The sequence below is a fragment of the Thalassospira alkalitolerans genome, from assembly GCF_002115745.1.
Lineage (GTDB): Bacteria > Pseudomonadota > Alphaproteobacteria > Rhodospirillales > Thalassospiraceae > Thalassospira > Thalassospira alkalitolerans.
The window spans coordinates 1-115,343 of the sequence record NZ_JFKB01000012.1 but is presented as its reverse complement, the minus strand read 5'-3'; the positions used below and the strand labels follow the sequence as shown (position 1 = coordinate 115,343).

100 protein-coding genes and 1 tRNA gene (1 of these 101 running past the window's edge) are annotated in these 115,343 nt (G+C 52.6%); 36 read left to right on the top strand and 65 right to left on the bottom strand.

Annotation, left to right across the window (positions count from 1 at the left end; translation table 11 throughout):
- Nucleotides 1–306 carry the start of an aminotransferase gene (locus tag TALK_RS16680; protein WP_085620276.1) on the bottom strand. It extends 864 nt beyond the left edge of the window, so 306 of the gene's 1,170 nt are visible here — the first part of the coding sequence; it begins with the start codon at nt 304–306; the stop codon falls past the left edge of the window.
- A 496-nt stretch (nt 307–802) separates the two neighbouring features.
- Between TALK_RS16680 and TALK_RS16675 the strand changes: the two genes are divergently transcribed.
- The 3 genes from TALK_RS16675 (at nt 803) to TALK_RS16665 (ending at nt 4,600) form a co-directional block, all read left to right on the top strand.
- A complete protein-coding gene (locus TALK_RS16675) occupies nt 803–1,141 on the top strand; it encodes a P-II family nitrogen regulator (protein WP_007091888.1) in 339 nt (112 codons plus the stop codon).
- Nucleotides 1,142–1,205: 64 nt separating this feature from the next.
- Nucleotides 1,206–2,615 (top strand): type I glutamate--ammonia ligase, encoded by a 1,410-nt coding sequence (gene glnA / locus TALK_RS16670; RefSeq protein WP_085620275.1) that lies wholly within the window; start codon nt 1,206–1,208, stop codon nt 2,613–2,615.
- A gap of 143 nt (nt 2,616–2,758) precedes the next feature.
- Nucleotides 2,759–4,600 carry a tetratricopeptide repeat-containing sulfotransferase family protein gene (locus TALK_RS16665; protein ID WP_169715060.1) on the top strand — a complete coding sequence of 614 codons (1,842 nt, stop codon included), beginning with the start codon at nt 2,759–2,761 and terminating at the stop codon, nt 4,598–4,600.
- Here the strand turns inward: TALK_RS16665 and TALK_RS16660 are convergent, their stop codons facing one another.
- On the bottom strand, nt 4,601–6,286 hold the full coding sequence (locus tag TALK_RS16660) for a sensor domain-containing protein (RefSeq protein ID WP_085620312.1): 1,686 nt from the start codon (nt 6,284–6,286) through the stop codon (nt 4,601–4,603).
- Between the two features lie 160 nt (nt 6,287–6,446).
- Complete coding sequence (locus TALK_RS16655) at nt 6,447–6,788, bottom strand: hypothetical protein (protein ID WP_085620273.1); 342 nt, start codon at nt 6,786–6,788, stop codon at nt 6,447–6,449.
- 195 nt (nt 6,789–6,983) lie between these two features.
- On the opposite strand from TALK_RS16655, the gene TALK_RS16650 reads away from it, so the two are divergent.
- The 3 genes from TALK_RS16650 to TALK_RS16640 all read left to right on the top strand — a co-directional run bounded on the left by TALK_RS16650 (nt 6,984) and on the right by TALK_RS16640 (nt 9,889).
- Nucleotides 6,984–7,388 carry an OsmC family protein gene (locus tag TALK_RS16650; RefSeq protein ID WP_085620272.1) on the top strand — a complete coding sequence of 135 codons (405 nt, stop codon included), beginning with the start codon at nt 6,984–6,986 and terminating at the stop codon, nt 7,386–7,388.
- 151 nt (nt 7,389–7,539) lie between these two features.
- The gene (locus TALK_RS16645) at nt 7,540–8,844 is read left to right on the top strand and encodes an alpha/beta hydrolase (protein ID WP_085620271.1); all 1,305 of its coding nucleotides are present in this window, start codon (nt 7,540–7,542) and stop codon (nt 8,842–8,844) included.
- Nucleotides 8,845–8,947: 103 nt separating this feature from the next.
- On the top strand, nt 8,948–9,889 hold the full coding sequence (locus TALK_RS16640) for an alpha/beta fold hydrolase (RefSeq protein ID WP_085620270.1): 942 nt from the start codon (nt 8,948–8,950) through the stop codon (nt 9,887–9,889).
- A 24-nt stretch (nt 9,890–9,913) separates the two neighbouring features.
- On the opposite strand, the gene TALK_RS16635 is transcribed toward TALK_RS16640, so the two are convergent.
- Nucleotides 9,914–10,855: a helix-turn-helix domain-containing protein gene (locus TALK_RS16635; protein ID WP_085620269.1), complete on the bottom strand. Its 942-nt coding sequence runs from the start codon at nt 10,853–10,855 to the stop codon at nt 9,914–9,916.
- A 141-nt stretch (nt 10,856–10,996) separates the two neighbouring features.
- Here TALK_RS16635 and TALK_RS16630 point away from each other — a divergent pair, with 141 nt between their 5' ends.
- The gene (locus tag TALK_RS16630) at nt 10,997–11,980 is read left to right on the top strand and encodes a phytanoyl-CoA dioxygenase family protein (protein WP_085620268.1); all 984 of its coding nucleotides are present in this window, start codon (nt 10,997–10,999) and stop codon (nt 11,978–11,980) included.
- A 44-nt stretch (nt 11,981–12,024) separates the two neighbouring features.
- On the opposite strand, the gene TALK_RS16625 is transcribed toward TALK_RS16630, so the two are convergent.
- From TALK_RS16625 to TALK_RS16590, 8 genes are all read right to left on the bottom strand, one after another.
- Nucleotides 12,025–13,008 (bottom strand): adenosine deaminase, encoded by a 984-nt coding sequence (locus TALK_RS16625; RefSeq protein WP_085620267.1) that lies wholly within the window; start codon nt 13,006–13,008, stop codon nt 12,025–12,027.
- A 66-nt stretch (nt 13,009–13,074) separates the two neighbouring features.
- Entirely contained in the window at nt 13,075–14,862 is a 1,788-nt protein-coding gene (locus TALK_RS16620; protein WP_169715059.1) for a tetratricopeptide repeat-containing sulfotransferase family protein, read from the bottom strand.
- Nucleotides 14,863–15,123: 261 nt separating this feature from the next.
- A complete protein-coding gene (gene yddG / locus TALK_RS16615) occupies nt 15,124–16,020 on the bottom strand; it encodes an aromatic amino acid exporter YddG (RefSeq protein ID WP_085620265.1) in 897 nt (298 codons plus the stop codon).
- Between the two features lie 86 nt (nt 16,021–16,106).
- Nucleotides 16,107–17,006, bottom strand: coding sequence for an AraC family transcriptional regulator (locus TALK_RS16610; RefSeq protein WP_085620264.1), 900 nt, complete (start codon nt 17,004–17,006; stop codon nt 16,107–16,109).
- 244 nt (nt 17,007–17,250) lie between these two features.
- The gene (locus TALK_RS16605; protein ID WP_085620311.1) at nt 17,251–17,967 is read right to left on the bottom strand and encodes a GntR family transcriptional regulator; all 717 of its coding nucleotides are present in this window, start codon (nt 17,965–17,967) and stop codon (nt 17,251–17,253) included.
- Nucleotides 17,968–18,020: 53 nt separating this feature from the next.
- A complete protein-coding gene (locus TALK_RS16600) occupies nt 18,021–19,301 on the bottom strand; it encodes a TRAP transporter large permease (protein WP_085620263.1) in 1,281 nt (426 codons plus the stop codon).
- Nucleotides 19,301–19,753: a TRAP transporter small permease gene (locus TALK_RS16595; protein ID WP_085620262.1), complete on the bottom strand. Its 453-nt coding sequence runs from the start codon at nt 19,751–19,753 to the stop codon at nt 19,301–19,303. The genes TALK_RS16600 and TALK_RS16595 overlap by 1 nt, the downstream gene beginning before the upstream one ends.
- 93 nt (nt 19,754–19,846) lie before the next feature.
- The gene (locus TALK_RS16590; RefSeq protein WP_085620261.1) at nt 19,847–20,827 is read right to left on the bottom strand and encodes a C4-dicarboxylate TRAP transporter substrate-binding protein; all 981 of its coding nucleotides are present in this window, start codon (nt 20,825–20,827) and stop codon (nt 19,847–19,849) included.
- Nucleotides 20,828–21,200: 373 nt separating this feature from the next.
- Here TALK_RS16590 and TALK_RS16585 point away from each other — a divergent pair, with 373 nt between their 5' ends.
- Entirely contained in the window at nt 21,201–21,665 is a 465-nt protein-coding gene (locus TALK_RS16585) for a DUF302 domain-containing protein (protein ID WP_085620260.1), read from the top strand.
- Between the two features lie 17 nt (nt 21,666–21,682).
- Here the strand turns inward: TALK_RS16585 and TALK_RS16580 are convergent, their stop codons facing one another.
- The 9 genes from TALK_RS16580 to TALK_RS16540 form a co-directional block, all read right to left on the bottom strand.
- The gene (locus tag TALK_RS16580) at nt 21,683–22,609 is read right to left on the bottom strand and encodes an AraC family transcriptional regulator (RefSeq protein WP_085620310.1); all 927 of its coding nucleotides are present in this window, start codon (nt 22,607–22,609) and stop codon (nt 21,683–21,685) included.
- 215 nt (nt 22,610–22,824) lie between these two features.
- Nucleotides 22,825–23,625 carry an SDR family NAD(P)-dependent oxidoreductase gene (locus TALK_RS16575; protein WP_085620259.1) on the bottom strand — a complete coding sequence of 267 codons (801 nt, stop codon included), beginning with the start codon at nt 23,623–23,625 and terminating at the stop codon, nt 22,825–22,827.
- Nucleotides 23,626–23,636: 11 nt separating this feature from the next.
- A complete protein-coding gene (locus tag TALK_RS16570) occupies nt 23,637–24,509 on the bottom strand; it encodes an amidohydrolase family protein (RefSeq protein WP_085620258.1) in 873 nt (290 codons plus the stop codon).
- Between the two features lie 51 nt (nt 24,510–24,560).
- A complete protein-coding gene (locus TALK_RS16565; RefSeq protein WP_085620257.1) occupies nt 24,561–25,109 on the bottom strand; it encodes a carboxymuconolactone decarboxylase family protein in 549 nt (182 codons plus the stop codon).
- Nucleotides 25,109–25,795 (bottom strand): glutathione S-transferase family protein, encoded by a 687-nt coding sequence (locus TALK_RS16560; RefSeq protein ID WP_211274838.1) that lies wholly within the window; start codon nt 25,793–25,795, stop codon nt 25,109–25,111. The genes TALK_RS16565 and TALK_RS16560 overlap by 1 nt, the downstream gene beginning before the upstream one ends.
- A gap of 10 nt (nt 25,796–25,805) precedes the next feature.
- A complete protein-coding gene (locus TALK_RS16555) occupies nt 25,806–27,116 on the bottom strand; it encodes a TRAP transporter large permease (protein ID WP_085620256.1) in 1,311 nt (436 codons plus the stop codon).
- Entirely contained in the window at nt 27,113–27,631 is a 519-nt protein-coding gene (locus TALK_RS16550; RefSeq protein WP_085620255.1) for a TRAP transporter small permease subunit, read from the bottom strand. The genes TALK_RS16555 and TALK_RS16550 overlap by 4 nt, the downstream gene beginning before the upstream one ends.
- 99 nt (nt 27,632–27,730) lie before the next feature.
- Nucleotides 27,731–28,768, bottom strand: coding sequence for a TRAP transporter substrate-binding protein DctP (dctP, locus tag TALK_RS16545; RefSeq protein WP_085620254.1), 1,038 nt, complete (start codon nt 28,766–28,768; stop codon nt 27,731–27,733).
- Between the two features lie 157 nt (nt 28,769–28,925).
- Nucleotides 28,926–29,849, bottom strand: a complete 924-nt coding sequence (locus TALK_RS16540; RefSeq protein WP_085620253.1) for a LysR family transcriptional regulator — start codon at nt 29,847–29,849, stop codon at nt 28,926–28,928.
- A gap of 416 nt (nt 29,850–30,265) precedes the next feature.
- Here TALK_RS16540 and TALK_RS16535 point away from each other — a divergent pair, with 416 nt between their 5' ends.
- Nucleotides 30,266–31,177, top strand: coding sequence for a DMT family transporter (locus tag TALK_RS16535; RefSeq protein ID WP_085620252.1), 912 nt, complete (start codon nt 30,266–30,268; stop codon nt 31,175–31,177).
- Nucleotides 31,178–31,320: 143 nt separating this feature from the next.
- Here TALK_RS16535 and TALK_RS16530 read toward each other — a convergent pair whose 3' ends face one another.
- Both TALK_RS16530 and TALK_RS16525 read right to left on the bottom strand, forming a co-directional pair.
- Nucleotides 31,321–32,298 (bottom strand): D-2-hydroxyacid dehydrogenase family protein, encoded by a 978-nt coding sequence (locus TALK_RS16530; RefSeq protein WP_085620251.1) that lies wholly within the window; start codon nt 32,296–32,298, stop codon nt 31,321–31,323.
- 144 nt (nt 32,299–32,442) lie between these two features.
- A complete protein-coding gene (locus TALK_RS16525) occupies nt 32,443–32,727 on the bottom strand; it encodes a hypothetical protein (protein WP_085620250.1) in 285 nt (94 codons plus the stop codon).
- A 127-nt stretch (nt 32,728–32,854) separates the two neighbouring features.
- Here TALK_RS16525 and TALK_RS16520 point away from each other — a divergent pair, with 127 nt between their 5' ends.
- Both TALK_RS16520 and TALK_RS16515 read left to right on the top strand, forming a co-directional pair.
- Nucleotides 32,855–33,754, top strand: coding sequence for a LysR family transcriptional regulator (locus TALK_RS16520; protein ID WP_085620308.1), 900 nt, complete (start codon nt 32,855–32,857; stop codon nt 33,752–33,754).
- A 242-nt stretch (nt 33,755–33,996) separates the two neighbouring features.
- A complete protein-coding gene (locus TALK_RS16515; protein WP_245829983.1) occupies nt 33,997–35,073 on the top strand; it encodes a DMT family transporter in 1,077 nt (358 codons plus the stop codon).
- An 80-nt stretch (nt 35,074–35,153) separates the two neighbouring features.
- Here the strand turns inward: TALK_RS16515 and TALK_RS16510 are convergent, their stop codons facing one another.
- A complete protein-coding gene (locus TALK_RS16510) occupies nt 35,154–37,007 on the bottom strand; it encodes a GSCFA domain-containing protein (RefSeq protein ID WP_139833864.1) in 1,854 nt (617 codons plus the stop codon).
- A gap of 205 nt (nt 37,008–37,212) precedes the next feature.
- The gene (locus TALK_RS16505; protein WP_085620247.1) at nt 37,213–38,109 is read right to left on the bottom strand and encodes an SDR family oxidoreductase; all 897 of its coding nucleotides are present in this window, start codon (nt 38,107–38,109) and stop codon (nt 37,213–37,215) included.
- Nucleotides 38,110–38,221: 112 nt separating this feature from the next.
- On the opposite strand from TALK_RS16505, the gene TALK_RS16500 reads away from it, so the two are divergent.
- From TALK_RS16500 to TALK_RS16490, 3 genes are all read left to right on the top strand, one after another.
- Nucleotides 38,222–39,238, top strand: a complete 1,017-nt coding sequence (locus tag TALK_RS16500) for an AraC family transcriptional regulator (RefSeq protein ID WP_085620246.1) — start codon at nt 38,222–38,224, stop codon at nt 39,236–39,238.
- Nucleotides 39,239–39,669: 431 nt separating this feature from the next.
- Nucleotides 39,670–40,860, top strand: coding sequence for an N-acetyltransferase DgcN family protein (locus tag TALK_RS16495; RefSeq protein WP_085620245.1), 1,191 nt, complete (start codon nt 39,670–39,672; stop codon nt 40,858–40,860).
- Between the two features lie 2 nt (nt 40,861–40,862).
- Nucleotides 40,863–41,978, top strand: coding sequence for an alanine/ornithine racemase family PLP-dependent enzyme (locus TALK_RS16490; protein ID WP_245829991.1), 1,116 nt, complete (start codon nt 40,863–40,865; stop codon nt 41,976–41,978).
- A gap of 75 nt (nt 41,979–42,053) precedes the next feature.
- Here the strand turns inward: TALK_RS16490 and TALK_RS16485 are convergent, their stop codons facing one another.
- From TALK_RS16485 to TALK_RS16475, 3 genes are all read right to left on the bottom strand, one after another.
- Nucleotides 42,054–43,292, bottom strand: a complete 1,239-nt coding sequence (locus tag TALK_RS16485) for an NAD(P)/FAD-dependent oxidoreductase (protein WP_085620243.1) — start codon at nt 43,290–43,292, stop codon at nt 42,054–42,056.
- Between the two features lie 2 nt (nt 43,293–43,294).
- Nucleotides 43,295–45,502, bottom strand: a complete 2,208-nt coding sequence (locus TALK_RS16480; RefSeq protein WP_085620242.1) for a TRAP transporter permease — start codon at nt 45,500–45,502, stop codon at nt 43,295–43,297.
- Between the two features lie 102 nt (nt 45,503–45,604).
- Nucleotides 45,605–46,609 (bottom strand): TAXI family TRAP transporter solute-binding subunit, encoded by a 1,005-nt coding sequence (locus TALK_RS16475; protein WP_085620241.1) that lies wholly within the window; start codon nt 46,607–46,609, stop codon nt 45,605–45,607.
- A gap of 150 nt (nt 46,610–46,759) precedes the next feature.
- On the opposite strand from TALK_RS16475, the gene TALK_RS16470 reads away from it, so the two are divergent.
- Both TALK_RS16470 and TALK_RS16465 read left to right on the top strand, forming a co-directional pair.
- Nucleotides 46,760–47,713, top strand: coding sequence for a LysR family transcriptional regulator (locus TALK_RS16470; protein WP_085620240.1), 954 nt, complete (start codon nt 46,760–46,762; stop codon nt 47,711–47,713).
- A gap of 130 nt (nt 47,714–47,843) precedes the next feature.
- Entirely contained in the window at nt 47,844–48,548 is a 705-nt protein-coding gene (locus tag TALK_RS16465; RefSeq protein WP_085620239.1) for a transposase, read from the top strand.
- Nucleotides 48,549–48,601: 53 nt separating this feature from the next.
- On the opposite strand, the gene TALK_RS16460 is transcribed toward TALK_RS16465, so the two are convergent.
- From TALK_RS16460 to cysE, 15 genes are all read right to left on the bottom strand, one after another.
- The gene (locus tag TALK_RS16460) at nt 48,602–49,309 is read right to left on the bottom strand and encodes an RloB family protein (protein ID WP_085620238.1); all 708 of its coding nucleotides are present in this window, start codon (nt 49,307–49,309) and stop codon (nt 48,602–48,604) included.
- Between the two features lies 1 nt (nt 49,310).
- Entirely contained in the window at nt 49,311–50,588 is a 1,278-nt protein-coding gene (locus tag TALK_RS16455) for an AAA family ATPase (RefSeq protein WP_139833863.1), read from the bottom strand.
- 404 nt (nt 50,589–50,992) lie between these two features.
- Nucleotides 50,993–51,069 (bottom strand) — tRNA-Met (locus TALK_RS16450).
- Between the two features lie 203 nt (nt 51,070–51,272).
- A complete protein-coding gene (gene mnmA / locus TALK_RS16445) occupies nt 51,273–52,421 on the bottom strand; it encodes a tRNA 2-thiouridine(34) synthase MnmA (protein WP_085620236.1) in 1,149 nt (382 codons plus the stop codon).
- Between the two features lie 117 nt (nt 52,422–52,538).
- On the bottom strand, nt 52,539–53,237 hold the full coding sequence (tenA, locus tag TALK_RS16440) for a thiaminase II (RefSeq protein WP_085620235.1): 699 nt from the start codon (nt 53,235–53,237) through the stop codon (nt 52,539–52,541).
- Between the two features lie 169 nt (nt 53,238–53,406).
- Nucleotides 53,407–53,604, bottom strand: a complete 198-nt coding sequence (gene iscX / locus TALK_RS16435; RefSeq protein WP_085620234.1) for a Fe-S cluster assembly protein IscX — start codon at nt 53,602–53,604, stop codon at nt 53,407–53,409.
- Between the two features lie 36 nt (nt 53,605–53,640).
- Nucleotides 53,641–53,976 (bottom strand): ferredoxin family 2Fe-2S iron-sulfur cluster binding protein, encoded by a 336-nt coding sequence (locus TALK_RS16430; protein WP_085620233.1) that lies wholly within the window; start codon nt 53,974–53,976, stop codon nt 53,641–53,643.
- Between the two features lie 144 nt (nt 53,977–54,120).
- Nucleotides 54,121–56,034 (bottom strand): Fe-S protein assembly chaperone HscA, encoded by a 1,914-nt coding sequence (gene hscA, locus TALK_RS16425; protein ID WP_085620232.1) that lies wholly within the window; start codon nt 56,032–56,034, stop codon nt 54,121–54,123.
- Between the two features lie 27 nt (nt 56,035–56,061).
- Nucleotides 56,062–56,706 carry a Fe-S protein assembly co-chaperone HscB gene (gene hscB, locus TALK_RS16420; protein WP_085620231.1) on the bottom strand — a complete coding sequence of 215 codons (645 nt, stop codon included), beginning with the start codon at nt 56,704–56,706 and terminating at the stop codon, nt 56,062–56,064.
- Between the two features lie 165 nt (nt 56,707–56,871).
- The gene (locus tag TALK_RS16415) at nt 56,872–57,213 is read right to left on the bottom strand and encodes a HesB/IscA family protein (protein WP_085620230.1); all 342 of its coding nucleotides are present in this window, start codon (nt 57,211–57,213) and stop codon (nt 56,872–56,874) included.
- 44 nt (nt 57,214–57,257) lie between these two features.
- Complete coding sequence (gene iscU / locus TALK_RS16410; protein ID WP_085620229.1) at nt 57,258–57,662, bottom strand: Fe-S cluster assembly scaffold IscU; 405 nt, start codon at nt 57,660–57,662, stop codon at nt 57,258–57,260.
- Nucleotides 57,663–57,722: 60 nt separating this feature from the next.
- Nucleotides 57,723–58,946, bottom strand: coding sequence for an IscS subfamily cysteine desulfurase (locus TALK_RS16405; protein WP_085620228.1), 1,224 nt, complete (start codon nt 58,944–58,946; stop codon nt 57,723–57,725).
- A gap of 27 nt (nt 58,947–58,973) precedes the next feature.
- Nucleotides 58,974–60,104: a cysteine desulfurase family protein gene (locus TALK_RS16400; protein ID WP_085620227.1), complete on the bottom strand. Its 1,131-nt coding sequence runs from the start codon at nt 60,102–60,104 to the stop codon at nt 58,974–58,976.
- 56 nt (nt 60,105–60,160) lie between these two features.
- Complete coding sequence (locus TALK_RS16395; RefSeq protein ID WP_085620226.1) at nt 60,161–60,643, bottom strand: Rrf2 family transcriptional regulator; 483 nt, start codon at nt 60,641–60,643, stop codon at nt 60,161–60,163.
- 137 nt (nt 60,644–60,780) lie between these two features.
- Nucleotides 60,781–61,509, bottom strand: coding sequence for a serine O-acetyltransferase (gene cysE, locus TALK_RS16390; RefSeq protein WP_085620225.1), 729 nt, complete (start codon nt 61,507–61,509; stop codon nt 60,781–60,783).
- Between the two features lie 244 nt (nt 61,510–61,753).
- Here cysE and TALK_RS16385 point away from each other — a divergent pair, with 244 nt between their 5' ends.
- Nucleotides 61,754–62,392 (top strand): alpha/beta hydrolase, encoded by a 639-nt coding sequence (locus tag TALK_RS16385; RefSeq protein ID WP_085620224.1) that lies wholly within the window; start codon nt 61,754–61,756, stop codon nt 62,390–62,392.
- Nucleotides 62,393–62,431: 39 nt separating this feature from the next.
- On the opposite strand, the gene TALK_RS16380 is transcribed toward TALK_RS16385, so the two are convergent.
- Nucleotides 62,432–63,547 (bottom strand): anhydro-N-acetylmuramic acid kinase, encoded by a 1,116-nt coding sequence (locus TALK_RS16380; protein ID WP_085620223.1) that lies wholly within the window; start codon nt 63,545–63,547, stop codon nt 62,432–62,434.
- 197 nt (nt 63,548–63,744) lie between these two features.
- Between TALK_RS16380 and tyrS the strand changes: the two genes are divergently transcribed.
- A complete protein-coding gene (gene tyrS, locus TALK_RS16375; RefSeq protein ID WP_085620222.1) occupies nt 63,745–64,998 on the top strand; it encodes a tyrosine--tRNA ligase in 1,254 nt (417 codons plus the stop codon).
- 83 nt (nt 64,999–65,081) lie between these two features.
- Here tyrS and TALK_RS16370 read toward each other — a convergent pair whose 3' ends face one another.
- Complete coding sequence (locus tag TALK_RS16370) at nt 65,082–68,693, bottom strand: YhdP family protein (protein WP_085620221.1); 3,612 nt, start codon at nt 68,691–68,693, stop codon at nt 65,082–65,084.
- 184 nt (nt 68,694–68,877) lie between these two features.
- On the opposite strand from TALK_RS16370, the gene TALK_RS16365 reads away from it, so the two are divergent.
- The 5 genes from TALK_RS16365 to adhP all read left to right on the top strand — a co-directional run bounded on the left by TALK_RS16365 (nt 68,878) and on the right by adhP (nt 75,676).
- Entirely contained in the window at nt 68,878–71,940 is a 3,063-nt protein-coding gene (locus TALK_RS16365; protein ID WP_281251306.1) for a bifunctional [glutamine synthetase] adenylyltransferase/[glutamine synthetase]-adenylyl-L-tyrosine phosphorylase, read from the top strand.
- A 121-nt stretch (nt 71,941–72,061) separates the two neighbouring features.
- Nucleotides 72,062–72,526 carry a thioredoxin-dependent thiol peroxidase gene (gene bcp / locus TALK_RS16360; RefSeq protein ID WP_085620306.1) on the top strand — a complete coding sequence of 155 codons (465 nt, stop codon included), beginning with the start codon at nt 72,062–72,064 and terminating at the stop codon, nt 72,524–72,526.
- A 240-nt stretch (nt 72,527–72,766) separates the two neighbouring features.
- Entirely contained in the window at nt 72,767–73,537 is a 771-nt protein-coding gene (locus TALK_RS16355) for a response regulator (protein WP_085620220.1), read from the top strand.
- A gap of 152 nt (nt 73,538–73,689) precedes the next feature.
- Nucleotides 73,690–74,526, top strand: a complete 837-nt coding sequence (locus TALK_RS16350; RefSeq protein WP_085620305.1) for a ferritin-like domain-containing protein — start codon at nt 73,690–73,692, stop codon at nt 74,524–74,526.
- A gap of 127 nt (nt 74,527–74,653) precedes the next feature.
- A complete protein-coding gene (gene adhP / locus TALK_RS16345; RefSeq protein ID WP_085620219.1) occupies nt 74,654–75,676 on the top strand; it encodes an alcohol dehydrogenase AdhP in 1,023 nt (340 codons plus the stop codon).
- Nucleotides 75,677–75,757: 81 nt separating this feature from the next.
- On the opposite strand, the gene TALK_RS16340 is transcribed toward adhP, so the two are convergent.
- The 9 genes from TALK_RS16340 to TALK_RS16300 form a co-directional block, all read right to left on the bottom strand.
- Nucleotides 75,758–76,360, bottom strand: a complete 603-nt coding sequence (locus TALK_RS16340) for a glutathione S-transferase family protein (RefSeq protein ID WP_211274837.1) — start codon at nt 76,358–76,360, stop codon at nt 75,758–75,760.
- A gap of 139 nt (nt 76,361–76,499) precedes the next feature.
- Nucleotides 76,500–77,021 carry a methylated-DNA--[protein]-cysteine S-methyltransferase gene (locus tag TALK_RS16335; RefSeq protein WP_245829979.1) on the bottom strand — a complete coding sequence of 174 codons (522 nt, stop codon included), beginning with the start codon at nt 77,019–77,021 and terminating at the stop codon, nt 76,500–76,502.
- Entirely contained in the window at nt 77,018–78,532 is a 1,515-nt protein-coding gene (locus TALK_RS16330; protein ID WP_085620217.1) for a DNA-3-methyladenine glycosylase 2 family protein, read from the bottom strand. The genes TALK_RS16335 and TALK_RS16330 overlap by 4 nt, the downstream gene beginning before the upstream one ends.
- A 98-nt stretch (nt 78,533–78,630) precedes the next feature.
- Complete coding sequence (locus tag TALK_RS16325) at nt 78,631–79,239, bottom strand: nucleoside deaminase (RefSeq protein ID WP_085620304.1); 609 nt, start codon at nt 79,237–79,239, stop codon at nt 78,631–78,633.
- A 142-nt stretch (nt 79,240–79,381) separates the two neighbouring features.
- Entirely contained in the window at nt 79,382–79,633 is a 252-nt protein-coding gene (locus tag TALK_RS16320; RefSeq protein ID WP_085620216.1) for a hypothetical protein, read from the bottom strand.
- Between the two features lie 299 nt (nt 79,634–79,932).
- A protein-coding gene (gene prfB, locus TALK_RS16315) for a peptide chain release factor 2 (protein WP_139833862.1) occupies nt 79,933–81,061 on the bottom strand; the annotation gives its coding sequence in 2 pieces (ribosomal slippage) (nt 79,933–80,991 and nt 80,993–81,061; 1,128 coding nt in all).
- Nucleotides 81,062–81,249: 188 nt separating this feature from the next.
- Nucleotides 81,250–82,821, bottom strand: a complete 1,572-nt coding sequence (locus tag TALK_RS16310; protein ID WP_085620303.1) for an alkaline phosphatase D family protein — start codon at nt 82,819–82,821, stop codon at nt 81,250–81,252.
- 263 nt (nt 82,822–83,084) lie between these two features.
- Nucleotides 83,085–85,505 (bottom strand): penicillin-binding protein 1A, encoded by a 2,421-nt coding sequence (locus TALK_RS16305; protein WP_085620215.1) that lies wholly within the window; start codon nt 85,503–85,505, stop codon nt 83,085–83,087.
- A 254-nt stretch (nt 85,506–85,759) separates the two neighbouring features.
- Nucleotides 85,760–86,965: an N-acetylmuramoyl-L-alanine amidase gene (locus TALK_RS16300; protein ID WP_245829977.1), complete on the bottom strand. Its 1,206-nt coding sequence runs from the start codon at nt 86,963–86,965 to the stop codon at nt 85,760–85,762.
- Between the two features lie 730 nt (nt 86,966–87,695).
- On the opposite strand from TALK_RS16300, the gene TALK_RS16295 reads away from it, so the two are divergent.
- Nucleotides 87,696–90,824 carry an Rne/Rng family ribonuclease gene (locus TALK_RS16295; RefSeq protein WP_085620213.1) on the top strand — a complete coding sequence of 1,043 codons (3,129 nt, stop codon included), beginning with the start codon at nt 87,696–87,698 and terminating at the stop codon, nt 90,822–90,824.
- Between the two features lie 89 nt (nt 90,825–90,913).
- Here the strand turns inward: TALK_RS16295 and TALK_RS16290 are convergent, their stop codons facing one another.
- Nucleotides 90,914–92,065 (bottom strand): pyridoxal phosphate-dependent aminotransferase, encoded by a 1,152-nt coding sequence (locus TALK_RS16290; protein ID WP_085620212.1) that lies wholly within the window; start codon nt 92,063–92,065, stop codon nt 90,914–90,916.
- A 91-nt stretch (nt 92,066–92,156) separates the two neighbouring features.
- Nucleotides 92,157–93,461: a gamma-glutamyltransferase gene (locus TALK_RS16285; protein ID WP_245829975.1), complete on the bottom strand. Its 1,305-nt coding sequence runs from the start codon at nt 93,459–93,461 to the stop codon at nt 92,157–92,159.
- A gap of 85 nt (nt 93,462–93,546) precedes the next feature.
- On the opposite strand from TALK_RS16285, the gene TALK_RS16280 reads away from it, so the two are divergent.
- The 3 genes from TALK_RS16280 (at nt 93,547) to TALK_RS16270 (ending at nt 96,512) form a co-directional block, all read left to right on the top strand.
- Nucleotides 93,547–94,908, top strand: coding sequence for a M48 family metalloprotease (locus TALK_RS16280; protein WP_085620210.1), 1,362 nt, complete (start codon nt 93,547–93,549; stop codon nt 94,906–94,908).
- Between the two features lie 92 nt (nt 94,909–95,000).
- Nucleotides 95,001–95,651 carry a hypothetical protein gene (locus TALK_RS16275; RefSeq protein WP_245829973.1) on the top strand — a complete coding sequence of 217 codons (651 nt, stop codon included), beginning with the start codon at nt 95,001–95,003 and terminating at the stop codon, nt 95,649–95,651.
- Between the two features lie 99 nt (nt 95,652–95,750).
- Complete coding sequence (locus TALK_RS16270) at nt 95,751–96,512, top strand: DsbA family protein (protein WP_245829971.1); 762 nt, start codon at nt 95,751–95,753, stop codon at nt 96,510–96,512.
- A 120-nt stretch (nt 96,513–96,632) separates the two neighbouring features.
- Here the strand turns inward: TALK_RS16270 and thiS are convergent, their stop codons facing one another.
- On the bottom strand, nt 96,633–97,628 hold the full coding sequence (gene thiS, locus TALK_RS16265; protein ID WP_085620207.1) for a sulfur carrier protein ThiS: 996 nt from the start codon (nt 97,626–97,628) through the stop codon (nt 96,633–96,635).
- Nucleotides 97,629–97,873: 245 nt separating this feature from the next.
- Between thiS and aroQ the strand changes: the two genes are divergently transcribed.
- The 6 genes from aroQ (at nt 97,874) to TALK_RS16235 (ending at nt 102,253) form a co-directional block, all read left to right on the top strand.
- Nucleotides 97,874–98,320 (top strand): type II 3-dehydroquinate dehydratase, encoded by a 447-nt coding sequence (gene aroQ, locus TALK_RS16260; RefSeq protein ID WP_085620302.1) that lies wholly within the window; start codon nt 97,874–97,876, stop codon nt 98,318–98,320.
- Nucleotides 98,321–98,331: 11 nt separating this feature from the next.
- Nucleotides 98,332–98,775, top strand: a complete 444-nt coding sequence (locus tag TALK_RS16255) for an acetyl-CoA carboxylase biotin carboxyl carrier protein (RefSeq protein WP_085620206.1) — start codon at nt 98,332–98,334, stop codon at nt 98,773–98,775.
- A gap of 17 nt (nt 98,776–98,792) precedes the next feature.
- Nucleotides 98,793–100,136 carry an acetyl-CoA carboxylase biotin carboxylase subunit gene (accC, locus tag TALK_RS16250; RefSeq protein ID WP_085620205.1) on the top strand — a complete coding sequence of 448 codons (1,344 nt, stop codon included), beginning with the start codon at nt 98,793–98,795 and terminating at the stop codon, nt 100,134–100,136.
- Between the two features lie 178 nt (nt 100,137–100,314).
- Nucleotides 100,315–100,962 carry a leucyl/phenylalanyl-tRNA--protein transferase gene (gene aat, locus TALK_RS16245; RefSeq protein ID WP_085620204.1) on the top strand — a complete coding sequence of 216 codons (648 nt, stop codon included), beginning with the start codon at nt 100,315–100,317 and terminating at the stop codon, nt 100,960–100,962.
- Between the two features lie 58 nt (nt 100,963–101,020).
- Nucleotides 101,021–101,518 carry a GNAT family N-acetyltransferase gene (locus TALK_RS16240; protein WP_085620301.1) on the top strand — a complete coding sequence of 166 codons (498 nt, stop codon included), beginning with the start codon at nt 101,021–101,023 and terminating at the stop codon, nt 101,516–101,518.
- 99 nt (nt 101,519–101,617) lie between these two features.
- Nucleotides 101,618–102,253, top strand: a complete 636-nt coding sequence (locus tag TALK_RS16235) for a hypothetical protein (protein ID WP_085620203.1) — start codon at nt 101,618–101,620, stop codon at nt 102,251–102,253.
- Nucleotides 102,254–102,314: 61 nt separating this feature from the next.
- Here TALK_RS16235 and serA read toward each other — a convergent pair whose 3' ends face one another.
- Nucleotides 102,315–103,556 (bottom strand): phosphoglycerate dehydrogenase, encoded by a 1,242-nt coding sequence (gene serA / locus TALK_RS16230; protein ID WP_085620202.1) that lies wholly within the window; start codon nt 103,554–103,556, stop codon nt 102,315–102,317.
- 227 nt (nt 103,557–103,783) lie between these two features.
- Here serA and TALK_RS16225 point away from each other — a divergent pair, with 227 nt between their 5' ends.
- Nucleotides 103,784–104,938, top strand: coding sequence for a GNAT family N-acetyltransferase (locus tag TALK_RS16225; protein ID WP_085620201.1), 1,155 nt, complete (start codon nt 103,784–103,786; stop codon nt 104,936–104,938).
- Nucleotides 104,939–105,038: 100 nt separating this feature from the next.
- Here TALK_RS16225 and TALK_RS16220 read toward each other — a convergent pair whose 3' ends face one another.
- From TALK_RS16220 to TALK_RS22145, 6 genes are all read right to left on the bottom strand, one after another.
- Nucleotides 105,039–106,721, bottom strand: a complete 1,683-nt coding sequence (locus tag TALK_RS16220) for a methyl-accepting chemotaxis protein (RefSeq protein ID WP_085620200.1) — start codon at nt 106,719–106,721, stop codon at nt 105,039–105,041.
- A 12-nt stretch (nt 106,722–106,733) separates the two neighbouring features.
- Nucleotides 106,734–107,351 carry a hypothetical protein gene (locus TALK_RS16215; RefSeq protein ID WP_085620199.1) on the bottom strand — a complete coding sequence of 206 codons (618 nt, stop codon included), beginning with the start codon at nt 107,349–107,351 and terminating at the stop codon, nt 106,734–106,736.
- 521 nt (nt 107,352–107,872) lie between these two features.
- Nucleotides 107,873–108,427 carry a hypothetical protein gene (locus TALK_RS16210; protein ID WP_085620198.1) on the bottom strand — a complete coding sequence of 185 codons (555 nt, stop codon included), beginning with the start codon at nt 108,425–108,427 and terminating at the stop codon, nt 107,873–107,875.
- A gap of 103 nt (nt 108,428–108,530) precedes the next feature.
- On the bottom strand, nt 108,531–110,858 hold the full coding sequence (clpA, locus tag TALK_RS16205; protein WP_085620197.1) for an ATP-dependent Clp protease ATP-binding subunit ClpA: 2,328 nt from the start codon (nt 110,856–110,858) through the stop codon (nt 108,531–108,533).
- 3 nt (nt 110,859–110,861) lie between these two features.
- On the bottom strand, nt 110,862–111,188 hold the full coding sequence (clpS, locus tag TALK_RS16200; protein WP_085620300.1) for an ATP-dependent Clp protease adapter ClpS: 327 nt from the start codon (nt 111,186–111,188) through the stop codon (nt 110,862–110,864).
- Between the two features lie 267 nt (nt 111,189–111,455).
- Complete coding sequence (locus TALK_RS22145; protein ID WP_169715058.1) at nt 111,456–112,121, bottom strand: phasin family protein; 666 nt, start codon at nt 112,119–112,121, stop codon at nt 111,456–111,458.
- Between the two features lie 31 nt (nt 112,122–112,152).
- On the opposite strand from TALK_RS22145, the gene TALK_RS22140 reads away from it, so the two are divergent.
- A complete protein-coding gene (locus tag TALK_RS22140) occupies nt 112,153–112,695 on the top strand; it encodes a hypothetical protein (RefSeq protein ID WP_169715057.1) in 543 nt (180 codons plus the stop codon).
- A 286-nt stretch (nt 112,696–112,981) separates the two neighbouring features.
- Here TALK_RS22140 and TALK_RS16190 read toward each other — a convergent pair whose 3' ends face one another.
- The gene (locus TALK_RS16190) at nt 112,982–113,593 is read right to left on the bottom strand and encodes a hypothetical protein (RefSeq protein ID WP_245829969.1); all 612 of its coding nucleotides are present in this window, start codon (nt 113,591–113,593) and stop codon (nt 112,982–112,984) included.
- Nucleotides 113,594–113,905: 312 nt separating this feature from the next.
- On the opposite strand from TALK_RS16190, the gene TALK_RS16185 reads away from it, so the two are divergent.
- Nucleotides 113,906–115,216 carry a D-alanyl-D-alanine carboxypeptidase gene (locus TALK_RS16185; RefSeq protein WP_245829967.1) on the top strand — a complete coding sequence of 437 codons (1,311 nt, stop codon included), beginning with the start codon at nt 113,906–113,908 and terminating at the stop codon, nt 115,214–115,216.
- Nucleotides 115,217–115,343 lie beyond the last annotated feature (127 nt).

Below are 115,343 nucleotides of genomic sequence, written 5' to 3'. Positions count from 1 at the left end.
CAATGCCTCTGTCGCGCCAACCGCGACCAGGACTTCTTTTTTCGGATCAACATCAATGTCGTAAAATCGTTTGTTGTGATCAGCAACCGCCTGCAACAATTCAGGCACCCCGGCCAAAGGCGGGTATTGGTTGGACCGTTCCATCAACGCACGGGCCGCAGCTTCACGGATATCGGCCGGGCCGTCGGTATCGGGTGCTCCCTGCCCCAAATTAATGGCTTTGTGCTTTTGGGCCAGTTCATTCATCACTTCGAAAATCGTGATACCGCCCGAAGCGAAAAGAGGATTGCCGACAAAATCGGTCATGAGGCGTCCTTCCCTGTCTCGTGCCGGTCGGTGGAAACCGGCTTTATATTATGTCTGGTGGCGCAAAGACTGCAACGACCGGGTAACAAGGATACAATCTCGCTTCCCTTGATGCTCTGCCCGTCGCAAATCACATTTCAGGAATTATTCCCGAATAATTCCTGTGACCAGAATGCATTCTTCATCATCCTGCCCTGATATCGTGTATTTTCTGTCGCATGACACATGGTAGTTAGGCAAGCACGGATCACTCGGAACCGGATTGCCACCACCGCGCACAGGGAATTTGCATATTTTTTGATCACACTGCCTAAAAGTCGACCACCGACAGCCAAGAAAATATCAAAAGTTTCATGGGTTTTGCTGGGTTTTCGTGTAGAGACTCCTTAGAATGATCGCGCGGGCCAAAACTGGCACGGCCCGTGCAGTTAACGCGGCAAAAGCAATTGAGCTTTCCGAGTTCTACGCAACTCTCGCAAAAAGCAGAGGGCGCTTAATGAAAAAGATTGAAGCCATCATCAAGCCATTCAAGCTTGACGAGGTCAAAGAGGCCCTTCAAGAGATCGGCCTCAAAGGGATTACCGTTACCGAAGCCAAGGGTTTCGGCCGTCAGAAAGGCCACACAGAGCTGTATCGCGGCGCCGAGTATGTGGTGGACTTCCTGCCGAAGGTAAAGCTTGAGATTGTTGTTGAAGACACGCTTGTCGAGCGTGCGATCGAGGCGATCCAGCAAGCCGCTCACACCGGTCGTATCGGTGACGGTAAAATCTTCGTTTCCTCGCTTGAGGACGCGATCCGTATTCGTACTGGTGAACGGGGCAATGACGCGATCTAATCGGTCACTTGCCTGACATTGAACATCGTACGGTCACTAATTTTGAGTTTTAAAGGGTTGCATCATGTCTGACGCTGCTTCTGTACTTCAGCTTATTAAAGAAAAAGGCATCCAGTTTGTCGATCTGCGCTTTACCGATTCCAAAGGTAAATGGCAGCACACCGCGCAGGATATCTGCACGATCGACGAAGACGTATTTGTTGACGGCATCATGTTCGACGGTTCGTCGATCGCCGGCTGGAAAGAAATCAACGAATCCGACATGATTTTGATGCCGGATACGTCGACCGCTGTTGTTGACCCGTTCACCGCACAGCCGACCCTGATCATCGTTTGCGACGTTATCGAACCGGCCACCGGCCAGGGTTACGAGCGTTGCCCGCGTTCGACTGCGAAACGCGCACTGGCTTACATGAAATCGGCTGGTATCGGTGACACCGCCTATTTCGGCGCCGAGCCGGAATTCTTCATGTTTGACGACGTTCGCTGGACCACTGCTGGCGAAGGCATGGGTTATCAGCTTGACTCCGAAGAAGGTCCGTACAACACCGGCACCGAATTCGAAGGCGGCAACCGCGGCCACCGTCCGGGGCCAAAGGGCGGCTATTTCCCGGTACAGCCGGTTGACTCAGCCAACGACATCCGTGCCGAAATGGTCAACTACATCAACGAAATGGGCGTGCGTTGCGAAAAGCATCACCATGAAGTTGCACCGTCACAGCACGAACTGGGTATCGCTTTTGGCACCCTGATCGAACATGCCGACGCGGTTCAGACCTACAAATATTGCATCCACATGGTTGCACACCAGTACGGCAAAACCGCCACCTTCATGCCGAAACCGGTTTGGGGTGACAATGGTTCGGGCATGCATGTTCACCAGTCAATCTGGAACGAAGGCAAGCCGCTGTTTGCTGGTAATGGCTATGCCGACCTGTCAGACACCGCACTTTACTATATCGGCGGTATCATCAAGCACGCCAAAGCATTGAATGCTTTCACCAACCCGACGACCAACTCCTACAAACGTCTGGTCCCGGGCTTTGAAGCACCGGTTCTGCTGGCATACTCTGCCCGTAACCGTTCTGCATCTTGCCGTATCCCTTACACTGCTTCGCCTAAAGGCAAGCGCGTAGAGATCCGCTTCCCCGATGCCCTTGCCAACCCGTATCTGGCATTCTCTGCCATGCTGATGGCTGGCCTTGACGGCATCGAGAACAAGATCCATCCGGGTGAAGCAATGGACAAGAACCTCTATGATCTTCCGCCGGAAGAACTCAAAGAAGTTCCGACCGTTTGCCGCTCGCTTCATGAAGCACTCGACAGCCTGAGCGCTGACCGTGACTTCCTGAAGAAAGGCGACGTCATGACCGACGACCTGATCGACGCTTACATCGCGCTGAAAATGGAAGAAGTCATTCGCTTCGAACAGTCACCGCACCCGGTCGAATTCGACATGTATTACAGCGGTTAATCCTTTCATTCGAAAGGACTTCATCGAACACGAAACGCCCGGCCATGTGCCGGGCGTTTTTGTTTTGGTTTTTCCCGCCAGTTTTTCCGGTTCAAAACGTGCCTATACAAGGCACATTTACAAACCCCGGAGACAAAAGTCGGATGCCGACCAAGGAAGCACAACACAATACGCTCGGCAAACCTGCCCTGGTGATTCCAGCTCCGCACATGAATGCGGGTGCCGCCGGATCAACCAATCAATCGAACGCTATGAAAATGATCGCCGAAATTCGCGACCAGTGGTCAAATGGTCAGCAACGCAAAGCGCGCAAACTGTGTTCCCGACTTCAAAAACAGTATCCGGACCTACCCGACGCCCTTCATATCCACGCCCTGATGGATCATCAAGACGGGCAATCATCCGATGCCATACATACCCTTGAAAAAGCGTGCAATAGTCCGCAATCACAAAGTATCTATTTCATCGATCTGGCTGCAATTTTAAATGCCTGTGGATATGAATCACAGGCCAAAGCCGTTTTGCAGCAAGGATTGGTCCGCTGGCCACTTGATCCCAAATTATTGCTTCAGATGGGCATTCTGCTGGCACGCGGACATACCGCCCACCAGGCCATACCGGTGCTTAAACGCACCATCGCCTTAACGCCAAACGAATGGCTGGCATGGAACGCGATGGGGGCAGCTTATCTGGCGCAGGATAATATCAACGCAGCCATTTACCATTTCCAGGTCGCCGAAAAGCGCGCCCATGACGCGGGCCATACAGATGGCCTTATTGATACCCGCATCAGTCAGGGCGAATGCCTAAGAGAACTCGGCAACCTTAAGGGCGCGCGCGCAATTTTTGAAGACATTCTGGCCCGCCTGCCTGGCCATATCCGCGCCTGGTATTGTCTGACCCTGATGGGCAAAGTTGCGGCTGACCATCCATCGCGCAAAACCATGATCGATCTGGCCGCATCCAACCGGCTTTCCCTCTTGCCCTCGGGTCAAAAGGAACTGCTGCTGTTCAGTCTTGCCAAGGCCCATATGGATGCCGGTGAAATCGATCCGGCTATGAAAAACCTTGCTGCGGCAAATCACATTAAACGCCAGAGCCTTTCATATTCCCCACAATCAATCGAAACCGTGTTTAACGTAACCCGGGCCGCCTTCCCGGCCAGCCGGTTCAAGGACCTTGAACCACCGCATGACAGCCCCGATCAACCATCCCACATCTTTGTCATCGGCATGCCGAGATCCGGTACGACACTTGTCGAACAAATCCTGTCTTCGCACCCATCTGTGTTTGGCGCCGGCGAACTTGATGTCTTGGGCTATCATCAAGACAACATGGTTGAATTTCATGTCAAACAGGGCCGTTCACGTGATGCGGTACTCAAATTTGATGATGCCATGATCAAATTGCTTGGTGATGTCTATCGCAAGAAAGTGCGCGACCGAATTACAAAAATCAATACATCGGAAACCGACCCCAATGATTTTAGGCGCATCGTTGATAAAATGCCCGGCAACTTTGTCCGCGCTGGTCTGATTGCCCTGATGCATCCCAATTCACGTATTATCCATTGCCGCCGTGATCCGATGGATACGTGCTTTTCCTGCTATAATCGGCGTTTCGGACGTTCGCAAAATTTCAGTTACGACCAACACGAACTGGGCGCCTTCTATAGCACCTATCTGAAATTCATGGACCATTGGCGCAATGTGCTGCCCGCGCATCGCTTTATCGAAGTCAATTACGAGGACATCGTTAATGATCTTGACGGACAATCACGGCGTCTGATCAATTTTTCCGGTTTGCCATGGCATGACGGATGTCTGGAATTTCACAAAACAGAACGGCAAATCCGTACCCATAGTGCCTTACAGGTCCGCCAGCCGATCTATCGCAGCAGCATCGGTGCCTGGCGTCCCTATGCCGCGCACCTTGGCCCCCTTATGGAATCATTGGGGATTACCACGAATGAACAGGCAGGGTAATTACCCTGCCTCGTCGCGATGAAGGTCCGGCTCCATTTCCGGCTGATAAAGACATGATCGTCCCTTGCCTGCAGATTTGGCTTCTTGCATCGCCTTGTCGGCCCGGCGCAATTGTTCGTTCATGTCGCAATAGCCACCGTCAAAAACCGTAAAGCCGATTGACGCACCGATATCGCACTCCTTGCCTTCCCAGACAAAGGGTTTGGAAATTTCTGCGATTAAGTCATCGGCAAGTGCAGCGATTTCTTTTTCCCCGCCCTTGTTGATAAAGAACAGGGTGAATTCGTCGCCGCCCAAACGGGCGGCTTCCTCGGCGCGGCGCCCAATACGTTTAAGACGCTTGGCCGTCTCGACCAGAACCCAGTCCCCTGCCGCATGCCCCAATGTATCGTTCACCGCCTTGAACCCGTCCAGATCAAGCATAAGGATCGATGCCGGCGTTCCTGTCCCGCGCAACACCGTTTCGCACTGGGTAAGCTTCTGCATATAGCGCGCCCGATTGGCAAGCCCGGTCAGCTCGTCATTATTCGCCTTGTTCTGCAATTCACGTTCGGCAAGCTTTTGTCTGGTAATGTCACTTAACCACCAAAGAACGGATTCCTCGCCTTCAAATTTCAGCGGCTCAATTGATGTCTTAAGCCACCGCGCTTCGGACGAATCAGCACGCCTAAATCGCAATTCAACATCCTGCAATTCCCCCAGCATATCCATGTCCTGAAGGCTTTTTTCGCGGTAACGTTTCGACAAAAGAACCGTATCAGTCGGTTTGGCGTCCTCTTCCTTGGCGTCATCAAGCGCCAGAAGGTTCGAAAACATCTTGTTAAAAAACTGGAACTCGCCGCCATTGCGGGTGGAAATACCAACCCCGATTGGGGCCTTTTCCAAAAGTCCAGTCAAACGTTCTTCTGCGGCGGCCACTTCGGCCTGCGCCACCTTAAGCGAGGTCACATCAATCAACGACCCGATTGTTCCGGCAATCGCCCCGCTTGGCCCCTTAAGGCTGGAAGCCGCAAACAATGCCACCTTACCCACGCCATCCATCTCGAATTCAATTTCATGACGGACATAGCCCTCGGTTTTCAAAAGCGACGCCTCGTATTCCGCGACCTTGCTAGCCAACGGCGCAGGGGCAACATCGGCAAGTTTACTGCCGATAACCTTTTTGGGCTTTTGTTCCAGTAATTCCGCAAAGGCATCGTTACAGCGGTTGATCACGCCATCCAAATTTCTCAGATAAACCGGGATCGGCAATACATCGATCAAATGCTGAATAAAAATCTTGTGATCGGCCAATGCCTTGGCAAGCTCTTCGGCCTTTCCGGGTTCACGCAGAATAAGCGCGATCAGACCTTCGGGGCCTTCGGCTTTGCGCCAAATGATCTTTTTGTCATTCATCTGGAAATCGGGCAGATCGGCTTTTTTGGTCTTGCCTGAAACCAAAGAAAGCGTCTCGCGAACGGCACCAACACCATCGCCAGATTCAAATTTGGCATTCTTTGCCAATAATGCCAAAAACTGTTTGATTTCTGTGCCGTCACGCAACGCCGCTTTGGCCGTCCCAAATAACTTGGTGGCCACCGGGTTGGCATGCGCGACCTTAAGGTCGGACGAACCGATAAATATAATGGCATCGCGCGCCAGCGCTGCTGTAGCGACGATGTCTGGAGCAATTGACAATACACGCACCACGCCGCTTTGCGGCGCACTCCCTTTCCCGTGTTTTCAAAAATGCCCCACAACCATCGGATCTAGTTCTTAAATCAGACCTCGCAAAGGGCCCGTTACTAGGCTCTTAACTCATACGTAAGTATATGGCAAGGCTACTATTGCTGTCCAAGATAATCAATCAGGATTTTTTACCCGAGAGGGGCAAATCGATATAACCACGGTCGATGCAATGCTCAAGTTCCCGCGCTACGGCCATCATTTCCTGATAACTTTCACGCAAATGCTTTAGCTTCGCCAGTTCATCGGCTGTCGGATGATTATCCTTGCGATCCGCACTAAGCTCGAAGGCATATTTCAGATAATTAGCGCGAAGTTTGGCAACGTTAATAATCAACGGCAACGCGGCATCAACGCTCATATCCGGGATCGCAGGGCTTATGACCTCGTGGTTCACTTCGCGTAAAACATGTTCCATAGCCATCATAAAACGGCTTTTGCTGCGTCCTGCATCCTGTGTCATGACTTAACCTCCTTGGCTATAACGGTCTGGAATAACGTATATTATCCCCTGTTTAGGTAAAAACTCCTATAACAGTTTTCCACCCATGGCTTATCGTTTTCAACCATTTCACCCAACATGTGATCGTGGCTTGCAGGAACCCGGCAAGCAGGCTAGACGATGAAGCATGGAATTTTCACGATAAGGAAACTGATCATGGAAGCACGCGTAAAGTGGCTTGAAAACCTGACTTTCACCGGCACCAGTGGCAGCGGCCACGGGGTTGTCATGGATGGCAACAAAGATGCCGGATTTGGGCCAAGTCCAATGGAAATGTTGCTTCTGGGGCTGGCAGGCTGTTCGTCGATTGATGTGGTCCACATCCTTCAGAAGGGCCGCGAGAACGTCATTGATGTCGAAGCCGACGTCAAAGCCGAACGTGCAGAAACCGATCCCAAGATTTTCACCAAGATCCATCTGCATTTCAAGGTCAGGGGTGAAAACCTCAACGAAACCAAATTGGCCCGGGCAGTTGAACTTTCAGCCGAAAAATATTGCTCGGCCTCGATCATGCTGTCAAAGGCCGCCGAAATCACCCATAGTTGGGAAATCATGGAATAACGCGCCGCCTTTCGGCCTGTTTCCGTACCGATTTCAAGGCAGTCCGTTTCGGGCTGCCTTTTTTGTTGGTCGCGTCATAATACAGCCTGAGTTAAAGTTTATCGGTTCATCGGTCGGTCCACCGCATAGAAACGATAAGAGGAAGCATTCCATGTCCGCAAACAACCTTGTGCGTTCGACACTTATCGCAATCACCTTTCCGGCGATTTTCGCATTATCAGGATGCTTTTCCGAAGACCAGCAACATTCACCGTCCGGCTTTGCCATCGGCCCGCCCCCTGCGAACGAGCCATTTGACGACTATGTCAGCAAAACCAGCCAACAAATTCGCACCGCGCTAAAGGCAACGCGCTTTGACCGTGAAAAAGCTCCCTTTGGCAAATACACTCTTGATCAGGTTGTCTCCATGCGCGCGCCCTTTGCCATTGGCCCGGACAAAGATGCCTGTGAAATCGTCGGCAATGATCAGGCCCATGGCAAGGACGTTGGCTTTCTACTGGTTCATGGCCTGACTGACAGCCCGTTCCTGATGACCGATATTCGCGACACACTGCAATCCAAATTCCCTTGCGCCACTTTTCATGCTGTGCTGCTTCCGGGGCATGGAACGGTGCCCGGCGATCTTTTAAATGTCCAGTATCAAGAATGGATTGAAACCGTTCGCTATGGCATGGACGGCTTTTCAAGCGACATCGACCATATCATCGCAATCGGTTATTCGACCGGGGCGACATTAATCGGGCGGGAATTTGATTCTCGCCGCCGCGATCATCGCATGACAGCAATGGTTTTACTGTCGCCCGGATTTGCCGCCAAAAGCGAACAGGCATGGCTGAGCCCCTATGTGCGGCATGTGAAATCCTGGGTCGGAAAGGGCGAAAATAGTGACGCCGCCAAATATGATTCCATGGCGATGAATGCCGCAGCCGAATTTCATCTACTGACCGAACCCTATCGCGATGGCACAATGGATGCCTTTGATATCCCCGTATTTATGGCTGTCAGTTCCGATGATCAGACGATCAATCCACTGGTTGCCGCTGATTTCTTCTGCAACAAGGTTAGCGCCAACAACAAACGCCTGATCTGGTATCAAGGCGAAGACCACCTGATCGACGAACATCAGCTGTGTGACAAGGTTGATATCGTTGCATCAGCCGCCCCTGAATGGCGCACACTTAACCATGCTCATACCGCCATTACCATGCGCCCGGACAATCCGCATTACGGTATGGACGGCATCATCCGGCGCTGTGACCATTACGACGAACAAAGCCCTAACAGCAAATGCCAAACCAGCAGCGATGTGGTCTATGGCGAGTTGAACCTGGCCGGTTCCGCATCCCCCGGCAGCTTACGACGTGGGACCTTCAATCCCGATTTTGTCAGCATGCTCGACAAAATGACCCATTTCATCGAAGTATCACTGAATGTGCCGGGAAAAACGGCCGATTAACGATGGCATCAGGATCAGCGCCAACGCCAGATGGAAACCTTGCCCCCTGTTTGACCAGCCTGATGCAGGATACACCAGAATTGAACATGAAGTTTCTGCTGACATGACATTTACCATCGACAGATTCACCGGACAAAGCGGCCTGATGCTGCGCTACGCCCTGCACAGTCCCGAACATGCAACCGGCCATGTCCTGATCCTGCAAGGACGCGGCGAATTCATCGAACGTTATAGCGAAACCGCACACGAATTGGCCGAACGTGGACTTGGCTGCGTGACATTTGATTTTCGGGGTCAGGGCGGCTCTGCACGCGAAGTCCCTGAATCCCAAATGGGCTATATCGGCGATATTGATCATTACATCGAAGACACCACCGACGTCCTTGCCCATGTTGCCAAACATCACAATATCGATTGCAAATTGCTATTGACCCATTCGACCGGTGGATTGGTCGGCATGCATATGCTGCTTGAAAATCCGGCCCGCTTTGACAGTGCGGTCATGATCGCGCCATTTTTCGGGCTTGGCGGACCGGACTGGATTGCCATTGCCGCTCAGTTTCTATCCGCCGGGCTTTGCCGATACGGTTTTGACAAGCAATTCCTGCCCGGTCAAAAACTGCTATCGCCCTTCCAACCTTTTGCCGATGACAACCTGCTGACATCGGATCGCAACCGCTATGAACGCAACGTCACCTGCCTGCAAAATAATCCCGATTTGGTGGTTGGCGGGGTATCGGCCGGGTGGCTTGATGCCTGTTTTCGCGCACAGGCCGAACTGGCCGAACGCGTTACCCCTGATAACAAATTTTCCGGTGCCGCCCTGCCGCCGATAACGATGATCCTTTCCGGCAACGATCAAGTCGTTAGCAACCGGGCCACCCAGGAATTGTTTGGCGATCATCCAAGCGTCGACATGACAGAAATCCCCGAATCCCGCCATGAAATCCTTCAGGAAAGCGACAAATTCCGCACCCTGTTCTGGCAGGCATTCGACCGCCATCTGGCAACCCATCATCCCCAATGGGTCCCAATGCATCCCTGATAACGCAAATTCAGAAAAACGGCATTACCCCGCCGGTTGCAATAGACCGGCATCAAACCGTTCCCGACGAAACCGGCTGGGCGGCATGCCACGATGCCGGGAAAATTGCCGATTGAAATGTGACAGGTTTTGAAACCCGACTTCCTCGGCAACGCGGTAAATCGGCAAATCCGATGATAACAATAACGACACTGCCCGGCCCAGCCGCAACCCCATCAAATAGTCCTGAACACTTGATCCGATATGACGTTTAAAAAAACGCCGCAACGTGCGTTCACTCATCCCGGTCAGGCTGGCGATTTCGGCACTGCCAATTTGCTCGACATAGCGCGAATGCAAAAGATCAAGCACCCGACCAAGGCGGGTTGCCTCGTGATAATCGGGCACCGTTGCATCAAACCGATCCGACGCCAAGGGTGTCAGTTGTGTCGCGTCCAGCAAGGCGCGTAAAACTTCAATCAATAATAAAAGCTGATCCGCCGGATCGCCCTGATCAAACCGCGGCGTAAAACGTGCCACCCGGCGCGCTGTGGCACTATCAAACTTCATCCCGCGTCGCGCACCGGCCAAAACGGGTTTCAGCCGGGCCAGTTCCGGCATGCTTGCACAGACATTATTGATCCAGTCGGCAGTGAACCAAAAAACAAAGGCCTGATGCACCCCATCATCCGCTTGGTTTTGCGGATCAGCATCACAGGCCCCCATATCGATTTTGACGTTTCCCAAAGGGGCCGCATTGGCAGAATGCCACGTATGAGGCAGGTTCGGCCCCAATAACACCAGATCATCATCGCCATATTGCCCGATATGATCGCCAACATAACGCTGCCCCTGGCTTCCCAACGTTAATGTCAGCTCATATTCCGGATGAAAATGCCATTCGAACGGAATAGCGCGCAGGTTCCGGTGCAACCCCCGCCATGATCGATCCGGTGCGATTTTGACATGTTCAAACAGAAGCTTCATGGCGGCCCACGCTTTTGCGGCTACGAATATCCATTAATTTGGCCAAATAGTATCAGACAATGTCCGCCCTGTCAGTGGGCGCATATGTTGCGACACCCTAGAATGCTTCCAACATCATGAACCACGCGGGAGGATATCATCATGAGCATGCTGGCAAACGCAACCATGTCGCCAATGGCACCGACCAACCCGAATGCCAATCGGCCGGGCAATGCATCGGTCAAGGAAGTCACCGGAACGCAGCTTCGCGATCATGAAAAATCGCTACCGCTCCGCGTGCTTTCCGAAGCCGATTTCAAACATTGGCAGACATACGGTTATGTCGTGGTCAAAAACGCTGTACCCCGTAAACAGGTCAAAGCCACCGTCGATTTCCTATGGGAGTTCGAAGAAAAAGACCCCACCGATCCACAAAGCTGGTCCCGCCCGCAAATGCGCGATCATGCCATGACCGAACTTAACAATTCCGGCATGGTCGAGGCCTATCACCATCAATCGATGTGGGATAACCGCCAAACACCACGGGTTTATGATGCCTTTGTCGATATTTGGGATCGCACCGATCTTTGGGTGTCAATCGATCGGGCCAACCTCAACACCCCCAATGTTGGCGCGCGAAGCTTTGACGGCTTCATCCATTGGGATGCCGATACCAGCCAAACCCCGCTGCCGATCAATGTTCAAGGCGTTCTGTCGCTGGTCGATACTAATGACAATATGGGCGGTTTTCAATGCGTGCCGGATTTATTTGCCGATTTTGCCACCTGGCTTGCCACCGCCCCCAAGGATCGCGATCCGTTCCGCCCCGATATCGATAACATGCCGTTTGAGCCCAAACGCATCCCGATGCAGGCTGGCGACCTTTTGATTTTCAATAGCCTGCTGGCGCATGGCATACGCGCCAATCGATCCGATCAAACACGCATCGCGCAATATATTTCGATGGCACCGGCAACGCCTGATGAAGATGATCTTGTCAACTGGCGGGTCAAAAGCTGGTCCGAACGCCTTCCAGCACGCGGCCATGCCTTTCCTGGCGATCCGCGCGATTGGGAAAAGACGCGCTATGAACGGGCAAAACTAACCCCGCTTGGTGAAAAGCTTCTGGGCAAGACGGCCTGGTAAGTCGATGTAAAAACGCCTCGGAAACCTGGGGCGTTTTTTTTGCATCAGCTTGCCTCAAACTTGGCGATCAATTTCGCCTTTGTCTCGGCATCCACAAAGGCAGCTTCAAGGGCTGTACGGGTCACCCCGCGAAGTTCCGCCTCGCTAAAGCCAAACACGTCTTTGGCGCGTTGATATTCCTCGGCCAGTGTCGTGTGGAAAAACGGTGGATCGTCCGATCCCAATGTCACCTTAACCCCAGCGTCATAAAGTTTACGCAAGGGGTGGGATGCGTAATCGGGATACACCGATAGCGAAATATTCGATCCCGGGCAGACTTCCAAAACAATGCCACGCTTCGCCAATGTTTCGACCAGCTTCGGGTCTTCAATCGATCGCACGCCATGTCCAATACGGGTCACCGGTAATTTGTCGATCGCATCCCAAACGCTTTGCGGGCCTTCGACCTCGCCGGCATGGGTGGTGCATCCAAGCCCGGCATCCGCGGCAATTTTATAGGCCGGGTAAAACGCTTCTTGTGAAAACATGCTTTCATTGCCGCCCATCCCGAAACCAACGACATAGGGATGACCACAGGCAACCGTATCGGCCGCTACACCAACCGCCTTTTCCGGGCCAATATGACGCACACAGGTCATGATGATCCGCCCGATGATCCCGGTTTCCTTTTCGGCTCTATCAATGCCTTCGGCAACACCGTTCAAATGATCGTCAAAGGATATCCCGCATTCCAACGCATGGGACGGCGAACAGAAAATCTCGACATAAAGCGCCCCGACCTTGGCTTGCTCGGTCAAATACCAATGTGTCAAATCGGCATAATCGCGGCCGGTGCGGATTGCAGCACTTGCCTTGTCAAAACTTCCCAGAAACTCCGGAAAGTCTGACCAGATATAACGATCCTGATCATCATAGATACCATCGGGCAAGGTGATACCGTTACGCGCGGCAAATTTCCGCACCAATGCTGGCGTCAACGCGCCTTCCATATGCAGATGCAATTCGGCCTTGGGGATATGCTGTGTCATCTTTGGGCGCTCCGGATCTTTTTATTTTCTTTCCGGGTCCAGTTTTAACCCGATCCGGGTCGCGGGTCACGCCGCAACCGTTTTGCCCGATGATTTTTCGTTCCGCGCTTCTTCATCCGTCGATGACGATGTGCGGCTTTTTACCGACCCCAAATCGGCCAGCGGTCCGATATAGGGTGCAAACCGTTGCCATTTACCAATAGAATCCCGATTAATCGGACGCCGGACCTGCATCATACTCGCCGTGCGCGCGGCCTTGCCATCGCGATAGAATTCAAGACATTCAGGGCGCCAATCAAGGCCACAATGGCGCAAATAATCCTGCGCCACCTGTTCCGGGTTGGCCACCAGTTCCTCGTAAGACAGATCAAAAAACATACCGTACTGGTCGGTTTCGAGAAACGCCGACATCAGTTTTTCATAGCCCCGATAATAATCCGCCAGATCACCAAGATCATCGGAAAACCGCATCGGAATGGCAAAGGGTGTGGTGTAAATCGAAAGGCATGTCGCCAACGGATGGCGATGCGTATGCAAAATTGGCGCATCCGGAAAAATCCGGCGGATCAAACCAACACGGGTGAAATTGGCCGGTGTTTTATTGGCAACAAATTTAACATCCGGATCATAGACCCTAAGCGCCGCCAGATAACGTTTACGAATCTCACAAACGGCCTTTTCATCAAGGCGCGCCATCTGTTCGGACACCTTGCCTGCACCAAGAACTTCGGCCACAATCCGGGCAAAATCACCGATTTCACCCGCAGCATAAACATCCGGATGCGCGCCCAAAATACGCTCGCTCAGCGTCGTTCCTGATCGCGCCATACCAACAATGAAAATCGGTTTGGGGCCAGCCTCATCCTGATCGGCAACATCTGTTACCTGACCATCACGCTTTGCCACATCACTGCTGACGTTGCTATTGGTATTGGCATGAACGGACTGTTCTGCACGTGCCAAATCCGCCAGCAATTCGAACTCGCGCAACTCTGCTTGCATATCAATCGGCGATGCCTTGCGGTTTGCATCATGGCCGCGACGATACCAGTCAAACGCGGTTGCCATGTCATTGTCGGTTTCGGCAATCCGGGCCAAGGCAAAACAAGCCAAATACACTTCTTGTGCGGTTGCCTTGGCCGATCCGGCAATCTTTGCCAATACGTCCTTTGCACCTTCCGGCATGGATTGCGGGCGCAGAAAGGCAATAATCAAATAAGGTTGCGCGCCGATATCGGCAAAATCATTAATCAGATTGGTACTGGCCTGAACGGCATTTTCAACCGCACCGGACAGGGCAAATGCCGATGCCTGAAAAGTACGGATACCTTTATCCATTGGCGCACGGGCAACCAATTTTTCCAAAAGGTCGAACGCCTTGTCGGTTTTTTCACAATGCACATAAATGCGCGCCAACAGTGTTTGCGCGCTCAGAAGATGCCCATAATCGCCGGGCAGTCCTTCCAAAAGGGCAACCGCCCGATCAAGATTAGCTGAAATGCTGCGTCCCAGGCTAAGTTTCACTTCCTGACGAAAGATCAGATCAGCGAGAATCTCCCGGTAAACCAGCAATTTCGGGGATGATGAAAGCTTCTTTTCCACAATTTTGATTGATGACTTAAAGTCACCGCTAGCTTGTGTAAATTGCACAAAATTCTGAACAACAGGGCCAAAATACCGATCAGATGGATCAAGACTACGAAACAGGTATCCCAAACGTTGCCCCGCTCGGGCAAAATACAATCCCTGCATTTCCGCAACGGCAGTCATAATATGGATTTCGGTACGTTTTGGATGGGTCCGAAGCAGCTTGGCACCGATCAAAGCAGCTTTGTCAAATTGCCCTGCCGACATGGCCCTTTTCATCTCGGCAGCAATGTCTGTTCGCGCTTGAATCATTCCCGCATTCCCAACCTGCACTGGCGACAATAAATGACCTTAAGTCATTTATATTGCATTGCACAGATATAATTTGGAAACAATACGTTCACAATTGCGAGATTAGATTTTGTGTATTTCATTTAATTACAATTGCTTAGGTAAACACCAACACCGGGAAAATTCAAAACGGCACTCTGAGTAACACCTTCACCCGGTCATTAGGTCAAAGACAACTTAACCCTGCAAAACCGGCTTGCGCCGGAACATTTTGATTGATGCCAACAACGCACCACCGACAATTAAAAGGCATCCTGCAATTACAGCAGGACTGGCATCGGCCTTACCAAAACCAATCAGCAAAATCGTACTTAACAACGGCGCCCCATAAGACGCCACGCCAAGCACCTGGATATCGCCATGCTTGGTGCCATAATCCCAAACAAAGAACGCCGCCCCAACCGGGCCCAGCCCCAATCCAAGGATGGCAAACCATTGCCCTGTATCGGGAATCACCCAGATTTCCGTCACCCCATGCGTGATGAAACCAAGCAATGCTGCCCCGGCGCAAAACCCGCAAACGGCCTCGACCGGAACACCACGATACCGCCGGTTCAACACAGAATAGCCCGACCACAGGATCGAACACACCATCGCCGCCCCATAACCAAGGCCATAGGCCGGATCAAAATCAAATCCCTGCCCCTTGGTGACCAAAACCGCCGCCCCGCACAGGCCAAGTAACGCACCGGCAATATGATACCAATGCAACCGTTCACCCGGCAAAAATGCAGAAAACAACACAATGAAAAGTGGCCATAGATAGGCAATCAAGCTGGCATCAACCGCGGGCGCATTGGCCAGCGCCACAAAATAGAAAAAGTGATAGCCAAACAGCCCGCCAACACCAAGCGCCCACGCCCCGACTGGCTGACGCAGCGCCCGAAAAGCCCCGATCCCACGACGTGCAATCCAGGCAAAGCTGAAAATTGCGGCAACGGAAAAACACAGGCTAACCAACTGAAAAGGCGGGATGGTGCTGACTTCTGTGGTGAACAGCGCCAGTAACGCCCAAAGCACAATCGCAATGCCCCCAATCAAGGTGGCCTTTGTGCGCGGTTCAAGCAAAGTCATCAACACCATCCCAAGTTCAACTAATCGCTACGCTGATCAAACCATGGAATGACATATCCGGTCTTTGCTGAAACTCCTGATTTGAACTATCGGGAAATGATTGTTTTTGACGCGCTGCCAAGGTTACGCCGCAACATAATCGGCGCATGACCAAAACGCCGGGCAAAAGCACGCGAAAAGGCGCTTTGATCGGTAAAACCAACCTCGCAGGCAATATCGCCAAGGGTCATGGTATTGCGATGATCGCCCAGCATGGCATAGGCACGCTGCAATCGCTGATCGGTCAGCCAGCGCATCGGGGTTGTGCCCAGATGCCGCTGAAATGCGGCAAATAATGCACTTTCCGATTGAGCGGCAACCATGGCCATATCGGCAATGCCAACCGGCTCGGACAGACGAAGTTCAATCCACCCCAAAAGACGTTGCAACCGCATTGGTATGCCTGCATTCGCCGTACCATCGCTGCGCTGTACGATGACGGAATGTCCCAACACATCGCGCAAACTGCCACAAATAAATCGGTCATCGGCAAAAATGCTTTCGCTGCCCGCGATGCTTGCCAAATTGATCACCGACATATTTGGTGACTGTTGATTTTCGTGCCTATCCGAGGGGGCCGCCGTGCGAATAGGGGCATAGGCCCGTTGCTGTTCAAGGCCTCGCAAAAGCCCGGTCAGGCGGTTTGCATATCCCGTTGCCACTTCCAAATACGGCGACCCACCTGATTTTTGCCATAGCGCTTCAAGCCCGGTACGGGCGGCAAGGCCAACATCAACATCAAGCACCAAAAAACGGTTCATACCGTTTGCACAATAGGCATGAGTATCGCCCGCGGGCACAAAGGCCAGTTTCCGTCCAGCCACACAGCCGCCCCGCCCTTCGATCTCAAGATCAAGCACACCAAGATCGGCAATGATGATCTGGTGAAAATCATCATGGCTATGGCTGGCGGCCTCGGACCGGTATTGGCGAAAACTTGATGGCATGGCTGTTCCTGTTACCCAACACCAGAATAAGCGATCCCCGCATGGACGCAAAGGCCAGATCAGAATTAGAAGGCAAAATTGCCCGTAGGCTGGAAAAATGACACCCGATACCGCAAGAAACCATGTGGCGGGTAGCGCGTGCCTGATCCGGTTTGGTTTTCAACCAAAGACATACCAGACGTCAGTTTCGCAGACCTCACCCCCGGTCAGATGAAATCGTTATTGCATCAAGATCAAATGATGATCAGGAAAACAGATGCCTGTTTTCTTCGACGATTTGCGGAAGACGTTCCATCGTTCCCGATAAATGTTGCCGCATTTCCGAACTTGCCAAATTACCATCACCAGACTGAATGGCCTCAATGATTGCCTTATGGCCTTCCAGTACCGAAAGCATTTTGCCCGCCCGCGGCAAATCAAGCATCCGAACACGCGCCAGATGGCCACTTCGTGCCGTCACCTGCAGGTGCAAATTGGCCTGACTAACCCCGATAAACAATGCCGCATGGAACGTTTCGTCAAGTTGCTTGAACAAATCAATCTGCTCAATATCGCCAGCCAGCGCTTCCTGCATTTTGACAATGCCTTTGGCCTTAAGAACCGCACTGGATTCCCCCATTTCGGCCAATTGATGGACAACTTCACATTCCGCAGCAACCCGAAGAAAATGCTCTTCGCGAATGCGCGCAACGTCAATTTTGGTCACAATGGTGCGGGACTGGGGATAGGAAACCACCAACCCGTCCTGTTCCAGACGCATGATCGCTTCGCGCACCGGGGACTGACTGACATTAAAGCTGTCAGCCAGTTCCGCCCGAACCAGTGTTGTTTCGGGCGGAAGCACCAGCGAAATGATCCGGCTTCTGATTTCGTCATACACCAACGCCGAGGCCGGGACATGCGCATTGGCTTTGATCCCGCCATCGTGAACAGAAATCAAACCGCCCGTAAATGTGTTCATCTTCATTTATCTCCTCGGCAATTTTCGACTGCCCACATTCTTTGGGTCATTCATTACATCAATGCGTTGGGCAATAACAACGTCAAGCTTGGAACCGCCGCCATCAGAACGAAAAACACCAACATCGCAATAAAGAACGGGATCGAAGCCCGAGCATAGGCCCCGGTTTTAACATCCAGAATGCCACAAACGGTAAACATGATGACGCCAACAGGGGGCGTCAGACCGCCGAAATTAATCAGCGTCACAATCAAAATCCCCATATGAACAGGGTCATATCCCGCATTAACAAGCACCGGCATGACAATCGGCGTTACCAAAAGAATATTGGCTGCCCCCTCAAGAAACATGCCGCTGATAACAAGAACACCAACAACCAGTGCCAAAATCAGAACCGGATTTTCCGTAAGCGTTGTCACAAATTCGGTGATCTGCTGCGGTGCTCGCTCAATGGTCATGGCATATCCCAGAACTGCCGCCATGATGATCAGCAACATGACCATACCCAGATCGGAAACAGAGCCGCTTATCGCCTCATAAAGCTTTTTCAGATTGAGTTCCCGATAGACAAAAAACCCGACACAAAGCGCATAAAAGACAAGAAAAGCCCCTGCTTCGGTCGCGGTGAACAGGCCAAATCTGAACCCGACAATCAAAATGACCGGAAATGCCAGCGCCCAGATACTTTCAGAAAAACTGGACCAAAGCTCTTTCCCGCCGGGCACCTTTGGCAGATCGGGTTCATAGCCATTTTTACGGGCAATAAGCCAGGATGTAATCATAAGGATAAGGGTCAGGAAAATTCCCGGCAAAATCCCCGCAAGAAACAACCGACCGATAGAGACCTCGTTGACAAAGCCAAACAGGATCAGACCGATACTTGGCGGAATGGTCGCTGTAATCACCGACCCGAATGCCAGAACCGCTGCGGTTGATGCTTTGGAATACCCCTGCTTGATCATGCTGGGTCCCAGCAGGCGTGCCTCCATCGAAGCATCGGCAACGGCTGATCCGGAAATCCCGCCCATCATGAAACTCAAAACAATCGATACTTGCGCCAGCCCCCCGGCCATCCAGCCGGTTAACAGGCGGGCAAATTTGACCAGACGAATGGTAATACCGGTCACATTCATCAAATTTCCGGCAAGGATAAAGAACGGCACCGCCAAAAGCGGAAAGCTTTGAGTTGCCGTTACCATTTTCTGGATGACCACAGTTGGTGGCATCGCTCCGGTCATGACAAACACCGGAACAGAAGCAAGTGCTAACGCAAAGGCAACAGGCATTCCGATGACCAGAAAAACGGTAAACAGTCCCGCAATTAATAACAGCATCAGAAAAGCCCCTTGCTTCGAATTCGTCCGATAAGTTGAAACACCATGGTCCGTATCAAAAGGCTCAGACCGACAACCATCGAAGCATGAATATAGGAGGCATGGATTTGTGTTGCGCCGACAAGGCGGGGATGCATCAAAATCATGTTCCCCCATGCGTAATACAGCAGAAACACAAGGAACCCGATGATCACAACGATGTTGAATATTTCAACCGTATCGCGCGCTTTTGGCGAGATATTGTCTTGCAGGACCTGAAGACCGAAATGCCGATCCTCTTGCATGGCGATGTCTGCTGCCAGCATGCACAACCAGACAAAAATCAACTGAGCCATTTCAATTGACCAGATGATCGGCGACCCCACCGCTCTGGCAATCGACGCGACACCAACAAGAACGACAACTGCGACAAGCAGCACCCCGGCACTGGCAAACTCAATTTTCTTGAGCATGTATTCTATTCCATCTTGAAGATTGAAGTGCGCTGCCCCGCTTACGAGGCGAGGCAACGCACAGTCGGAACGCACGTTTCTGATGGCTGAAAATTATCGGCCCAGGACTTTATTGACGATTGCGGCCTCTGCTTCGAGATCAAGCAACTTGTAAACCGGTTTCACGGCTTCCTTGAACGGTGCCAGATCCACTTCGCTGACTTCCACGCCCGATGCCGCAACATCTTCAAGGGCTTTTTCGCCAAGTTCAATGGTCAGCTGCGACGCATACCGACCATCTTCAACCGCCAGATCACGCACGATCTTCTGGTTTTCCGGGGAAATTTCGTCCCAGGATTTGGCCCCAACAACAAGGGCGGTCACCAACTGGATATGACCGGTTTTGGTCACATGTTTGATGACTTCATAAAGCTTGGCATTCCAGATTGCAGTCGGCTGGGCTTCGGCGGCATCAATCGTACCAAGCTGCAACGCGGTATATACTTCGCCCCATGCAATCGGGGTTGGCTCTGCCCCCATCGCACGGATGGTTTCAATCCAGACAGGTGCCCCGATTGTCCGCATGCGCACACCGGCAAGGTCAGCCGGGCTTTTAACGGCATTCTGCGTCAGGGCATGGCGCGCACCCTGATACCAGTTCGATGCAATCATCACGAGGCCCGACTTCTCGCGGAGTTCATCGCCCCAGGCAATATATTCATCCGAAAGCGCAAATTTATCAGCCTGCTCATAGGTATCAAACAGGAACGGTGCCGACATAATCGCAAGCGACGGCACGAAGCTTGAAAGACGTGCCACATCGGTGACCGTCCCAATCCCTGCACCGGCGCGCGCCTGATCGATCATTTCCGTGGTATCGCCAAGTTGCGAATTGTGGAAAACCTCGATAACGACGTCGCCATTTGTGGCCTTTTCCACATCCAGCTTGAATTTTTCAAGTCCCTGCCCCATCGGATCATTCGGCGACAGAACCGTTCCGATCCGAAGCGTCGTTGCCGCGACGGCTGGCATGCTTGCCCCAAGCGCCCCTGCAAGGGCCGCACAAATTCCAAGTGTTTTGACGGTAAATTTCATATTGGAAGTCCTCCCGTTGGATTTGGCATTTTTGCCATTAATTGATATTTTAGTTTGCTTGAAATTTTAGATACCTTACGGCAATCTTGTCAATCGAATTTTCAACTTGTAAAAATTACTTTAAATCAGTCATTTAGCTGAAAATTTTCACTTTAAATCACCCTGCCTGTAATCAACCAACGAACGATCATTAACCTTTCAAGATTGCAAAAACGGAAATAATCCCCCTGGCAACAAGGTAATTTCCCGCCCCAACACCGCCTTTGCATTTCGACCCACTGCCACCGGAACGTTACCGCAATGTGAATAGGCAGCCGTCCAGAACCGGTGTCTAAACTGTCGTCATTCTTGCCACCGAAATACGAGGTCCCAGATGACATACCCACGCATTGCCGTTTTAATGGTTCTGACCTGTTTTGCCATCCGTCCGGCCATAGCCGAACCGGCCGGTATGGTTCACGTCACCACATCGAAAAACTTTGCTGAACTGGTGGCGGCCATTGATCTTGCGGCAAAGACCGAAAAGATCGGCATTGTCACCCGCGCCAGTGCCACCAACGGCGTCAAAGCTGTTCTGGGCAAGGACATTCCGGGAAATATGGTGATCGGCATCTTTCATCCGCGCTTTGCCGACCGTCTTCTGGCCGCAAGCCTGCCTGCCGGGATCGAAGCCCCGATCCGGTTATACCTGACGGAAAATACCGATGGTTCGGCAACGGTTAGCTATCGCAAACCAAGTGCGATCTTTGCCGATTACCCGGATGGCGGTCCGGACTTGATGGTACTGGCCGATGAACTTGATGCGCTGATTGCCCGCATGATCAATCAGGTCCGCTAGGCTCAAAGCCTATTAATTCAGCCGCCACTGACCATGCGGAACTTGGCCGGAGTCAGACCGGTAAACCCGCTGAAACGGGTAGTCAGATGCGCTTGGCTGGAAAAACCGGTCGCGGCGGCAATATCGGCCACCGTTTGCCCCGGATGGCGCAACATTGACTTGGCCGCCTCTATCCGGCGGCGCAGGACGTATTTATGCGGGGCTTCGCCAACAGACTGGCGGAACATGCGCGCAAAGTGCCAGGGCGAAAGCCCGGCTTCGGCTGAAATCTGTTCAAGCGAAAGCGCCTGATCCAGATTGGCCTCGATAAAATCAAAAATACGGTGTTTGATCCGCGGCGAAAGACCACCCCGCACCCGAAACTCCAAATCCCGTTTCGAGGAATAGCTTTGCAGCATATGCCCCATCAACATCTGCCCGGCATTTGACATCGCCATCCGATCAGCCGGTGCATTCCAATCAAGGGGTAACATCGCATGACGGATTGTCTGCTCGATCAACGGATCAAGGAAAAAGGTCTTTTCAGGCAGTTCAACCGCATTGGGCTCAATGTCAAATGCCTCGACCACGGCGCGTTCCCATGCCGCATGCGGGATATAAATGTGAAACAGCTCAACCTCGCCGTGGACCGCCCAGTCCGACGTCAGAAAGGCCGGCATCAAACAACAGCGTCCCGGCCCGCCACCGCTAAGCGGGTCGGGGCCAATATGGCGTTTAATGCCCGTGCCGCCATTGATGTAAAGACTGATGGTGTGATGACCGGGATCAGTATAGCGGGTCATGATATTGGCATTACGCCGCCAATGCGCGGCCGAAATGCTGTCGCCAAAATCGCCCGCATTCAGCAAATCGGCATCTCCGATCAGCTGATTGTAAACTTCAAAATTCTGGTAACGGCCATTGGGCACAAACATCGACACATCCTGCAACTGGGATGTGATCATCGCATTGGCACCGCGCAAAGCAAAGCACCACCTGTGCAACACAGCATTGTTTTACGCAAGATTGTGAAATTGGCTTTACGCGCCCTGTTCCCGACGGCCTAAAAAAAACGGCGATGGTCAAAGTCACCATCGCCGTTCGCAGGCCAAAGCAGGCCGGGAGGTCTTTTAAATGTGCACCATCAGGCCATCAAGGGTCTGAAATAACGCACCCATCATTAGTCGCAGCGCGCCGTCATGCCGCCATCAACGATAATTTCAGTACCGGTAATAAACCGCGCTTCGTCCGATGCAAGGAACAACGCCGCATTGGCGGTATCGCGACCATCGCCCATAAAGCCAAGCGGAATACGCGCCAATCGCTGTTTCAAAAGTGCATCAACATTGCCATCTGCGCGTTGACCGGCCAATCGCGCCTCGACCATCGGGGTATGCAACTGGCCCGGAACGACCGTATTTACCCGAATACCCTTGCTGGCATATTCAACCGCAACCACCTTGGAAAACTGGATCACGCCCGCCTTGGTCGCCGCATAGGCCGATTGCGCCGCACCGGTCCAGCGCAGACCAGACGTCGAAGACGTATTCACAATCGCCCCGCGCCCGGCACGTTCCATATGTGGAAGAATATTACGACATGTCAGGTAAACGCTTTTCAGATTGAAATCGATCTGCTTGTCCCAAACGTCTTCGGGCATATCGACCGGCCCGCCCTTGGCCGAACCGCCAACATTATTGACCAGAATATCAACCCGGCCAAAATGCTCGATACAGGCCTGAACCATTTCGCCAACGGCAACCCCGTCGGTGATGTCGCAAATATGCCCGACGATTTCACCACCAACGGCTTCGGTCCGTTCGATGGTTTCCGCCAAGGCATCCGGATCGCGATCGACGGCAAAGATTTTTGCGCCTTCTTGCGCAAAGCGAACGGCGGTCGCACGGCCATTTCCCCATCCGGGGCCAACACATCCCGCACCGGTTACAATGGCAATTCTGTCTTGCAAACGTCCCGTCATTTTTTGTCTCCTCAGGCAGCGAAACGATAGAACCGCATCGGATTGTCCACCAGCAACGCCTGTTGCAGATCTGGCGTGGGCGCAATCGCAGCAATCAAATCAACAAGCACCCCGTCATCGGGGGCATCCGCACGGAAATTGGGATGCGGCCAATCGGTGCCCCACAACACCCGGTCAGGGAATGTTTCAACCAGTTTGCGGGCAAACGGGATGGCATCAACATAGGGTGCGTCCTGTCTTGAGGATCGCTCGCACCCGGAAACCTTGACCAGAAGGTGATCATTTTCCATCAATCGCAACAAGGCATTAAACGGTTCCTGATCAAGACCAAGAGACGCATCAACCCGGCCCATATGATCAATCACCACCGGTACGCTGGCCTTGGCCAATCCGACGGCTTTTTCTGCGATCAGATCGCTGTCCATATGGATTTGCAAATGCCAGTCAAATCGGCCCAATCGGTCCGCCAGGTGCAACAACTGATCCATCGATGCCCCGCCTTTCAGATGGGACATATAGTTAAACCGGATCCCCCGAAAACCAAGTTCATGATGTCTCTTGATCTCGTCATCTGAAACATCTGTCGGCAGCAATGCCACCCCAAGATAGGTTTTCGGCCGTGCCGCAATCGCATTGGCAACGGCGGAATTATCAAAACCATGCACACCTGATTGCACGATAACACAGCGTTCAATCCCCATCATGTCATGAAGGGCAAACAGCTTTTCCTTGGGCGCATCGCCGGGCTGCAAGGCACTTTCCGGTGCAAACGGAAACCGAACCGAAGGACCGAAAACATGACAATGCGTGTCACAGGCCCCTTTGGGCATAACAAAAGACGGCTGCGTCGGCGCAGGATTATAGGTGATGGGCGCAGTATTCATGGCCATCCTCGTTGATTTTTTAAAAAGTCGTAAAAGCGTGGTCTGGCGAAACTATTCGAGTTCCGGCGCAATCCCGTCGGGCGGCGGCAGGTCAAAGACGTTAATCGTCATGGAAATCAATGTGTAATATCCAAGGATCCCCGTCAGATCGACAACCCGTTCCTGCCCCAAAACCTTGACCGCACGCGCATAAAGCGCATCGTCAATGAACCGCTTGGTATGAAGGGTCACCGCAAAGTTATAGACAACATCCTCGTCTTCATTTTTGAAGACCGGCGTGCCATTGGTCCGAATGGTTTCAACGATGTCAGCACTGATCCCGGCCTTAAGGGCGATGGGTTTATGTGCCGCCCATTCGAATTCGGATTTCCAAACCCGTGCCGTTGCCAAAATGGCCAATTCCGACAGTCGCGGTTCAAGCAAACTGTCATACCGGCAATACCGGCCAAGTGCCTGCGCACGATCCGCCAGATCCGGCCGATGAAGCCAGACAGCCAAAGGCCCGCGAACCCGCCCGCGCGGGCCTGACGCAATCGCGTCATGGACCTGCTTTTGACGGTCGCTAAGTGCGTCGGGTGATAACGGTTCGATCCGTGACATCAGATCACCTCCTGCGGTCGTTCAGTATGTTTAAATGCTGGTTCAGAAGCCTCAAACCGGTCAAGCCAATCAACAAGTATCGGATGCTGATTTCGCCATTCCACCGGTTTTCGCCAATCTAGATAGCCCAGCGCACAGGCCAGACTGATCGCCGAAATTTCGGTTTGTTGCGGATCGGGCAAGTCTTTTTCAATCGCACAAAGCGCACGTTCGACCTTGCCGCGCTGATGGGCAAGCCACACTTCGGAAACCTGCTCGGATGACCGAAAACGACCCTCGTAAACCATCAACAACGCCGCATCCGCAATCCCATCGGCAAGCGTCGCCCGGGTCAAAACCCGGGCACGCGCATCGGTGTCACGCGGGATCAAAACCTTCTTTCCCGACCAATTATCAAGAAACTCAATAATAACGCGGCTGTCATAAACCGCAGTTTCATCATCAAGAATCAGACAGGGCATTTTGCCAAGCGGATTCTGGACGCGAAGCGTATCGGCCTCATCGCGCGTATCCGCTGCCACAACCAAAACCCGGTCCTCAAGACCAAGGATTTCAATCGCCATTCGCACCTTGCGTCCAAACGGCGATGTCAGTGTCGACCGCAAAAGACGCGGACCAGATGATAATCCATCAACACCTTCGAACTTATCTGGCGAAGAGACCGCCCCGTTCAATGTCATGCTCATGTTCATCGCCTCACTGCATACTTTGGGGCAGATACAACGCGATCTGCGGGAAAATACACAACAACGTCAGCATCACAAACCCGGCCAGGATATAGGGCAACAACCCACGGAAAACGTCTTCCAGTTTGACCTGGCCATTCGATGCGGCCTGCACCACAAAGCAATTGATCCCCACCGGTGGCGTCACCGCCCCTATCTCAACCAACAGCACAACAAAAACCCCGAACCAGATCGGATCAAAACCAAGCTTCATCATTACCGGATGGGTAATCGGCAAGGTAATCGCCAGCAATGCCGGAGCATCCATCATCATGCCAAGCAACAAATAGATACCGACAATAATCAGCACCACGACCCAACGATTGACTTCCAACCCGATCAGAAAACCACCAATCGAATTCGCCACACCGCTCAGTGCCAGGAACTTGGAAAAGACCAACGCACAGATGATGATGGCAAAAATCATCCCCGACGTGCGGATTGTATCCATCAAGGTATCGGTCAGTTTCAGTCCCTTGATCCCGCGCTGACGAACGATGGCAAGAATAAAGGTCAAACCGGCACCGATCCCGCCAGCTTCCGTCGGGGTAAACACCCCAAGATAAAGACCGGAAATGATGCAGATGATGACGAATAAAAGCGGCCCGGCTAAACGCAACGCAAAGATTTTCTCGCGGAATGTCGCCTCGGTTTTGATCACCGGTGCCAGTGCGGGATTGCGAAGCACCGTGATATAAGTCGCAAAGCAAAGAATAACCGCAAAGATCACCCCGGGAATAACCCCGGCCACCAGCAATCCGCCGATGCTTGAATCTGTCAGGATGCCGTAAACCACCACCAATGCACTTGGCGGGATCATCACCGCCAGGGTCCCGGCAATGGCAATCGATGCCGATGCCAGTCGCTTGTCATAACCACGTGCAAGCATTTCCGGCAGGGCCAGCTTGGTAAATACGGTCGCCGTCCCAACACTTGATCCCGAAGCCGCACCAAATGCGGCCGCGCCCATGGTGGTTGAAATCGCCAATCCGCCCTTGATATTTCCCAGCCATTTAGTTGTGGCTTCGAACATATCCTCGCCAAGGCCCGCCCGCATGGCAAAGAACCCCATCAGCAGGAAAAGCGGAATAACGCTAAAATGAAAACTATGCGTGGTGTCAAAAAACACCGTCGAAAGCATCGCCGTCGCACCCTTGACCCCGACAAGGGTTGCAAGACCTGCAGCACCGACCGCACCAAGAGCAACCATGACATTGGCGCCCATCAGAATCGCTGCAAAAAGTGCAACAATACCGATCATACCGACTTCAAGTCCGGTCATTGTTTTACGGGCTCCTCATTTATCGTAATTCCCAGCGCTTCACGCAGGAAATCGAGGGTGAACTGGATCGCCAGCAAGCCCAGACCAAAGAAAATCATGAATTTGACCGGATATAATGGATACCGCACTGCGCCCCACTGCTGTTCGCCAATGGCCAGCGATTTTGCCGCATATTCCCACCCGGCCTTGGTGCACCAGACAAAGAAAACAGCCCCCAACGCCAAAGCAAAAAGACGAACCACCTTGCGCAAAACCTTTGGAAGGTGCTGGGTCAGAACAACCACCTTGATGTGGCCGTCTTCATGTTGCGTCAGTGCCAATGACAAAAAGATCAGCACCGTCAGCATGGTTTCGGTAATTTCAAGCGCGCCAGAAACCGGCGCATTAAACAAAAATCGCGATACGGCATTGGCTATAACCAACAACATCATCGCAAAGGTGATGTAACCGGCAACAAAGCCACATCCCCGCAGGAACCTGCCGTATAAACGCCAGATCCGGTCAAACATCGACATTGGGATAATCTCCGCTAATCCCCCGAAACTCCGGGCACAACCGTCGTATTAGGGTTCCGGGGCAAAATATCGCCCCGGAACCTTCAACACATGATTGGCTTAGAATTTGAGTTCGGAAACAATCTCATCAACCGGAAGACCGGCGGCTTCGGCGCGGCTGATCCATTCCTGACGCACAGCCTGAATACGCTCGTCGTCGATGACAGAAATCAGCTCGTCTTTCGGGAATGGAATAACTTCCACCCCTTTGGCACCCCAACCGGCGCGAACCTCGGCAATGGTTTTTTCAAGTTCGGCGTTGTAATCCTCGGCATATTCATTGCCAAGCTTGTCAACAACGGCGCGCGTCTCATCATCCATTGCATTATAGGTATCAAGGCTCATCGCGATCAAATGGCCAAACGATGCCCCAAGCGGGATTTCGATGTAATATTTGGCAACTTCATCGTATTTCCAGCCATAGGCAAGTGCCGGACCAATCGGCGTACAATCAAGAATATTGGTTTCAAGCGCCTCATAAGCCTCGGCGGTTGCAATCGAAACCGGTGACGCACCAAGTGCCTCGACCAGTGCCGGATAGGCAAAGCCATAAGTCCGGATACGCTTGCCCTTAAGATCCGCAAGCGAACGGATCGGGGATGTGCACAACAGGCCATAGCTTTCAAGCGGACGGAAACCAACTGCTTTCAGATTGTAATTCGCCAATTCCTCGGCAAATTGCGGATATTTCGCATGCCATTTTTCCATCAAATGAGCAATTTCGATGGTCGAATTTGGCTGCGGGATAAAGAAACCGACTGCATTATTCAGCGGAAATTTATCGGCAAAATACGGCGTAATGATATCGCCAAAATCACCAACATTGGCAGAAAGTGCATCCGGAATTTCACGGGTCTTCGCGACACTTCCGCCCCAAAAAACCTCTATCTCGTGCTTGCCACCGGTGCGTTTTTTGAATTCATCAACAAACCACTGGGTCGAAATGGCTTGGGCATCACCTGCACCCTGCGGCTTGAAAGTCAGCCATTTATACGTGTCCGCAGCCGCGTCGTTGACAAAGGCTGAGGTCGCAATACCAATGGCAAGTGTCGCAACAGCAACGGAACCGAAAACGCTTCGGTTATAAAATCCGGTCATATTTCCTCCCTGGGCGCTATTGGTGCGCCATTGAACATCTTTTGAATGACCCCCATTTGGGGCCCGGTCCGCCTTCGATTAAAAGCGTCCTGATCCATAATTCAAATACTGTGTAATTATGCTATCCATGCCTTTTCGGTATAGATAGGCTTTGTAACTATCTCCAGACACCATCGGCAACAAGATCACGCACGATGTCCTGGATCAGGCTTTCAATAACGGAAAGTGTTTTTTTACGTCCCTGATCGGTCCGCATTGCAACGCAGAGTTTCCACGTGATTTCCGGGTCCTTGATCGGGACGGCCTGCAACAATCCATTCTGGACATCCGATATCACCGCGCCATAGGTCAAAATGGTGAAACCCTGACCATATCGCACCAGTGATTTGGTGTGTCCAATCCCGTCTGAACGGGTCACGATATTAAGGGAAACATCATATTCTTCGGCGTAACTATCGACCAGAATACGCAAGAAGTTCGGACGACTCGGCATCACAAGCGGATATGACGCCGCCTCGGCAAAGCTATAATCGGGTTTGGTCAACGTACCCTGTTTACCGATCAGGCAAAGATGTTCGACAAGCAATTCCTTGATCTGGATGTCGTCGCGCGGGGTCGGTTCATGCATCACCGCAACCCCGATCTCATTATTGGCCATCTTTTGTTCAAGATCGGCACTAAAACCTTCGTGGAATCGCAATTCGATATCGGGGTAAAGCTCGGCGCTGCGTTCCAGCAGGCGAGGCACGATAAATTCGCCGGGTGTCGGGGGCATCCCGACCGAAACCACCCCGCCCAAATGCGTCGAATGGATCGTGACGTCATGGTGGGTTTGCTGAACCTGATTAAAAATCAGATAGGCCCGGCGCAGCAAGATTTCACCTGCTTCGGTCAATTCCGTGCCGCGCACGCTGCGCGTAAACAGCGGAACTTTCAGATCCTCTTCCATGCGCTTGATCTGACGGCTCAGTGCCGGTTGGGCAATGCGCAGCCGGTTGGCCGCCCGGGTGAAACTTTTTTCTTCTGCAATACACACAAAATATCGTAAGGCGCGCAGTTCAGGTTGCCAATCACCGTTCATTTGAAAATCCTCCCCCGTTCAATTCCAACCCCATCCATTGCCCTCTTCAGTCCCAACTTTATTGTCACGCAACGGCAATCACCGCCCCCTGGCAGTCGTAACGGCAATCCGCGTTCTTTTCCCGGACTTTCGCCCGGATCATATGGATCGTGATCGCAAAGGCATAGCCATTTTGCCAAAATCTGTGGCCAATGTGTTGGCAATGAACTGCTGACACATCGATTTCCCCACCACTTCACCATCGCCCAAAACACCGCAAGATCGTGAAAGCCGGGCAAAGATAAAGCGCGCTATAAGCAGAAACACGACATGCCCCACATATGCGTGACATGCCCCTTTTTACGGCCCGCCTCAAACGGGCACAACGGCCTGGCAATCAACGCCATGAGTCGCCACCACCGGAGCCCTTGAACCCTATGACCGCCCTGCTTTTCATGATCGTTACGGCCTGCTGGGGATTTACCTGGTACGCCATCAAACTGCAAATCGGGCCGATCCCGATCGAATTTTCAATCTTTTACCGCTTTGCGCTGGCGGCCATTGTCCTATGCGGTTTCTTGCTGATCTCGCGTAAATGGCGCCCGGTGCCCTGGCAGGCGCATCCATGGATCGTACTTCTGGGCTGCGGGCTGTTTGGCATCAATTTTATTCTGATGTATTCAGCAACAAGCTATATCGCGTCGGGGATCGTTGCGGTGATTTTCACCACTTCAACCATTTTCAATGCGCTTGGCAATTGGGCGTTTTATGGTCAGCGCCCCGGTCTTCGCTTTGTCTTTGGTGCGGCTTTTGGTCTTGGCGGGATTGCCTGCCTGTTTGCCAATCAGCTATCCGCCCTGTCGCATAATCCACATGCCATAACCGGCCTTTTGTTTGCGCTTGGCGGCACGGCAGTTTTTAGTTGCGGCAACATGGTATCGGTCAAATTAAACAAGATGGGCATTCCCAACCGGGATGCCGTTGCACGCGGCATGGCCTATGGTGCGGTATTGCTGCTGGTCTATGCCCTGTTACGGGGTCAAACACCGGTCATGCCGACCGACCCGATTTATATCGGTGGCTTGCTTTATCTGGCCATTCCGGGATCGGTCGTTGCCTTTATCGCCTATCTTGCGCTGGTGCATCGGGTGGGTGCGGGCCGCGCGGCCTATGTCACCGTCCTGTTCCCCGTCGTTGCCCTGACGGTTTCAACCTTCCTCGAAGGTTATGTCTGGACGCCGATTGGTGCCACCGGGCTTGTCATGATCTTCCTTGGCAACATCACGATCTTTGCCCGATTGCCCGGCAGCCGCGCCAGGGCACAAGCCCAAGCAGAAACCAAGGCATAAACATCAAACGGCCGCTGCATCCCCTGCAAGTGGCCGTTTTCGTATGCGGGCATTTTCCCAACGGGGATTTTCCATGCCCGGTGGATTTGCCGTCGGGTTACAGCATCAAGCTGCTACTTCGACGCCCCCCGCCTTAGCTGACCCTAAGCTTTCCAGACATCCGGATTGATCATATTGATCGGATCACCATTGGCATAACCGATGATCTGATCGAAAATATCGCCAAACTGCATATCCAACTCGTCCTCGGTGACGAAACCGACATGCGGGGTCGCCAGAACATTGGGATGATTGGCAAATCGATCGTTAAAATCGGTCAACGGCTCAACATCCAAAACATCCACCGCTGCCTTGCCCGGACGCCCGGCATCAAGGGCTGCCAACAATGCGCCTGGCACCACCAACCCGGCACGCGACGTATTGACAAACAAGCTATCAGGTCGCATCTGCGCCAGATCATCACCGCTAATCACCCCACTCGTTTCCGGGGTCAAGCGCATATGCACCGTGATGATATCGGGCTTGGCAAAAAATGCCGCACGGGATGGCGCAACGTCCCAGCCATCCTCAGACGCGGCCTTGCGCGATGCCTCCGACGCCCAGATCACAACATTCATCCCGAATGCCTTGGCATAACCGGCAACCACACGCGAAACCTTGCCATACCCCAAAATACCAAGGGTGCGCCCCCGCAATGTCTTGCCGATCCCCATCTGCCATTTTCCGGCCCTAAGAGATGCGTTTTGTTCAACGATCTGACGCGCGGATGCCATGATCAACGCCCATGTCATTTCTGCCGCCGCATAGGATGGCTTTTTACCGGCCCCTTGTTTTGAACACAGCAAAACTCCGCGTTTGGTGCATGCATCGACATCGATATGGGGGAAAACGCTGCGCTGGCTGATCAATTTCAATTTCGGCAAACCGGCCAGCAATTCATCGGTGATTTTCGTCCGCTCGCGAAACAGCGCCAGGGCATCGCTATCGCCGATTGCCAGCGACAGTTTTGCCGGGTCATCATATTTTTCTGTCAGGATCGACACATCAAACCCGGCCAGTTTGGCAAAACAGGGCAAATGGCGAATGCTGTCGAGATAGTCGTCAAGAATGGTAATCTTCATCAAATCCCCGCTATATTTTGCCGTATATAACGGCGTTCTGCACCACAATGACAGCACTTTCACAGATACTCGCACCCCGCGAATATGCGTGCAAGCCGGTTCCCCCGGATCGGCATGATGATGTGACGGGCTCTTGAACATCCATTACCTCTGGCGGTTGCGCATATAATCCGCAAGACGCCACTGGTGATTGCCCCAGTTCGTTGCCTGACTGCGCTTGGCTGCAATAACATCGGCTTTTTCCAACCCTGTCACATCGCGCAGCAACCAGTCCTCCATCGCCAGCAGAGTCTCAATCGTCCGACGCTCGGCCTGACGTCGCTGCCATTGCGCCAAGCGAATGGCGACCTTCTGCCAGATACCGATTGCCCGGCCCGTGGCAATCACACCGACCGGGTTATTTTGTTCACAAGAAACATGTGTTGCCATCACCGCTTCATCCTTTTATGAGAAATTCAAACATTCATTATCAGAATGATGAGCATTTCTTATTGATGAGGCAAACGAGAAGATCTAAACTCACTCATTAGAAAACCTCATACATATGGCAAAAATCATGTCTTCGTTCCCCGTTGCCCTGCCCAACCTTGATCTGGATCTGGCACGCACCTTTGTTGCGATCTGCGAGACCGGAAACTTTTCCCGCGCAGCAGAACGGGTCAACCGCAGCGCATCCGCAATCAGCCTGCAGGTCAAAAAGCTCGAAGAAATTGTCGGCCGCAGCCTGTTTGAACGCGAAACCCGTCGGGTACGCCTGACGCCAGATGGCGAGGTTTTGCTGGGTTATGCACGCCGTCTGCTTCGACTAAATGACGAGGCAATGTCACGCTTTCGCGCCCCCGAATTTACCGGCACAGTGCAATTGGGCGTTCCCAACGATAACGGCATTATTGCCATTCCCGAAATCCTGCGTCGTTTCGCTGCCAGCCATCCGCATATCGAAGTTGACGTCTTTCTGGGGCCAACCGCCAGCCTGCGCAAACGCGTTGCCGAGGGCACGACCGATATCGCCGTTTTCAGCTTTGACCCGGAACTTGACCCACAACCACCGATCCATAGTGAACCGCTTGTCTGGCTTGGTGCGCGGCATGGGGCCGCGATTGAAAAGCACCCCCTGCCCGTCGCCCTGGCCGAGCCGGGATGTTATTGGCGGGCCATGGCATTGCGGGCGCTTGACGAGACAGGAATCAATTATCGCGTCGCCTATACCAGCGAGTTCTGTCAGGCCCAAATCGCTGCGACAGAGGCCGACCTTGCCATCTGCCCGGTCCCGATCAGTGTCATATCGGATCGATTGATCCATCTTGATGCCCGTCATGGCCTGCCTGAACTTGGCGAATACCGCATGACGCTTGCCAAACGGGGGGCGACCGGCCCGGCCGAGGATGCATTGGCCGAACATGTGGTTAGCAGTTTCAAAATGGCGGCCGAACGTGGGATGCGGCTATTCGCCTGACCATCATCCTGATCATGGCCACGATGCGCACCGAAAACCGGGCAACGACCCTGTCTTTGTCACCGTTGAAGTCCGAATCTGGCCAGTCAGCACAATGATCGTGCTCTAACATCCATCCTGTCACCAACCTGATATGACGGAACCCGGATATGACCACGAAGAGCTGGATTGCCCTGAACCCGAAATTTAATCGCCCCCACAATGTAATCCGGCACAAACCACTTCCCACAGGATCTGCGAAAATGCCCCTGTCAAAAAGCACGCTGCCCCAAACCGGCACGTCGGCCCCGCGCATGGATGGTCAAAGCTGGTTGATGCTGATTGCGCTTTCCATTCTATGGGGCGGGTCATTTTTCTTTACCGAAATCGCGCTTGTCGATTTGCCGCCGCTTACCCTTGTGCTTTGCCGGGTGGCGATTGCCGCGGTCATCCTGTGGTGGGTGGTGCTATTGCGCCATATCAATATTCCGCGCGATCCGCGCCTGTGGCTTGGCTTTCTGGTCATGGGGATGTTGAATAACCTTGTGCCATTTTGCCTGATCGTCTGGGGACAGACCCATATCGCCAGTGGCCTTGCCGCCATCCTGAATGCAACGACACCGCTTTTCACCCTGATCATCGCCCATCTGGCGACCTCAAATGAAAAACTAACGCGGCGCAAAACTCTGGGCGTTTTGGTTGGCTTTATTGGTGTAGTGATCGTGATTGGCCTGCCCGGTGATATCATCAGCAGCATCGGCAACATCAATACCCGAACCGCCCCAACGACGGACATTGCGACGAATGCAGCCCATGACAATACGCATGTTAGCAGCAGCATAGAGGCTGAGGCCGGCGCCGATGCAGAAGCTGGACCGCTGGCAGCACTGGCGCCGCTTGCGGTCTTGCTGGCGGCAATTTCCTATGGCTGTGCAGGGGTGTTTGGCCGTCGTTTCCGCGATACCCCGCCGATCCTGACCGCAGCCGGGCAAACCAGCGCATCATCCCTGATGTTGATCCCGCTTTGCTTCATGATCGATGCCCCATGGAACCTGCCATTTCCGGGTACGGAAACCATTCTGGCCGTGCTGGGCATTGCGGCATTTAGCACCGCATTGGCCTATATCCTTTATTTCCAGCTGTTAAAACGTGCCGGGGCGAGCAACCTGTTGCTGGTGACCTTCCTGATTCCGGTCAGTGCGATATTGCTGGGCGTTGGGTTTTTGGGGGAAACACTGGAAAGCCGCCAGATTTTCGGGATGATCGTGATTGGTTTGGGACTGGCCGTGATTGACGGGCGATTGCTTCAATTTACCCGAAACTATTCCTCATACAAATAGAAATACAGGCGCATTTGACCCGCACCTGTATCCTTGTAAAGCATCATAAACCCAAACAATCGCAATTGGTTATCGAGACATCAGCCCGCCTTCATCAACTCAAAAAGTTGATTAACGGCAAAGGTGTAATAGTCCTTGTTGACGTGAATATTGGTCAGATTGTCGTTACCAGCGAACTCGTTTTTGGTAAAGCCGGTTTCATTGCAAAGATCAGCCCATGGATGAATAATAAACTTAGTCCTATTCACATTATGTACGAGCATATTAAATGCCGTGGCATAGGCCTTTTTATGGACATTGTAATACGCGCCATCGACAAAATGATCCCCCAACCGGAACCGCGCAGTTTGTTCGGGCATGTCCGGGGAAATGATCCAGAATATCCGTTCATAAGCCGTCAGTTTTTCAAGCTGTAGCCCAAATGCGATATGCGGCATGATTTTTTGCACATACATCTGAACCAGTTCTTCGGTCACAGTATCAAGACATGGCAAAGTTGGCGTGATGTCGCTCCCACTCGCACCTTCGATTTCGGGCTTCATATCACCATGCGCGCGAATGATGTTATCGCCAAACAATCCTGTGCCGACCAGAACCAGATCCTTGGGATTTTGAACAAAGAAATCTTTGAAGTTTGAATGTTCTTCCTTGAAAATAAACGTCCTGAAACGATGGACATTTATTTCGCGGTGCGGATTATTGGCAAGCAATCTAATCGGAGCAAAGGCAAATCTGCCTTCCCGGTCATATTCCTCGATCTTCTTGCTGGAACCGGCTAAATGACTGTCGCCAAAGGCAACAATCATATCCTTGCCGCCCCCGCCATTTTCGTACTGCCGATTAGCAAAGCCTTCAAGCATTTCATCCTCGCAATCGGCATCCATTGACTTTGGCACCGTTGTTGCGGCTGTCTTGACGCGCGTGTTGGACGAAGTTGAAACCGGGGCATCGCCAAAGACTTCCGCCCCACCGACGGCAGACGCTGATCGATTTTCAGATATGCCATCAGGGAAATAGCTGTCCATGAAATGGTTCATGACGACGGCGACCGCATCGGATTTCACCGACCGGAAATTGTCTTCGAAAAAGGTGCTTTTGGCCGCCGGGTTATTGATGATTTCAAACGACGGGAAGTAATCGGCAAAGCCGTTTTCTGTCGCAAAATCCCCCGCCACTGCGCGCAACACCGCCTTGGAATAGGTTGAAGATTGCAAGACATGGCGTCCTTCATAAGTCGCCGTCAAGGGTACGGGCGACACGGTCAGGATCAACTTAAAATCCCGCCCCCCGCGCAGCGCCCGAACCGCAGCACAAAACTGATCAAGATCCACGCGAATTTCCGGGTAGTCAAAATTCACAAAGCTGTATTTCTGCGGATCATAATCCCCACCCGCCACACCGGGTGCGACCGGCAGGATTGTATCACAGGCATTCACCCGCCAGGATTCCGTCAGGCCAAGGGTAAAGACAAGGACATCAAGTTCGGTAAATGCCTGTTCGACCGCCTTAAGATGTGCGCTTCGCAAGGAGACAATCGCATCACTAATGCCCACCGGGGCCTTAAACACATTGGGGCGCAACGGATCGACAAAGCCTTCGCGTGATTGCCAGGCTGTTTCCGAACAACGCCGCTTTCCCGCAGTTTCATTGATCAGTTGCAGGGCCTGTTTGACGGTATAGATATTGCCGTAATTGGCCGAGAAATTACATGATTTGATATTGTCATCGGTATCAAAGAACGGAACATTCAAATCCCGATCACGCAGCCATGTCGCAATATGCTGGGCAAAACAACTGCCCATCGTCACAACCGTATCCGTCGGTGCGATGGCCCATTTCGGTGTGTGGATATTGGCAATATTCTGCGGATTCGAAAGGGCGACGCCATAGCGCCAGAAACGTTCCGGTTTCAAATCTCTATAAGGGTTGGCCAATGTCGTTCCTCACCGCAAAATCTATTTTAAATCAAAACATGAGCAAGTCTTTTCCACTCTGACAATAAAATCAAATCCTTTAATCTTGCTTAGGGTCAGGATCTATTCAAATCCGTTCTTGTCCGTAAAAACAACTCTGGTGACAAAAGAGCCCGCGCCATTGGGGTTGCATTGCGGCTCCTCAATGGCGCGGATGGTCATCCGATCATCGCGTAAAATAATACGGCTGATCGATATCCCCCAGCAAATCGACTTCTTGCGGTGACCAGTCCAATTGGCGGCGCGTGATCTTGCTGGAGGTCGGGCAATCAAGCTTGGCGAAATGGGTGAACCAGCCGAAATGATCGGCGGCCTCATCCGGGGTTTTCGATACCATCGGAACACCCAATCCGCGGCCGATTACCCCCGCAATCTGGTGAAACGGAATCCCGGTTTCGGCAACGGCGTGATAGACAGCACCGGGCATTGCAACCTCGACCGCGCGGACAAAGGCACGTGCGGCATCAAAGCGGTGTACTGCGGGCCAGGCATTATTGCCATCCCCGACACAGGCCGAAACACCCTTGTCGCGTGCGATGCCGATCAGGATCGGGACAAAACCATGATCGCCAGCCCCATGCACCGAGGGCGGTAAACGCATAACCGAAACATTAATCCCGCGCGCCACCAGGTCGGCTGTTGCCCGCTCTGTCGCAACACGGGGCATGGCATTCGGACCAAAATCGGGCATATCCTGCTCGGTCACCCGCTTTCCACCGGCCAGAAGCCCGATGCCCGAAGTGACAACAAGCGGGCGATCCGATCCTTCAAGAGCACTTCCCAACGCCGCGATCACTTTACCATCCGTCGCACAGCTTTCGGCAAACCGGGAAAAATCGTGATTAAACGCGGTGTGGATCACACCATCGGCCCGGGACGCCCCGGCACGAAGGCTTTCATAATCGTCAAGGTCGCCACGATGCACCATCGCCCCGACTGCCAAAAGCGCATCGGCCGATGCATCGGATCGCGCCAGCCCCAAAACCTGATGCCCGGCCGCGATCAATTCGCGCACCACCGCCGATCCGACAAAGCCGGTCGCACCTGTAACAAAAACACGCATCTTATTCTCCTGTGATCCATGCGATGAACGGCCCCAAAGATAGTTGATCGCACTTGGACGAACTATGCGCTAATATCCATATTACTTTCGCCATCATCCAAAACAGGTCGCCATGGATCCGCTTTCCGATATTCTTTCGCTGTTAAAGCCACGCAATTACATGTCGGCGGGATTTGATGCCGCCGGATCATGGGCGATCCGGTTTCCCGATCAGGCCAACACAATCAAATGCGGGACTGTCGTTTTCGGGCAATGCTATGTCAGTGTCGAGGATACCGATGGCACCGAGGATGTGGCGAAGCCGGTCTTGCTTGGCCCCGGCGATTGCTTTGTCTTGCCGCGCGGGCGGACATTTTCCCTTGCAAGCAATCCCGATTGCCCGCCTATCGATGCGCCCCTTGTGTTTGCCGACGCCCGCCGCGGCGGAATTGTCACCCATAATGGCGGCGGGGAATGCTTTATCATCAGCAGCCGCTTTGCCCTTTCGGGCAACCATGCCGATATGCTGATGAGCACCTTGCCGCCGATTGTACATATCCGTCCCGATCAGGACGAAGGCACATTGCGCTGGTCGGTGGAACGGATGATGCAGGAATTAAGCACACCCAAACCGGGTGGCTTTCTCGTACTGCAACATCTTGCCCATACGGTGCTGGTGCAGGCGCTGCGTCTGCATCTTGAGCATAGGGAAAGAGGTGCGAACCGCACGAACGGGGATGCCCCCAAAGATAACGGGCAAAGCAGGCAAAGCGGACAAAACGGGCCGGACTGGTTTGCCGCCCTGTCGGACAAACAGATATCAGCCGCGATTGCGCGCATCCATGATGATCCCGCCCATCCCTGGACCCTGCAGGAACTGGCCCGCCATGCCGGCATGTCGCGATCGGGCTTTGCCGCACGGTTTCGCGATGTTGTCGCGATCCCGCCAATGGCCTATCTGACCCGCTGGCGGATGTTGCTGGCAGGCGACCGACTAACCAATGGCAATCTGCCTGTATCAGATATTGCTCTGTCGGTTGGTTATGAGTCTGAAAGTGCGTTCAGTACAGCGTTTAAACGTGTGATGGGGTCTGCACCAAGGCAGTATGGACGATTAACTCAAACAAAGTACCCAGGCCAAACCACCTAAAATAAAACAGAAATATTTAACGCATGCCTTGGAATAAAAAATTATTTTTACCGTGTACAATAAGAATATCACTCAATTAACTTTAATGAATTAAACGACATTATAAATAAAAAATTCAATTTAATTTGTATATCGACCAATATAAGCGCATGGTGAATTTATTGTTCATTATTTTTTAGTTTGCACGCTAAAAATAAAACCATCCTCGAACGATAACTTGATGGCCGGTGCATTCCTCACGATCCGTTTCATCCGATAACCTGATGGGTAACCCGCTTGTGGTGCAAAGATGCATCGCAACGTGCGTATCAACGGGCCGGTTAAACTTGAAACTTCATCAATATTGGCCTTTGCGTGGTCCTGCAAAAGACGACGAGACGGGTAAAGCACCCGTCGCGACGGCGCACCAATGTTCAGACACGGAAACCTATATGACAACCACATTGCCTATTTCATCGCCAACAACTGAAAACATCATCCATTTGCCTTCTGGCGCGATCCCATTGGTCAACGCAAGCCTACGTTCAAAAGATGCCCGCGCCCCAACCGCACTTGTTTATTGCGAAGGCAACTTTGGCTTGCCCGATGGGAAGACGGCAAACGGATTGATCCGGCATTCCGAAAAATACGAAATTCTTTCCGTGATCGACAGCACACAGGCAGGCCGCGATGCCGGTGAGGTTCTTGACGGATACCCAAATGCAATCCCGATTTTACGCCATCTGGACGACGCATTTGCAGCCCATCTGCCCGTGCCGGATTATTTTATTTATGGCATGGCCCCCGCAACAGGGATGTTATCGGATGCAGAACGTCTGATCGTTCTGGATGCGTTGAAACGCGGTATGAATGTGGTTAACGGGCTTCATGAATTTTTAAATGACGACCCAGAATTCATTGCCGCATCGCGTGCCGGAAATGTTGCGATTATCGACATCCGAAAACCACGCCCCAAAAACGACCTGCGACTGTTTAGCGGCAACATCAATAACGTTACATGCCCCCGAATTGCGGTTCTTGGCACCGATTGCGCGATTGGCAAACGAACCACGGCCAGCATCCTGACCCGCGCCCTGATTGCACGCGGTGTCAATGCTGTCATGGTTACAACCGGCCAGACCGGCATGATGCAGGGATCGCGATATGGTGTTGCCCTTGATGCCGTGCCGTCACAGTTTTGTTGTGGCGAGCTGGAAGCAACCATTATTGACGCGTTTGAGGGCGAAGACCCCGACATCATTATCGTCGAAGGCCAGGGCGCGCTCAGCCATCCGGCCTTTTGCACGTCGGCCTTTATTCTGCGTGGCAGCGTGCCCGATGGCGTTATTTTGCAACATGCCCCAAAACGCAAGCATCGTTGCGATTTTGATCAAATGCCCATGCCCGAACCAAAATCTGAAATCAGCCTGATCGAGGCCTTTGCCGATACCAAAGTCATCGGACTGACGATCAATCATGAAGATATGACCGACGGCGAGATTTCCGACAGCATCCTGTATTATCAGGAACAACTGGGCATTCCCGTAACCGATGCGCTTGCCCGCCCTGTCGAACAGCTTGCGGAAATGGTTTTGTCATCCTTCCCGGCCTTGCAAAGGAAGCTGTCGCTCAGCGTTCAGTGAGTATGCCCGGGATCGAGATCGATCTTGACAAGATCTTTCACAATGCAAAGACACTGGTCACGCGCCTTAAGGCGCATGGCATTTCGGTTACCGGGATTACCAAAGCCTGTTGCGGTTCACCGCAACTGGCAAAGGTACTGCTGCGAGCGGGGGTCACATCGCTTGGTGATTCCCGGATCGAAAATATCGAACGGTTGCGCGAAGCCGGTATTAACGCCGCCATAACATTAATCCGCTCGCCCATGATCAGCCAGGTTGACCGGGTTGTGGCCGCGGCCGACATCAGCCTGAATACCGAACCCGACGTGATCCGCGCCCTTTCCGATGCGGCGCAAAAGGCCCGTAAACGGCACGGTATCATCCTGATGGTGGAACTCGGCGACCTGCGCGAAGGGGTCATGCCGTGCGATGTTGAAAAAACCGTTCAATCCTTGCGTAAATTGCCCAACATCACCTTTTTGGGTCTTGGCGCAAACCTTGCGTGCCGAAACGGCGTATCCCCCGATAACCGCAACATGGCAAAACTGTCTGTATTGGCTGACCATATAGACGCCACGGCGGGGGCCTTTGCGGCACCCATGTCTGTCGTCTCGGGTGGTAATTCCAGCAACCTTAACTGGGTATTTGCGGGTGGCAAAATGGGCCGGATTAATAATCTGCGACTGGGAGAGGCCATATTGCTTGGTTGCGAGCCATTGCATCGCCAAGCGATCACAGGCCTTCATACCGACGCGATCCGATTGATCACAGAAGTCATCGAAAGCAAAACCAAGCCATCAAAACCTTGGGGCACACTGGCCCAGACTGCCTTTGGCACCCCATTGCTCCCCCGTGATGAGGGCGACATTTTCCAATCAATTCTTGCCATCGGGCAACAAGATGTCGATCCGGACGGCCTTTATCCGCCCATGGGCATTAAAATTCTGGGCGCCAGCAGTGACCATCTTGTGCTTAACACCGGCGATACAAAGGCCCCGGTCGGTTCCGAAATATCATTCCGGCCCGATTATGCGGCACTTTTGCGGTGTATGACATCGCCCTATATCGACAAGGCCTATATTGGCAAAGCCATCGCACCCCGGATCATTCCACAGCCGGTTTCTGCATTTTTGGGGTAAATGGGGCATAAAGCTGCCCCATATTTTTTTTCAATTGGCACACCGTTCAAACGTGCAATCGTATGCCCAGATGGGTTAGGAAAAGCGCATAGGATGGTATGGCGACATATCGATGGATGGTTTTTTGCCCAAGATCACATCGGTCAGAACCTTGCCGGTCATTGGTGCCATCATAACGCCTTGATGCGCATGTCCAAAGGCACCAAACAGCCCCTCTGACGGGGAAAGCGCACCGATGATCGGTAAACTGTCAGGCAGGCTTGGACGGCTTCCCATCCAAAACCGCGCATGAAACAAATCCAAATCCGGCAGCATTCGCGCCGCCTGCCGACGTAACAAACTTTCGCGCCATTCGGATGGCGGCGCATCAATCGCCGCAAATTCAGCAGCCCCGGCCAATCGCAAACCGCCCCTCATACTTGATGCAACAATTTTCCCCGCCATATCCATCACCGAATGGTTCAAAGAAATATGACCCGATGGAATTTCAAGATGATAGCCGCGTTCGGCAACCAAGGGGATATGCAGCCCGGTCTTTCGCAGCAATTTTTCCGACCAGACCCCGGCACATACAACCAGTTTCGAGGCGCGAAAGACACGCCCTTGTCCGATGGCCTGCCAATCCCCGCCTTCACGAGAAACCTGCCCGATATCAGCACATTGGATTTCGACCCCCAGACGGCATGCATATTCCGCCAGAACCGTCCCCACCCGCCCGGGTGACAAAAGCCGCGCCTGGCCTTTGATCAGAATCGCCGCATCGTAAATTGGTGCAAGGGCGGGCTCGACCTCCGCCAGACCGATACGCCCAACCAATTGCATTTCGGCACCTTTTTCGGCCCGGATGGCATAGTCAAGTGCATCAAGGTTTGCGTTATTTTGATGACGAAAGGCATGAATATAATAGCTATCGGTAATCAGTTTTGCATGACCAACCAGCGCAAGCCAATCCTTATAAAGCGTAACAGAAGGCCGACAGAGGTCATACATGGCGTTTGCCGTTTTTCGGTATTTCTTTTCCGTTCCGTTAAGAAGAAACCGGGTCCCCCAGGGCACCATTTTCGGCCAAAATCCGGCCTGCACATTGAGCGGTTTATCCGCCCCCAGCAACATACCCGGCAGCTTTCGCCATACCCCCGGCGCACAACCAGGGGCAATCGACCAGGGTGAAATTACGCCAGCATTCCCAGATGATGCCTCCTGACCGGGTTCCCCGCGATCAATCAGCACCACTTTCTGACCCTGCTGTGCCAAATTCAGGGCGGTAAATATCCCCACCAAACCGGCACCAAGCACCATGACATCTGCGGACATGGCTAAACCGATGCCGGTTGGGACAAACGCGCAAGGACTTGCTGCAAAATCACTGGCGTTATAATCAACAGGGCAATGATATCGGATGCAAATGACGGCGCAATAAACACCAGCCCCCCCAACGCCAAAACAAGGCGCGCCCAAACCGCCAAAGGCGCAAGCCACACACCAACAACCGCAGCCGACAGGGCAATAACCCCAAAAATTGCGGAAACGGCGCTATAGGCAAACGTCAAAAGATCAAAGCCGTTTGGATCGGCAAACAGCAACACCGGCGCATAAACAAATGCCATCGGTGCAACCACCTTGCCCAGACCAAGGGTAAATGCAGATACGCCGGTCCGAAACGGATTGGAATTGGCAATTGCAGATGCCGCATAGGCCGACGTACAGACCGGTGGCGTTATTTCGGCAACCACCCCGTAATAAAGCACGAACATATGGCTTGCGATTGGCGGAATGCCCAATTGGGCCAAGGCCGGCTGCGCAACAGATACCAGCATGATGTAAAGGGCCGTGGTCGGAATACCCGCCCCCATAAGAATGCAGGAAAAGGCAATCAGAACCAAAGACAGGAAAAGAGAGATGCTGCTGGTGGAAAACAGTTCATACCCCCCAAACTCGGTCAGGGCATGGATCACATCGGCCATTTCGGTGGCACCGGATGTCACCATAAAACCAAGTCGAAATCCGATGCCGGTCGTGTTGATCACCCCGACAACAATCCCGACCGCCGCCGAAGCCGCCCCGACGGCCAAGGCATATTTAACCCCGGTTTCAAAGGTCGTCACCATTTCAGCAAGGGTGACCCTTTTTTGCGGGTTGTATATTCCCAAAATAGTTGCCGCCAGCAAGGTTATGGAAATGCCAACCCCGAATTCACCGCTTAGGGCTTTCCAACAAACAAAGGCGGCAAATCCCACGGGAATAATAAGGCTGAGCACAACATCGCGGCGGGCCATGCCCACAACAAGCAACAGCGAAATACCGCAAAATGCGGACATATACGGCGTGTAACCAGAGAACAAAACCACCAGCAAGCCGACCAACGGCAAGATATTCGCCCAGCCGCTTTTCCAGACTTTACCGAAATGAGGCAAGGTTTCCTTGGCCATCCCTTTCAGGCCAAGTTTGCGGGCCATCAGGTGAACCACACTGAACACGCCGAAATAATGCAGCAAGGCCGGGAAAATTCCGGCAAGCACGATGGTCGTGTAGGGCACATTCAGGAATTCGGCCATGATAAAGGCCGCAGCCCCCATGATCGGCGGGGTGATTTGCCCGCCTGCCGATGCCGCGGCTTCGACCCCGCCAGCAAAATGCCCCGGATAGCCAAGACGCTTCATATTGGGAATGGTCAGGGAACCGGTTGAAACCGTATTGGCCACCGACGACCCCGAAATCGTGCCGAAAAACGCCGAAGAAATCACCGAAACCTTGGCCGGGCCACCGGTATAACGCCCGGCCAGAATGGATGCGTTATCGATAAAAAGCTGTCCAAGCCCGGTACGCTGGGCAATGGTTCCGAACAAAACGAAATGGAAAACAACCGTCGACGTCACCCACAGGGTTACGCCGTAAATCCCCTCATGCGGGAAATACATCGATGATACGAATGTTTGAAACTTCACCCCCGGATGTTGCAAAATCCCCGGGAAATATGGCCCCAAAAGCGCATAGGACATAAAAATACAGATGATCAGCGGCAAAATCCAGCCAAGGGTCCGACGTGCCAGATCAAGAACCAGCACAATCATGATACATCCGAAAATCAGGTCATAAACATTCGGATTTCCCATGCGAAATGTTTGTTCTTCGATCCCAAAGAATGCGATCCCGCGCCAGGCCAGACTGAGATAAAGCGACGCGCTGATCCCAAGGAGCATGGCCAGAATATCAAGGACCGAAACATTGCCAATCCGCCAGAAACTCTGTTTCAAATCATAGGCGTCGCGCGTTTTAAAGGCCGGATAAAAGGCATAAATCAATATAAACAGCCCCGACAGATGCCACCCCATATGCCAATGATCGGACGGCAAGCCAAAGCCCGCGGTAAAATAGTGATAAAGCGCAAAGACCACCGCAACGATCCGCAAAAAGACCGCCATCCCCTTGCCAACCGCCTTTGTCGCAGCGCCTTCGTCGTATTTACGTTCAATTTCTTCGAGTTCGGCCGCGCTTGGCCCGGTATCGGCTGATACAGACGGCATTATTCCCTGCTCCCTTTGCGCATGATCAATATGAAGTGCAATTTTCCAACCGATAGGCGGCGCATCCGCACAAGGATGCGCCGCCTAGCTGATGTTATTGCATCACTTGATCATGCCCACTTCCTTATAGAAACGGGCCGCACCGGGATGAAGCGGCACTTCAAGGACTGCCACCCCGTCAAGGGCGGTTTCAAGGGTAATTTGCTTGCCCTTTGCATGGCCGTTATCAAGAATTTTACGGGTGTTTGAGTTCCAAAGCGCCTTGGTCAGGCCATAGACCAGTTCTTCATCAAGGTCTGAAGACACGATGAACAAAGCCGATACAGCGGGTGTCTTGACCGCATAATCAATCCCGTCATAAACCCCGGCTGGAATCTGTGACGGAATATAAGCCGGGACAAGATCGTTGATCTTTTTCAGATCGGCGTCACTAAAGGAATGCAATTCCATGCCTTTGGTCGAAGCAAGCTGTACCATTGCTGCCACCGGCCAGCCCGCAGCATAGAAATAGGCGTCAAGCTGGCCATCGGCCAAACGTTCAGCCGATTGGCTGTTGCCCAATTCAGCGGCATCAATGTTATCGCGGTTAACACCCCAACCATCAAGCATGGTCAGGACGGCAACCTGCGTTCCCGAACCGGCCTGGGCAATCCCGACACGTTCGCCTTTAAGGTCAGCCAGACTTTCGATCTTCTGGCCTTTGGGCAGGACAAGGTGCAAATCCTCGGGATACAGATTGGCAACGATGCGCAGTTTCGGATGTGGTTTGCCTTCAAATTTACGCACCCCGAAATAAGTATCATGCACAACATCCGCAGCCGACAATCCGGCTTCAAGTTGGCCATTTTGAACCGCTGCTGCGTTAAACACCGATGCGGTTGTTGATTGCGCAATCGCGATCAGGCCGGGCACACCACATTGGCCACCCTCGTCACAGGGACGCGATCCCGGCGGGGCCGAAATGGCATTGGCAATCGTGCCGCCAATCGGAAAATATGTTCCGCCAGCGCCGCCGGTTCCGATACGGAAAAACGTCGGGCTTTGGGCGAACGCGCTGGTGCTGGCAATCATTGCCCCAAGGCAAATGGCGATGGTCTTGTTTATCATTGGCAATCCCCTTTCATCTAGAAGTCTCCCTGAGAGACCTTTTCTCGACATATTGTGTTTTTTGATTTGTCGGTTGCCATGTTAAACGGCATATTCATAAAATCAAATTTGATATATTTGGATTTCAATAAGTTTGACTTATAGATAAACATGCATCTTAGCCAGCTTGCCGCCTTTCGCGAGGTCATGACCGCCGGGTCGCTTTCCCAGGCGGCACGCAACCTTAATCGAACGCAACCGGCCATCAGCCTTGCGATCAAAGCCCTTGAACAAAACCTTGGGCTTGTCCTTTTTCTACGCGAAGGACGCAGGCTTATCCCTGTCCCCGAAGCCTATTATCTTTTGTCGGAATCCGATGTTTTGCTGACGCGCCTTGATGCGCTTAACAGCACGATGAAAAGCCTTGCCTCTGCCCATTCGGGGCATCTTCGTATTGCGGCCATGCCCGGCCCGTCCACCTATCTTATGCCATCATTTTTAAGCCGCGAAATCGGTGCGAATGCGGCCATACGGCTTGCCCTTTCGTCGCGAAATACAATTCAAATCCGCAAATTGGTGGGGTCTCAATCCCTTGATTTCGGATTTGGCGATGGCGGCACGGACAAGGAAACCGATCATCGGCTTTACGATGCCGAACGCATCACGGCGCGTTGTTTTTGTGCTTTGTCACAAGATCACCCGCTGGCGCAAAAGTCGGAAATTTCCATTGCCGATCTTGATCATCAACCAATGGGCTTTTTGCCAGACGGACATTTCCTGAACACAAATCTGGAAAAATCATTTGCCGACGCAGGCTGTGCGCTTAATACGACGGTCGAATGCCAGTTTTTCCTGCCACTTTTGCATTTTGTCGCGGCAGGCCAATGCCTTGCGATTGTTGACCCACTGGCCGTTGCCACCGAATATGCCATGCAAAGCACGACGCAAAAGGTCTGTTTTCGCCCGCTTTCAGACGACATCACCTATGAATACGCAATTTACACACCGATCCATCGGCCGCTATCGAAACTTGCCGAACGGATCCGGGATGGCTGGCGCAGCGAAGTCCTGCGTATCCTGACCGATCTCGGCGCAGAGCCGGTCTTGCTTTGCCGCGACGATTAGGCCGGTTTATTGTTACGACGTTGATCGTGGCCAAAGTCCGATGACAGACGTCAGAGAAAATGCGGCAACAAAGAAAATGGGGACAGATTTATTTTTTCCCGATAAAGTCGCTTTTTTATAAGGTTTCAAAATGCCCCGTACCAGTAGAACTATCGTTCCAAACTTCCCCCATCACATCGTCCAACGCGGGCATAATCGGCAAACTGTTTTTGCATCCGATGCTGATTTTCAGCATTACCTTGACGATTTGCGAACGGTTAGTCAGGCGCTTGAGGTTAAGGTTTATGCGTTCTGTCTGATGACAAATCATGTTCACCTGCTGCTTGACCCCGGCGCACATCCCGACCAACTGGCAAAGCTGATGAAAACCCTTGCCGGGCGGATGACGCGCTATCGCAACAAGCTTGAGGGCCGATCCGGCACGCTTTGGGAAGGCCGGTTTAAATCAAGCCCGGTACAGATTGACAGCTATTTGCTGGAATGCTGCCGGTATATTGACCTTAACCCGGTACGGGCTGGCATGACAGCCCATGCCAAACAGTATCCATGGTCCAGCTATCCATACCGCACCGCCGAGAGTGCGCAGAATTGGCTCGCCCCTCTTCCCGGTACAAAACATTGGGGAACAGGGCCAACCCGCCAGAAACGCTATGCCGATTTCGTTGCCGAAGGCGTTTCGCCGGAACGCTATGACCAAATCCACACCGCAATCCAGCGCAATCAATTAACCGGCACTCAAAAATTCGTCGATGAAATCGCCCGGATCATCGGCAAACGTCTGGAACAAAGAGGACCGGGACGCCCGCGCAAGAATATCGAGGCGGGTTCAGACTGAAAATAAATCTGTCTCCTTTTTCTTGTTTTCTATGTCCTCTTTTTCTTGTCCTATTAAGAAGATGATTTTGAGAATTTTTCTTTCTCATCTTTCAAGACCAAAATCATCTCATGAATTCTTGTGGAAGGATTAACCTCTCCTGTTTTTTCAACATCACAGGAAATTCTCTGAGAATTTTTTATTGCAACATCTACATTAGAAATCAATAAATCCAATTGTTGCTTTGTTAGCTTCTTGTCATACCCTGAGAAACCAGCAATCTTTTTCAAGCTATCAACCACCATATCCCCCACCGAATTACCGTTAGCTTCGCAATAGGGAGCCCTAGTGTATTGGAAATGAATAATAAACCAAAATTCAAAGCAAGGTATAGATGTAACGGAATAAATACTAGAATGGAAACGAGTATTTTTATTTAAAGAAATTATTTTTGAAATAGCAGCATGGTAAGTTTCGTGTGTGTCTCGATCAAAAACACAAAAGACTTTGTCATACTTATCATCTGACGATAAGCTTCGGACTTTTTGCTCAGCAAAATTAACAACACTTATTGGAGCAGAATCGCAGTCAGCGCATACATCGACATCAATACCACTCAGATTCAAGTGGGAAATTAATCTATTGAAATAATCCTTCTCCGTCCTCTCGCCTTCAGTAACAATCAACACTCTTATATTAGGTTTTCTACTACCTTTTTTTCTTTCCAAGCCTTTCTTCGAAACAGCTTTACGCTTTTGAAATAGCTTATCACTTCTCGCCATTTCAGAATTCCTTAATCCTAGGAACGGCGCCAAACCTACCTTTCAAATAACCTTTTTGGAAGCTTCCTAGATCACGTATCTCAAAATCTGAAAGCGGGAAAACATGCGAAGAATTCTCATCCCTCTTTTCAACAAACCAAATCTGATCCTTTGCCAGTATCCAGTCAGAAAGTGTGTTTGTATCATGACAAGTAAAAATCACCTGAGCACCTTTTTTGTTCAGGTCAGGATCATGAAACATTTTAATTAAATGCTGAAGCGCCAAAGGATGCAGGCTACTATTCAATTCATCAACAATTAATGTATACCCTTTTTCGAGAACATCTAACCAAGGTCCGGCTAGAGAGAACAGGGCTTGCGTTCCGGTTGATTCCATATCAAAATTAATATATACATCATTCCCTACTATATCTTTGTAGGAAACAAAAATCTCGTAAGACTTACTATTTCTTCCTTTCTTCTTAATTTCATCAATAACGATTGGTGTAAACCCGTTTTCAATGTTTGAAGGGATCTCAAATTCTTTTTCTTCAACACGAATATCGGAAATTCGGACATCAGATGACTGAAGAAACTTCAGCACAAGGTCTTTAAAATCTGCATCTAAACACTTCTTCGCAGAAAATCGATAAGACAATTCATTAGGCGAGCAAATAACCCTGAGAAATTTACTAATCCAGCCATAAGGTTCGAGCAACACTTCAGAATTCAACTGAACCGCTGTTGATAGAAACAATGCGTTGTAACGCGTAGCTTCCCGCCAGACTTCTCTTTGCCCCTTCAACTGCCCTTCATTCAAATCCCAACGATACTCATCAAGATCTGGATCGTATGCCCTTTGAAACAGTTTTCTAATTCTTGTGCCACGTTCATTAGGCCTACAAAACAGCCATTCATCCCAAACCCGATCTTCGGTGGCAGAAAATCCATACTGATATAACCCCCTCTCAGAAACGAAAAGAATTTCGAACTCAGAAGGCTCGTCCTTTAAACGAGGATCCAAATGGAATGAAGAGACAGGAATAGTATCGCCTTCGGTATAATCCTTCGACGAATTCATCACAAAGTCAGAAAAAAATCCCAGAGCAGACACAAAATTGGATTTCCCAGCCCCATTAGGCCCAAAAATCCCTGCTGAACGCAAGATATGGGGCGCAAAGCTATTTCCGCTTTCCATACTGTGCGTTTCTCTAGACGCAGCCCCCTTCCCAGCAACCATCGAAAATGTTTGCCGTTCGGCGAAAGAGAGGTAATTCGAAACGCTAAACTCTACAAGCACAGTACCACTCCCAAATAACTGCCTTTTTCTGCATTTAATTTACCAATATGTCAACTTAAATTGGATCACACTGCTGATAGAGACATTTATGCCATACAAAAACAACCCCTCTGAAACCGGGAACATAAATGTAAACAATGGAAAACGGGGACAGATTTATTTAACGGATAGAAACCCAAATCACCGCACAGGCAAAAGGTCGGAGGGAATTGTAAAAACCAGCCTTTGGGCTGCTTTTTATCCTTGGGCAAAGCCCAGCGGACCGTTGCGCGTTCCGCGCAACGTCTCTCGAAAGCTGCGTGCCTCGCTTTCTCGCGAACCAGTGTTTTTCTTGGGGGGGCAAGCCCGATCCAAGGAAACCAATTAAAAACCCCCTCAGGCGAAGCCATGAGGGGGTTTTTAATTGGTAGCCGAGGAGGGACTCGAACCCCCGACACGCGGATTATGATTCCGCTGCTCTAACCAGCTGAGCTACTCGGCCACAGAGTATAATAGAGTATATTTTCTGCGGGTTCCGTAAGCGTTGGAACGGGGCGGTTTTTACGTCAGGGAACCGGCCCCGTCAAGCGCCTTTTTGAGGTTTTACAGAAAAAAGGCATCTGCAAAACCGGCAGGTGAGGAAATGCCCCGCCTGCCCGCCTTATTGATGATCCGGATCGTTACGGTTCATTGCAGATCGCACGATCAGGCCGCTGTCGGTGCGGATGCGGCCAGAAGTTCCTGACGGGTGATCCAGCCGCCGCCCATCACTCGGTCACCGGCATAAAACACGCCCGCCTGCCCCGGTGCGATGCCAAATTGCGGTTCGTGCAATTCAATGCGGGCTTCACCCGGACCTTCGGGGTAAATCATTGCCGGTGCCGGTGCCATGGCCGAGCGCAGTTTGACTTCGACCGCAACGCCGTTGGGATCAATCGCCGCCCCATCCAGCCAATTAAGGTCTTTGACATAGACCATCTGGACCGCCAAGGCGGATTTCGGCCCCACCACAACCTGCCGGGATTCGGGCAGGAGTTTTACCACATAAAGCGGTTCTGCGGTGCCACCGATGTTAAGACCGCGCCGCTGGCCGATGGTGTAATGGATCAGGCCACGATGATCGCCCAGCACATTGCCATCAAGATCAACGATCTGGCCGGGTTCACCAGCTTCGGGGCGGAGCTTTTCGACCAGACGGGCATATTTGCCATCCGGGACAAAGCAGATGTCCTGACTATCGGGCTTATCGGCAACTTCAAGGCCGAATTTGGTGGCCAAGGCGCGGGTTTCGGCCTTGCTCATCAGATGGCCGAGCGGAAAGCGCAGGAAATCAAGCTGTTCCTGTGTGGTGGTAAACAGAAAATAGCTTTGATCGCGATTGGGATCGGCGGCCCGGTGCAATTCGCCCTGCCCGGTCGCGCTCAGTTTGCGCTGCACGTAATGGCCGGTTGCCATACAATCGGCCCCCAAATCATGGGCGGTATCAAGCAAATCGCGGAATTTGACGGTCTGATTGCATTTCACACAGGGGATCGGGGTTTCGCCGCGCATATAGCTATCGGCGAAATCATCGATCACTTCTTCGCGGAAGCGTGATTCGTAATCAAGCACGTAATAGGGAATGTCGATATCCTCGGCCACCTTGCGCGCATCATAAATATCGCGTCCGGCACAACAGGATTTCGCCCGCGATGGGGCATTGGCGCCCATATCGTAAAGCTGAAGCGTGATACCGACAACGTCATAGCCTTCTGATTTCAGAAGGGCGGCAACGGCGGAACTATCGACCCCGCCCGACATGGCAACAACCACACGGGTATCTTTCGGGGCTTTATCAAAGCCAAGAGAGTTCATTTTTCTCACCCATCTGCGGGTCAAGGCCGCAGCGACAAGAGGTTAATATAAAATAGCAGCAGGTGGTGTTCAAACCACCCGTGAATTCACGTTGGGGCACATATAAGCCATCCGGTCCTATTTTGCCAGATCAAGCCCCATCTGCCAGAAATCGGCTTCAAGACGCGATGCCGTGGCGAATGTTTCGGTCAGGCTTTTGATCCGTGCATCCCCACCGCGGTTTTTTGCGGTGTGTTCCAGCAAATCAATTTCGGCCTTTGCCACGTCCTGAAATTCGGTCGAGGCATACATCTCGATCCACGCACGATAGGGATTGCCCGCAAGCCTTGTATCAGAACTTGCCATCAGGCGGTTTGCGATTTCAGCATAGCCAACCATACAGGGCATCAGGGCAACCTGAAGATCAACCACATCGCCCTGCATACCGCGATCCAGCACATAGCGGGTATAGGTAACACAGGCGCGTGCCTCGGGCTGGGCGATGATATCGGCCTCGGACAGGCCCCAACCTTTGCAGAATTCAAGATGAAGCGACATTTCCATATCAAGGATCGCATGCACGGTGCCGGAAAACTGGCGCATAGCACGCAGGTCTTCGGCCTTATAGGTCGCCAGCGCATAGGCACGCGCAAACTGGATCAGAAACAAGTAATCCTGGATCAGGTAATGTTTAAACGCGGCCTCGGGCAAGGACCCATCGCCAAGCTGTTTGATGAAATCATGGCAGACATAGCTTTGCCAGGCATCGGGGGCATTAGCACGCAAACGGCCAAACAGGCTTTGAGCCGGGATGATATCGGTGAAGGTTTTGGTCATGCTTGGTCTGATCCCCTGCGCGTCATGTTTAGCCAATGCGGATATGACAAGGCCAGCCTGCGGAAGTTTCCGGGCTGGCCTTTATGGATGTCGAATTGGCGTGATTTCTGCCGGGGTTTGCCCCCCGCCTTTGCGGGGGTGACGGCAGTTAAATCACGTCATTCCCGCATCAATCGTCGCGTTCATCGATCCAGGCCATCTGGATGGCTTCAAGGATCTTCTCGTTCGATTTTTCGGGATTGTCATCAAATCCATCCAGCGCACAGATCCACTTATGCAAATCGGTGTACCGCAGATTGACGTTATCCTTATCGGGATGAGCTTCTTCAAGCTCGATCGCGATATCCTGAATATCTGTCCAGCGCATGGGTGTCCCCTTGTAGCTTGGGCGGAAATTTCGGTCTTACTTATCGACCATCATGTTGCGCGTCGCCGACGGCAACATCACACGCAGGCCGTCAAGCTCGTCACTCATGATGATCTGGCAGCCAAGGCGCGAGGTTTCGGTCAGACCGAATGCGAGGTCAAGCATGTCTTCCTCGTCTTCGCTTGGCTCTTCAAGCTTGTCAAACCAGTTGTCGTCAACAACAACATGGCAGGTCGAGCACGCCAACGAGCCTTCGCAGGCACCTTCAAGGTCGATGCCATTCTTATGGGCAGCTTCCAGAACGGACAGACCGTCGGCAACGTTAAATTCTTTTTCGGTGCCATCGGGTTCAACAAAAACGATCTTAGGCATTTGTGCCTTTCTCCTCGGTAATACTTTTTTCGTTCGATCTCTGTAACGCATCATGTCAGTGACATTATGCGATGTCCGACCTTGACCTTGGCGATTGAACGGGACAATCGCCGCAGTTGGCCGGTTTGTCAATTATGTACAGTCCTAGGATCCAAACTCATTCACCTGATCAACATTGCGACCGGCAAGAGCTTGGCGGATACGGCTATCCATACGGGCCTCGGCAAAGGGACGCGAAGCATCTTCAAGGGCTTCGGCCTGTTGGTTGATAAGGTCGCGATCTTCGCCCGACATGGCGGCTTCAAGCTTGGCAATCGCGGCCATGATGTTGTCTTCGTCCTGACGTTCCAAAAGCGGGCGATCAACATTAATCGCCGCCTGAACCGCCAGAATGTTGCGCCGTGCCTCGACCCTTGCCTCGGTCAAAAGGCGCATTTCCATATCTTCGCGGGCATGCATCATGCTTTCGCGCAGCATATTGGCCATATCAATTTCATTGATGCCATAGGTCGGCTTGACGGCAACTTCCTGTTCGGTGCCGGTGGTTTCTTCGCGGGCGGAAACCGTCAAAAGGCCATCGGCATCAACATTAAACGTCACCTTGATGCGTGCCGCCCCGGCGGCCATCGACGGAATACCGGTCAGGGCAAAACGCGCCAGTGATCGGCATTGATCGACCATTTCGCGTTCGCCCTGTACCACATGGATCATCATGGCCGATTGACCATCCTGATAGGTGGTGAATTCCTGTGCCTTGGCGACCGGTATCGGGGTGTTGCGATCAATGACCTTTTCAACAATCCCGCCCATGGTTTCAAGCCCCAGCGACAGCGGCGTGACGTCCAGCAAAAGGTTATCCGACCCACCGGTCAGGGCTTCGGCCTGCAAGGCCGCGCCAAGAGCCACAACTTCGTCAGGATCGATATTGGAAAGCGGTTCTTGCTCGAACAATTCGGCCACCGCCTTGCGCACGGCGGGCACGCGGGTTGATCCGCCAACCAGCACCACACCCTTGACGTCATCGGCCAGAATATCGGCGTCATCAAGGACCTGTTCGGTAATCGTGATGGTGCGCAAGATCAGCTTGGCAATCATCGCTTCGAACGTTGCACGGGTCATGGTATGGGTGCTATCCGCCCCGCCCAGTGACACGGTGATGTCGGTGCTATCAGCCCCGGTCAGGGATTCTTTGACCTTGCGCGCGGTTTGCAGCAGGCGCTTGGCGTCCGATGCGTCAAGGCTATCGACGGTGCCGCTGTCTTTGCGTTCGGCCAAAAGATGTTCGGCAATGGCGTGATCGAAATCATCACCACCAAGGGCGGTATCGCCACCAGTTGCCTTAACCTGAAAAACGCCTTTTTGCATTTTCAGCAATGAAATATCAAATGTGCCGCCGCCCAGATCGTAAACCGCATAAAGCCCCTCTGCCCCGTTATCAAGGCCATAGGCCAAGGCCGCAGCCGTTGGCTCATTGACCAGACGCAGGACTTCGATCCCGGCCAGTTTGGCAGCATCCTTGGTCGCGGTGCGCGCCCCATCATCGAAATAGGCCGGAACGGTGATAACGGCCTTTTCGACCGGCTTTTCAAGGCTTTCTTCAGCACGCGCACGCAGGGCACGCAGGATATCGGCCGATACTTCGACCGGGGTCAAAACGCGGTCGCCAACGTTTAAGCGCACCATCATCGGCTCGCCCGATTGGGTGGCTTCTTCGGATGGGACTTCAACGTGATAGGGCAGCGTACCGGCGATGGATTTAACATCGGCAAGACCACGGCCCATCAGGCGCTTGACCGAGGATACAACCCGATCCGCATGGCTATTAATCTGTTCACGGGCGGCTTCGCCAACCACCGGATCAGCCCCTTCGCCGTAATAAACAACCGATGGCACAATGGCAGTGCCGCCGGATTTATCACGCAGGACTTCGGGCTTTTCATCGTTCGAGATCGCAACGACGGAATTCGTCGTGCCCAGATCAATGCCAACGGCAAGCTGACGTTCATCTTCGTGGGGCAGCGGCGTCTGGCCCGGTTCGTGGATCTTTAGCAAAGCCATCAATTCTATCCGTTCTTTATCAAATGATCAGGCAGCGGCAAGGCGCGATTTCTTCGCACGCGCTTCCTCGGTCATTTTCATCAGGTATCTAAGCCGGGTCGTCAATTTCTTGGCCCGGTCATACGCATTTTGTGCCAGCGCGTCAGCAACATCTTGTTCGCAGGCGCGTGCTTGCTTGCGGGTATCCTTGATCATCGTATCAATCGTTGCCCGATCCACCGCATCATGAAGGGCTTCGCGCATTTCCATCGCTTCCATCAGAAGGGCTGGATCATTCACCGTATGCCCCTCGCCGCCTTCGGGCTCTTCCCCTGCCAGACGCAACAGATATTCTGCGCGGGCCACCGGGTTTTTCAGGGTTTCAAATGCCCCGTTAAGCGTTGCCGCCTGTTGCGATGACAGGGCCTGTTCACGCGGTGATTTTGACGCAAAGCGATCAGGATGCAGCAATTGCTGCTGTTTAAGATAGGTCGCCTCGATGGCATCAAGATCAATGATGAAATCCCGGTTCAAACCAAATCGGGTAAAATGATCAAGCTGCCCGGGGGGCTGAATAGCGTGGCAGGTATCACAAAACAGGGCACTTGCCGCAACCGGCCCCTTACAGGACCAGCAGACAGCATGCTGCGGATGTTCTGCGGTGCGTGTTTCTGAGATACCGGTATTGCTCACGCTATGCACTTTCGAGATTTAAAAAATTACAAAACAAATCAGGACGGTATTAAAATTTCGGCACGTTTCGACGACCACCCTTCTGTCAGTCGATGGCCCCGGCGATATAAGTTGATATCACCGGGGCCATGACCTATCGAAAAGCAGGGAAAACCCGGCAGACCGTTATACGTGGAAGGATTCCCCACAACCGCAACGCCCTTTTTCATTAGGGTTACGGAAGATGAAACCTTCTTCCATATTGGTGACCTCGTAATCCATCTCGGTGCCAAGCACGAACATCATGGCTTTGGGATCAATCAAAAGCTTCACGCCGTCCTCAAGCTCGACGACTTCTTCAAAGCCGGATGCCTCATCAGCATATTCAAGCGTGTAGGACAGACCCGAACACCCTTTGCTGCGCACGCCAAGGCGGATGCCTTCGGACGGTTTGCCGCGGCTATCAAGCAACGCCTTGATATGGACAAGCGCATCAGGGGTGACACTGATCGGGGACGGTAATGCCATAGTCTTCTCCTGAATTCCCGAAAACGAACGGGGATCGAGGCTGCTTATTCAGCAGCTTCGACTTCACCCTGACCGTTTTTGGTCTTGTAGTCACTGATCGCGGCTTTGATGGCATCTTCGGCCAGGATCGAGCAATGGATCTTGACCGGCGGCAATGCCAATTCTGCAGCAATCTGCGAGTTTTTGATCGAACCGGCTTCGTCAAGCGACTTGCCCTTGACCCATTCGGTGATCAACGAGCTTGACGCAATGGCCGAGCCACACCCAAAGGTCTTGAACTTTGCATCTTCAATGATCCCTTCCGGGGTCACTTTGATCTGCAATTTCATCACGTCACCACAAGCCGGTGCGCCGACCAAGCCAGTGCCAACGGACGTTTCGTTTTTGTCCATCGACCCGACATTGCGCGGATTTTCGTAATGATCGATCAGCTTTTCACTGTAAGCCATGGTTTTAACCCTCCAAAAAGTCCTGTGTCTCTCTCACGAGAATAAAGTCGTCTTTTGTGCTTAGTGCTCAGCCCACTCGATCGACTTGATATCGATGCCTTCCTGGGCCATTTCCCAAAGCGGGCTCATTTCACGCAGACGTTCGACTTCGGTGCTGATGGCATCAATCGCCTCGTCGAGTTCTTCCTTGGTCGTAAAGCGGCCAATACCAATACGAAGCGAGGTATGGGCAAGTTCTTCGTCAACGCCAAGCGCGCGCAGCACATAGGACGGCTCAAGCGACGCCGACGTGCAGGCAGAACCAGACGATACTGCAATATTCTTAATGCCCATCTGAAGGCTTTCACCTTCGACATAGGCAAAGGAAATATTGAGATTGCCAGACACACGCTGTTCTTCGTCACCGTTCAGGAAGACGTCATCAAGACGGTCCCGGAAACGTTTCAGCGTGTAATCGCGCAATTCGGTCAGGCGTGCGTTTTCTTCGGCCATCTCATTTTGCGCAATTTCGCATGCTTTGCCAAAACCGACAAGCAACGGGGTCGGCAAAGTGCCCGAACGCATGCCGCGTTCCTGACCACCACCGGTGATCTGGGCAATCACGCGAACGCGCGGACGACGGCGAACATAAAGCGCACCAACGCCTTTGGGTCCGTAAAGTTTATGCGCCGAAATCGACATCAGGTCGATTTTCATGTCATCAACATCAAGCGGAATTTTGCCAACGGCCTGCGCACAATCGGTATGGAAGAACACACCACGTTCGCGACAGATTTCGCCGATTGCCTTGATCGGCTGAATGACACCGATTTCGTTATTCACGCCCATAACCGACACAATCGCGGTTTCATCGGTAATCGCAGCTTTAAGCTGGTCAAGATCGATCAGGCCGTTTTCCTTGACGCCAAGATAGGTCACTTTGTAACCTTCCTGTTCAAGGTGACGGGCACTGTCGAGCACGCATTTATGTTCGGTCACGACCGTAATCAGATGCGGCTTTTTCTTGCCGTAGAACTTCATCACGCCTTTAAGCGCAAGGTTGTTCGACTCAGTCGCACCCGAGGTAAAAATGATCTCTTTGGACGAAGCGCCAATGATTTTGGCAACCTGATCACGTGCAACTTCAACCGCGTCTTCTGCTTCCCAACCATAAGAATGGTTACGGGAATGCGGGTTACCGAACTTCTCGGTGAAGTACGGCAGCATGGCATCCACCACGCGCGGATCGGTTGGCGTCGTTGCCTGATAATCCAGATAGATCGGCTTTGCTTTAAGCTCGTTCATAGTAAAGGCTTCCTCACTCACTCTTTGTCAGGCCGCGTGACGTGCGTTTTTCTTACGCACCACATTGCCCCGCATCCGGCTCCAAACTCGGATAAATGTATCAATATCTTCGTCGGTGGTTTCCAATCCCAGACTGACCCGTATGGCCGATCCGGCATCAGATATGCCCATTTCCCTAAGCACGTGGCTTTCACGTACTTTGCCCGACGAACAGGCTGATCCCGAACTGATCGCAACCCCGGCAAGATCCATCGTCATGACCTGGGTTTCCCCCGGCATGCCCGGCAAGATCAAACAGCTGGTATTGACCAGTCGATCCGTTCCTTTTCCAGCAATCAGAAGTTCGGGGGCTTCTGCTGCCAAAACCGTTTCCAGACGGTCGCGCATGGCGCGGACCTCGTCCATTTTGTCACCGTTGGCTGCGGCGCGATCAATCGCGGCACCAAAGCCCGCAATTCCGATCACATTTTCCGTGCCGCCACGGCGGTATTTTTCCTGTCCGCCACCTCGAATTTGCGGCACCAGCATCACACCGGGCGCAATCACAAGCGCGCCAATTCCTTTTGGGCCACCGATCTTATGGGCCGAAATCGATATCATATCGACCAAAAGCTGGCCCATATCGACCGGCAAACGCCCCAGCGCCTGAACGGCGTCACAATGGGTTTTCGCGCCATATTCGCGGGCCAGAAGGGCAACTTTTGCCACCGGCTGAATAACGCCGGTTTCATTATTGGCCAACATCACCGACACCAGAACCTTTTGCCCCGCATCGCTGGCGGTTTTCAACATGGCTTCAAGAGCTGCCATATCGATTACGCCATTGGCGTCAACCGGAATACGTTTGGCATCAGACCGCGCCTCGATCACCGAGGGATGTTCGGTTGCAGAGGTAAAAACGGTGACGTTTTCCAATCCGTTCAGGGCCAGATTATTGGCCTCGGTGCCGCCGCTTGTGAAAATCACACGCTCTGCATCGCCACCAATCAAATCGGCAATCTTGCGCCGGGCATGATCCACAACTTTACGCGCCGCACGACCCGATGCATGAACCGATGACGGGTTTCCCGTGACTTCCATCGCAGCGCACATCGCTTGCTGTGCATCACTACACAGGGGCGCGCTGGCGTTAAAATCAAGGTAAACCGGATTGGTCATCTGTTTAGAATCATCCTTATTCGCATTTATTGCCTATCCTCGATATAGAGGACAAATTACTGGGCCGCAACCTGGCTGGGCTCTTTGATTTTCGTGGTTCTGGGTTCGAACATCCGGTTCGAACCGGAAACACGACGATCAACAACGTCCGATAGACTGACCGATGCCAGATAAAGGTAAATCTGGTTGCCCAATTCTTCCCAAAGTTCATGGGTCAAACATCGACCCTGATTGGATTTACAGCCCTTGGGCGAGCCTGATTTGCAACGTGTTGCGCGGATCGGTTCATCAACGGCCAGGATCACATCGGCAATCCGGGTTTCCTCGGCGGTGCGGGCCAAAAGATAACCGCCACCGGGACCACGGACTGAGCGGACCAGACCACCTTTACGCAATTTGCCAAAAAGCTGTTCCAGATAGGACAGGGATATTTCCTGACGGTCCGCAATATCGGCAAGCGCGACCGGTCGGTCCTTGCTGCTGTCAGCGAGATCGACCATCGCCATCACAGCATAGCGGCCTTTTGTACTCAGCTTCACGGTTCGTCCTCCTACCTGCCGGTCACAATTTCGAAATTCGAAATCATGACTGCAAGCTCTGTATTGTTCTTGTAGGCGATCAACGTCTTACGGTTAATGCCCGGGCCGCCCAGCAACCAATCTTGCGGGGCGTAAAATCATTCGGATGCCGCGACGATGCGCGGCTTTGCCGGTGCGCCTGCATCCGCTCCCGTCCCGGCCTTATCGGCTTCGAGGGCGGCAACATGTTCGCGCAACGTTTTTACTTCGCGACCAAGGTCTTCCAATGCACGGGCAACCGGATCGGGAAGATCGCCAAGCGGCGTACCATAGGCACAGAACCGGTCGTCTTTTTCGCGCCGAACAATCCGTGCCGGAATGCCAACCACGGTCGCCCCTTCGGGAACTTCGGAAAGCACAACCGCATTGCCGCCAACACGGGCGTTCTTGCGCACGATAAACGGACCGAGGATTTGCGCACCCGATCCAACGATCACACCGTCTTCAAGCGTCGGGTGACGTTTCAAACCACGCTGGCCTTCGCTGTTAACACTGGGCGATGTTCCGCCAAGGGTTACGCCCTGATACAGGGTGACGTCATCACCGATCTCGGCGGTTTCGCCAATTACGACCCCCATACCATGGTCAATAAAGAACCGTTTCCCGATGGTCGCACCGGGATGAATTTCGATCCCCGACAACCAGCGCATAATCTGCGATGCAAAGCGTGCGGTGATACGGAAACCGCGCTTCCACAGCCAGTTTGTCGCCCGATATCCCATGATCGCATGGAACGCCGGATAACAGAGCACAATCTCCCAGCGGGAGCGTGCCGCAGGATCGCGGGCGATCATCGCGTCTATTTCCTGACGAATTATCTTGAACATCGGGGGGTCCACTGTGTAATTAGTAGCTTCGATTCCCGGCAGCCGACACTGTTACCCGCGGCGCGATACGCGCAAAACGGACAGCAATGGTGCATTCGAGTTAGCCGGAATATAGGATAACCGAGTAACTTAGTCAAGTATTTGCCCTAAGCAATTTATGAACAAAGATAAAAAGACCGACAAAAATACTCGGATATATCCTTCACTCACATCATTCCATTCGTGGACAGGAGCAGTCTGATCCATGCCTGAGGTCATTTTTAACGGCCCCGAAGGTCGCCTTGAAGGTCGCTATCACCATAATAGTGCGGACGATTCGCCCCTCGCGCTTATTCTTCATCCGAACCCCGAACAGGGCGGCACGATGAATAACAAGCTGTGCTTTAACATGTTCAACATGTTCAAAAGTCGCGGTTATTCGGTCATGCGGTTCAATTTCCGCGGCGTCGGACGCTCGCAGGGCGTTCACGACCAGGGGATCGGCGAATTGTCGGATGCGGCATCCGCACTAGACTGGATGCAAACCTATAATGCCAATGCGCGCGCGACTTGGGTTGCGGGTTATTCGTTTGGTTCCTGGATCGGCATGCAACTTTTGATGCGCCGCCCGGAAATCGATGGGTTTATTTCGGTGGCACCGCCGGCCAGTGAATACGACTTCACCTTCCTGGCCCCCTGCCCGTCATCGGGCATCATCATCCATGGGTCGCACGACACCACGATCCCGCTGGCATCGGTCAACAAGCTTGCCGACAAGCTGAATTCCCAGAAAGGCATCGAAGTTGATATGTGCACCATCGAAGGTGCCGATCACTATTTTGCCAAACAGCTTGATGATGTGATCAAACACACCGCAAACTATCTGGACAAACGCGGCGCGTAAGCATCGCCCAAGCAGATAAAACGACCAAAGGCCGCCTGATCAGGCGGCCTTTTTCGTATGATATAATCGACCGCCCGGACAGGGGTGCGGCACCCCGGTCGTCCCCGGGAAACTAAGTGGCAGATTGCGAAGATGGCGCACCGCCAGATAGCCAAAGCATTCTGCCTCGACCGCATCACCATCCCAATCCAGATCATCAACGGACCGCACAGGCACACCAAGACGTCTGTTCAAGTGTTCCATCAAATATTGATTATGGCGCCCGCCACCGCAAACAAACCATTGCAGGGGGGCGGCGGGCAAATGATTAACCCCGGCCACAATGGCCGCGACCGTGCATTGCGCCAATGTCGCCGCACCATCGGCAACATCAAGTGCGGCCTCGACAACCAGCCCGTCAATACGTGCGGCCATGTCATCGCGATCCAGTGATTTCGGCGGCACGCGATCAAAATACGGATCTTCAAGAAACTTTACCTCGACCATCGGATCGGGGTGCCCGGACGATGCGGTTGCACCGTTTAAATCAACCGGATTGCCGGTGTGGCGCAACATCCAGTCATCAAGGCGCGCATTACCCGGCCCGCAATCAAAGGCCAGCAATTCATCATCGGGGCCAATCCAGGTGACATTTGACACCCCGCCGATATTCAGAACCGCAACCGGGATATCAATCCCGGTACTTTTCATCAGGGCCGCATGATAAACCGGCACCAAAGGCGCACCTTCACCGCCAGCGGCGACATCGGCCAGCCGGAAATCGGCGACAACCGGAATGCCCGTTTGTTCCGCCAGCATTTCGGGCGTGCCGATCTGGCGCGTGATGCCCGCCCCCGGTTCATGAAAAACCGTTTGACCATGAAAACCAATCACGCCGATGTCAGACGCCGCAACCTGTGCCTTGGCAAGCAACATGTTAACAGCCCCCACATGCACCTGCGTCAAATCATCGGCAACAACATGTTCGGTGTTGGTCGCCGTGCGATTGCCAAAGCAGGCCCGCATCCGTTCGCGCAATTGCGGGGTATAGGGCACGAAAACCGAATGATCGCTGCGTCGGACGTTAATTCCGTCAGTTTCAATCAATGCGGCATCCACCCCATCAAGGGATGTGCCACTCATCATGCCGATGGCCTTGATCCAACCCTGTGTCATTTTGTGCTCCGTCCGATTTTTGCCGACATTACAGCAGATGAGTTGCAGATTACGTCCGATTTATCGCGAAATCGTTACGGCATGAACAGAACAGAACGCCGATCCGTTGCCGTAAGGATATTTTCTGTGCTAGATCATCGCGTCCGTCCTGTCGGGCGCTCGTATTTTATTCTCACAACCAACATAGCGCAAAAACCATGACTGAACTGAAGTCTGATTTTCTCCGCGTCATGAATGACCGCGGTTACATCCACCAGTGTACTGATCTTGAAGGGCTTGATGCCTATGCGTCAGAAAAAAAGGTGGTGTGCTACGTCGGTTATGATTGCACGGCAGACAGTCTTCATGTCGGGTCACTTGTATCGATCATGATGCTGCGCTGGTTGCAGAAAACCGGTCATAAACCTATCGTCCTAATGGGCGGCGGCACGACGCGGGTTGGCGACCCAACCGGGCGTGATGATGCCCGCCCGGTTCTAACCGATGAAATCATTGCCGCCAACATGGCCGGTATCAAAAAGATTTTCGAACAATTCCTAATCTTTGGCGATGGTCCGACCGATGCGGTTATGGTCAACAATGCCGATTGGCTTGACCAGTTGAATTATATTGAATTCCTGCGCGATTTCGGGCGGCATTTCTCGGTCAACCGGATGCTGAGCTTTGAATCGGTCAAGCTGCGTCTGGAACGTGAACAGTCGCTTAGCTTCCTTGAATTCAACTATATGATCCTGCAAGCTTATGACTTTGTCGAACTGGCGCGCAAATATAGCTGTGTGCTTCAGATGGGCGGATCGGATCAGTGGGGCAATATCATCAATGGTGTTGAACTGGGCCGTCGGGTTGACGACACACCGCTTTTCGGCCTGACCACGCCGCTGATGACCACGGCATCAGGTGCCAAGATGGGTAAAACTGCATCGGGTGCGGTATGGCTGAATGAAGCCCGCCTGTCGGCCTATGATTACTATCAGTTCTGGCGCAATACCGAAGACGCCGATGTGATCAAATTCATGCGTTTGTTCACCGAACTCAGCCTTGAACAGATTGCCGAATACGCCAAGCTTGAAGGGTCTGACATCAACGAAGCCAAGAAAATTCTGGCCTTCGAAGCCGTCAAACTGTGCCGCGGCGAAGAAGCCGCCCACAGAGCAGCAGAAACAGCGCGCAAGACCTTTGAAGAAGGCGTTCTGGCCGATAGCCTGCCAACCATTGAAGTTGCGCAATCCGAACTTGATGCCGGTATCCCGACCTTTGACCTGTTCCGCCGGGCTGAACTTGCCAAATCAGGCGGCGAGGCACGCCGCCTGATCAAGGGTGGTGGTGCTAAAATCAACGATGCCAAAGTCGATGATGAAAACGCTCTGATCACAGGCGATGCGATTGGTACTGATGGTGTGATCAAGCTTTCAGCGGGCAAAAAACGCCATGTTCTGATCAAGCCGGTTTAATCAAAACCATCATCTGATCCAAAATTCCAAAGGCCCCGATGCAAAAGCACCGGGGCCTTTTTTTCTTATGATACCCACTCAGACTAGCCCGGTTCGGCACCGGTGATCAGATTCCGGAAGATGCCGGGTACAAAGGTCGATAGCGGGTTGACCGTAACATCGGGATTTTCAAGATCGCCTTCGATGGTATAGGTCGGCGCAAAAATACCCCCACCTTCTTCGCCAACCAGCAAATCCCCCAGAAGCGGGATCGCGCCCAACACAGAATTCAGCGCATAAATCGGAACAATAGACCCCGCCAGCCGAATTTCGGATTTCGCCAGATCAATAGTGCCATTACTGGTGACCCCGACGGCAGAACCATTGGCGGCAAATTTGCTAAGTGCCAGCACATCATTGGCATAGGTGAAATCACCGTTAAGTTCGGAAAACGCAACGCCATTGCCCTGCAACACATCGGAAAGCCCGGTCAGCGATGCCGCCCCCAACACACGGGCGGCAAGCGGCGCATTTACGGCGCGGAAGGCCGTGATATTGACCTTGCCGGTAAAGGGTTGCGACCAGGTACTGTCATCAACCATGCCTTCGATGGTCAACGCCCCACCCAAAAGATTTTGATAAAGATCGACCGCGCGCAGGAACTTGCCGGCATCATCACTGGTCAGGCGCACAGAACGTGTTTTGTCATCCTTGCGTTCGACCTGAACAAAGACATTGGACCGATCCCCCAGCACCCCGTTCAGAACCAGTCCATCCCATTCATCGCCAACGACGTGAACCGCACCTTCAAGGTTATCAAGCAATTCACCATTGGCCATCATGACCTGATCGATCTTAAGGAAAATATCGGTGCGTCCACCGATGCGCGATGCATTTTGGCCAATACCGCCACTATTGGGGCTTTGTACCGGGCCGGGTTCACGCGGCATCTTGCTGTCATCAACGATCCAGGGTTCGGCATTGGCCTGACGGACCGCGATTTCAATTTCACGGTTTTCGCCATTCTGGTTCAGCATAATCGACCCATCGCGCAGGATCGGCGTATCGCCCTTGATCAAAAAGCCTTCTGCGGCAAGTTTGATTTCAAGAGTTTCAAAGTCCGTTGATGTATTCTCGGCCCCTGCCGCTTGGTCTGTCGACTTGCTGTCATTGACGAACCGGCGCAGATCAAACTGCTTACCTTTCAGGTCAACCAGAACCTTGCCATCACGATCAACGGTAACAGCGCCCGATACCGCAAGATTTTCACGAAACCGCGTATCGGTCAGGTTGACGGTGAATTTATCGGCAATCGGGCTGTTGCCGCGCCACTGACCCTTGACCTTGGCCACCAGTTCCGGTGCCATAACATCAAATGATCGAACGTCACCCGCACCATTGGCCTTAACAGTCACATCGAATGCCAGACTTGCATCCTGTCCCGGTGCCTTGGTGTATTCCACCGCATTAATTTTGGCCCCGGTGGCGGTCAAATTGGTTTTGCCCTTGATCGCAACATCACCACTGCGCAGGACATCAATGGCGACAGTGCCAGTGGCGACACCGCTAAGATAATCACTGGCATCAAACCCGACCTGACGCAGGACCGCCGTATCAAGATCGCCCGAAAGCTCATAATGGCTGATGACCGGGGTGTTTCCGGCAAAGCTTTCGGTCCATTTGATATCCGTGCGGCCATCACCAATCGCGGCTTGGCCCGAAAGTTCCAGCCCCTTGGTATTGACCTGTAACTCAAACGTACCATCCGCAACATCCAGTTCGCGGAAGGCATCGGTAATCGCGGCCTTTTCAATGCGCGATGCCGCTGCCACTTCGACATCATCAAAGGACAAATGGTTTAGCAATGGGAAATGCAATTTGACGCGGGTTGCCTGTGATCCGCCAATCTGGGCCGGATCAACGCCAAGACGCGTTGCAAAGCCAAGCGGCTGGGCATCGATCATTTCAAGGGCATCTTGCACCCCGCCATGAACGACAACCTCGATATCGGCCATCTCGCTATCGGTATCAAGCCCGGAAAATACCAGTTTTGCATCGTCAACAACAATGCCATCGGCAATGCCTTCGTTGACAAAGATGCTAAAACTGCTGGTATCAAATTCGGCCCGGCCACCGGCATTAAGTACAGATGGCATATCGCCAAGATAATGCACGGTAACACCGGTCATGTTCATATCGCCGTCCAGATGATCCAGCACAACCGCGCCCTGGTCATCCTGATGCAGCCTGGTGCGGATTTCTGCCTGATGAACAATGCCATCAGACAGATTTTCAATCACCCATTCACGCGCATTGGCGCCAACTGTTTCCGGCCACAGCAATGGCAAGTCATCAGTCCGAACATCATGGGCCGTTGCCGCAATATCGATGTCCCATTGACCCAGCGGGTTCAACACCACACCGGCCAGCGTAACATTGGTAATTCCGGCATCTATGCGCACATCATCAAAGCTAAGCCGACCGGGAACGAAGCTTAGGACAGCCTTGCCGCCGCTGACATGATAGGTGGCTCTCATCGGTGCGGGGAAATCGATCCGCCCGGCCCCCAGAACAAGGTCCGTTCCCAGTGCGATCACGCTGCCATTCGGACCAAGCTTGGCGTTGATCCGCCCCGAAACCGGCACATTAACCCCGGCCAATTCCGTGAAAACATCGGAAATGCTGGTCAGTTTGGCTGGCAACACTTCGCCGATCTCAACAACCATGTCGATTTCTTCGACCCGGCTGTCATATTCGGCGGTGACATCAACATCGGTTGAAACCGTTCCGGCCGTGACGGCCATGGTGGCTTCGGCATGAATTCCCATCGGCTTGCGCGATAGACGAATATCCGCCGAAGGGGTCGACCAGACAATATGAAGCGCGTCATCTTCGACTTGAAGATCTGCGCCAAACACCCCGAAACTTTCAAAATAGGCCGCAGCCGGAAAATCGGCGGTTTCACCAGACAAAATAGCAACGATTTCGCGCATGGCGTTGCTGCCATCGCGAATATCGCGCTGGGTATCGCTTAGCGGGGCCTGTGGTTCGGATGGATCATCCCCGACAGGTAAAGGCAGCGGCATGGTAACGCCCGGCGTTTCGCCATCCGTGCCTTGAGCATCAGATTGGGGGCTGGCAATGCCATCTGTATCAATCCCTTCCTGCGTTTGCAGAGTCTGAGAGGATTGGGGAGATTGCGGGGATTGGATCGACCGAGACGTTTCACCGGTTGCCGAAACAACACCGGGAATATCGGTTTGGGGGATGGTCGTATCCGAAACTTGCTCGTCGGCATTATAACCGACATCAATCTGGCCATCGGCACGTCGCACCAGACGCAATTTGGGGCCAATCAGATTAAGTTCGCGCAGCGCCAGAACACCGTCAAACAGTGCACGACTGGAAAACACCACATCGGCTTCGGGGACATGCAGCATTTCTTTGCCGGCACTGCTGATTACCGAAACATCGCGCAGGCGGATATCAAACTTTTCCTCCCACCCGCGCCAGAACAGCACCATATCGCCGACATCAAATTTGGTATCACCGCTGCTGTCATTAAGTTCGGCGACGACATAGGGAACCAGACGGTGCAGGGAAACAGGCCCCTGCGATATCCGCCAAACCAGCACACCGACAAAAACACCGACAAACAGGACCAGGGCCGCAAGTATCAGCCCACACCAGCCGGTAAAAACTTTAATCCGACGCACCTATCTAAAGTTCCCGAATTTCCAATGTCATCACGACATTTCCAATCAATGCGATAACGCCGTCAAGCGCGCGATGTTTCCCGAGATTCGAAAAACCTAATAAATGTAAACAGGTAATGTCGATCAGTCCCCTTTTTGTTATCTTGAGAAACAGATAAAAAACAGTCTGCGTCATGTCCTGCCTGTGACCAGACGCCGGAGCCATCCCGGTTCATACCACCAAAACCAAGGGATAGCCCGGTTCACCGTCCAAGAGCAACACAAGGAAAGCAAAAAAGTGTCTCTTTCCTGGATCACGCCAGACCTGCCAAAACCATTCGATGCCGAACGTTGCAAACACGGCTTTGAACGATGGACCGCCCTTGCAGATCGCCCTCAGTTTGAAAATATGGCAGAACAGATTGGCGACATTGCGGCCAACAGCCCCAAACGCGACGTTCTTGCTGCATTATTTGGCAATAGCCCCTATCTGGCCAATCTATGCCTGCGTGATCCCGATATCATCTGTCTGATCTTTGATCAGGGGCTTGATACGGCCTTTAAAACCGCCCTTGATCCGGTGCGCAACAGTGCCGATGCCGCCCCGCTTGATCAGGCCAAAACAATGATGATGGTGCGCCAGGCCAAACGCCGGGCCGCACTGGTGATCGCGATTGCCGATATATGCAAGGCATGGACCCTTGATAAAATCACCCGCGCGATCAGCGAAACAGCCGAAATCACTCTTGAATTCACACTGGCGCATTGTTTATCGGCAACGGCGAAACTACGAAAATTCGACCTGCCCCATCCCGATGATCCCTTACGTGATTGCGGTATCTTTGCCATCGGCATGGGCAAACTGGGCGCGGGTGAACTTAACTATTCATCCGATATTGATCTGATCTTTTTGTTTGATCATGAAGTCGTGACCTATATCGATCCTGATCGCCTGCAACAGGATTTGGTGCGCATGGTCCGTGATGTCACCCGCATCATGGAAGAACGCACCGGGGATGGATATGTTTTCCGGACCGATTTGCGCCTGCGCCCTGATCCGGCATCGACCCCGCCGATCCTGTCGATGCTGGCGGCTGAAACCTATTACGAAACGGTTGGCCAAAACTGGGAACGTGCGGCAATGATCAAAGCACGGATCGTTGCAGGTGATAAAAAATCAGGCAGTATATTCCTTGAAATATTGCGCCCATATGTATGGCGAAAGCATCTTGATTTCCTGGCGATCAAAGATATTCATTCAATCAAACGCCAAATCAACGCCCATAAAGGCGGCAGCAAAGTCGACATCCCCGGCCATAACATTAAACTGGGCCGGGGCGGCATCCGCGAGATCGAATTTTTCGCCCAGACTCAGCAGTTAATCTGGGGGGGGCGCGAAATCGCACTTCGATGCAAGGCGACTTGTGAGGCGCTGCGTGAACTGACAAAATTTGGTCAGGTATCGGAAAAAACCCGCGATGAAATGCTGGACGCCTATGAATTCCTGCGCACGGTTGAACATCGCCTGCAAATGACAAACGATCAGCAAACCCAGACCCTTCCTGATACCGAGGACGGGCTGCATGCGCTTGCGACCTTCCTTGGATATCCCACCCTTGACGGATTCAAAGCCGATTTGCTGCGACACCTGCGCGCGGTCGAAAGTAATTATGCCGAATTGTTCGAAGATGACGCACCGCTTGCCGGATCGACCGGAAATCTGGTGTTTACCGGCACAGAAGATGACCCTGATACACTTGAAAATTTGCGCCAAATGGGTTTTGAAAACGCCACCAATGTATCGATTACGGTGCGCGGATGGCATCATGGCCGTTACCGTGCAACCCGGTCACGGCGTGCCCGTGAAATCCTGACAGAATTGATGCCGACCCTTTTAAATGCGCTGTCACAGACGACAAATCCGGATATGGCATTCCGCGCCTTTGACGAGTTCCTGAAAGGTTTGCCCGCCGGGGTTCAGCTTTTCTCGCTGGTGACGGCAAATCCGGAATTGCTGGAACTTCTGGCGCAAATCGCCGGAACGGCCCCCCGCATGGCCAAATATCTTGGCCGCAATGCCGGGGTTCTTGATTATGTTTTGATGTCGGGTTTCCATGATGAATTACCCGATGAAGACACCATGCTAAGCGAATTAAATGCCCGGCTTTCGCGCGAAGATATGGTCGAGGACTGGCTTGATACCGCACGTCGTTGGGCCAATGATCAAAAATTCCGCATCGACGTGCAAACCATCCAAAATCGCCATACCCCGCATCAGGCCGGGCGGACATTGGCCGATATTGCCGATGTCGCGATTCGCGCCCTGTTCCCGCGCATTGCCAATGATTTCGCGATCAAGCATGGGACATTTGATACGGGCGGGTTGGCGGTTTTTGCCCTTGGCAAACATGGCGGACAAGAACTGTCGCCGGGGTCGGACCTTGATATGATCTTTGTCTATGACGTGCCCGAGGATGCCGAAGAATCAAACGGGGAAAAACCCCTGACACCGGGGCATTATTTTATCCGGCTTAGCCAGCGTTACATTAATGCCCTGTCGGCACCCACGGCCGAAGGGGTATTGTTTGAAACTGATTTGCGCCTGCGCCCCAGCGGTAACAAGGGACCGCTGGCCACCCATTTCAAAAGTTTCGAAGCCTATCAATTGAACGAAGCATGGACATGGGAACATATGGCATTGACCCGGTTACGCCCGGTCTATGGACCACAGGAATTATGCGACAAGGTGATGGCGACCACCCATTCGGTTTTGCAAAAACAACGCAATCCCGATGATCTTTTGCGTGATGTTTATGACATGCGCAACCGGATGGATGCCGGCAAAGGCAACAATCATCCCTGGGCAATCAAGATGCGCCGTGGTGGTCTGGTCGATTTGGAATTCATTGCGCAATATCTGCAATTGGCCCATGCTTACAGCCATCCTGAAATCCTGTCCCCAACCACGCGCGCTGTTTTCAGAAATCTGGGTAAAGCCGGAATCCTTGAAGCAGAGGAAGCGACATTTTTAGCCAATGCCGGTTCATTCTGGCTGGCACTGCAAGCCATGCTGCGCCTGACCACCGAGGGACCGTTTGAACCCGAAAACGCCAGCACCGACCTTCGCCGTATGCTGGCACGTGCCGGGCAATGCGATGATTTCGATACGCTTCAGACCAAGCTGGAAGAAACCGCAATACGGATCAAGGCGATCTATGATCGTCTGATCACGGAACCGGCGGAAAAACTTCCGCCGCGTACAGAATGATCTGGAAGTGTTTGCAATGCCTATAAGGATTTGTATTTTCGCACGCAGCTTGTGGCGGAACGGTCTGATATGGCTGTCAGAAACCGGTGATGGACGTAAAATTTTGGATAAGGACAAAACAATGACACTTGAAGTTGGTGACAAGGCCCCTGATTTCGAACTGCCGACCGATGGTGGCGGATCGGTCAAACTGTCGGACCTGAAGGGTAAACCGGTGGTGATCTATTTTTATCCAAAAGACATGACACCGGGCTGCACGACAGAATCCTGTGAATTTCGCGATGCAGAACCCGATTTTAGCGCGGTCAATGCCCAGATCATTGGCATTTCCAAGGACAGCGCCACCCGCCATGACAAGTTCAAGGCCAAACACGACCTGAACTTTATCCTGGCATCGGATGAAAACGCTACGACCTGCGAGGATTACGGTACCTGGGTCGAAAAAAACATGTATGGGAAAAAATACATGGGTATCGAGCGCACCACCCTTGTCATTGATGGCGATGGCGTGATCCGCCACATCTGGCGCAAGGTAAAAGTAAAAGGCCACGTTGCCGACGTGCTGGCCGCCGTCAAAGCCATTTAATTCGGGCCTTATCGCCACACTCGAAACCGGCCGGATCAATTTTCGGTCGATTTTCGCATTTTTATAACATTCAAAAGTGGATGTTTTTCAATCACCTAATAGCACCTGCTACCATTCATTATGTTGCCTTACCTTGTTTGTCGGGCTAAGAATCCGGATATGGGAGTTATAGGTGCCTTTAATTTGGCTCCACGTGGCACATGGCGAATGACCGGACGACCGGCAAGGCAGGGTAGAACAATGAGCAATAATGTTATCGATATCGACGATCAGATGCTTGCTGATTTTCGCGATGAAGCAAGCGAAATCGTCAGCAGCATTGGTGTACATCTTCAGAATGCGCACAGCAAAGCCGACCCGGCGATCCTGACAGCGATCCAGCGCGAGGTATTCAACCTTCGTTACAAGGGAAAATCGGTCACGGCCCCGCTAGTTAATCTGACAAGCCATCGTCTTGCCGATTACACCACGGCGTGTCGCGAACTTAACGAAGATGCAATCAACGACATTCAGGCCTTTATCGATAAAATTGAGGCCCTTCTGGAAGGCGACCTTACCGGTGGCGGAACCGATTCGGCCGAATTCGTCCGTGAACTGCCATCCAAGCGCACCCCTGACATCGACCCGAACTGGTTGAAACAAACCAATGTCGAAGCATTGCTGGTGATCCCGCAACGGTCCATGGCCGCCATTGTCGAACGCGAACTGGCGGCTTGCGGTTATCGCAGTTCGGTCACGCAAACTTCGTTCGAGGCCATCGAACTGGCCGTCCGCACCCGCCCGGATTTCATCATCGTTGCCAAAACCATTGATGAACTTGGCGGTGTCGATGTTGCCAGCGCATTGCAAGCGATGCCCAAAACCCGTGGCATCCCGACAGCCGTTTTAACATCAGACGCGCCAAACCATCCGTCATTGCAGGACCTGCCATGCCGGACGGCGATCATCCGCAAAGGCCCGGCCTTTGGCGAAGATCTGGCCGAGGCACTGGCGCGCTTTAACATCACCTGATCCGTAAAATAAGACCTTTTTCAAGGGGCGGCACCGATCAGGGTGACCGCCCTTTTTGTTTGGCGGCAATGCGCCATCATTGACCAGACACCACACACATGCCACAGAATGCCTGCACGCCAGACATTGAAACACCGGCCGGAAAGATCATTATGACCACCCAAACCGCCCTTCCCCGTTTGACGCTGGCCGAGGCCGCAAAACGCGCCCTTTTGACCGCCGATGCGACCGAAAAAGCCAATGTCACAGCAGAACTGGCCGCAATGTGGCGTTCGGGCGAGATCAGTGAAATCGGCGAAACCGACCTTCCTGATCGCCCAGGCCGCCCGGCCACGCCGGAATTAATGGCCCCCAGGCACATGCCAAAACGCAGCAAAAGCGGCCTTAAAGGGCGGATCAGCCTATTGCATGCCTTGGCCCATATCGAATTAAACGCAATTGATCTGGCCTGGGATCTGGCGGGGCGGTTCACCCATGAAAACCTGCCACGTGAGTTTTATGATGCCTGGGTACAGGTTGCCGATGACGAAGCCCGTCATTTCAAGATGTTAAACAAACGCCTTGGCGAATTGGGCGCGACATATGGCGATTTGCCCGCCCATGATGGACTTTGGGAAACATCAATGGATACGGCATATGATTTATTGGCCCGTCTTGCCGTTGTCCCGATGGTATTTGAAGCACGCGGCCTTGATGCCACCCCGCCCACCATTGAACGGCTTTTGGCGCATGGTGATACGGAAAGTGCGCGTATCCTTAAAATCATTGCTCATGATGAAATCAGCCACGTCGCCGCAGGACGAAAATATTACGAAATGGCCTGTGACCAACGTGGCCTGCCTTATTACACCACATGGCATGCCATGCTGCGCAAACATTTCCGTGGCCCGTTAAAACCACCATTTAATGACAAAGCCCGTTATGAAGCCGGAATGCCGCCCGATTACTATCAGGACTATGTTCTGGAACTTCCAGGCGATGAAGAATGATTATCTTTTGCAAGTATCATTGATGCAGCGCAAGGTTTAGAACAGGAACAAGTATTACCCTTCAATCGCGAAAAAGTCGTGCCCGACCTGACGGGCACACAATCATTCCGCAAGGAGTATGTAAGCTATGCCTGCTATTATGAAGGCCGCTGTTGTCCGCGAATTCGGCAAACCATTGTCGATCGAGGAAGTTACTGTCCCCAAAGTTACACCCGGCACTATTCTCGTCAAAATAGAAGCATCCGGGGTTTGCCATACCGATCTTCACGCCGCCGAAGGCGATTGGCCGGTCAAACCAAACCCGCCGTTTATTCCCGGCCACGAAGGTGTCGGCATTGTTGCCGAAGTGGGCGCCGGTGTTAAATCGGTCAAGGAAGGCGACCGGGTTGGTGTGCCTTGGCTGCATTCGGCCTGCGGGCATTGCCATCATTGCATTACCGGTTGGGAAACGCTTTGCGGGGAACAGATCAACACCGGTTATTCGGTTAATGGCGGCTTTGCCGAATACGTCTTGGCCGATCCGAATTATGTCGGGCATTTGCCCGACGCGCTTGAATTTGGCAATGCGGCACCGGTCCTGTGCGCTGGCGTGACGGTTTATAAGGGACTTAAAGAAACCGAATGCAAACCGGGTGAAACCGTGGTGATTTCCGGTATTGGCGGGTTGGGTCATATGGCCGTGCAATATGCCAAAGCCATGGGCATGAAGGTGATTGCGGTTGATATCAATGCCGATAAACTGAAACTTGCCAAGGACCTTGGCGCAGACTGGACGCTTAATGCCATGGAAACCGACGTGGTTGCCGAAGTGCAAAAGCAGATGGGCGGCGCCAACGGGGTTCTGGTAACAGCCGTTTCGAAATCGGCATTCTCCCAAGGGGTTGGCATGTTGGGCCGTCATGGCACCATGGCGCTTTGCGGATTGCCACCGGGCAAGTTCGAATTGGATATTTTCGATACGGTTCTGTCGCGCAAAACCATTCGGGGTTCGATTGTCGGCACGCGTGCCGACCTTCAGGAAGCCATCGAATTCGCGGGCGACGGCAAGGTCCATTCGCATTACACGACCGAGCCGATGGAAAACATCAATTCGATTTTTGACCGCATGCGTGCGGGCAAAATCGATGGCCGTATCGTGATGTCGATCTGATCGTTTGAGACTCTGATACAAGCCGACACAATAAGGGCTGTCAAATTTGGCAGCCCTTATATTTCAAAGGACCAAAAGAGCCTAAAGATCACGTCCACTAAAAGAATCTTCGCTGTAATAACGCACCGGAATCGCATCACCGACAAGGTCGCCGTTGCGGTTGATCCAGTGGTTTAGCGCCACAAATGGTGCCATATCCAGACCGGCTTCGCCAGCCAAATGGGTATAGGCATAGACCGCTATATCCGCCAGGGAATAGCGGGAATTGGCCAGAAAATCATGATCTTGCAGATGGCGATCAAGTATTGCCAACACGCCGAGCGCACCAAAACGACACTTGGCAAGCTGCCCTTCATTGCGTTCATTTTTCCCCGTCAGGTTCCAGTGACGCAATGTGGCGATGGTTGACTGAACATAATCGGCTTCGAAAAACAGCCATTGGCAGACTTTGGCGCGCTGATAGGCATCATGGGGCAAGTATTCCGTCCCCTCGCCCAGATACAGCAAGATCGCGTTGGATTCCGCAAGGCTGCGGCCATCATCAAGTTCCAGCACCGGCACGGCACCGGCGGGATTCATTTTGCGGAAATCATCGGTGTGACTTTCGCCTTCAAAAATCGAAACCCATTCGGTTTGATATTCAAGACCAAGATGGGCGCAAAGCTGGCGTATCCTTCCAAGCATTTTGTGATCCGGCGTAATCGTAAAGTTTCATGGTCTGATCCTTCCTTTGGACAAGCGGATAGCGTTCCGGAAAGTCGGGGTGCCGGTGGTACAGGTTTGACTGTTTGGATATTCAGATCAGGGGCCGGGTATTGGTTGATCAGGCGGCTTTGCTAACCATCGCGGCCTCGTGATCAAGCAGCCATCGTTTGCGATCCAGCCCCCCGGCATAACCGGTTAATGTTCCGTTCGATCCAATCACACGATGACACGGCACAATGATTGAAACCGGGTTCAGCGCATTGGCGCGTGCCACGGCACGCACCGCCTTTGGATTGCCAAGGATATCGGCCAACCCGGCATAGGACCGGCTTTGACCATTGGGAATCTCAATCAGACCATCCCAAACTGATTTCTGAAAATCGGTGCCGATCATATGAACATCCTCCATCGGCAATCGCCCGACCTTTCCTGCGAAATAGCCATCCAGCCAATTAATCACCGACTGTGGTGCTCTGCCGCCATCCTGCCAATCAAGGTTTTTAAACCGTCTTGTCTGAATCAGATGCAGGCGATCATCGTTGTTTTCAAAATCCAGATGCACCAGCTTGGCATCAACCATGGCAAGGCTCAGCGTGCCAATTGGGCTTTGATAACGGGCAACATCAATGCGGGTGGTCATTTGGATTTCTCCTGCTTTGGGGCTTGTTCATGTTCCAGTGCCGACCAAAGATATTGCGCCGCATAGGCCCGCCAGGGGCGCCAGCGTTCTGCATGTTGTTCAAGCGGCTTGGGTTTTCCCGGGCCACCGCCAATTTGCGATGCCTTAAGGATGCCAAGGTCGGCTGCGGGAAAGGCATCCGGATCACCAAGTCCGCGCAGGCCAAAATAATTCAGCGTCCAGGGACCAATACCCTTGGTCGCGGCCATTTCGGCCAGAATGTCATCGCCGGATTTACGGTCGCTTTCGGGATGGGCAAACAAATCGGTGATATCGGCCAAAGTTTGGGCGCGCCGTGTTGTCAGGCCGATGGAAATCAAATCCTGTTGCTGCATCCTGGCGGGTTCGGGAAACAGATGCGTGACACCGGTTCCGGCAATCAGGTTATCAGGCAGGGCTTCGCCAAACCGCGCAACAAGACGACCAGCCAATGTACGCGCCGCCGCCACAGAAACCTGTTGGCCCAGAACCGCACGGATCGCCAGTTCGAACCGGTCCCAGCATCCCGGCACACGCAGGCCCGGACGTTTATCGACCAAGGGCTGTAACAACGCATCATCGGCAAAAAGCGCGGTGATCGATGGAACATCGGCGTCAAGATCAAACAAACGCCGAACCCGCCCGCCTATTTCAAGAACCGCATCGCGGGCCGGCCCGCGCAGAATAACATCCACCCCGCCCTGATCCGATGCAAACCGACAAATCATTAAACCAAAGGCATCCTTGATGCGAAACCCCCGGGCATAGGTGCGATCCCCGACGGCCTCAAGCCCGGGAATAGCGCGGGCGCGAAAGAATGTCAGAAGATATTCAGCATCAAAGGGCTGTCGCGCACGCAACCGCAATATCAAATCATCGCTTTTGGCCGCAAAGGGATCAGTGGTGTCTTTTTTGGGTTCCAGTTTGGTCTTTAACCCGCGCCGAAAGGCCGTGGGGGCATGGCCATAGGCGGTTTTCATCGCATCGTTAAAGCGCCGCAAACTCCCGAACCCGGCGATATCGGCGATTTCAGTCATCGACAGGTTGCTATCGACAATCAATTGGCGGGCGCGCAACAACCGGCGTGCCTTGGCGTGGTCTTGGGGGGTGACGCCGGTATGATCCTTAAAGATACGGCGCAGATGGCGATCCCCAACACCCAAACGATCCGCCAGATCGGCAATCGATCCGGCTTCAAGCGCGCCTTCTTCGATCAACCGGACCGCACGCGCAACTGTGGCATGGACGCCGACACTTGCCGGTGATCCGGGGGCGGCTTCGGGCCGACAGCGCAAACAGGGGCGAAATCCATGGGCGATGGCGGCCTCGGCACTGGGATAAAACTGCACATTGACGCGCTTTGGCGTGACGGCCGGACATATCGGGCGGCAAAAAATACCCGTGGTCAGGACGGCAGTATAAAACCGTCCGTCAAACCGACGGTCGCGGGCCTTTAAGGCATGATAGCAGATATCATCATTGAGCTGTTCCATGCCCGGCAGTTTAGCAGATCATAAAAACAAAACTCGCCGGAATCGGACTCACACGTGACAGCCCCCCTATTGGCCCATCGGCCCGTCGACCCGATGGATCAATTCAGCGGAATATCATTAGAACCCTTGCCATCCTGATACAGATCAGAAAGCCGGTCATATTGATCGGTAATTGATTTGGCCTTTGCCAGATACGCCGCCCGATCCGGTTCGGGCAATGCCGCAATCATGCCCATCATCGAATGACTATCCCAGAATGCATTGGATTTATTGTATTGCCCGGCCTCAAGGGTGAAGACCTCTTTGAGGATTTTAAGGTCATGGGGAATCTCAAACGCATCGCGCGAGTCTTCGTGACTGAAGAAATAATAGAAATTATCAAACCCCGCCCATGTGATTGCCGACAAACACATTGAACAAGGTTCATGCGTTGACAGGAAAATCAGATCCGAGGTTGCCGGGCGGGTATCAGTCGGCATTTCATAAAACCGCTTCAGACAATGAACTTCGCCATGCCAAAGCGGATTTTCCGTTTCATTGTTGGTTTCCGCCAAAACCAAAGAATAATCGGATTTACGCAATAAAGCCGCTCCGAAAATCTTGTTTCCGGCGGCTACGCCATCGCGGGTTTTGGGCAGGATATCGTTTTCGAGGGTCCCAAACAGGGCGGAAAGAAGTGCGCGTGTATCGGCGTTTTTGGCTAGCATGGCGGCGGCCCTCGATGAAATCTGAACATTATTGATTACATTCATCGTCATCGAGCCGCCATGCCAACTGTTTTTATCGTCGCTTTATTGCCGTCCGGGGCGAAACACCTGATGGGTGGCCTTGATAACAGCCAAAACCGGTTCAGCTGCGAATAATGCCGTCGTTTAAATCCACATACTTTTGATCGGCCGGGACCGGGCGATAAAAATTCGGATCAAGCAAGGTTAACACCGAAATCAGGGTCGGCGATTTTCGGTCGCGCACCTTGGTAATCAGCGCGTGATCCACCGGCAGCATCTCACGGATTTTAAGAACTTCGAAAATCGGACCATTCGGGGTAGCAAGTTTGAATTGGTCGCCAACAGCGACCTGGCCATGGGACTGACGCGGCATTTTGGGAATTCACCTGATTTAATAGACGTTTAATCGTACTGCAAAACCCGCCGAGGCCCTGTTTCCAAACAATTGGCCTTATCGTTTTTCAACGGGTTTCATATATGCGCAACACAATGCCCACCATATCAGGCAATAGTATGACAGATGTAGAATTTTTACGGGAAACAGCGTCAATATTTATAGACGGCCATATGCTTTGCCATGCCCCCGATATCATTCAAAGTTTCAAACGCCCTTACGAAAACACCCCGCCAGTTTCCTGTGCGGGGTGTTTTGACAAATCGTCGTATCAGGGATCAATCGATGTCTTCGACTTCACCCGCCGATCCGGTAACCTTGGCCGCCAAGGCAGCGGCCATGAAAGCATCAAGATCACCGTTCAGAACGCCCTGGGTATCGGATGTTTCGACACCTGTGCGCAGATCCTTGATCATCTGATAGGGCTGCAGCACATAGGAACGAATTTGATGGCCCCAGCCGATATCGGACTTGGTATCCTCGACCGCTTGGGCTTCGGCTTCGCGTTTTTGAAGTTCGGCCTCATACAGACGGGCTTTAAGCATCTTCATCGCCGTATCGCGGTTTTTATGCTGTGAACGGTCGTTCTGGCACTGCGCGACGATACCGGTCGGAATATGGGTCATACGCACGGCCGAGTCTGTTCGGTTAACGTGCTGCCCCCCCGCACCGGATGCACGATAGGTATCAATACGAAGATCCTTGTCGAGGATTTCGATATTGATATCGTCATCAATCACCGGATAGACCCAGCAGGACGAAAAGCTGGTATGGCGGCGCGCAGCACTGTCATAAGGCGAAATACGCACCAGACGATGCACACCAACCTCATTCTTCAGCCAGCCATAGGCATTATGACCGATAACCTTATAGGTCACCGATTTAATACCGGCTTCCTCGCCGTTGCTTTCTTCAAGCATTTCAAGCTTGTAACCCTTGGACTCCGCCCAACGCACATACATGCGCGCCAGCATATTGGCCCAATCCTGCGCCTCGGTCCCGCCCGCACCGGCGTGGATTTCAAGATAGGCATCATTGGCGTCAGCTTCGCCCGAAAGCAGGCTTTCAAGTTCACGCTTGGCCGCGATTTCCCGAATACCGCGCAGACCTTCTTCGGCCTCGGCAACGGTTTCTTCGTCACCTTCGGCCTCGCCAAGCTCGATCAGACCGATATTGTCTTCGAGTTCCTGGGCAAGGGATTTGTAGCCATTGATGGCATCGTCAAGCCGGGTGCGTTCCTGCATGACTTTCTGCGCATTTTCCGGCTTGTCCCACAGGGTGGGATCTTCGGCCAGTGCGTTTAATTCGTCGAGGCGTCTAAGAGCATTATCCCAGTCAAAGATGCCTCCTCAGCAGTGCCATCGACTGCTTGATTTCATCGACCAATGCCTGTGCTTCAGCGCGCATTGATGTCTCCGTTATTCACATGAAACTCTGTCAGGCTGCGAAGGATCGCAGCAACTTCGGCGGCGCTTATAGCAGTTTTTGACCGGCTTGAAACCCCCTGGCAGGGAAGTCAGACAGACATGAAAAACCCGGCGCAACATCTGCGCCGGGTTTCGATAAAGGCCACACGATGAAGGCCGCACAAGGTACTAGCTGTAAACCGGATCAAGGGTAATGGTGTACAGCTCGTCATCGGCAACATCGCGAAGCGACACCCGGAATTGTTCGGTATCGGCATCGATATCGACAAGACCAAAGAACTGCAGACCAAAGGATGGCGGCAGATTGATCCCCTGTTCCTTGCTTGGATGTTTGGTGAACACCACCTGCGGGCCAAATGTGTTGTCCATATCATTCGGGCCGAACGTTCCGGCATGCAGCGGACCAGAAACAAATTCCCAGAACGGATCGAAATCCTGGAATTGGGCTTTGTTCGGATCATAATAATGCGCTGCCGTGTAATGCACATCGGCCGTCAACCAAACGGTATTGCGAATGCGCGCCGACTTGATAAAGCGCAGCAATTCAACGATTTCAAGTTCGCGTCCGGCCGGTGCGCCATCACCATTGGCCAGATTTTCAAAGGTGCTTTTGTTTTTCCAGTCATCATAAACAATCATGCCAATCGGCATATCCGCAGCGATGACTTTCCAGGTTGCCTTGGAATTTAAAAGGCTGCGCTTGAACCATTCCATCTGTTCGCGGCCAAGGAAGGCGGTATTGTCATTTGGTTCCGGGCTGTTATTGGCATCATTGGTGCCGCGATAGCTGCGCATATCCAGAAAGAAGACATCCAGCGACGGGCCATAGGACACCTTGCGATAAACCCGGCCCGGTTCTGTCGCATGTTCGGTGATCGGCAACATTTCACGAAATGCCCGATTGGCGCGTGCAGCCATCAATGAGACCGATTTTTCGCTATAGCGATCATCGCCGGTCAGCATTTCGCCCGGATACCAGTTATTCAGAACTTCATGGTCATCCCACTGATAATAGACCGGGATCAAACGGTTAAATTCCAGAACGTTCTTATCAAGCATGTTGTATTTATAATTGCCGCGGAACTCGTTTAACGTTTCCGCGACCTTGCCGGTATCTTCGGTGATGATGTTTTTCCACATATCGCCATCGGGCATTTTTGCCTGTTCGGCAAACGGACCATCGGCATAGATGGTATCACCGGAATGGATGAAGAAATCCGGATTGTGTTTGGTGATCGTGTCATAGGTTTTCATCCCGCCACGATCTTCATCAATGCCCCAGCCCTGCCCGGCGGTATCCCCGGACCAGCCGAAACGAATATTGCGTTTGGCCGCCGGTGCGGTACGGAAATGACCAATCACCGGTTCCGACGATGTGCGTCCGTCATCAAGATTTTCAAAATGGATTTTGTAAAACACATCCTGCCCGGCGGGCAAATCAGTCAGGGCAAGTTTGCCCGCAAAATCACGTTCTGGCAGCACGTCAACATGCGGGATTTTAACCGAACGCGAAAAGTTTTCGGTTGTGGCAATTTCCGTGATCATACGCGACGCACGGTCCGCACGCCCCCAGATACAGGCAGAATTGGCCGTGACATCGCCACTTTGGACACCATGCGTGATTATCGGACGATCAGCCGCACGCGAAATCGACGGCATGAAAAAACCACCCATGGCCGATGCGGCACTGGCAGTTGCCGTCGTCGTCAGGAATTTTCGGCGGGAAAGACGAAAAGACATGGAAAGAACCCCTTCAAGGTTTGAAGCAACACATTGAAGAGTATGACAAATCCAAATGACAACACCGTTGCCGCGACTTGATGATTTTATCAACATTTAATGACATCGACCGGCGCAATTAGACGTATCGGCATCATTGCGATTTTCAAATGAAAGCAGTCCCCGGACCAAGCATATAAAAAAGGCCGAATGCATGTGACATCCGGCCTTTGATAATGACGTCGCAAAATCGCTGTACGATCCTTAATCAAGGATAAGAACGATCAATAAATACCACCCGGGCTTGAAACACCGCCGGTATCATTTTCGGCCCCGACACCACTGTAACCGCCATCAATGACATTATCATTCGACGACGGAATGGTGCCCGGCTTGAAGGCTTCCCAGATCACATTCTGATCGCCCGGACGGGCCGGAAGCCCCGAACGAGCTTCAACCCGAACCATGCGAATCCCCGGAGGAGTCCGGAACGGAACGGCTTTGGTGCCTTTAAGCGCGTCGCCCATAAACTGTTTAAAGATCGGCGCGGCGGCACTTGCCCCCTGTTCCTTGTCGCCAAGTGACCGGTTATCGTCAAAGCCGACATAAACGCCAACCGCAAGGTCCGGCGAGAAGCCGACAAACCAGGAATCGCGGCTGTCATTGGTGGTCCCGGTTTTACCTGCCAGCGGATAGGGAAGTTCGCTAATCCGGCGGCCGGTGCCACGTTCAACCACACCTTCAAGCATCGATACCATCTGGAACGCACTTGCGGGGTCGGTCAGTTGTTCACGGTTATCAGGCAGTTCCGGCGGCATTTGATTGCGGAAGGTCACATCCTGACATTCCGCACATTGACGTTCGTCGCGGCGGTAAATCACTTCACCACGACGATTTTGAATGCGGTCAATCAAAGTCGGGGTGATTTTCTTGCCGCCATTGACCAGTTCGGCATAGGCCGCCGTCATACGCATAACGGTGGTTTCCGCCGCACCAAGTGCCATCGACAGGACATTGGGCATATCGTCAACCACACCGAAACGTTTGGCATAATCAACAACCTTGTCCATACCAATCGTCTGGGCCAAGCGGACCGTCATCAGGTTCCGCGACAATTCAATTCCCAGACGCATGGTCGAAGGACCATAAAATTTGCCGCTATAGTTGCCGGGTTTCCATTTGCCAAGGCCCGGTCCCTGATCAATCACAAACGGCGCATCCAGAACCAGTGTTGACGGCGTAAAGCCATCATCAAGGGCCGCGATATAAACGAACGGCTTAAAGGCCGATCCCGGTTGACGGCGGGCCTGAGTTGCTCGGTTAAATTTAGACAAGGCATGCGAAAAACCACCCGACATGGCCAAAACACGACCAGTATGCGGGTCCATCGCCACCAGCCCCCCATTCACATCGGGAATCTGACGCAAACCATAGGTGTTGGGTGGTAATTCTTCGCCGTCGAGTTCCGCGAAATGTTTCACATACACCACGTCACCGGGCGACAAAACATCCGACGGGCTGTTGACCACAGCACCAAGTTCCTGCCCTTTCTGAGTTGGGCGCGCCCAGGTCAGGAAGCGAAGCGGAATACGTCCTTGTTTGCCCGACAAAAGACCAAGTGTGGCTTCGTTGGCGTCAACCCGCAAGATGGCGGCAACATCCCATGGCACATCACTTGGGGTTTCGACTTCCCGCAGTTTTTGTTGCCAATCATCAGCAAGATCAATTTTGGTAATTGGCCCGCGCCAGCCATGACGGCGGTCATATTCAACCAAGCCATCAAACAGCGCCTGATCGGCAATCGTCTGCAATTCGGGTACAACGGTCGCACGGACCGAAAGCCCCCCGTCATAAAGCATATTTTCGCCATAACGATCGACAAGTTGACGGCGGACTTCCTCGGCAAAGAAATCCGCACGATAGGTATCAACCGACTGACGTTCCTTGGCGGCCAGCGGGCGTGCCCATGCGGTTTGTGCTTCTTGTTCGGTGATGAATTTTTCTTCAAGCATCCGGCCAATCACCCAATTCCGACGCGCCTTGGCTTCGTCATGATTGCGGACCGGATGATAATTTGACGGCGCTTTGGGCAGGGCGGCAAGATAGGCGACTTCTTCGACATTCAGCTCGTCGAGCGATTTATCGAAATAACGAAGTGCTGCGGCTGCCACGCCATAACTGCCATTGCCGAGGTAAATCTCGTTCAGATACAGCTCAAGGATATGTTCCTTGCTAAAGGCACGTTCGATCCTAAACGACAGGATTGCTTCCTTGATCTTGCGTTCATAGGAAACTTCGCTGGTCAAAAGGAAGTTTTTTGCCACCTGCTGGGTGATGGTTGACGCGCCAACCGGGCGTTTGCCTGTACCAAGATTAACAACGTTGGTAACAGCGGCACGCAACACAGAGGCAAAATCAATCCCCGGATGACTGAAAAAGTTTTTATCCTCGGCCGCGACAAACGCATCAACAACAATATGCGGGATCGAGGTGATTGGCACGAAAACACGTTTTTCACGCGCATATTCGGCAATCAACGCCCCGTCACCGGCATGAACACGCGTCATGACCTCGGGCTCATAGGTTTCAAGCTGGGTGTAATCAGGCAAATCCTGGCCAAAATGCCAGAAAACAGCCAGAACGCCGATGCCCCCGGCAATTACCATCAAGAAAAGAACACCGAAAATACTTAGTAATATACGCATAAAAACAGGTCTTTTTCGTTTTGCTGTTTTGGCCTGATCCGGCTCATGCGCATGTATATGCCCATCCCGGAGGGTTATAACCAGCCCTATTATAGCGGCAAAAAAATGACAGCGTTGTGACAGCGCGCACGACAGCCGTTTTTTGCCCTGACGAGACCGGACTGGAACTATAGCCCGCCTACCCGATCAAAGCGAGGGATGCGGCATCCCCTGCACGGAAAAGTTACGCACGGGCAAAAGCGATAGCTTAAATTCTAGAATTTGTGTTTTTCAAAATAAATATCGATGGCCCGCATCACGGCCTCGGCCACCTTGCGGCGATGGGCCGGGCTTTGCAGCAGTTTGGCATCGGTGGCGTTTGACAGATATCCCATTTCAAACAAAGCCGATGGAATATCAGGCGCCTTAAGAACCGCAAACCCGGCAAAGCGATGGGTGCGGCGTTGCAATTCGATGCTTTTGGCAAGTTCGCTGACCATGTTTGCCGCAAGGGTCGCCGACAAATTCATGGTTTCACGCTGCGCCAGATCAATCAGGATGCTTTGAACCAGCGAATTTTCCTCGGACAGGTCAATACCGGCGATAACGTCGGCCTTGTTTTCCTTGGACGCCAGTGCGGCGGCTTCTTTATCCGATGCGTTTTCAGATAATGTATAGACAGATGCACCGCGATGCTTGGAGTTACCAATCGAGTCTGCATGTAGCGAAATAAACAAATCCGCGCCGTTTTTACGCGCGATTTCCGTGCGTTGACGCAATTTAAGGAACACATCCCTGTCACGCGTCAAAAGCACGCGATACCGCCCGGACTGAGTCAGGACATTTTCAAGTTCCCGGGCCGCGGCAAGGGTCAAATCCTTTTCATAAACCCCGCCAACACCAATAGCTCCCGGATCAACCCCGCCGTGACCGGCATCAATCGCGATCAAAGGTTTGTCCGACCCGCCGCGACCAGATTTAACCGCGACATCGGCACTTTGTTCCGTGGCACTGGTATCATTGCGGCTGCGTGCGGAATAGGCCGCCATGCTTTCGCGTGACGCAGCCATAAATGCTTCGCGCTTAGCCGGTGACAAATCAACAACCAAACGGCTTGGCTTGCCATCCGATGGCGGCAAACTAAAGATTTTTGATACCAAAGCGGGCTTGGCAACATCAAGAACGACACGGAATGTCCCCGGTTTGAACAGGCCATAACGTAACCCGGAAATCAAACCGCCACCGGATGTGACCTTGCCGGGCGGAGCGCTCCATTCGATTTCGGGCATATCGATAATGATGCGATAGGGATCAGGCAGCAGAAAATAACTGAATTCGACATTGCGATCGAGATCGATGACAAACCGTGTGTAATCGGGATAGACGCCAAGACGCGCGCCAAGAACCTTGGCGTCCTGTGCCTTGGCCAGCGACATAAAACAAACGCAAAGCACAAGCGACAGGCAAAACACCGCAACCATCCGCGCGGAATTCCATCCAGCAGAAAATAGCTTTTCTATCGTCGCTTGAAACTGCGAACCTGTTAGCACTGATACCATCGCCCTGCCGCGTTGTTGTGATGTCACACGATCACTTATCTTGATTGCGCTTATAACAACGTGTTGGTTAACGGGCAATTGACCGCCCCGGGAAGTTTTGCGGCAATCAAATCAAACTGATGTGATCGGCATATCGGCAATGTAAACGGTAAAAACATTGCAGGATCATGGATTTGGCAGAACTGATCCGTAATCGGCGCATTTATGCGGAAAACTTTGTAGTTTTCAAATGAACCGCAATAAAGTCATCGGAGAACGTAACAAAACTGTTTGTCGCGCGCGTTCAAAACGGATATGTTGCATCCGAGATTCCTATGCCTTGCGGTGTGAACCTTTATTAATCCGCTAGGTTGAGGACGCGACGAGCTCAGTTCTCGGGTCGGTGTCTCGGTGACGCGGCAATTCCCGCTCCCGATAGAGCCCTCTCAATCAAGGCTGACTTGGCGCGCTCGAAGTTTACGCAACATATTTTCGTTTTAACACCAAAACCAGGCCCGAACCGGAAGAGCAGCCGAAACGCGATGAACCAGATATATACAGGACATATCGCGACCTTTATGGACGGCGCCTCCGGATACGCCGGTTTATTTGCATACCAGCGCAACATCGCTTTACGCAGGAAACTGGCGGGGCCTTTAGGAACAGGTTCCGAATGGTCAAACGCATGCTTATCGATGCGACGCACGCGGAAGAAAGCCGTGTCGTTGTAATTAATGGAAATCGCTTAGAAGAATACGACGTCGAGACTTCGACCAAGAAGCAAATCAAAGGAAATATCTATCTCGCGAAAGTGACGCGTGTAGAGCCGTCCTTGCAGGCGGCCTTCGTCGATTACGGCGGAAACCGTCATGGCTTCCTTGCCTTTAGCGAAATCCATTCCGACTATTACCAAATCCCGATGGCGGACCGCGAAGCACTTTCGCGTGGGCATTCCACAGTCAAGGATGCCGACGTCGTTGAAGACAACATCGGCGACGCATCCGACGGCGATGACACCCCGAAAAAAGATAAGAAACCGGCCCGCCCGCGCAATCGCCGCAAACCGCGCGCGAAAGTATCGGATGACGTGGCTGTTGAAACCGATGCCGATGCACCGGTTGCTGCGGTAACAGGCGATGCCGCAACCAGTGCATCGACCGATACCACCGCACAAGATACAGATACCCCACAGGAAAACGTCGCTGCCAATGCCGACATTGCCGCAGACGAAGACGCCAAACCGCGTCGCCGTCGTCCGCGCAACCGTCGCAAAAAAACCGATGACGTCGAAACATCAGCAGCTGAAACCACAGCCGAAGCCACTGATACATCTGGATCTGATGATGACAACACCGATGGTTCGGGTGGCGGCAATGCGGCAATGTCGGCGGAAATCGCCGAACTGACCGTTGATGTCGAAACCGAAGCCGCCGGTGCGGTCCAGGTTGAAGAAGAAATCGACGATCTGGGTGGCGATGATGACGGTGACGAATTCACCGAAACGCATCGCCCACAGTTCCAGAAACGTTATAAAATTCAGGAAGTCATCAAGCGCCGTCAGATTCTTTTGGTGCAGGTCGTCAAGGAAGAACGTGGCAACAAGGGTGCCGCCCTTTCAACCTTCCTGTCACTGGCCGGTCGTTATTGTGTTTTGATGCCCAACACCCCGCGTGGTGGCGGCATTTCGCGCAAAATCACCAATGCCCAGGATCGCAAGCGCCTGAAAGCCATTCTGGCCGAGCTGGAAATTCCGGACGGCATGGCAGTTATCGTCCGTACCGCCGGTTCGGAACGTACCAAGGCCGAAATCAAACGCGACTTCGATTATCTGATGCGTTTGTGGGATCGTATCCGCGAAACCACCCTTCAGAGCCAAGCACCATGCCTGATTTACGAAGAAGCCGATCTGATCAAACGGTCTATCCGCGATCTTTATGCGCGTGATGTTGATGAAGTTCTGGTCGAAGGTGACGAAGGTTACCGGATCGCCAAAGACTTTATGAAAATGTTGATGCCGTCGCATGCCAAGCGCGTACAGCCCTATAAAGATCAGGGCGTGCCGCTGTTCCACCGTTTCCAGGTGGAAAGCCAGCTTGATGCGATGCTTAACCCGGTGGTTCAGCTTAAATCGGGTGGTTATATCGTTATCAACCCGACCGAAGCTCTGGTCGCGATTGACGTCAACTCGGGCCGTTCGACCCGTGAACGCAATATCGAAGAAACCGCTTATAAAACCAACCTTGAAGCCGCCGAAGAACTGGCGCGTCAGTTGCGCCTGCGCGATTTGGCCGGCCTGATCGTCGTCGATTTCATCGATATGGAAGATCACCGCAATCAGGGATCAGTTGAACGCAAGCTTAAAGAAGCCATGCGCAACGACCGTGCCCGTTTGCAGATCGGCCGGATCAGCCCGTTTGGTCTGCTTGAAATGTCGCGTCAACGCCTGCGCCCGTCGCTGGTCGAAAGTGCATTTGAAGTTTGCAACCATTGCCGTGGTGTCGGCCTTGTTCGTTCGATCGAAAGTGCAGCCCTTCATCTGCTGCGCGTGCTCGAAGAAGAAGGCATGCGCCGCCGTTCCGGCGCATTAACCGTCCATGTCGCGAACGAGGTTGCACTTTATATCCTCAACCGCAAACGTGACACGCTGGGCGAGATCGAACAGCGTTACGGCTTTACCATCATGATCTTTGGTGATGACAGCCTGATTTCCCCGGATCACCGTATTGAGCGCACCCGCGCGAAAAAAGGTGATGAAGGCCCCGAAGAAAGTGCTGTTCTAAACACCGATAGCGTTTCGCTGACCGCAATCGAAAGCCCGATTGAGCCAGACGAAGACGAAGAAGACGACGAAGACAACAGCGCAGAAATCAGCGAAACAAGCGAAACCACCGATAATCGTGACGAAGACGATCAAGGCAACAAACGCCGCCGTCGCCGTCGTCGCCGTCGTGGTCGCAATGATGAACGCGATGATAACAGCACCGAACCACAGGAAGCCGGAGCCGTCAGCGAAGCCAATGACGCCACTGACAGCAATGATCAGGGCGACAGTGACGACGATGATGATGACGATGAAGCACAGCGCAAACGCCGCCGTCGTGGCAAGCGCGGTGGTCGCCGTCGTTCCCGCCGCCAGGAATTAGAAGGCCCGGCACGCGTTAAATCCCCGGCCGATGATGCAGAGGCAACAGCACTTCGCCGTGACCGTGACCACAGCGCACCAGAAGGCAGTGTTGTCGATCAGGTTATCGAAGCTGATAGCGAAGGCCAGGATAGCGGCAGCTTTGACGAAGAAGGTGTTCGCACTGGTCGTCAGCGCGACACAACGGCACCGGCCCCATCCCGTCCACGCCGTGACCGCAATGATAATCGCCGCAACCGTCGTGACCGCAAGGACCGTGGTGATGTCAAAAATATCCCGATCCAAAGCGGCCCGGCACCAGAGAATGCAGCAGAAAACGCAACTGATACTGCGCCGGTAACGGCACAGGAAACAGCACAGTCAACTGCACCGGCACCGATAGCTGCACCTGTGACTTCTGGCGAAACCGCCCGAGAGGCAGCGGCAACACCGGTTTCGCAATCTGCTCCGGCTGAGATTGTCACCGAGAAACCGGCAACCCCGGCTCCGTCTCCGGCGCCAACACCGGCACCTGCACCAGCGGCTGAAAAGCCAGAACCGAAACCGGAACCGAAGGCAGAACCTACCCCGGCACCGGTCGTTAGCGAACCGGTTGCAGAACCGGCAAAGGACGAAAAACCCACACCGAAGAAACGCGGCTGGTGGAGCCTTGGCCGTTAAGGTCATCTGACACAAAAATAAAAGGGGCTGCCGAGTGATCGGCAGCCCCTTTTTTATTCCAAACCTGATCGGCAAACTATGCTGAAAACCTAGCGTTTCCAGTTCTGCAATGCCTTGACCGCGCCAATCATGGTGGCTTCACTATGAGCAAATGAGAATCGCACATAATGTTTGCCGCGCAGGCGATCAAAATCAGTGCCCGGCGTGGTTGCGACGCCGGTTTCGTCGAGTATGCGACGGCAAAATGCCTCGCTATCATCGGTCAAATCACTGACATCAGCATAAAGATAGAACGCACCATCAGCGGGGGCAAATTTGGTGAACCCGGCCTTGGGCAAACCATCAAGCAGGATTTCACGATTGCGCGCATAGGCCGCGATATTAGCCTGAATCTCTTCCTCGCAATCAAACGCCGCAACGGCGGCAATCTGGGACAATGCCGGGGCAGAAATAAACAGATTCTGTTGCAGGCATTCGACAGCACGCATCAAATCCGGCGGCACGACCGCCCACCCCAGACGCCAGCCCGTCATCGAGAAATATTTCGAGAAACTGTTAATGATGAAGGCATCATCACCGAATTCAAGCGCGGTGCATTCCTTGACATCGCCAAATGAAATTCCCTGATAAATCTCGTCACTGATCAGGCGAATATCATTTTCGCGGCAATAAGTTGCCAGTTCGCGATAGGTTTGCACATCAATCATACTGCCCGCCGGGTTGGACGGACTTGCGATAATCAGACCATCAACCGGGGATTCAAGGTCGCGTAACATCTGAACCGTTGGCTGATAATGGCTTTCGGGACCGGTCGGCAGATTGACCGTTTCAATGCCAAGTGCTGTCAGGATGTTGTGATAGGCAGGATATCCGGGGGCGGCCATCGCCACCCGATCCCCGGCATCAAATGCTGCCAGGAACGCCAACACGAAAATCGATGATGATCCACTGGCGACACAAATCCGCGACGGGTCAACCGACACATCAAATTTGCGTTTGTAATGGCCCGCAATCGCATCGCGCAGCGGATCGATCCCCATGGCATTAGTATAACCGATCAGGTCGTCATCAAGCGCACGGGCGGCGGCTTCGCGTACTTTGCGAGGCGCGGGTGTGCCGGGCTGACCGACTTCAAGATGGAAAACGGCCTTTCCTTCAACCTCACGGGCATTGGCAGCCCGCATGACATCCATGACGATAAAGGGCGAAATGGCGCCGCGACGCGATTGTTTCAAAGCCATGCGTGGGGTCCTGCTTTGTATCTTGAAACGGGGTGTTTTGCGAATCGGGGCAGGAAGTCCCTGCCCCGAAAAAGGTCGAAGCGATAACTACCTATTGCGTTCCGGCCATGCCACCACCAACCGGGTCGGCAACGAATTGACAGGTTTCAGGATGGGGCGGCACCCCACCAAGGCAACGGACAATGTTGACCGATGAATTGCCATCTGAATTCATTGAAATATTCGCCGCAGCACCGTTTCCAATCAGGTCCTCGGCCAGCGTAGCAATCTGTTTGGTTGCCCCCGCCGGTGTCGCCGTGCCTGCGATGCCATAGTAATATTCCCAAACAAACGGGTTCACCATCAGCGCCGGGCCGATCAAAGGTGTCTGGGCATGGGCCGCGTCGCCCGCGGCAAGATTAAGACCAAAAGAATCGGCACCAAGCGCGGCACCAAATGGCTTATTCATCGTCGTGGTGCAGACCACCGCATTGGCAGCCCGGTCCAGAACGACAAACCCACTGCGACCAGAATTGGTCTGGGCGGCATTATCCCCGGCATCAATATCGGCCAGATAACGGTTCAGAATCGCACCAAGTTCGGTGCCTTGATCAATCACCGAACGGCCACTGGACGATCGCGGCGGATAGGCAAGGTAAAGGGTTTCATTGCCGACCTTAACCTCGGTCGCAGATTTCCATTCCGGTTTGTAGCTGCGCATATCATCGGCTGTTAGCGTACCACCGGCATTTTCAACGGCCTTTGCGATTTGCGCACCCAATGCACCGTTATAGAACTCTCCCGGCCCTTTGACCCGAAGCGACGTCAGAAGCGCACCGAGATTGACCGACCGAATCCGATCCCCGACATGTAAGGTATTGCCACCGGGCATGAAAACTTCCCGCAGCATTGGGCTTGCTTCGATGCGATCCCGGTTGGCGTCGATATCAACAACCATCGATCGCGATACCGGCACGCCAAGGCGCGCATATTGTTCCGCCGCCGAAAGAAGCTGTGCCCAATTTAAGCGTCCGTAACGCGCGCTAAGCGCATAAAGGCCGCGTGGCACGGCGGGAATCGTGGTTGCAGTCTGATCCGCAGCAGTCCTAGTTCCCGAACGCGGCCAAAAATCAAGGACCTCGACCTTTTTGGCACTGCGCATATGCACCACACAAACCCCGCCGCCGCCAATACCCGCCACCGAGGATTTGGTCACCGTCATGGTCGCATATAACGCCACAGCCGCATCAGCAGCCGTTCCGCCAGCGGACAAAACATCGCGTGCAACGCGAACGGCGCGCGGCTCATCCGCGACCACTCCGCCAAGAAAACCGCTGACGGCCCCTATTTGGCCAAGATTTTCTGATTTATCACTACTGCAGGCAGCAAGACCGGCAGTCATTGCGATTGCGGTCATGATCCGCCATGATGGCTTGCGCGTCGGAATCCTGTCCTCACTGACCGGGTCGACATCAGATGAACGAGAAGACGGAACGCACATTTTGCTCAGACGCATTATTACTCTCACTGCCATTTTCCTTGTTGCCCTGCCCAGCACCGTTTTTGCGCAGGGACGTTCTTTTATCCGCGACACCGAGATAGAGGAAACCCTTCATCTGTATGCCGAGCCGATATTCAAGGCTGCGGGGCTCGATCCGCGCGGTGTTAGTGTCTATATCATCTCAGACGCCAGCCTGAACGCATTCGTTGCCGGTGGTCAAAAGCTTTTTATCAATACTGGCCTCTTGTTGAAAGCCCAGACTCCCGAACAGGTTATGGGGGTTATAGCCCACGAAACCGGTCACATTGCTGGCGGGCACCTTTCGCGCGTTCATGATCAACTGCGAAATGCCTCAGCGATCTCGATTCTATCGACCATTGTTGGTGTTGCCGCCGGTGTTGCCGCCGGGCGGGCCGATGTTGGCACGGCGGCCGTTTTAGGCGGTCAAAACGTTGCCGAACGTAACTTCCTTGCCTATTCCCGTACCCAGGAAAGCAGTGCTGATCAGGCCGGTGTCAACTTTTTGACCGAAGCCGGTATTACATCGCGTGGTCTGATGGAATTCATGGAAACGCTTGAAGGCCAGGAATTGCTAAGTACTGCGCGTCAGGACCCGTATCTGCGCAGTCACCCATTAACAACGGAACGTGTTGATTTCCTTGAAAACTATGTCGCCAATTCGTCACTTAAGACTACCAAGGTCGATCCGGCACTATATGAACGTCACGACCGTATGCGTGCCAAGCTTTATGCCTTTACCAATCACATCCGCAATACGCTGCGCGTCTATCCCGAAACAGATACCAGCATTTCCGGGCGTTATGCGCGCGCGATTGCCTATTACCGGGACTCGCAGATTGATCCGGCAATGAAAATCATTGATGGCCTGATCGCCGAGGAACCGGAAAACGCATATTTCGCCGAACTTAAAGGTCAGGTTTTGCTGGAATTCGGCAAGGCTACCGAAGCCGCTCCGCCATTACGTAAAGCGGTTGAACTTTCCAAGGGCGCCCCGTTGATCCGGTTGCTGTTGGCCCATGCCCTGATCGAAAGCAGCGATAGTGCCGCTCTGCCTGAAGCCAAGGAAAACCTTCTGGGAGTTTTGGCCGTTGAACGCAGCAATACATCAGCATGGCGTTTTAGGGCAATTATTGAAAACCGTCTGGGCAATGAAGGCGAAGCATCCCTTTCACAGGCGGAATACAGCCTTTTGACCGGTGACCGCGAAGCCGCAAAATATCATGCGGTGCAGGCGGATCGGAAACTTGAAAAAGGTACCGCCACCTGGCAGCGGGCGCAGGATATTATCCGCGCAACAGATCCCGAAGACGGCAAGGACAAAGACAAGGATAAGCCAAAGTGATCGCCATCCATTTGCCGCAGACAGGCTTTCTGTCTGCGGCAATACGCCGCCTTGCAATAAAGTTTCTTACCCTTCGAACATTGACGTTAAAATTGGCCGTTCGCTTTCTTGCGATTCCCCTTTTGGCCATTCCGTTTTTGGCCGGTTGCGGATTGCCCGGTGCCGGGGTCGGAGTTGAAGGCGACCTAAAACTTCTTTATGCCCCCTTCTCGCTGACCAATCCGCCAAAATACTGGCTTTACGCCAAACGCCCCGATCATCTGGGCAATAAAGCGGACATCAAGGCGAATACGCTTTACTGGGACGATATTGGCGGGCACATCGCATTGGCAATGCGCCCTGCAATCGAACCCTTTGAACTGGGCCGACGCACCAATATTGCCATCTTGGCATCCCCCTATCTGTCATTTGACTGGTACAAGAATGCATCAGCAACGCCCGGCGATATCGAGATTATCCTTGGTTTTCGCGCGCAATCAGAAGGCAATTGGGGGGAAAGTGATCTGGGGGCTGGCAAGCCACCGATGGATCACATCATCCGCCTGCCAATCGGCGTTGAGGCCGATGGCGTGACAGGCTGGCAGCGGGATTATTTTGATCTTTCATCCCTGCATCGCCGGTACTGGCCCGACACAGATGAAATCAATATCCGTCTGGTATGGATAGGAATTGCAACGACACAGGAACATCGGCCGGATGTGGCCGGGGTCACATACCTCTCGCATATTTTACTTTCCCGTTAGATCGGCTGTCGCGTATCAGTTAATCAACAACATAAATCCCGCACCGCCGTTTGGGTATGGCAACGCACAGAAAACAAAGGACTTCGGATGACTTCGCAAATGATCAAACGTCTTCTTGGCAGTGCTGCCATCATGGTTTCACTTGGTCTTGCATCGGGCGCAGCATCAAGTGCACAGGCCGCCAATGATCAAATAAGCGACACCCAGAAGGCCCAGTTTGAAAGCGTGATCGAACAATATCTGATGGAAAATCCGGATGTGTTGCTGCGTGCGATCCAGAACGTTCAGGTCTGGCAGACAGCAGAACAGGCGCGCAAGAATGCCGACGCCATTACTCCGGTCTGGGATGCATTGATTGCTGACAGTTCCGTACCATCCGTCGGCCCGGCAGATGCACCCGTCACAGTGATCGAGTTTTTTGACTATCATTGTGGATATTGCAAACGCGCCTTTGACGGCGTGAAAGATTTGGCCGAACAATCGGACGGCAAGGTTCGCACCCTTTTTGTCGAATTCCCGATCTTGCGTGAAGAAAGTGCCAATGCGGCGCGTGCCGCACTGGCCGCCGCCAAACAGGGCAAATACATGGAAGTACACAGCGCATTCATGGAAAGCCGTGGCATTCTTGACGAAGGCCAGATCAATGATCTTGCCGCAGATGCCGGTGTGGATGTCGATCAGATGCGCAAAGATATGCAGTCAGCCGAAATCACAGGCATGCTTGCACAATATTCCGCAATGGCGCGCTCAATCGGGGTGAATGGTACCCCGGCCTTCCTGATCAATGGGAATATGGTGTCCGGCGCGGATATGGAACGTGTCAATGCACTGGTTGAAGCCGGTTTGAACGAGGCTTCCTGATCAGGATAAGATCAAAACCTTGCGACTGCATATGCAGTCCATCCGTTTTGCATTGTGAATAAAACAAAGGGGGCCGTTTCGATTTCGAAACGGCCCCCTTTTAAATCCATCCAAAATCAATCAGATCACACCGGCAAGCGGTGATGACGGATCGGCATATTTTTTCTTGGGCATACGACCGGCAAGGAAGGATTCGCGACCCGCGATGATCGCGTGCTTCATCGCACGTGCCATGCGGATCGGATCTTTGGCACCGGCAATCGCGCTATTCATCAAAACACCGTCACAACCCAGTTCCATAGCAAATGCCGCATCGGACGCAGTCCCAACCCCGGCATCAACAATCACCGGCACATTCGCACCGTCTTTGATCAGCGCGATATTGACCGGATTAATAATTCCCATGCCCGACCCAATCAGAGAGCCCAGCGGCATGATCGCGCAACAACCCATATCTTCAAGCATCTTGGCCTGAATAGGATCATCGCTACAGTATACCATCACGTCAAAACCATCCTTAATCAGGGATTCGGCGGCTTTGAGGGTTTCGGGCATATTGGGATAAAGCGTTTTCTGATCACCGAGAACTTCAAGCTTCACAAGGTTCCAGCCACCGGCTTCGCGCGCAAGGCGCAAGGTACGAACCGAGTCATCAGCAGTAAAACACCCCGCCGTATTTGGCAGGTAAACGTATTTTTTCGGATCAACATAATCGACCAACATCGGCTGCCCCGGATCGGTCAGATTAACGCGACGCACGGCAACGGTAACCATTTCAGCCCCGGATGCCTCGATTGCGATGCGGGTTTCGTCGAAATCCTTGTATTTGCCGGTACCGACAATCAGGCGGGATTTGAATTTGTGACCGGCGACGGTGAAACCTTGGTCATCGGCGGCGGTCAGATCGGCATCTGATGACCCACCCCCGATAAAATGAACGATTTCCAGCTTGTCACCATCGACAAGCGACGTATCGCCATAAGCCGTTTTCGGCACAATTTCGAGATTGCGTTCAACCGCGACCTTGGTTGCCGTGATTCCGAGTTCCCCCAGAAGGTCGGCAACGGTCGCTGCGGTTTCGATAGTGCGGTCTTCACCGTTGATGGTCAGTCGCATCTGTTCGTCTTATCCTTGTGGTATCAAAATATTCATTTATTGGCGCGCAGTATGCGCGAGCCACCGGGCCTGAGGCAAGCTGTGATCGGCGGATTCTGCCATGCGGCGCACACAAAGCTGTGCCAATCGCGATGATATCCATATGATCGTGCGGTTACAGTAACATGATGCCCCCGAATGCAACGTTGCGTCAGACTTGGGTCGTGTTATAAACGCACCACTAAATGTTGGGCATGTGGGAACGGATGACAAAACCCGTCTACATTCTAAATGGGCCGAATTTGAACCTGCTGGGACAACGTCAGCCGGAAATCTATGGCGCGACCACCTTGCAGGATATCGACACCATGTGCCGCGCACATGCTGTGGATCTTGGCCTGCCTGTCATCTTTCGCCAAAGTAACCACGAAGGTGAACTGGTTGACTGGATTCAAGAAGCCCGACAAGAAGCTGCTGGTATTATTATCAATGCTGCGGCATATACGCATACATCAGTTGCAATCCTTGATGCTTTGCTGGCATCTGATCTGCCGGTCGTCGAGGTGCATCTGTCAAATATTCATCAGCGGGATGCCTTCAGACATCATTCTTACGTCTCGAAAGCCGCAAAAGGCATGATCTGTGGCTTTGGCGCACAGGGTTACACGCTGGCTCTTGATGCCATCCATTCACTGATCCACACACCATCATAAAAGATATCGAAATGAGCAAGTTCAACATCGACAACGACGCCATTCGCCAGCTCGCAGAGCTGCTGGACGAAACCAACCTGACCGAGATCGAAGTTGCCACTGGCGACAATCGCATTCGCGTCGCCCGTCAGGGCACAATGGTTGCAGCCGCTCCGGCAGCTGCACCGGTTGCCGCAGTTGCGGCCGCCGCACCGGCGGCTCCCGCGGATGCAAGTTCCCATCCGGGCGCTGTGAAATCGCCGATGGTTGGCGTGGTCTATTTCTCTCCGGAACCGGGTGCAGCACCTTTCATTTCGCCGGGTTCCAGTGTTTCCGAAGGTCAGACAATCATGCTGATCGAGGCAATGAAAACCTTCAACCCGATCCGCGCACATAAATCGGGCAAAATCAGCCAGATTATCGCAATCGACGGCCATCCGGTCGAGTATGATGAAATGCTGGTCATTATTGAATAAGCCGGGGTAAACACCGCATGTTCGACAAACTCCTGATTGCCAACCGTGGCGAAATCGCGCTTCGTATTCAGCGCGCGTGCCGCGAAATGGGCATCAAAACTGTTGCGGTGCATTCCACCGCAGATGCCGACGCCATGCATGTGCGTCTGGCAGACGAGGCCGTTTGCATCGGCCCGGCAGCATCCAAAGACAGCTATCTGAACATTCCGGCGATCCTGTCGGCCGCCGAAATCACCGGCGCAAATGCCATCCATCCGGGATATGGCTTCCTGTCGGAAAATGCGGACTTCGCCGCAATGGTCGAAGAACACGGCTTTACCTTTATTGGTCCTTCAGCGGAACATATCCGCATGATGGGCGATAAGATCACCGCCAAACTGACAGTCGCCAAACTGGGCATTCCGGTTGTTCCGGGATCGGACGGGGAAATCACCACCGTTGACGAAGCCCAGAAATGCGCCGCCGAAATTGGTTATCCGATCCTGATCAAGGCATCGGGTGGCGGTGGCGGCCGTGGCATGAAGGTTGTCGAACGCGACGCAGACCTTGCCGAAGCCTTTTCCATGACCCGTAAAGAAGCCTTGCAGAACTTTGGCAATGCTGCGGTTTACATGGAAAAATACCTTGGCAAGCCGCGCCATATCGAACTTCAGGTTATTGGCGATTCCCATGGCAATGCCGTTCACCTGTTCGAACGCGATTGTTCGTTGCAGCGCCGCCATCAGAAGGTGCTTGAAGAAGCCCCTTCGCCGACGCTGACCCCCGAAGAACGCGAACGCATTGGCTCGACCTGTGCCAATGCGATGCGGGGTATGGGATATCGTAATGCCGGGACCATCGAATTCCTGTATGAAAATGGCGAGTTCTATTTTATCGAAATGAACACCCGCCTGCAGGTCGAACACCCGGTTACCGAAGCCATTTCGGGCGTGGACCTTGTGCGCGAACAAATCCGTGTGGCGGCGGGTCTTGAACTTTCCTTCACTCAGGAAGACCTTGAAATCCACGGCCATGCGATTGAATGTCGCATCAATGCCGAGGACCCGGAAACTTTTGTCCCGTCACCGGGCAAGGTTAAGGAATATCACGCGCCTGGTGGGTTGGGCGTTCGCGTCGATAGCGGCATCTATACCGGCTATTCGATTCCGCCCTATTACGACAGCATGATCGCCAAACTGATTGTGCATGGCCGTGACCGTGAAGAATGCATGATGCGCCTGCGCCGTGCATTGGCCGAATATGCAATTGGCGGGATCAAAACCACTATTCCGCTACACCAAAAACTTCTGGCGAATCCCGACATCCAAAAAGGTGACTACGACATTCACTGGCTGGAAAAATTCATGGGCATGAAAAACTAATTCAAGCCCAACGCACATTAAAACGGGGGTCCATTCGGATCCCCGTTTCCATTTTTTAACATCTGATGGCCGATAATAATCTTGTTGCACCCTGAAACGTGCATATATATCCACTATCGGCGTCAACCATACCCGGCACCGTACGGTAAACAGGATCAAAGACATTATTACCGCAATTATGTCGAGCCAGCTAACCCCCGATCTATTGATCCGCGCTTATTCTGTTGGTCTGTTTCCGATGGCCGAAAGCCATGACGATCCAACTCTTTACTGGATAGACCCTGAATGGCGCGGCGTTTTACCGCTGAACGGTTTTCATGTGCCGCGCAGCCTGCGCAAGGTTGTGCGCAAGGGAACCTTTGATATCCACGTCAACAAAGCATTTCGTGACGTGATCTTGGCATGCGCAGAACCAACCGATGATCGCGACGACACCTGGATCAATGAAAACATTCTTGATGCCTATTGCGCGCTTCACAAGATGGGCTGCGCGCATTCAATCGAAGCTTGGCTGGATGGTGAATTGGTTGGCGGGCTTTACGGCGTCAGTCTGGGACAGGCTTTTTTTGGCGAAAGCATGTTTTCACGTGCCACCAACGCATCGAAGGTCGCATTGGTTCATTTGGTCGCTCTGATGCGTCAGGGGGGCTATACCCTTTTGGATACGCAATTCGTCAACGATCACCTGAAACAGTTCGGGGTGGTCGAAATTCCGCGCGAAAGATACCGTTCGGATCTGGCCCGCGCACTTGCCGGACGCGCCAGCCTGCCGCTAGAGGCCGATCCAGAATTTATCGAGCAGGTCTTGTCACAACACGATCATTGATCCCATGATGGCTTTTCAGCCCTTTTCCAAAGCATCAATTGAAAGACCGCCCGTCCCCATGCTGATCCGTGCCGCCACCCAAAATGATATTCCAAGCATCCTTGATATTGTCTTTCCTGTCCTTCGGGCGGGTGAAACCTATGTCATGCCAACCGATATGACCAAAGATGATGTGATTTCCTATTGGATGGGGAATGACAAAGAAACCCTTGTGGCCGAAGAAGACGGCAAGATCGTTGGCACCTATTACATTCGGGCCAATCAGCCCGGATATGGCGCGCATGTTGCCAATTGCGGCTATATGACCGCACCGGAAGCCGCCGGTCGCGGCATCGCGCGGCGCATGTGCGAAGACTCGCTGCTCCGCGCCAAGGAACGCGGCTTCAAAGCCATGCAATTCAATTTTGTCATGGCCTGCAATACGGCAGCCGTGCATTTGTGGCCCAAGCTTGGCTTTGAAATTGTCGGCCGATTGCCCGGGGCATACATACATCCGGTTCATGGCGAGACCGATGCACTAATCATGTATCGCAAGCTGCCAACAACACACCCTTAAGTTTTAGTCTCAAGGCACACTCAATTTTTAATCTAGACCACCCCATTACGAATTGATAACTATTTAGCATTAACTCCTAATATTAGAGGGATGCTATTTATGCGCTTTCATATCATTTGCGGCTCGATCACCTGTATGTTGTTATTATCATCTTGCGCAGGAAAGTTAGAATACACACCGCCTACGGAGACAATAAAGACAGTTAACTCAATAATAATTGATCAGAAAAGAAGCTACCTCTGGGACAAATTAATCCCAAAACTAAGCAAAGAGTACTTTGTAATAAATAATATAGACAAAGATTCTGGTCTAATTAACGTCAGCTATAGTGGAAATCCATTAAAATATGTCGACTGTGGATATATACACTCATATGTAAAGAATGCAAATGGTGAGCGAAATTATCGATTCGCAGCATCATCTCCAAGTTCCTCATATGAGGTTCTCACTGATACTTTGTATTTTATCAACAGAAATATGTCACTTGATGGCCGAGTAAATATTATACTAGAAGAAATTGATTCAGATAAGACTCAAGTGACTGTGAATACAAGATATGTACTCACAAAAAAATCAACAGTAACAAATGTACAAGGACAGTCCACAAATTTCAATGATACCATTTATTTTAATACCGCGGGGCAAGCAAGCTTCCCCAACCCAGGAAATATTCAGCAAACGCTATGCATAGCAAATGGCCAGCTAGAAAAAGAAATACTTAAACTGGTAAAATAGCCTTCAACAAAAAAAACGGAACCGTTTTAGGCTCCGTTTTTCCCTATTTCTTTCCCGCGAATTAGAACAGGAAACGAACCCGAAGGGTGCCGTCAATGGCTTCAAGTTCCTTGCGGATACCAAGCCCCGGCTTGATTTCCTCGTCAACCTCAACAACCACGTAACCAACTCCGCCTTCGGAACGCAGATACTGACCGCTGATGTTGATCCCGCGTGTTGCGAACACATCGTTGATTTTCGACAGGACACCCGGAACGTTGCGATGGATATGCATGAAACGGGTATGCATGCGATCCTTGACCGGAAGCGCGACTTCCGGGAAGTTCACCGCCCCAAGGGTCGAGCCGTTATCGGAATAGGTAATCAGCTTATCAGCAACTTCGATCCCGATATTTTCCTGTGCTTCCTGTGTTGATCCCCCGATATGCGGGGTCAGAATCACATTGGGCATACCGCGAAGCGGGCTTTCAAACGGATCATCCTTGCCGGATGGTTCGACCGGAAACACATCCAAGGCCGCACCGGCCAGATGTCCACGCTCAAGGGCAGCAGCCAGATCATCAATCACGATGACATTGCCGCGTGCTGCGTTGATCAAATGCGCACCGGGTTTCATCTTGGCGATTTCAGTCGCCGTGATCATATTCTTGGTCTGATCCGTCGCAGGAACATGCAGCGATACCACATCGGCCTTCGCCAGCAATTCATCCATCGAGCTGCATGACGATGCATTGCCCATGGCGAGCTTGTTGATCACATCATAATAAATGACGTTCATGCCAAGCGATTCGGCCAAAACCGACAACTGCGTTCCGATATGGCCATAACCAATAATGCCAAGCGTCTTGCCGCGTGCTTCAAACGAACCCTTGGCATTTTTCAACCAGCCACCGGCATGGGCTGCTTTGTCACGCTGCGGAATACCGCGCATCAACATAATGATCTGGCCCAATACCAGTTCGGCAACCGAACGAGTATTGGAATAAGGCGCGTTAAAGACCGGGATACCGCGCATCGCAGCAGCGGTAAGATCTACCTGATTGGTACCGATACAAAAACACCCGATCGAGGTCAGTTTGGGGGCGGCATCGATGACGCCTTCGGTCAGTTTGGTGCGGGAACGGATGCCCAAAAAATGCGCTTCGGAAACGGCAGATTTCAGTTCATCCGCATCCAAGGCAGCAGGGTAGTGGTCGACATTAGAGTAGCCGGCCTCTTTGAACATCTTTACAGCGTTTTCATGGATACCTTCGAGCAGGACGATCTTGATCTTGTCCTTCTCCAACGAAAGTTTGCTGTTCACGGCGCACCATCCTTTTCTTTACGAGGGCGACACGGGCTTTTCCCGAGCCGTAGAGCCGTAACGTTACGTGCCCTGAACCAATGAAATAGGACCTAAGATGGCTTGCGTCAAAGGCTTTCCCTTGCGCAAACACGCAATGCGCCTATCTTCTGAACGCATATACCGGCTATTGCGTATAGAATGCAGGCCCAAACGGCGATCACGGATAGAATACAGGGGACCCCATCTTGCCTGCCGAGATACGAACCGTAACCGACATCCACAAAATTGGTGAAACCGACTGGGACAGATGTGCTGGCCCGGACAATCCGTTTGTCAGCTTTGCGTTCCTTTCCGCAATGGAAGACAGCGGATCGACCAATGCCGATACCGGTTGGCAACCATTTCATCTGATGGTTACCGATGAAGACGAAACAATCGCCGGAATCGTACCACTTTATGTGAAGGCGCATTCATACGGGGAATATGTTTTCGATTGGAATTGGGCAGAGGCCTTTGAACGGGCTGGCGGTCGCTATTACCCAAAACTACAGGCAGCAGTCCCCTTTTCACCCGTCCCTGGCCCGCGCCTTTTAATCCGATCAGATCACCCCGCACCGGACCGCATCCGCAAGCTTTTGATCGACGGGCTTTCTGCCCTACCCGAACGACTTGGCATTGCCACCTTGCATGTCACCTTTTGCAGTAGCGACGAAAGCCGTGCGTTGGAAGATGCCGGGTTTATGGCGCGAACCGGTATCCAGTATCATTGGCGCAACCGCGACTATGGCAGTTTCGATGATTTTCTTGGCGCATTAAATTCGCGCAAACGCAAAAATTTGCGCAAGGAACGCAAACAGGTTCTTGAAGCCAGCTACAGCTTTGCGGCACTTTCAGGGGATGACCTTAAGGCCGAACATTGGGACCGGTTTTACCAGTTTTACCGTGACACATCGGATCGCAAATGGGGCCAAGCCTATTTGACGCGGGAATTCTTTGACCTTTTGCATCAACGATTGCGGGATCGCACCGTTTTGGTCGCAGCACATCGCGACGGTGAAATGGTGGCCGGGGCGCTTAACCTGATCGGGTCGGAAACACTTTACGGGCGCAATTGGGGCACGATGGACCGCACCCCGCTTTTACATTTTGAAACCTGTTATTATCAGGCAATAGACATTGCCATCGAACGCGGCCTGAAAACGGTTGAAGCCGGTGCGCAGGGCGAACACAAGATTCAGCGTGGCTATGAACCTGTTCTGACCCATTCAGCCCATTTAATTGCCGATCAGGGCCTGCGCAATGCCGTTAGCCGTTTCCTTGATCAGGAACGCCGCCACATCGCACAGGATCGCGACTTCATCATTGCCGAACACAGCCCTTATCGGCAGAACGCGGACTAAAATCGGGAACCTAAAATCAGATACAAACCTAAAAAAGGGGCACGATGTATCACATCGTGCCCCTTTCAGGTTTCTTTGGCCAACCTATCGTCGTTCGTCGTTAAACGGCCCTGACGTCGGTCAGGAAGCCATTTACATGACTGCGCAATTCATCATTGGCTGCGGCCAGTCGCCCAACACAGTCAAGCTGCCCATGCGAAAGATCACCGCTTTCGGTTGTCGCCTCGGCAACGTTCTTGACCGCGTTCGAAATGGCGATATTGCCATTCGCCGCGCCTTCAACACTGCGCGAGATTTCCTGAGTTGCAGCACCCTGCTCTTCCACAGCACTGGCAACGACCGACATCAGTTCATCAATCTGGTGAATGGTATTGGCAAAGCCACGGACGGCCGCGGATGCAGCACCGGTTTCACCCTGTATCTCATTGATTTTTTGCGATATCTGCTCGGTCGCCTTAACAGTCTGGGCCGCAAGGTTTTTAACCTCGCCTGCAACCACGGCAAAGCCTTTGCCTGCATCACCGGCACGGGCCGATTCAATCGTGGCATTCAGCGCCAGCATATTGGTTTGATCAGCAATGTCGCTGATCAGATTGACGACTTCACCAACACTTTGTGCCGCACCATTCAAAAGTTCAACACGCTGGTTGGTGCGTTCGGTTTCGCCAACGGCAAGTTGGGTAATTTCCGTGACCCGGGCAATCTGTGCCGAAATTTCGGCAATCGAGGCCGAAAGCTGTGCGGTTGCCGAGGCCACTGTTTCGATGTCGGTTGACGATTCTTCGGCTTGCTCGGCCACGCTTTTGGCATCCTGATTGGCACGAACGGAATGCGATGACAGCGTTTCTGATGCACTGCGAACCTCATCAAGAGCAACACTCACCGCTGACAGAACTTCCTGGATTTTGTGATCGAAACCGGCCGTAAGGGTTCCCATGCGCTTGGTACGTTCAACCTGGCGATCGGACTCCATACGTTCCTGTTCGGCCATACGTGCTCGCTCGCGGGCATTTTCACGGAAGATCTCAAGCGATTTGGCCATGGCACCGACTTCGTCGGCACGCTTCATATCAAGAATTTCAATATCCAGATTGCCCGATGCAAGGCTTCCCATCGCATCGTTCATTTTACGGATCGGGGTTGCGATTAATCGCGACAACGTCCCCCCAAACAGGGCCGCCATGCAGATCAACAAGGCCACACCAATTCCCAATGTTAACTGAAACAGCCACATCGCCCGTTCAGTCTGAAGTTCAACATCCAGGTTCATCTGATCAATATTGGTCGACAGCTCTTGTGCAATTTTCGACACACTGTCAGACAGTTCACGCGGCTCACCAGATGCCTCGATCGCACGGGCGTGGTTCACTGTCAGGTAGTGGCGCATCAGCTTGGCCTGCTGACTTGCAATTTCTTCCCAACGGTCAATTGCGCCGTCCATTTTGTCGATCAGATCGGCAATTGTTGGATTGATCGTCGCATAGGTTTTCAAAACATCGGTGCGAATACTAATCTCGGCCAAGGATTTCTCATAGCTTTTAAGTCCGGTGCGATCACCGGTTGTCAGGAAATAAACCAGTTCCTGACGTGCCATCAGATAGGAACGATCCAGATTGCGATAGTCGCGCTCAAATTCGGCAAGATAGTCGCGCTGCTCGTTGGCGGACTTGACCTGGGATGTTGCATACATCCCCGCAACAGCAACCATCAGAATAACCGCAATCATCACGGCAAAGCAGGTGGTCAGCTTGGCGGGTATTGAAAGGTCTTTAAAAAAGTTCATTGTCCATCTCCCTCAGAGCTGCTGACGACGTGCAAGTTCATTGAGATTTACCTCAATGGTAACCGCACCGATCGGCTCGCCTTGCGCGTTGCTTAGCGTCATATTGAGCTGGGAACGCCAGGTATCGGTTTCATCGTTGTACTCGGCTTCATCGATGAACACCGCATTGGCACCCTTTGGATATGTATTCTGAAACTTGGCTTCGTCGCCCTGCCAGAAATCCGACGTGATCGAACTTTGCCCGACATTTAAGCCAACGGCATCCATAACGAAGATTTCAGCATACAAACCACCGGAACGGGCCTGAATCTGGGTAAGATAACTGGACAATGGATTGGTCAGGGTGGCCGCGACCAATGGCTGGTCTTCCGCTTCGCGCTCGGCGCGCCATTGTTTGTCCGCAGCGTCAATCTGATCCTGCACCATATCTTTTCGAAGACGGTTCTGGGAATTGATCGACAGGGAAACAACAGGACTATCAAGCCACTCGCGAACACTGCGAATGGTGTCGTCAGTAATGATCTTGTCCGGAGCACCGGGTAGCTCCGATTTAGCGAGTACCGGTGCCGCGCCAGAAACCATTCCGACCATCAGGCCTGCCAGTACAAAAAAGCATTTAGTCGCTTCCATTGTCTCTCCTTCCGCCCCATAAGTATGTAATCAGTCTATTCATTAGTATAGACGTATAGGATAAAACCTATCCATACACAACTACTTTGAGATGCAGAAAATAGAATTCAAGCACGCAAACGCCCAAGACTCCTCATATGGGGAGTTCAGGGATGCAGTTACAGAGGGAAAGAGGGGGAAATGTCTAAACCAGAAAAGAAAAAAGCGGCGGAAAAAAAACCGCCGCTGAGTTTGGTTGGGACACGAGCAAACTGCAGAAGATTACGTTGTTCCAGGCGCAAGATGCGCCCCTGCAAAGAACAACTGTCCGCTCCAAACAATGCATAGAGCGTGCCAGTTTTAGATAAAAAGTAAATTCCCCGCTTTTTAGCCGATTATCGACCGGGAAAATCCATACAGTCCAACCACTTCAAATTTTAATTGCAAATTGCAAAGCTGAAATTTGCAATTTGCAATTATCATTTTTCGCATTTTGCAACGACGCGGACAAGCGCAACCCCAAACGCAAGCCTCACAGAAAATCAGCCTGCGTTACCACCCGCCGATTTACGCTTTTTACGTTTGCCGAAATTCAGCAAAGCAGGTGCGTTTTCAATGATTTCCTTTAGGATTTCTTTGGCGCTATCAAGATCATCCTTGGCAGATGAGTCGAGCTGACTGATATAGCGCGGGTTGGAAATCATACGTTCAGCTTCGTAAAGAGTCCGCAGTTCGCTTTGGAACATTTCACGCGCCCCCAACGGAAGGGCAGGCTTTGCACTCATCACATAAAAGAACTTCAAACTGGTTTTGATGACAATCCGCAACATCAAAACCTGAAGCTTGTGAAACTGTTCTTCGAGTTCGTCCTTTTTTGGATGTTGTTCAAGTTTCGCAAGACGGTCGGTAAGCACCAGCGAGAGCGCCTTGAAATTATCAACCTCCTCACGAAACGGTCGGTAACCTGTTACCTCCGTCGTGTCAGCGGTCTTTTCAAGGATATCTGCCAACGCCACCAATCTTCGAGCCCGCAATTCAAGCTTGGCCAGAAAATGCTCGACTTCGTCCCTATATCTTCGCTGTGTCACCTGGTTCATTATTTTTTATGCGCCATTAAAAGCAATTGCCCGAAACAATTGTTCCGGGCAATCACAATAACGCGCCATTGCTTAATGACAAGGTAATCGGTCACACAAGCCGTCAGCTTGCCATTTCAGGATCTTTTTCTTTTTTCGAGCCATCGCCATTTACATCGGGGAATCGGAACACAACAGCATCGTCTTCGATATCCACCAGAACCGCCCCGCCCTTTTCGAGCCTGCCAAACAAGAGTTCCTCGGCAAGTGGCTTTTTAACATGTTCCTGAATAACCCGCCCCAGCGGACGCGCGCCAAAGGCCACATCATAACCACGTTCGGCAAGCCATGCCCGTGCAGCCTCGGTCAATTCGATCGAAACATTGCGATCCGCAAGCTGGACTTCAAGCTGCAGAACGAACTTGTCGACAACCATTTTGACGACATCAAGCTTAAGGTTAGCGAACGGAACAACGGCATCCAAACGGTTCCGGAATTCCGGCGTGAAGGTGCGTTTAATCGCCTCTTCATCCTCGCCGGTGCGAATATCGCGCTTGAACCCGATTGGTGGTTTTGCCATATCAGATGCACCGGCATTGGTTGTCATCACCAACACAATATTACGGAAATCAACGTTCTTGCCGTTATTATCCGTCAGCTTGCCGTGATCCATAACCTGCAAAAGAATATTGAACAGATCCGGATGGGCCTTTTCAATCTCATCCAGCAGAACAACCGCATGCGGATGCTGATCAACGGAATCGGTCAAAAGCCCGCCCTGATCAAACCCAACATAGCCCGGCGGCGCACCAATCAGACGTGAAACACTATGGCGCTCCATATATTCCGACATGTCAAAGCGAATAAATTCAATCCCCATGACATTGGCAAGCTGTTTGGCGACTTCGGTCTTGCCGACACCGGTCGGGCCAGAGAACAAATAACTGCCAATCGGTTTTTCCGGTTCGCGCAATCCCGCACGTGCCAATTTGATCGCACTGGCCACGGCTTCAATTGCTTCGTCCTGACCAAACACAACCGTTTTCAGGTCGCGTTCAAGATTGGCCAACGCCTTGCGATCATCCGTCGAAACCGATTTTGGTGGTATGCGCGCGATCTTGGCGACAATTTCCTCGACATCGCGTTTGGAAATCGTCCGTTTTCGCTTGCTCGGCGCGACCAGCATCCGGGATGCGCCCACTTCGTCAATCACATCAATCGCGCTGTCGGGACGCTTGCGGTCATTAATATAACGTGATGCCAGCTCAACAGCGGACCGGATGGCCTCGTTGGTGTATTTAACGTGGTGATGTTCCTCGTAATAGGGTTTGAGCCCCTTGAGGATTTTGATGGTGTCTTCGGGTGAAGGTTCATCAACATCAATTTTCTGGAAACGACGGACCAAGGCACGGTCTTTTTCGAAATGACTGCGGAATTCCTTATAGGTCGTCGACCCGATGCACCGAAGCGACCCGCTGGCAAGCGCCGGTTTCAACAGGTTTGATGCATCCATCGCCCCGCCAGAAGTGGCGCCAGCCCCAATCACGGTATGAATTTCATCAATGAACAATACCGCGCCGTCAAATTCTTCAAGCTCCTTAACCACCGCCTTCAGGCGTTCCTCGAAATCACCGCGATAACGGGTTCCAGCCAAAAGCGAGCCCATATCAAGCGAGAAAATCGTGGCATCGGCCAGAACCTCTGGCACATCACCGTCAACGATACGACGTGCCAAACCTTCGGCAATTGCAGTTTTGCCAACTCCGGGGTCCCCGACATAAAGCGGGTTATTCTTGGTCCGGCGACACAGAACCTGAATGGTGCGTTCAATTTCGCTTTGACGACCGATCAACGGATCGATTTTGCCCTTTTGCGCCTTCACATTCAGATTTACACAATATGCCTTAAGAGCTTCGCCCTCGCCTGCGGCAGCGGCGATACCTTCTTCGGCATCTGCCGCAGCACCCGGGGCAACTTCTTCCTCGGCACCGCGTGGGATCCGGCGTTCATTAAGTTCAGGCGCCTTGGCGATACCGTGGGAAATGTAATTCACAGCGTCAAGACGCGTCATGTCCTGCAATTGCAAATAATAAACCGCATGCGATTCGCGTTCGGAAAACAATGCGACCAGCACATTCGCCCCGGTAACTTCTTCACGCCCGGACGATTGGACATGAATGGCGGCACGCTGAATAACACGCTGAAAACCGGCGGTTGGTTTTGGATCTACCAACCGTGCACTGATCAGGCCGGAAAGTTCGCTATCGGCAAATTCCAGCAAATCCGAACGCAGACGATCAACGTCCACCCGGCAGGCTTTCAAAACTGACAGCGCATCCTGATCTTCGGTCAGAGACAAAAGCAGATGTTCCAGCGTTGCATATTCATGACGCCGTTCCGACGCATAAGCCAGCGCACGATGTAAGCTTTCTTCAAGGTTACGTGAGAGCATGTTTCACTCCTTCTCTAACGTGCACTGCAGCGGGTGCTGGTTTTGCCGTGCCAGATCCATGACCTGGTTGACCTTGGTTTCCGCAATTTCGTAGGTGAAGACGCCACAAATGCCGACTCCTTTGCGATGAACCTGAAGCATGATTGCGGTCGCCTCTTCCCGGCCTTTTTCAAAGAACCGTTCAAGCACCTGAACAACGAACTCCATGGGGGTGTAGTCGTCATTCAGCAACAGCACCTTGTACATGGACGGCTTCTTTGTCTTCGGCCGCGTTTTCGTTACGATCCCCGTATTCGGAAGACCACCATCGTCATTGTCCTGCTCACTCATAATCTGCTTACCGGAACCCTTTTGTTCTGCATTATCTCCATGATAGGTCATTGAACATCTGTTTCAAAGTCCGCAGCGATAAAACGCCTTATTTAACCTTATCCCAAATTCATGTAAGCCGAGAATCGCACGCTGCAAGATCATCAGCCAAACTTCATCACATTTGTTCTAAATATAGGCACAAAAACGAAAAACGGACATGGTCGTTCAACCATGTCCGTTTCTGCAGAAATTCTGGCACAAGGCAAACGCCCCGGCGCGCGCCGATTATTTCATCGGGGCACCGGCCACCTTGGTCATGGCCGCAACACTTTCATTAATGGCTGAAAGCATCATTTCCTGAATTTTCTCACCCTCGGACATACCCGTTTCGACATAGCGTTTAAAGATACGACTATTGAGGTCCTGCAATTCGGAAAGGCTTTCGATTTTCGACAGAGCTTCAAGATCTGCCTGCGATGCATCAATTTCACTCTGCGCCCAGGAAACAAGCTCCGCACCAAGCGAACTACTTTTTTCCATCATCGCAGATGACAGCTCCAACACACTTTCCAGCCCCTTTTGCGGTCCGCCAAGAAATTCCTCGTATTGCGCAATCACTTTTGTGCCCGCATCGGAAAAAACATCTGCCTGACCGGAAAACGTGTCAAAGAACTGCGCGATTGAATCATTTGCCGCCGTAACACTGCCTTCAAAGGCCTCTTTGCTGGCAGACATCATTGCATCAACATCCGGCGTTTTCCAAAGATCAAAAAACGGCTCAAGCGACAGTGGCTCAAACGACATCGCGCCAAAACCCATGACATCATTGGTATTCGATGCCTTGGATTCGGCTGCAGTATCGGCGACGGGTTTCGCTTCAACCTTGGCCGGGGCAGGTTTACTGGCTGCAGCGGCTTTCGGTGCAGCGACCGTTTTCTGTTCCTGGGTCACGATAGGAGCCTTTTTTGCTGGAGGGCTGACTTTGGCAACAACCGGCGACTTTGCTTCTACAACAACCGGTTTATCCGTTGCTTTCGCAGGTTTGGAAGCAGTCGCAGGCTTGTCCTTGGCTGCTTTGCCTTCGGGGACCTTCGCCGCATCGGCATTCGCGGCAGGCGTATCATCGATGGGCGTCACAGCTAACGTGGTTGCTGCTGGCGGTGCCGATTTCGGCTCTGCTTCAGAAGAAGCGGCAACCGGTTTTGGGGCCGCTTGGGCTTTGACTGCCCCGCCATCTGTTTTGGCACCAAGTGATGGTGCTGCCGGTGCCGCCGGCACCTGGCGCGTGGCATCAGCCTCAAGCGCCGCCGCCGTCGTTACCACACGTTTTGGTGGCGTCGTCGGCGTAACAGAAACCTCAGCCATCGCGGACTTCGCAGTCGCAGCAGATTTTTTCCGCACAACCGCCGAGGCAGGCTTCACACCAGAACTTTTGGTTGATTTCGCCTTGCTATCGACGGATTTATTTGAATTTGTCGCTGATGTTTTGCGAGGAGCCACCATGACGTCGACCTCCTTATATTGAATTGGTCATTCCAAGATGATGTTGCAATGCAACATAACCGTAGATGGAATATACACCAAACGTCAAGTTTACTTTGGTGACAGTTTTGTACGCTGACATAAATCAATATATCTGCATCTAAACAAAAAAACTCTCCCCCCAGAACGTCGCATCGAGAAATAGATGCAGGGTCAACAACTTAGTCTTTGCTTACCCTCTCGACCTCTCTGAAAATACATAATCAAAACCGAAAACGGCACCCGATTTCGGGTGCCGTTTAACCAAATTTAACGTCGGGACAAATCGCTTAACGCAACTGGTTGCCCCGAACTGTCCGATAAAAATTGCGTGACTCGGACTTCTTGTCATTCTTGCCATAAACCGGATCGGGCAATTTCGGCGCATCGGCCGCAGGCGGCATTGGCAGCGGTTTTTCCAAACCGGAAAGATTTTCAAGCACCCCCGGGAAGGTTAATGCCCGCAAGTCATCCTTGGCTGATGTCCAGGCCGCCAGCGTGATGTTCTTTGATGAACACCCAATCGCGATCCAGTAGTAATCATTGGAATGCAATCGCAATCCGTCATGTTTCTGATACCCGAACCCGTTTGCCTGCAGCGCGTCAGTCAATGCGATATATTGCCCACGTGAAAGATCATCGCGCGATTCTGCACCACCAAAGGCCCCAAGCGGCGCATTGAACTCGACATCGATCTGACTGACATTAAGCGGGCCAAAAATACGCGACACCATTTCAAACTGTTGCGCCCCGGCCTGCGGGATCAGATCATAGCTGCGTGATTCTTTATAGTAATCAGCATTATAGATAATGCGAATCCGTCCTTCTGCATCACCAGCAGAACAGGCGGTTCGGATATCGTCAGCATTAAGATATGAGAACCAGCTAGCCTTTCTGATCAACGGGTTTTCAATGTCACTGGACCCGGTAAAACTGCAGGCTGAAAGCGCTATCACCCCAGCAACAGAGAAGAATTTCCTTTTTGAAATTGACGGTTTCATGCTTATCTTACTGACAACAGACATTATTTTTTTACGCATTCGATCCTCGATTTTTGGCTGTTTGCCGGATATAAAATAAGTCTGCCGAAAAAATGAGACCGCAACAAGGCGGCATTCTGAATACCGCAGCACATGTTAAGCATTTTTTTAACGACATGATGCGACACTGGTCTTATTTCGTCTTGGGGATTCACCGAAAGCCGAGCCCGTCAAATGCGTTTAAAGATCCGCCTTGGGCCAAAAGCAATGGCCACCGATAGTACTGATCGACACCAGACGATGTGGCATATGCCGGGTCGGGCGGTTGTCTTTGCCTTGTCGATTCTAATGCTGATGGCGACGGCTGTCGTCATAACGACACCGGCAGCAATGGCGCGCACCTATACCGCAATGATCATTGACGCTGAAACCGGCGACGTTCTGCATGAATATCGCCCGGATCACAAAGTTTATCCGGCGTCACTGACCAAAATCATGACGCTTTACATGCTGTTTGATGCGCTGGATTCAGGCAAGGTATCGCTTTCAACCCGTATGGAAGTATCCAAGCGTGCCTGGGGTCAGGCCCCATCAAAACTGGGATTGAAACCCGGTGAAAAGATTTCAGTCGAAGACGCGATTCTTGCACTTGTCACCAAATCGGCAAACGACATCGCGGTTGTTGTGGCCGAACATCTGGGGGGAACGGAAGTCAAGTTCGCCCAGATGATGACGGCCAAGGCACGTAAGATCGGCATGAAAAACACCACTTTCCGCAATGCATCGGGCCTGCCGAACCGTGGCCAATTAACCACGGCACGCGATATGATCCTCCTTGCGGTGTCACTGCGCAAAGACTACGGCAACTATTATCACTATTTCAGTACCCAGAAGTTCAGTTATGGCAAGCGCACCTATGGCAACCATAACAATCTTCTGGCGTCCTATTACGGTACCGACGGGATCAAAACCGGCTATATCAATGCATCAGGCTTTAACCTTGTTGCGTCGGTCAATCGCAATGGCAAGCGCCTGATCGGGGCTGTCTTTGGTGGTCGCACGGCGCGATCACGCGATGACCAAATGAAAAAGCTTCTTGATCAGGCTTATGTCAGCCTTACCAAAGAAGGCGAGATCATGGCACCGCGTCCTCGCATCAGCCCGGATGACAAGATCCTGCCCGCCGACACACAGCTTTTGATGGCCAAACAAAACAATGCCAGCGAGGCCGAACAGCCAGGGCGCATTGATACCGAAACCGTTGTCGCGCGTCTGAAACCGGAAACCGGCGACTGGGGCATTCAGGTTGGCGCCTTTAGCAATCAGCGCCGCGCACAAGAAGCTGTCCTTGCCGCGGCCCGTACCGCCCCGGATGTCTTGCGCCTGACCCGTGCCGCGGTCGAGCAGCAAAACAGCGGATCAGGTGTCGTCTATCGCGCACGTCTTCTGGGATTTGGCGGTGAACAGGAAGCACGCAGCGCCTGTGCCGCCCTTCGCAAGGAAAACGTTGCTTGTATCCCGGTCAACGCCGGTGATGCTGGCTGACAAAAAGCAATAACGGCAAATTTAAAAAGGCCCGCCGAATTATTCGGCGGGCCTTTTTCTTAATCATTTCTGATCTGGTGAAATCTTGATAACCACCTAGAGCGGTTCACGTTTTTACAGAAACATA

Coding starts and splice junctions, on each gene's coding strand:
- TALK_RS16675 (WP_007091888.1), top strand. CDS start 803: ATGAAAAAGATTGAAGCCATCATCAAGCCATTCAAGCTTGACGAGGTC.
- glnA (WP_085620275.1), top strand. CDS start 1,206: ATGTCTGACGCTGCTTCTGTACTTCAGCTTATTAAAGAAAAAGGCATC.
- TALK_RS16665 (WP_169715060.1), top strand. CDS start 2,759: ATGCCGACCAAGGAAGCACAACACAATACGCTCGGCAAACCTGCCCTG.
- TALK_RS16655 (WP_085620273.1), bottom strand. CDS start 6,788: ATGACACAGGATGCAGGACGCAGCAAAAGCCGTTTTATGATGGCTATG.
- TALK_RS16650 (WP_085620272.1), top strand. CDS start 6,984: ATGGAAGCACGCGTAAAGTGGCTTGAAAACCTGACTTTCACCGGCACC.
- TALK_RS16645 (WP_085620271.1), top strand. CDS start 7,540: ATGTCCGCAAACAACCTTGTGCGTTCGACACTTATCGCAATCACCTTT.
- TALK_RS16640 (WP_085620270.1), top strand. CDS start 8,948: ATGACATTTACCATCGACAGATTCACCGGACAAAGCGGCCTGATGCTG.
- TALK_RS16635 (WP_085620269.1), bottom strand. CDS start 10,855: ATGAAGCTTCTGTTTGAACATGTCAAAATCGCACCGGATCGATCATGG.
- TALK_RS16630 (WP_085620268.1), top strand. CDS start 10,997: ATGAGCATGCTGGCAAACGCAACCATGTCGCCAATGGCACCGACCAAC.
- TALK_RS16625 (WP_085620267.1), bottom strand. CDS start 13,008: ATGACACAGCATATCCCCAAGGCCGAATTGCATCTGCATATGGAAGGC.
- TALK_RS16620 (WP_169715059.1), bottom strand. CDS start 14,862: ATGTCGGCAGGGCAATTTGACAAAGCTGCTTTGATCGGTGCCAAGCTG.
- yddG (WP_085620265.1), bottom strand. CDS start 16,020: ATGACTTTGCTTGAACCGCGCACAAAGGCCACCTTGATTGGGGGCATT.
- TALK_RS16610 (WP_085620264.1), bottom strand. CDS start 17,006: ATGCCATCAAGTTTTCGCCAATACCGGTCCGAGGCCGCCAGCCATAGC.
- TALK_RS16605 (WP_085620311.1), bottom strand. CDS start 17,967: ATGAACACATTTACGGGCGGTTTGATTTCTGTTCACGATGGCGGGATC.
- TALK_RS16600 (WP_085620263.1), bottom strand. CDS start 19,301: ATGCTGTTATTAATTGCGGGACTGTTTACCGTTTTTCTGGTCATCGGA.
- TALK_RS16595 (WP_085620262.1), bottom strand. CDS start 19,753: ATGCTCAAGAAAATTGAGTTTGCCAGTGCCGGGGTGCTGCTTGTCGCA.
- TALK_RS16590 (WP_085620261.1), bottom strand. CDS start 20,827: ATGAAATTTACCGTCAAAACACTTGGAATTTGTGCGGCCCTTGCAGGG.
- TALK_RS16585 (WP_085620260.1), top strand. CDS start 21,201: ATGACATACCCACGCATTGCCGTTTTAATGGTTCTGACCTGTTTTGCC.
- TALK_RS16580 (WP_085620310.1), bottom strand. CDS start 22,609: ATGATCACATCCCAGTTGCAGGATGTGTCGATGTTTGTGCCCAATGGC.
- TALK_RS16575 (WP_085620259.1), bottom strand. CDS start 23,625: ATGACGGGACGTTTGCAAGACAGAATTGCCATTGTAACCGGTGCGGGA.
- TALK_RS16570 (WP_085620258.1), bottom strand. CDS start 24,509: ATGAATACTGCGCCCATCACCTATAATCCTGCGCCGACGCAGCCGTCT.
- TALK_RS16565 (WP_085620257.1), bottom strand. CDS start 25,109: ATGTCACGGATCGAACCGTTATCACCCGACGCACTTAGCGACCGTCAA.
- TALK_RS16560 (WP_211274838.1), bottom strand. CDS start 25,795: ATGAGCATGACATTGAACGGGGCGGTCTCTTCGCCAGATAAGTTCGAA.
- TALK_RS16555 (WP_085620256.1), bottom strand. CDS start 27,116: ATGACCGGACTTGAAGTCGGTATGATCGGTATTGTTGCACTTTTTGCA.
- TALK_RS16550 (WP_085620255.1), bottom strand. CDS start 27,631: ATGTCGATGTTTGACCGGATCTGGCGTTTATACGGCAGGTTCCTGCGG.
- dctP (WP_085620254.1), bottom strand. CDS start 28,768: ATGACCGGATTTTATAACCGAAGCGTTTTCGGTTCCGTTGCTGTTGCG.
- TALK_RS16540 (WP_085620253.1), bottom strand. CDS start 29,849: ATGAACGGTGATTGGCAACCTGAACTGCGCGCCTTACGATATTTTGTG.
- TALK_RS16535 (WP_085620252.1), top strand. CDS start 30,266: ATGACCGCCCTGCTTTTCATGATCGTTACGGCCTGCTGGGGATTTACC.
- TALK_RS16530 (WP_085620251.1), bottom strand. CDS start 32,298: ATGAAGATTACCATTCTTGACGACTATCTCGACAGCATTCGCCATTTG.
- TALK_RS16525 (WP_085620250.1), bottom strand. CDS start 32,727: ATGGCAACACATGTTTCTTGTGAACAAAATAACCCGGTCGGTGTGATT.
- TALK_RS16520 (WP_085620308.1), top strand. CDS start 32,855: ATGTCTTCGTTCCCCGTTGCCCTGCCCAACCTTGATCTGGATCTGGCA.
- TALK_RS16515 (WP_245829983.1), top strand. CDS start 33,997: ATGCCCCTGTCAAAAAGCACGCTGCCCCAAACCGGCACGTCGGCCCCG.
- TALK_RS16505 (WP_085620247.1), bottom strand. CDS start 38,109: ATGCGTGTTTTTGTTACAGGTGCGACCGGCTTTGTCGGATCGGCGGTG.
- TALK_RS16500 (WP_085620246.1), top strand. CDS start 38,222: ATGGATCCGCTTTCCGATATTCTTTCGCTGTTAAAGCCACGCAATTAC.
- TALK_RS16495 (WP_085620245.1), top strand. CDS start 39,670: ATGACAACCACATTGCCTATTTCATCGCCAACAACTGAAAACATCATC.
- TALK_RS16490 (WP_245829991.1), top strand. CDS start 40,863: ATGCCCGGGATCGAGATCGATCTTGACAAGATCTTTCACAATGCAAAG.
- TALK_RS16485 (WP_085620243.1), bottom strand. CDS start 43,292: ATGTCCGCAGATGTCATGGTGCTTGGTGCCGGTTTGGTGGGGATATTT.
- TALK_RS16480 (WP_085620242.1), bottom strand. CDS start 45,502: ATGCCGTCTGTATCAGCCGATACCGGGCCAAGCGCGGCCGAACTCGAA.
- TALK_RS16475 (WP_085620241.1), bottom strand. CDS start 46,609: ATGATAAACAAGACCATCGCCATTTGCCTTGGGGCAATGATTGCCAGC.
- TALK_RS16470 (WP_085620240.1), top strand. CDS start 46,760: ATGCATCTTAGCCAGCTTGCCGCCTTTCGCGAGGTCATGACCGCCGGG.
- TALK_RS16465 (WP_085620239.1), top strand. CDS start 47,844: ATGCCCCGTACCAGTAGAACTATCGTTCCAAACTTCCCCCATCACATC.
- TALK_RS16460 (WP_085620238.1), bottom strand. CDS start 49,309: ATGGCGAGAAGTGATAAGCTATTTCAAAAGCGTAAAGCTGTTTCGAAG.
- mnmA (WP_085620236.1), bottom strand. CDS start 52,421: ATGAACTCTCTTGGCTTTGATAAAGCCCCGAAAGATACCCGTGTGGTT.
- tenA (WP_085620235.1), bottom strand. CDS start 53,237: ATGACCAAAACCTTCACCGATATCATCCCGGCTCAAAGCCTGTTTGGC.
- iscX (WP_085620234.1), bottom strand. CDS start 53,604: ATGCGCTGGACAGATATTCAGGATATCGCGATCGAGCTTGAAGAAGCT.
- TALK_RS16430 (WP_085620233.1), bottom strand. CDS start 53,976: ATGCCTAAGATCGTTTTTGTTGAACCCGATGGCACCGAAAAAGAATTT.
- hscA (WP_085620232.1), bottom strand. CDS start 56,034: ATGGCTTTGCTAAAGATCCACGAACCGGGCCAGACGCCGCTGCCCCAC.
- TALK_RS16415 (WP_085620230.1), bottom strand. CDS start 57,213: ATGGCATTACCGTCCCCGATCAGTGTCACCCCTGATGCGCTTGTCCAT.
- iscU (WP_085620229.1), bottom strand. CDS start 57,662: ATGGCTTACAGTGAAAAGCTGATCGATCATTACGAAAATCCGCGCAAT.
- TALK_RS16405 (WP_085620228.1), bottom strand. CDS start 58,946: ATGAACGAGCTTAAAGCAAAGCCGATCTATCTGGATTATCAGGCAACG.
- TALK_RS16400 (WP_085620227.1), bottom strand. CDS start 60,104: ATGACCAATCCGGTTTACCTTGATTTTAACGCCAGCGCGCCCCTGTGT.
- cysE (WP_085620225.1), bottom strand. CDS start 61,509: ATGTTCAAGATAATTCGTCAGGAAATAGACGCGATGATCGCCCGCGAT.
- TALK_RS16385 (WP_085620224.1), top strand. CDS start 61,754: ATGCCTGAGGTCATTTTTAACGGCCCCGAAGGTCGCCTTGAAGGTCGC.
- TALK_RS16380 (WP_085620223.1), bottom strand. CDS start 63,547: ATGACACAGGGTTGGATCAAGGCCATCGGCATGATGAGTGGCACATCC.
- tyrS (WP_085620222.1), top strand. CDS start 63,745: ATGACTGAACTGAAGTCTGATTTTCTCCGCGTCATGAATGACCGCGGT.
- bcp (WP_085620306.1), top strand. CDS start 72,062: ATGACACTTGAAGTTGGTGACAAGGCCCCTGATTTCGAACTGCCGACC.
- TALK_RS16355 (WP_085620220.1), top strand. CDS start 72,767: ATGAGCAATAATGTTATCGATATCGACGATCAGATGCTTGCTGATTTT.
- TALK_RS16350 (WP_085620305.1), top strand. CDS start 73,690: ATGACCACCCAAACCGCCCTTCCCCGTTTGACGCTGGCCGAGGCCGCA.
- adhP (WP_085620219.1), top strand. CDS start 74,654: ATGCCTGCTATTATGAAGGCCGCTGTTGTCCGCGAATTCGGCAAACCA.
- TALK_RS16340 (WP_211274837.1), bottom strand. CDS start 76,360: ATGCTTGGAAGGATACGCCAGCTTTGCGCCCATCTTGGTCTTGAATAT.
- TALK_RS16335 (WP_245829979.1), bottom strand. CDS start 77,021: ATGACCACCCGCATTGATGTTGCCCGTTATCAAAGCCCAATTGGCACG.
- TALK_RS16330 (WP_085620217.1), bottom strand. CDS start 78,532: ATGGAACAGCTCAATGATGATATCTGCTATCATGCCTTAAAGGCCCGC.
- TALK_RS16325 (WP_085620304.1), bottom strand. CDS start 79,239: ATGCTAGCCAAAAACGCCGATACACGCGCACTTCTTTCCGCCCTGTTT.
- TALK_RS16320 (WP_085620216.1), bottom strand. CDS start 79,633: ATGCCGCGTCAGTCCCATGGCCAGGTCGCTGTTGGCGACCAATTCAAA.
- TALK_RS16310 (WP_085620303.1), bottom strand. CDS start 82,821: ATGTCTTTTCGTCTTTCCCGCCGAAAATTCCTGACGACGACGGCAACT.
- TALK_RS16305 (WP_085620215.1), bottom strand. CDS start 85,505: ATGCGTATATTACTAAGTATTTTCGGTGTTCTTTTCTTGATGGTAATT.
- TALK_RS16300 (WP_245829977.1), bottom strand. CDS start 86,965: ATGGTTGCGGTGTTTTGCCTGTCGCTTGTGCTTTGCGTTTGTTTTATG.
- TALK_RS16295 (WP_085620213.1), top strand. CDS start 87,696: ATGGTCAAACGCATGCTTATCGATGCGACGCACGCGGAAGAAAGCCGT.
- TALK_RS16290 (WP_085620212.1), bottom strand. CDS start 92,065: ATGGCTTTGAAACAATCGCGTCGCGGCGCCATTTCGCCCTTTATCGTC.
- TALK_RS16285 (WP_245829975.1), bottom strand. CDS start 93,461: ATGACCGCAATCGCAATGACTGCCGGTCTTGCTGCCTGCAGTAGTGAT.
- TALK_RS16270 (WP_245829971.1), top strand. CDS start 95,751: ATGATCAAACGTCTTCTTGGCAGTGCTGCCATCATGGTTTCACTTGGT.
- thiS (WP_085620207.1), bottom strand. CDS start 97,628: ATGCGACTGACCATCAACGGTGAAGACCGCACTATCGAAACCGCAGCG.
- aroQ (WP_085620302.1), top strand. CDS start 97,874: ATGACAAAACCCGTCTACATTCTAAATGGGCCGAATTTGAACCTGCTG.
- TALK_RS16255 (WP_085620206.1), top strand. CDS start 98,332: ATGAGCAAGTTCAACATCGACAACGACGCCATTCGCCAGCTCGCAGAG.
- accC (WP_085620205.1), top strand. CDS start 98,793: ATGTTCGACAAACTCCTGATTGCCAACCGTGGCGAAATCGCGCTTCGT.
- aat (WP_085620204.1), top strand. CDS start 100,315: ATGTCGAGCCAGCTAACCCCCGATCTATTGATCCGCGCTTATTCTGTT.
- TALK_RS16240 (WP_085620301.1), top strand. CDS start 101,021: ATGCTGATCCGTGCCGCCACCCAAAATGATATTCCAAGCATCCTTGAT.
- TALK_RS16235 (WP_085620203.1), top strand. CDS start 101,618: ATGCGCTTTCATATCATTTGCGGCTCGATCACCTGTATGTTGTTATTA.
- TALK_RS16220 (WP_085620200.1), bottom strand. CDS start 106,721: ATGAACTTTTTTAAAGACCTTTCAATACCCGCCAAGCTGACCACCTGC.
- TALK_RS16215 (WP_085620199.1), bottom strand. CDS start 107,351: ATGGAAGCGACTAAATGCTTTTTTGTACTGGCAGGCCTGATGGTCGGA.
- TALK_RS16210 (WP_085620198.1), bottom strand. CDS start 108,427: ATGAACCAGGTGACACAGCGAAGATATAGGGACGAAGTCGAGCATTTT.
- clpA (WP_085620197.1), bottom strand. CDS start 110,858: ATGCTCTCACGTAACCTTGAAGAAAGCTTACATCGTGCGCTGGCTTAT.
- clpS (WP_085620300.1), bottom strand. CDS start 111,188: ATGAGTGAGCAGGACAATGACGATGGTGGTCTTCCGAATACGGGGATC.
- TALK_RS16185 (WP_245829967.1), top strand. CDS start 113,906: ATGCGTTTAAAGATCCGCCTTGGGCCAAAAGCAATGGCCACCGATAGT.